Source organism: Aeromonas sp. Y318-3, from assembly GCF_027706185.1.
GTDB lineage: Bacteria > Pseudomonadota > Gammaproteobacteria > Enterobacterales > Aeromonadaceae > Aeromonas > Aeromonas veronii.
In genome coordinates this window covers 111,352-226,694 of sequence record NZ_JAPDCN010000004.1, presented here as the reverse complement: position 1 = coordinate 226,694, position 115,343 = coordinate 111,352, and the positions used below count along the sequence as shown (strand labels likewise).

Here is a 115,343-nt window from a genome sequence, read left to right as displayed (position 1 = left end):
CTATGTTCAGCATGAGGCCAACTGATTTTGTTTGTTTAAAATCTTGTTTGTTGGCATATAAATGGTTGTATAGACAACGGTCTGCAATGGGCTGGTGTGGGGTTCAAGATTCATTTGATATGGAATCCTCTGGTTCAATGCATACTTGCCAACCAGGGCATTCGGTTGTACCGAAACCTTAATCCTCCTTTCGCAGAAATGGGGAGGTTCGACATAAAGCAAACCTGCCTCAGGTCTTGTTCAACTGATGATCAATTCAGGTTGCATCTACACAGATGTGCATATAGGTAACTGTCGCTGATACAGATTTGCTTCCCGAACGCTCGCCAGTTCCCCCCCTATCCTGGCGGCAGCACAATCTATACACGGGATATTGGTCACGGCCCTTCCCCACACAATTAAGTGTTGAAACTGAGTCAGACGCTGGCCCTGATACGCGAGACTTCTGTAACCGCTGCTCAACGATTCTGTTTAAAAGGCATATAAAAATGCCGCCCGGCTTTGCAACCGGGCGGCATTGAACTGCTTGCTTTGAAAGCGGAATGACTATCAGGCTGTTGCCAGCTTGGCCTGCTCTTCACCGCGTTTGAGCATGGCGTAGGAGACACCGGTCAACAGCGAGCCTGCCGCAATCGCCACGATGTACATCATGACATTGCTGATGGCGTGCGGGATAAAGAGCACGAACAGACCGCCGTGGGGAGCCATCAGCTCACAGCCGAACAGCATGGAGAGCGCACCGGTCAGGGCGCCGCCAACCATACAGGCCGGGATAACGCGCATCGGATCCTTGGCGGCAAACGGAATGGCCCCCTCGGAGATAAAGCACAGACCCAGTACGAAGGATGCTTTGCCCGCTTCCTGCTCCGCCTTGATGAACTTGGTACGGGCCAGGAAGGTGGCAATTCCCATCCCCAGTGCCGGCACCATACCGGCGGCCATCACAGCAGCCATGGGGGCATAGGTTTTGGAGGCCAGCAGGCCGACACCGAAGGCATAAGCCGCCTTGTTGACCGGGCCGCCCATGTCAAAGCACATCATGGCGCCGATGATGACCCCCAGCAGCACGGCGTTGGCAGAGCCCATGTTGTTGAGGAACTCGGTCATGGCATTCATGATGCCGGCCACCGGGCCACCCACTACGTAGATCATCACCAGGCCGGTAAAGAGGCTGGCAAAGAGCGGAATGATCAGGATCGGCTTGAGCGCTTCCAGGGTAGTCGGCAGGCGCACCTTGTCGCTCAGGTACTTGGCGCTGTAACCGGCCAGGAAACCGGCCACGATGCCGCCGAGGAAACCGGCGCCCAGCGAGCTTGCCAGCATACCGCCGATCATGCCGGGAGCGAGACCCGGGCGGTCAGCGATGGAGTAGGCAATGTAACCGGCCAGCACCGGGATCATCAGGGCGAAAGCGGAGCCACCACCGATCTTCATCAGGGCAGCAGCCAGGGTGCCTTCCACCTTGAACGCTTCGATACCGAACACAAACGAGAGCGCGATGATAAGGCCACCCGCCACCACCATCGGCAGCATGAAGGAGACACCGGTCAGCAGGTGCTTGTAGGGGCCGGCTTTTTCCTCTTTCTTGGGCTGGCTGGCACCGCTGTGGCGATAGGTTTTCGCCTCGGTCCACGCCTTGTCGAGCTCGGCACGGGTTTTCTTCAGCGCAGCGCCGGTGCTGGTGCGATAGACCGGCTTACCGTCAAAACGCGCCATGTCCACTTCGATATCGGTGGCGAGGAACACCAGATCGGCAGCGGCAATCTCCTCGACGGTCAGGGTATTCTGGGCACCGACCGAGCCTTGGGTCTCGACGCGGATCTGATAACCCAGCTGTTTGGCCATGGTTTCCAGCGCTTCTGCCGACATAAAGGTGTGGGCAACGCCAGTCGGGCACGCTGTCACTGCCACGATGCGCTTGCCAGTGGCGGCCGGTTTGGCGGCAGCAGGCGCGGCTTGATGACGATAGACGCTGGCACCGCTGGTGGCAGCTTCCAGCAAGGCAGCCGGATCCTGCAGGGCGAGATCCATACTGCCCTGATAGACTCGCTTGCCATCATAGGCGGCGAGATCCACCGGGGCACTGGCGACAACCAGCACCAGATCGGCGGCGGCAATCTGCTCTTTTGAGGGGAGCTGGCGCGGTTGCACACTGGAGCCAACGTCGAGGGTGAGTTCCCAGCCAGCCAGTTTGGCCTGCTGTTCTATCCGTTTTGCAGCGAGAAAGCTGGTGGCAATGCCCGCCGGGCAAGCCGTAACCAAGATTGCTTTCATTGGGCATCTCCTGAGTTTTCCATTGAGAGGGTATTGCACTGAACCGGTGCCAGCGCATCCAGACGCTCTACGCGCACCTGTTCAAGTAAATGGTTGAGCACATTGATATCGTTAAAGCCGACCGCTACCTGACTGACCGCCAAGGCCGAGACGGCGGTGGCCAGCCGCAGGGTCTGCTCCGGCGCCCAGCCAAGGCTCAGACCATGGGCGAGACCGGCCACCAGGGAATCGCCAGCACCGACCGTGCTGACCACCTGCATCCGCGGCGGAATGGCTTGCCAAACGGCATCTGTGGCAAACCAGATGAGGCCATCGGCGCCGTTGGAGATCACCACGTTGGGGATCCCGCTTGCCTGCAACGCGCGGGCACACTCGGCCTGCTCGCTCAGAGTCTTGATGGGGCGGCCCGCCCACTGGCTCAGCTCCTCCAGATTGGGTTTGACCAGGGTCGGCGCCGCCTTGATCCCTTCGCTTAAGGCCGCGCCGCTGCAATCGAAGATCACCTGCTTGCCCTTGGCCTTGAGCAAGCGGATCAGATGGGCGCAGTAATCGGGGGCCACCCCTTTGGGCAGGCTGCCCGCCAGCACGAACCACTCGGCGTGAGGTGCCAATTGATCGATGGCCTGCTCCAGCGCGCTCACCTCCCCTTGCTGGATGGTGAGCCCCGGCAGGTTGAGATCGGTGACCCGACCAGACTGCTCGGAGATCTTGACGTTGATGCGGGTGCTGCCCACGACACGGACAAAGTGATCATCAAGCGCGCGCTCTGCAAACAGGGAGACAAAGCTCTGCTCATTGTCAGCGCCCAGCCAGCCGGTGACGCCTACGTCGCGGCCCAGATCCTTGAGCACCATGGCGACGTTGATCCCCTTGCCTGCGGCACGCAGGTTGGCCTCGCTCACCAGATTGACCTCGCCCAGGCTCATTGCCTCGAGGCGAGTAGTGAGATCAAGGGCCGGATTGAGGGTGATGGTAACAATCTTCATCAATGCGCCCCCTCGCCGAGACCGGCGGCGATGGCCTCACCGATCCCCTTGAGGGCGGCTTCGGCATCTGCTCCTTCAGCGCGAAACGCCAGACGATGCCCGCACTTGACCCCAAGGCCGATCACCTTCATCAGGCTCTTAGCGGAGACTGCCTCGCCGCTGCCATCCAGATTGGCCACCCAGATGTCGGATTCAAACTCTTTGGCCACCTTGACCAGCATGGCGCCGGGACGAGCGTGCAAGCCGTGGGGGTTGATGATGGTGAAGGTTTCGGAAAGACCGCTCGCGGGGCCCGCTTGCAGCATTGCCAGCCCCTCGCCGCCCGCCAGCGTTGCCAGCTGACCGGCAGCCGCCAGTTTGGCCAGATTCTCCAGCTGCGGCAGATGGCTGCTATCTGCGGCGCACAGCAGTAGCATGGCGCTGACCGGCAGCTTCCCTGCCGCGAGGGCGCTACTCGGGGTGGCCAGCACCCAACCGGTCTGGGCCGCTTGTGCTCGAGCGAGCCAGACGCCCTCACCCAGATAGGCGGGATCGCTTGCCAGCAGGGCGCTCACCATGGCGGCATCGCCCCAGCCCGCCGATTTGGCGCGGGCGGCTGCTCCCAGCAGCAGTTGGTCGCGATCATCGGCCGGGAAGTCAGCCAGGGTCAGGTATTGCACCTCTTTGGCGGCAGTGGCGCCAGTCAGGATGTTGATGATGGTGTCGGCATCGGTGGCCTCTTTGAGCTGAGCTGCCGCCTGCTCGTCACCCAGCACATGGGTGAGCTGGCGCAAAATGCCCAGATGCTCGTCGGACTTGGCGGCGATGCCGATGGCGACGTAGGCGATCTGCCCCTCGTCCCACTCGATGCCATGAGGGTACTGGGCCACCATGACGCCTGTGTTCTTCACCAGATGACGGGTGTCGGTGGTGCCGTGGGGAATGGCGATGCCGCTGCCAAGGTAGGTGGCATGCTGCGCTTCACGGGCCAGCATCCCATCCACATAGCCCGCTTCCACCAGACCGGCTTCGGTCAGTTTGCCTGCCAGCAGGGCAATGGCGTCCGACTTGGTCGCCACCGACTGCCCCAGCAAGATCTGCTCTCGCGCCAACTTCAACATAGAGACTCTCCATCAGGTTCCGGCCACGCCGGTACGTCACAATTGAACATTCGGATAACTCGCCAGCTGACAATAGACCCGAACACGGTTGACTGTGATCGGAGCCTGATTTTCAGGCCACTGGGTCTCTTCGTTGCTGACAGGCTGAATCGTTTCACTTACACTCAGACTGAATCGTTTCAGCGAATTGATCAAGTACCCACAAAGAGTGCTTTTCAATGATATGATCCCGCGCACACTTTTCGGTGCCCTCACCCGGCAGTGACCGTGGGCCTTGCAACTCAAACAGAGCCAATATGATGAAACTGGATGAAATCGCCGCCCTCGCCGGTGTCTCGCGCACCACGGCAAGCTATGTGATCAATGGCAAGGCCGACCAATACCGCATCAGTCAGGCCACCCGCGACAAGGTGATGGCCGTTGTCACCGCCCATAATTACCAGCCGGACAGCCGCGCCGCCTCCCTGCGCGGCGGCCAGACCAAGACTCTGGGCTTTATCCTGCCCGACCTTGAGAACGCCAGTTACGCCAAGCTGGCCAAACGGCTGGAACAGGGGGCCCGGGCGCAGGGCTATCAGCTGCTCATCGTCTGCTCGGAAGATGAGCCCGCCACAGAAAAAGAGCTGGCCCAGATGCTGGTGAGCCGCCATGTGGACGCCCTGCTGGTGGCCAGTTGCCTGCCGCCAGACGACCCCTTCTACGGCAAATTGCAGGCGCAAGGCAGCCAAATTCTCGCCATCGACCGGGCGATGGCAGCCGACAAGTTCGTCACCGTCGCCAGTGAAAACGAGAAAGCGAGCTTTGATCTCACCAGCTCCCTGCTCACCCCGACTCTGCGCCATATCGCCTTGATCACCGCGCTGCCGGCACTCACGATCAGTCAGGAGCGCAAAGCGGGTTTCGAGCAGGCGGTTGCCAGTCACAGCGCGGCTCGCCACCTGTGCGAGGGGGATCACTTCTCTCGCCTTGAGGGGTATCGCCTGATCAAAGATCTGCACCAGCAGCTGGGTCAGCTGCCCGAAGCGCTAATCACTACCTCCTATATCCTGATGGAGGGGGTACTCGACTACCTGTTGGAGCAAGAGATCGATATGAGCCAGCTCGCCATGGCCACCTTCGGGGACGATCGGCTGCTTGACTTCCTCCCCTTTGGCATCAACTCCCTGCCCCAGCAGCACGATGCCCTAGCGAGCCAGGCGCTGGAGCTGGCGCTCAAGGCGGTGAACGGCGACTACCAGAGCGGGCTGCACTATGTGAGCCGCACCCTCAAGCGCCGTCGCTAACCTGACCGCAGCAGACCCGATTTGCTGTCAATGGGTGGGTAAAACACACAGATGACAATAAGGCTGCCAGGATTGGCAGCCTTATTGTTTTTCCCCACAACCCTACCCGCCCGTTTTGCTTTCTCTACCGTCTGGCCGACTAAACAACCGGCCTCCACACCCTGTTCGCCGCACAACTCAACGCCCCCTCCTCGCTCCCTTATCCGTACTGTTGCCACTTGGCTGATCTGTATCAATGAGCCCCTGCCAGTCATTTTTTCGGTGCTTTTTTCTGCAATTAGCCATCACTGTCATCATTTATTTCCACTTATTGCCACAAGCCAGCACAAGATCCGTATAAAAGGGGTTGTTTCCGCTATTTTGATCCGCTAACGTGGCAACCATCTTTTACAACTGACAGGTTTTAGGTACAGATGTTCCCGTTCCGATATTGCTAGCCTCCGGCCCTATCACCGGAGGCTCGTTCTGATAACGCCAATCGGCCCCTCTTGTTGACGTCACTGCTGACACCGCCTGTTTGCACTGACACCGCTACGTTCGGATGGATAACATGAATACCAAAACCTTGGGTTGTACCCTGTTGATTGCCGGCACCACCATAGGCGCCGGAATGCTGGCCCTGCCGCTGGCCTCCTCCTCCCTCGGCGGCCCCGCCACCCTGATGTTGATGGTCGGCCTCTGGGCCCTGATGGCCTTCACCGCCATGCTGCAAGTAGAGGCAAGCCTCAACACCGGCAAATGGTACCTGCACCAGCTGGCGGACCATCTGCTCGGCCCCTGGGGCAAGCGCATCGCCTCCTTCTGTATCCTGATGTTGTTCTACTCGCTGGCCTCCGCCTACATCAGCGGCGGTAGCAGCCTGCTGGCACAGGCGCTGGCCGATGCAGGCATGACCCTCAGCCAGGAGCAGGCCGCCTGGGCCTTTACCCTGCTGTTTGGCGGCATGGTCTGTGTCGGCACCCGCTCGGTGGATTACCTCAACCGGCTGATGTTCACCGTCAAACTGGTGATTATGGTGGTGGTGCTGGCGTTGCTGCTGCCCCGCACCGAAGGGCAGCATCTACTTTCGATGCCGCTGGGTCAGGGCCTGTTGCTGGCGGGCCTGCCGGTTATCTTCACCTCGTTCGGCTTTCACGGCTCCATTCCGAGTGTGATGCTCTACCTTGGTGACTGCCCAAAACAGCTGCGTCGGGTCTTTGTCTGGGGCTCAGCCCTGCCGCTGATCCTCTACGTGCTGTGGCAGGTGGCGATCCTCGGTCTGCTCGGCCAGCAAGCCCTGCTGCAAACAGGCGGCGCGCTGGACAGCCTGCTGGCCAACGTCGGCAAGCTGGTGAGCTGGCCTGCGTTTAATCAGGCGATGCACCTGTTTGCCGATCTGGCACTCGCCACATCCTTCCTCGGGGTGACGCTGGGGCTGTTCGACTTTATGGCCAAGGTGACCCGCCGCGAGGACAACTGGCAGGGCCGCACCCAGACCGGCCTCATCACCTTTGTGCCGCCATTGCTGTTTGCCCTCTACTTCCCGCAGGGCTTTATCATGGCCCTCGGATACGCTGCCATTGCGCTGGCGATCCTCGCGGTACTGCTGCCGGTAGCGCTGGTATGGCAGAGCCGCAAACAGGCGCCAGCCCACCACTACCGCGCCCCGGGTGGCGTAGTGGCGCTGGGTGTGGCCGCCGCCATGGGCGTACTGATTGTTGGCGTACAGATCAGCGTCAGCCTTGGAATGCTGCCAGCGCTGTAATCCCCGATACTGAATGCCCCAGATAGCCAAGCCCCGCCAATTAACTTGGCGGGGCTTTTTGTTGGAAAAGAAATCAAGTTGGATACAGGCATCCGCCATTAACTAAGAGAACGCCCCTTACCAAACAAACACCCAAACCTTCAGCTATATACCGACCTTTTTACTACCCAATCCTGAATAATCAGTTCAAAAACCGTTCATGCCCCTTCGCTACACTGCCCGCTCGTTTATCGCTATCAGGAGTCTTAAAACAATGATGTTGCACCTCAAGAAGAGCACCCCTTGCCCTCGTCCTGCTTGCCGCCAGCGGCGCACTTAGCGCCGCCGAAATCGCCAACAACAATATTACCGAGGCGGAGATCAAGGCCGCGCAGGATGGTTGGGGCGCGGCGCTTATCAAGATCAGCGATGACTATCGCGCCGGTGGGATTGAGCGCGCCAAGGCGACCGCCGAGTCGGTGCTCGATAGTGCTTATGGCTACCAGCAGGGGCCGGTGCTGTTCAAACCCACCCTGGCCGGTGGCGAGCAGACCTTTCGCACCAACCGCGAGGGGGCGCTGGCCTACTTTGTCGGCAACAACAGCGCCTACCCCACCGACAAAGGGTTCGCCCTGAAAAACTGGCAGAGCTATCGCTATGACAATGCCGCCGTCTATATCAACGGCGACATGGCGCTGACCATGGGCAAGGTGCATCTGGTAGATCGCGACAACAAAGAAACTACAGTCGACAAGACCTGGGGTTTCAAGAAGGGGGATGATGGCAAGGTGCGTATCGTGCTGCACCACTCCTCCCTCCCTTACGAGGGGTAATGACGGGGCGCAGCCCACCATCAACACGGTCAAAATACAGCCCTGCCACCTCGGCAGGGCTGTTTGTTTTGCGCCTGCGCTTGGCAGATGGCAAGTGAGTGGATGACGGTCGTGCTAAAGCAGTTTGCTGCTACCCTCAAGGCAAGCCATTGAGATGCCGAGCAATATCGCGTCTCAACACCAGCTACTCGATATCATCACACAAGGAGCCAGATACCATGACCATACTGCCTGTTTACGCGGCCCTGCTCGCCCTGCTGTTTGTGTTGCTGAGCATTCGAACCATTCGCACCCGCCATAGCCGCAAGGTGGCGCTGGGGCATGGGGATGACCCCGCCATGTTGCGCGCCATGCGGGTACACGCCAACTTTGCCGAGTATGTCCCCCTCGCCCTGCTGCTCATCTATTTCGTTGAAACCGGCAGCCATGCCCCCTGGCTGGTTCATTTGCTGGGGATTGCCTTGCTGCTTGGCCGCCTCTGCCATGCATTTGGCATGAGCCGCACGCCGGAGAACTTCCGTTATCGGGTGGCGGGAATGGGGCTGACCTTCACTGTGATCCTGGTGAGCGCGGCCCATATCCTGATCACGGCGCTGCTCCCCTGACCCGGCCGTCACGAATAGCTGGCGAAACGGTCTGGCAGCCATCCCTATCGGCTATTCTTCACTGCACAGATAGTCGCAACAGTGCTGCTTAAACAAGCCCGATTCAGGAGTGCGATATGAAGTGGATTGGCTGGTTACTGCTTGTCGGGCTGACTCCCGTTGCCCACGCAACCCCGCTAAAGCTGGCGGCTGCGGTCGAACACACTGCGATATTGCGCCCTTTTATTCATGACTGGTTTGGCCGAGCCGGCATCGACTTTCAGTTGATCCCCTGCACTTATGCCCGCTGCGAAAAGTTGATTGAGGCAGACCATGCCGTCGATGGCGATATGGCCAGGATCAAGGGCTTTGATCAGACCTATCCCCACTTGCTGCAGATCGGTGCCCCCATCTCGGAGGCGGCGATTTATGGTCAGCCAAGGGATAACCCGAGCTGGCCCCCTACCGAGGGTACCGTGATTGGCTGCCTGCGCGGCATCCAGTGGTGCGAACGCTTCCTCGGCAACTATCAGGTCATCTGGTTGAACGATGAGAAGCAAGGGCTTGCCCAACTGCATCGAGGCAAAGTGGACTGGCTCATCAAGATGCGCCCTGCCTCTCAACCTGCACTGGCGTCCCCCTGGCAGAAGATCACCAAAGAGCAGGTCTTTCTCTATCTCGATAAAAAGCACCGGGCGGAAATTGCAGCCCTGCTCAAGGTACAGCTGGCGTTTATCAATAACGGCCGCTGGCTGGCGATGCAAAAGCAGTACCTCTCCGCCATCTAGCGTTGCTCTCGCTGCACCACACAGAGCCGATTGTATGGCTGAAAAAACAAAAAGCCCTGCCAGATTGGCAGGGCTTTTTCAGTCAACCGCATAGCTGGGGAGTCAAACTCCCGAGCCGCTTACTGGTTGTGAGTAGAGCGACGTGGACGACGGGCCTGAGCCGGTTTGCCAGCGCCATCAGCCGGACGCTGACCACCTTGCGGCTTGGGCTTGCCACCGTTACCGGTACGTGCACCACCCGCATTGCCATTGGAGGCGGAACGACCGGCACCTTGACGCTGGCCTTGACCTTGCGGACGCGGCGCACGGCGCTGCTCGCTCGGATCGCGGGGCTCTTTGCGCAGCGGCGCACCGATACCACGGGCGATGTTGTCGAGGGTCTCGCGGGAGGCTTCAAAACCGGCCACCTGCTCGCAGGGGATGTTCTGCTTGGTCAGACGCTCGATCGCCTTGATAAGCTTGCCTTCATCGGCAGCCACCAGCGAGATGGCGTGACCGGCAGCACCGGCACGGCCGGTACGACCGATGCGGTGAACGTAATCTTCCGCCACGTTCGGCAGCTCGAAGTTGACTACCTGCGGCAACTTGTCGATGTCCAGACCACGGGCGGCGATGTCGGTCGCCACCAGCACCTTGACGCTACCATCCTTGAAGCCGGCCAGCGCACGAGTACGGGCACCCTGGCTCTTGTTGCCGTGGATGGCGGCGGCGCTGACGCCGTTCTTATCAAGGGTTTCGGCAACGCGGTTGGCCATGTGCTTGGTACGGGTGAACACCAGTACCTGCTGCCAGTTGTTGCTGGTGACCAGATGGCTCAGCAGCGCGATCTTGTTGGCCTTGTCGCACGGATGCACCAGCTGCTCGATACGCTCGGCAGTGCTGTTGCGCGGGGCGACTTCGATCACCGCCGGGTTATCCAGCAGACCGGTGGCCAGTTCGCGGATCTCGTCGGCGAAGGTGGCGGAGAAGAGCAGGTTCTGGCGCTTCTTCGGCATCAGGGCCAGGATGCGGCGGATGTCGCGGATAAAGCCCATGTCGAGCATGCGGTCCGCTTCGTCCAGTACCAGGATCTCCACTTCGTCGAACTTGACGGCGTTCTGGTTGTAAAGATCCATCAGGCGGCCGGGACAGGCCACCAGCACGTCCAGACCACGGCGAGTCGCCATCATCTGCGGATTGATGCTGACGCCGCCGAACACGACGTGGCTGCGCATCGGCAGGTGTTTGCCGTAGTTACGCACGCTCTCGCCCACTTGGGCGGCCAGCTCGCGAGTCGGGGTCAGCACCAGCGCACGAATGCGGTTCGGAGAAACCTTGCGCTTGCTCTCCATCAGACGTTGCAGCATCGGCAGGGTAAAGCCTGCGGTCTTGCCGGTCCCTGTTTGGGCCGCCGCCATCAGATCGCGGCCAGCCAAAACGGCAGGGATCGCTTGCTGCTGAATGGGAGACGGGGTGTCGTAGCCTTGTTCGGCAACGGCACGCAACAAGGGTTCGGCCAGACCGAGGGAAGTAAAACTCATAGTTACCTGCTAGAGATAGGGGCGCCGGGGATTTGTGGTGGGGCTCCTCTGCTGAGCCGATGCCATCTCACAAGATCTGGGCCTATTGAGAAAACAACGATTTCCCCGGGGAGCAGAGCAAAGGGGAAAGAATAGAGGCGCAGTCTAACGGAGTTGCCCGGGATAAACGAGAAAAATGTGATGTTCCTCCCAGCACGAACAGAAAATCCCCCTCCTGCCCCCCGAATAATCCCGTTGATTGATGTAACACGCACCACACTATTAACTGGCAACACAATATCAGCCCTCGCAGGCATGACTCGCGGGGCAAAAGCACGGGATAGAAGAACACAATAACGAGGTTTAGCTATGACCACGCCATATCGTCCCCGCGGCAGCTGGCAGGCAAGGATTGGCCTGCTGCTTCTGCTGCTAAGCCCTATGCTGCAGGCCAGTCAGACCCTGACCGTGGCCTGGAGTCACTGGCCCCCCTTCAGCCAAATCAACAACCGGGGTGAGCTGGATGGGCTGGATGTCAGCCTGACCCGCCAGATCCTCACCCAGGCGGGCTTTGCCCCCAAGTTTCGCGAGCTTCCCTGGGCGCGGGCACTGCATCTGGTAGAACACGATCAGCTGGATGTGGCGATGGCTGCCCTCCCTCTGCCGGAGCGCCAGAGCTATGCCCGCTTCTCGACCCCCTACCGCCAGAGTGCCTATGTGCTGCTGAGCAATGACCCGATTCCCGGCCATCAGGATCGCTGGGCGCAGCTCGATAATCTGCCCGCGTTGTGCAACGAGAAAGGGCTCAAGATAGGCAAGTTGCGCGGCACTCGCCCCATGCATCAGATGGATAGCTGCCCGGCGCTTAAAATGGCGACCGAATACAACGCCGATGATCGGATGATCGATCTGCTGCTGGCTCGCCGCCTCGATGGCATCATCATGGAGTGGCAATATGCTCGCTACCGGCTGGCCCAGCTGGGGGCCGAAGAGTTTATCAGCTGCCAACTGTTGCTACACCACCAGCCGGTCAGCTTGATGTTTGCCAAAAACAGCGTGAGCGAAGAACAGATCCTCAAAGTCAACGAGGCCATTCATGCCTTGCCCAAACCCCACAACAAGTTCTCGCCCCCAAGGTGTCGCCTCAATGCCGATCCGGGCGCCGCGGATCTGTTGACCCGCACCCTCCGCAAGCATTGACGGGATAAGCCGCCACCTGAAATAGCAAAGGCGACCCGAAGGTCGCCTTTTTGGTATTGTCGAACTTGATCTCCTGACTGATGGTGATCAGTCGATAAGCAGCAAAAGCGATCAGCGCAGCTGCGGCGTCTGGGTCAACACCCCCTGATTCTGGGCACGATGGCGCAGCAGGTGATCCATCAATACCAGCGCCAGCATGGCTTCGGCGATGGGCACGGCGCGAATGCCGACACAAGGATCGTGACGACCCTTGGTGATCATCTCGATTGCCTCGCCTTCGGTATTGATGGTCTTGCCCGGCACAGTGATGCTGGAAGTCGGTTTGAGCGCCATGCTCACCACAATATCCTGACCCGACGAAATGCCGCCCAGAATGCCGCCCGCATGGTTGCTGGCAAAGCCCGCCGGGGTCATCTCGTCGCGATGCTCGGAACCTTTTTGCTCCACCACGGCGAAGCCGTCACCGATCTCCACCCCTTTCACCGCATTGATGCCCATCATGGCGTGGGCAATGTCGGCGTCGAGGCGATCAAATACCGGCTCACCGAGACCCACCGGCACATTGCGCGCAATGACCTGCACCTTGGCACCGATACTGTTGCCCTCTTTTTTCAGGTCACGCATGTATTGATCGAGCTCTTCCAACTTGCCCGCATCGGGGAAGAAGAAGGGATTCTGCTCAATCTGCGCCGCGTCAAACGCCTCGGCCTTGATGGGGCCGAGCTGGGAGAGAAAACCGGTGATCTCGATGCCGTGCACCTGTTTCAGGTACTTCTTGGCGATCGCCCCCGCCGCTACCCGCATCGCGGTCTCGCGTGCCGAGGAGCGACCACCGCCGCGATAGTCCCGCTGACCATACTTCTGGTGGTAGGTGTAGTCAGCATGGCCCGGGCGGAACAGATCCTTGATGTCGGAGTAATCCTTGGAGCGCTGATCGGTATTCTCGATGAGCAGCCCGATGGAGGTACCGGTGGTCTTGCCCTCGAACACCCCGGAGAGGATCTTCACCTCGTCCGGCTCGCGGCGCGGCGTGGTGTAGCGGGAAGTGCCCGGCTTGCGCCGATCCAGATCCCCCTGCAGATCCGCTTCGCTTATCTCCAGCCCAGGCGGGCAGCCATCAACCACGGCGCCCAGCGCCAGGCCGTGACTCTCGCCAAAGGTGGTGACCCGAAAGAGTTGACCAAAACTGTTCCCTGCCATGCGCGCTCCTGCTTAGTTCTTGTAGATGGCGAAATGATCCTGATACTGCACCAGCTCGTCACGGGTCATCACAAAGACGCCGTGGCCGCCGTTTTCGAATTCAACCCAGGTAAAGGGGATCTCGGGGAACTGGGCTTCCAGATGGATCATGCTGTTGCCCACTTCGACCACCAGCACGCCGTTATCCTTGAGGAAATCTGCCGCATGGGCCAGCAAACGCTTGGTCAGCTTGAGACCATCGGAGCCGGACGCCAGCGCCAGCTCGGGCTCGTGACGGAACTCGTCCGGCAGATCCGACATATCTTCGGAGTCCACATAGGGCGGATTGGAGACGATGAGATCGTACTTGTCGCCCGCCGGCAGATCGCGGAACAGATCGGAGCGGATCGGAATGACCTGCTGCTCCAGCCCGTGATCGTTGATATTGCGCTCGGCCACGTTCAGCGCATCGATGCTGATGTCGATGGCATCCACTTCCGCTTCCGGGAACTCGTGGGCCATGATGATGGCGATACAGCCGGAGCCGGTGCACAGGTCCATGATCCGGGTCGGTTCATGTTTGAGGAAGGGCGCGAAACGGTTGGCCACCATCTCGGCAATGGGGGAACGGGGAATGAGCACCCGCTCGTCCACGTAGAACTCCCAACCGGCATACCAGGCCTTGTTGGTCAGATAGGCGGCCGGTACCCGCTCCTGTACGCGGCGGATAATCAGCTCGGCGATACGGTGACGCTCGCTGCTGGTGAGACGGGAGTGGCGCATGGCCGGGTCTACATCCGGTGGCAGATGTAACGCGGGCAGTACCAGCTGCACAGCTTCATCCCAGGCGTTGTCGGTTCCATGACCGTAAAAAATCCCGGCGTCGTTGAAACGACTCATGGCCCAACGCAACATGTCCTGGATGGTGTGCATCTCGGCAACCACCTCATCGATAAATATCTTGTCCAAATCCACCTCCAAGTCGAGTAATATCCGGCCCGAGCCCCGTTTACGTTGCGGGCAAGACGCATACCTAATACATGAGCATCTGATGAAAAAAACGCCCTCACCGACAGACGAGGAAACCCTGCTGTTCCGCGATGCGATAAAAGGTACCCGGAAAATCAAGCAAGATACCATAAGGGCCGAGTTACGCCCGGTCAAGCAGAAACGCGAATTGCGCGAAACCCGCGAAAAGCTTGGGGTTGACCACTATTTCAGCGATGAGTATCAGCCCCATCTCGACGATGATGGGCCGACCCGTTACGTGCGGGAAGATGTGTCAAAATTTGAGCTGAAAAAGCTCAAGCGGGGGATTTATCCGCCGGAGATCTACCTGGATCTGCACGGCATGAACCAGCAGCAGGCAAAACAGGAGCTGGCGGCCCTGCTCACCCTCTGCCAAAAAGAGAACATTCACGTCGCCTCGGTGATGCACGGCATCGGCAAACATATTCTCAAGCAGCGCATTCCCAGCTGGCTAGCCCAGCACCCCAATGTGCGCGCCTTCCATCAGGCCCCCCGCGAATGGGGCGGCGACAGCGCCATTCTGGTCTTGCTGGATATCGAAGAGTAGTTAGCCAAACGACCACACTATACTGAATATCAATATGTTATTCGCCGTGGAGGTCGCATGTTTACACAGGGTTCCCATGCCGACATAAAGTCATCTCTCGACGCCATCGGCGCTGCCGTGGCGGTGTTCAGCCTCGACAAGGATGATCACTTTGTGCTGGTCTCTGCCAACGATACCTTTGCCAAGGCGTTCGAGCTGGATGTCCTTGGCAGCATTGGCAAACAGTTGAGCGAGATGTTTCCCCGCTACATCACCAATACCATCGAGCCGCCAATGCACGAATGTGTGCGCATGCAGACCGGGCTCGAGAGCGAGCTGCCCATCGACAGCCTGTCGCGCACGAGTTGGTGGCGCTTTATTCTCTCCCCAATCATCCCCGAGCAGGCACGGATCAACCGGATCATCGTCACCGCCATCGACATCACCGCCAAGATGCAGCTGGAAGAGGCGCTCACCACCAGTCGCCGCCGCTTCGAGGCAGTGGTCAACTCCGCCTATGACGGCATCATCAGTGTCAGCAGCGAATCGCGCATCGAGCTTATCAATACCGCCGCTTGCGAGATGTTCGGCATCGACGAGAGCTATCTCGGCAAGCGGCTGGAAACCCTGCTTCCCCAGCGTTTTCGCGCCAATCACGAAACCTATTTCAAAGCCTTCAGCAGCTCCCCCATCAATTCGCGCCCAATGCATGCTCGCGCCTCGGTGATGGGTCTGCGCCGAGACGGCAGCGAATTTCCGCTGGAGGTGACCATCGCCAAGATCAATTTGGGCCCGACCACCGAGATGACCGCCATCTTGCGGGATATCTCGGAGCGAGCCCGACTGGTGGAGGAGTTGAAGGTCGCGGCTACCACGGATCCCCTCACCGGCATTGCCAACCGGCGCCGCTTCAACGAGCTGGTCAACGCCGAGATGCAGCGCTGCCAGCGTTTCGGCCATACCATGAGCCTGCTGCTGATCGATATCGACCACTTCAAGGAAGTAAACGATACCTTTGGCCATCAACAGGGAGATTTGGCGATCCTGAGTCTGGTGAAACGGATCAGCAAACAGCTGCGTGAGGTGGACATGCTGGGTCGCTGGGGTGGCGAAGAGTTTATCGTGCTGCTGCCGGAAACCTCCCTCGAGCTCGCCTGGGCCAGCGCCGAGCGGATCAGGCTAGCCATCGAATCCCAGCACCATGCACTGGACGGGGCTCTTGAGATCTCCCTCACCATCAGTATCGGTATCAGTGCCAGCAAGGGCAGCCATGACACTGTAGAGAAGATGGTTAGACGAGCCGACACCGCCCTCTATCTGGCCAAGAAACAGGGACGCAACTGCTGCCGCAAAGAGGAACCGGAGCCGACCTGATGGCGCGCGCCCCTGCCCTCTGGTGACACTGCTAACCTGTGCCTGCAGAGATAACCAACCGCAGCGAACACAATAAAGCAGCGCGACTCTCTTCAGTAGCACTGCTTTTTTCGTTCTGCCTTTGGTGCACTTTTCAATCACCACCATCAAGAGGACGGCTAAAGCGCAGTGGGCCGCCATCAGCCTGAGATAGCCTCACCGACAGCATGCCGCCGTTGGGCAATTGCCATTCGAAGAAGTCATCAAAACCGGCAATCGTTACGGCGCGGATCACCTTGGCGACCACACCGTGCGCCACCAGCAATATCCGCTCCCCTTGCATGGTCGAAGCAAGTTCCGTGAGTCCCAGTGAGACCCGGGCAATCACCTCATCAATGGTTTCACCACCGGGAGGAGCTTCAGCCCAGCGCCGGGTGATATTGCGCGCCCACAGTTCGGGATAGCGATCCCTTGCTTCTGCCTGCGTCAGCCCTTCAAACAGGCCGACATCCCTCTCACGAAAGGCTGACACAAGCTCCACAGGCAATCCCAACTGGCGAGACAAGATGGCAGCACTCTCCCTTGTTCGCAGCAGAGGGGACGCCAGCAGCCGATCGAACGGGGCCTGAGTGGCCGCTACCTCGTCAGCCAATCGGGCAATGTGCCTCTGGCCACTCTCATTAAGCCCGATATCCAGTGCACCCTGATACCGTCCTTCCGCATTGGCTTGCGTCTCGCCATGGCGGATCACCACCAGTTCCATGGTGCACTCCTCTTTCCTGCTATCTGCTTAGTGATTAAACCGCATACGACTTCCCATTCGGATAACGAGACGACAATCCCCATTCATCTGCGCACCTTAACAACTATTTTAAATCGAGCAAGATTACCTCGCTCGCAGTATAAAACATCCGCCGAACTACATACTCTCATCCGTAAACAAATAGATACATACGACTTTTACATCCAATATGTTCATTTTTCTCTCTGTGAAATAAATGTCGCCAAGGTGATACCATGCATTGATAGATGGGAAGAATAGACACACTCATCATAAATACGAGAAGGATGGCATCATGGGTGTGCTCTGCGAACCCATCGTTTAGCAAAACATCACTCAACGCTTTTTAATATTGCTGCGTAGCAAGGTTAAAACATTAAATCCAGCCATCAATAAAATTTAATATGGATCGTTTACGTCACTTTAAATGGAAAAGAAAAGCTGGCTGACAAATACAGTTCCCCCTCCAGATTGACGGTTCTTTTTTTAATCGCTGCACATATTGCCCCCTGCGCAAAAAATATATTAAAAGGGGGCTGAGCCCCCTCTCCTTATCAATGGATGGACTGTCTCTTTATTGGGTCGTCACCAACGCCCAGGGGCCACCTTTGGCGGGATCATCCCCTTGCGTCCACCATTTTGCCTGATAGACGGCGCCCTTGTAGCTCACCTTGCTGCCAGCGGTATAGACCTTGCTGGCATCCCAGGCAGGCTGACCATCAACCGGCGGGTCAACCGGATCGACCGGGGCGGGATCGAGCTTGGCGACGATCCGCACTTTCGGCCAGTTGGCGTGGGAGCCGTAGAAGTTGGTCACGCACTTCTCGTAATCACCCGGCACCAGCGCAGAATAAGCGGTCTGAAAGCCCACCAGCTCGCACTCGAAGGAGTAACCGCCCGGGCGATCCGGATAGTACTTCCAGTTGCCATCCCAGTTGGTGTAGAGCACGTCGGTAGCACCGTTGAGATTGAGGCTGCCATAGGGAGTCTGCTGCCAGCAGGTGTTCTTCTCATCCGCCTTGATCGGGATCTGGTAGTGGTTGGCCAGCCCTTCCCAGTAGCGGATGCGATTGACAGGCTGCCCCTTGTCCTTGTTCTGTTCACCACACTCGATACCGCCGTTGATGACGTTGATGGTGGTACCGAAGCCATAGCCGATACCGGCGTCAGCTTCCCGTTTGGAGGGTACCCAGGTACGATCAATCACGTGTAGCATGGCCGGTTTCGGGGCCTGCGGGGTGAGGAAAAACCAGATGGCAGAAGCGAGGTTAAGCCAGGAGTCCGCCACCAGACCCGGGTTGTTGAGCAGCACGGAGGCATCGCCATCAAACATCGCCTCGGAGAAGGCGCCGTAGTTAAAGTGGTAAGAAAGCTGCTTGGCGCCGCGGCCGAAGTACCCCTGACCCGTGCTGCATGGCCACTTCTTGTTCTGCCAGTCGTTCTGGCCGCAGCCTGTGGTGTAGCCGGTCTGTCCCTCTGACCAGCCCATCTCCCGCACATGCACCAGCGCCTGCTGCCACTCCTCCAACCCCAGCGGGTTATCGGAGACGTACTCCTTGGCAATATGGCCACCGGTCTCCTGAGAGAAGTGCGCAAAGGCCGTCACAATGGATTTTTTACAGATCGCATCAGAATCACGCCCGTCAGTATACTCACCACAGAACGCAGGGAATTTACCGATGGCTCGCAAGAAGCGGACATAAGTATATTCCGGCGCTGCCATCTGGGTTAAATATTCCCATTCAGATTGGGGAAATACTCGTTCAACCCGTTTTACGTTGTCAGGATTGCTTGCCAGACCCGGTTCAATGGCATCGACTATTTTATTGGATCGGGTCGCCAATGCCTTGGCCCATATTGCATACATGGGATTAGCCGTCTTGGCTTTTTCCATGGCGGCCAGATCCGGGGCCGCAATCACATATCCTCCCGCATTTTGCGGGTCGGGTTGAATATTCATGGCTGCACTCATTGCGGCATAGCTTGGCAATGCGCAGGCGGCAGCGATCAGCCAGGCACAACGCTTGGGTTTGAACATGTTTATCGTCCTTGTTTGAATTAATGCGTTCCAAGAGTAGGTGTTTCAACAACTAAATTCACGATGAGAATTAAGAAATAAGCAGAATTTGTGAGCCATTTCACCTTGTGATGTTCAGTGCAGCTGAAACAAAGAAAAGGAACCCAAACGAAAACACCAGAGCGTGATCTGTCGCCCATTTTTAGAACAGTTGAGACGGCCAGGTGACCAGCCATACGGTCATTGTTCGTGATGAAAAAAAATGGCTGGCAGGCTCAACCTGTCAGCCATCATCAATGTTCAAGAAAAATGCTCAAAATAGCCGGATGTCAGGCACGCACGGCACGGATCAGGATATTGCGCGGGGTCATGGGTTTGGCACAGAACTCCCCCACTTCGACCCGATAGCCCTGCTCTTGCAAAAAGAGCGCGCGATCCAGCGCCAGCCAGATCTCGAGGGGACGGCGAAACAGGTGGCGCACCAGTTCCATGCGGGCGACATCACCAAAGCGGCGCTCCCCGTGTTCCAACCAGGCGGGGTAGTCCAGCCCGGCGGGCAGCACAATCCCTTTGCGTTCAGCAGCCCAAACGCAGAATGCCTCAAACGTGCCGGTCAACAGGCTCTTTTGCATATTGGGCACCGGCAGATACTCATCCACACCGCGCACCTGACGCTGCAGGCAGTCAAACCCGAGCCGCCACACCACTTCCTGCTCACGCAGGCGGGCGATCCGCGCACCGCCAGTCACCGTCTCCTGTAGCGGCAACTTGAGATCCGCCTTGCTCAACACCAGCTCGCTGGCATTGGCCGCGGCCGACAGCGGGCGATAGTGGCTGCTGCGGATCAGGTGGTAACAACAGGGAGAGATGGTCACTCCGCGGGCACCGCGCTCGGCCACCCGCTCCAGCAGATGTGTGTGCAGCTCGCCGCAGGCATGGAGTGCCATGGCATGATGTTCGGGGGCGATCAGCACCGCCGACTCGGGGGCAAAGGCATCGGCGCAGGTAAAGGTCATATTGGCGCCATCCCGCTCGGCCAGCAGCCGACCTTCGTCACAAAGCTGCCCTTGCAACTCCAGACTGAGGATCGGAGCCTGTCGATGAAGTGACACCAGCCGCCCAAGATGCCCCTTGCCGGCACACCACTCCAGATAGGGGCCCTGATGGGCCGGCAGACAGGCGGTGAACGACTCGATCTGGGCCTGCTTGCGCCCCGGCATATGCAGCGCCATCTCCTTGCTGCAAGTGATGGGCTCAGGGGTAAACGGGGCAAGCTGGCTGAGTTGCTGCAGCTCGGCGCCCTCGGCAATCCAGGGGGCAAGAAGACTGCTGAGTGCATCCATATCCGCATCGAGCTCTGCCAACTGGCCGAGCGTCAGCCCATTGAGCAACGCCGCCAGTTCGGGCGCCTCATCGGCAAAGGCCATGGTCAGATGATGATATGGCTGATATTGCCACCAGCGTCGGTAGCAGGTGAGCAGTCGATCCAGTTGTTGAAAACGTTGAGCCAGCACGAATGCCCCTGCCTTGCAGTCAAAAAGGAGGCTCATTCTAGCGATCCCGCTTCAAATTGCACTCTCAATACCAAACGATCAGCGCCGCGCAACAGCACCGCCGACCCTGCGACCCAGGGCAGACCTGACAAAGTGCGGGGTTTTATGCTATATTCCGCCCCCTCTTTCACGCGCCCCGCCCAACGCGGGACGCTTTACACTATCTATGGGACCAACAACATGACCATCAACGCCATTCTGCAAGCGCGCGCGGGCGCCAAGTGTGAACTGTGCAGCGCCGAGCAGGCGCTGACCGCCTTCGTGGTGCCTCACTCCCCCGCCAACGACGATGATCACAGCGTTGCTATCTGTGACACCTGCCGTGGTCAGCTGGAACAACCGGATACTCTGGTGGTCAACCACTGGCGTTGCCTGAGCGACAGCATGTGGAGCCAGGTGCCTGCGGTGCAGGTGATGGCATGGCGTCAGCTGAAAGCACTCTCCGGCAAGGGTGAAGTGTGGGCTCAGGATCTGCTGGACATGATGTACATGGAAGACGAAGCCAAGGCCTGGGCTGAAGCTGGTATTGCTGACGAAGATGACGACAGCGTACCGACCGTTGACTCCAACGGCGCCGTGCTGCAAGAGGGCGACTCAGTCACCCTGATCAAGGATCTGGACGTGAAAGGCGCCGGTTTCACCGCCAAGCGCGGCACCCTGGTCAAGGGCATCCGTCTGACCAACAACCCGCTTCATATCGAAGGCAAAGTCAACGGCGTGCAGATCGTACTGGTTGCCGCCTACCTGAAAAAGGCCTAAGCCAAGGGCGATTGCTCGGCTGTCTACTGCCAGAGCACAAGTACGACGAAAAAGGATGGCGTCACGCCATCCTTTTTTATACCCGCTTGCCGCAAACGGCCAACCTGAGCCCATAACAAGCCAGCCAAAGCAAAAAGGCACATCCGGATGGACGCGCCTTGTTTACATAGCCGATGCCGTTAACCGGCAGCGGAAACGGTCACTCAGGAGGAGAGTTTGCCATCCAGCTCTGCAATCTTGGCAGACCAGTAGGCCGGGCCGGTTTCGTGGATATTGTTGCCTTCGGAGTCGACCGCAACAGTCACCGGCATATCTTCCACTTCAAACTCGTAGATCGCTTCCATACCGAGATCGGCAAAGGCCACCACGCGCGCCTTCTTGATAGCCTTGGCAACCAGATAGGCGGCGCCGCCCACCGCCATCAGATAGACGGCCTTGTGCTGCTTAATGCTCTCGACGGTTTTCGGGCCGCGTTCGGATTTGCCGATCATGCCGATCAGGCCGGTTTCACCCAGCATCATGTCGGTGAACTTGTCCATCCGGGTGGAGGTGGTGGGGCCAGCCGGGCCAACCACTTCGTCGCGCACCGCATCAACCGGGCCAACGTAATAGATGAAGCGGTTGGTGAAATCGACCCCTTCAGGCAGCCCTTCGCCATTTTTCAGCATGTCGGCGATACGCTTGTGGGCGGCGTCGCGACCGGTGAGGATCTTGCCGGAGAGCAGCACGGTATCACCGCTCTTCCAGCTGGCCAGTTCGGCCTTGGTGATGCCATCGACGTTGACGCGGCGCACGTTGCCACCCGCTTCACGGGTGATCTCCGGCCAGTCGCTCAGTTTCGGCGGGGTCAGCTCGGCGGGCCCTGAGCCATCCAGCTCGAAGTGAACGTGACGGGTGGCGGCGCAGTTGGGGATCATCACCACCGGCTTGGAGGCGGCATGAGTCGGCGCAGATTTCACCTTCACATCCAGCACGGTAGTGAGGCCGCCCAGACCCTGGGCACCGATCCCCAGCTTGTTGACCTTGTCGTAGAGCTCGACCCGCAGCTTCTCTTCGGTGGTTTGCGGGCCACGGGCGATCAGCTCCTGAATGTCGATGTGCTCCATCAGGGCCTCTTTGGCCAGCACCGCCGCTTTCTCGGCGGTACCGCCGATGCCGATGCCCAGCATGCCGGGGGGGCACCAGCCTGCGCCCATGGTCGGCACGGTTTTCAGCACCCACTCGACGATATCGTCAGAAGGGTTGAGCATCACCATCTTGGATTTGTTCTCGGAGCCGCCGCCTTTGGCCGCGATGCTCACTTCCACCTTGTTGCCGGGGATCATGTCGATATGGACCACGGCAGGGGCGTTGTCTTTGGTGTTTTTGCGACTGCCGGCCGGATCGGCCAGCACCGAGGCGCGCAGCGGGTTGTCAGGATTGGTGTAGGCACGACGGGTTCCTTCGTCCACCATCTCCTGCACTGTCATGTCGCTGTCCCACTGGACCTGCATGCCAATTTTGACGAAACAGGTCACGATGCCGGTGTCCTGGCAGAGCGGACGATGACCTTCGGCGGACATGCGGGAGTTGATCAAGATCTGGGCCAGCGCATCTTTGGCGGCCGGGTTGGCCTCACGGTCATACGCCGCTTTGGCAGCCTGAACAAAATCCAACGGGTGGTAATAGGAGATGTACTGGAGGGCATCTGCGATAGAATCGATGAAATCCTGTTTTTTTATAATGCTCATATCATCCTCACTGGTCCTTGTCTCTGCCACAGAGCAGGGCAAGGGCTTCCATATGATGGGCCGTGCTGACGTGCTGGCTAAAAACTATCAACCAGCAAAAAACGAACGACACGGCAGTTTTTTCTTAAGTCACCGACACCTATGATACGCTTGCCCACCAGCACCGACTAGGGTTCGGGAACCAAACTGTTGCCTGTGTAACATAAAATGACGCCAACACTTCATATCCATCATCTAGACCATAGTGCTGAACTCCATCAGCTTTTTGCCCGCCTGCAACATCAGCCGTGGGCCATGTTGCTGGAGTCGGCGGGGCCACTCGGTGCCGATAACGGCTTTGATATCATCACTGCCGATCCGCTGGCGACCCTCGAAACCCGTGGCGAGGTGACCACTCTGCGTGTCGGAGCGAATATCAGCCAACACCACGAAGATCCCCTCGCCCTGCTGGCCCATACCCAGCAACAGCTGCTGGGGGAGCTGGATCTGTGTGCCACTCACCTACCCTTTATTGGCGGCGCCCTCAGCCTGTTTGGCTATGATCTCGGCCGCCGCTTCGAGCGACTGCCAGTGCAGGCCGCCGCCGATATCGCGGTGCCAGACATGGCGGTGGGTATCTACGACTGGGCGCTGCTGCGCAATGTGGCAACCGGCGACTGGCAACTGGTGCACTGGGGGGATGAAGCGGGACTTGCCAACCGGCTGGCCTGGCTTGAGCAACAACAGGCCAAACCGGCCCCCGCTTTTGCCTTGCAGGGGTCGTGGCAGAGCAATATGAGCCGCGCCGAGTATGGCGAAAAGTTTGCCCGCATTCAGGAATACCTTGCCGCGGGGGATTGCTACCAGATCAACCTGACCCAGCGTTTCAGCGCCCCCTATCAGGGGGATGAGTGGCAGGCCTATTGTCTTCTGGCAACCGCCAACAAGGCCCCCTTCTCAGCCTTTATCCGTCTGCCGGAGAGCGCGCTGCTGAGCCTCTCCCCCGAGCGGTTTCTGCTGCTCGATGGCCGTCATATCGAAACCAAACCCATCAAGGGCACTCGCCCTCGCCACCCCGATCCGGTGACCGATCGGCAAGTCGCGCGGGAGCTGGCGCAAGCCGACAAGGACAGATCAGAGAATCTGATGATCGTTGATCTGCTGCGCAACGACATCGGTCGGGTCAGCCGGCCGGGCTCGGTCAGCGTGCCTCATCTCTTTGCGGTGGAGTCGTTTCCGGCGGTACATCATCTGGTCTCCACCATCCATGGTGAGCTGGATGCACGCTGGCAAGGGGTTGATCTACTGCGGGCCTGTTTCCCGGGTGGCTCCATCACTGGCGCCCCCAAGATCCGCGCTATGGAGATCATCGAAGAGCTGGAGCCCCAGCGCCGCAACGCCTATTGCGGCAGCATCGGCTATCTCAGCCAGCATGGCCGGATGGACACCAGCATCTGCATTCGCACTTTGATCGCCGAAGCGGGTCACCTGCACTGCTGGGCCGGTGGCGGCATCATCGCCGACTCCGACGCCGACAGCGAATATCAGGAGACCTATGACAAAGTCGCCCGCATCCTTCCGCCCCTCTCGGCGCTGTAACCCTCCCCACCATCAAGGCAACACACAGGAGAGCTCCCCGCCATGGATCGCCACGAACTGCTGACCCGCTTCCAGTTGCAGCGACCCGCCCCGGCCCATCGCCTCGCCATTGGCGGGCTCAGTCCGGCTGCGGTATTGATCCCGGTGGTGATGCGCAATGAGGGGCTCAGCGTGTTACTGACCCGGCGCAGCCCACGGCTGCGTCATCATGGGGGGCAGATCAGCTTCCCCGGCGGGCGACAGGATCCCGGCGACGAAAACCTCATTGCCACGGCGCTGCGGGAGACCGAAGAGGAGCTCGGCATTCCGGCCCGGCTGATCGAGGTGATCGGCACCCTCAACCCGCTCAATACGGTGTCACGATTCGAGGTACTGCCGGTGCTGGGGCTGCTCGATGGCAACTATCCCCTCATCCTGAGTCCGGATGAGGTGGATCACGCCTTCGAAGTGCCGCTGACCCATCTGCTGGATCGACGCAACCACATCCCCCTGACCCTTTCCAGAGGAGGGAAAGCACACACCATCTACTGGATCCCCTGGCAACAGCACTTTATCTGGGGGGCTACCGCCAGCATGATCAACCAACTAGCCCAGCATCTCGCAAAATAACAATTTACCTACATTTGGCTGAGCGAGATTTAATCATTAACACTAAAATAACGTGTCAATTGATAAACAATAATTGAATTTTTCTTGTTTTGATCACATTTCCATAAGAAAGTGCGGTTTTTCGTGCCGTAAAGATGAATTTGATCAACATTTTTGATTAGAAAAACCGTATCCTTGCGCCGACTTAATAAGAACCACACATTCGGGGTGAGATAGATGTCAAACACAGTCACTGGCACGCAGGGAGTTGCGGCGTCAACAGAGCAAGGGATCCGCTCTACTCAAACCACTCGTTGGGAAAAACGCGACTCTACCTGGGTCATCAGTCTGTTCGGGACCGCGGTTGGCGCGGGGATCCTGTTCCTGCCGATCAACGCGGGTATGGGCGGTTTCTGGCCGCTGGTCGTCATGGCGCTGCTGGTAGGTCCCATGACCTATCTGGCCCACCGTGGTCTGGCCCGCTTCGTGCTCTCCTCCAAAAAGCCAAACGCAGACATCACCGAAGTGGTGGAAGAACACTTTGGCGTGGGTGCCGGTAAATTAATCACCCTGCTCTACTTCTTCGCCATCTACCCCATCGTGCTGATCTACGGCGTGGGCATCACCAACACCGTGGAAAGCTTCATGGTCAACCAGCTGCAGATGAGTGCCCCGCCGCGCTGGATCCTCTCCATCGTGCTTATCATGGGCATGATGTCGGTGATGCTGGCCGGTGAAAAGCTGATGCTGAAAGTGACCGAGCTGCTGGTTTATCCGCTGATCGCCATTCTGGCCGGAATCTCTTTGTACCTCATTCCAGACTGGACCGGCGCGGCGCTGGAGCAAGTGCCCTCTGCCAAGGATTTCGCCACTACCCTGTGGCTGACCATCCCGGTACTGGTCTTCTCCTTCAACCACAGCCCGGCTATCTCCAGCTTCTCTCTGGCCCAGCGCCGCGACCACGGTGATCAGGCTGTCGAGAAGGCCGATGCCATCCTCAAGCGTACCGCCATGGTGCTGCTGGGCTTCGTGATGTTCTTCGTCTTCTCCTGCGTCATGAGCCTGACACCGGCCCAGCTGGCAGAAGCCAAGGCCCAGAACATCGCCGTGCTCTCCTATCTGGCCAACCAGCATGCCAGCCCCATCATCTCTTACTTCGGTCCGTTGGTTGCGTTCGTAGCCATCGTCTCCTCCTTCTTCGGCCACTATCTGGGTGCCCGTGAAGGTCTGAAAGGGATGATCGTGCAGAACATGCGCAAGTCCGGCAAAGAGCCGAACGCCAAGAAAGTCGAGATGTTCATCATCGCCTTCTTCATCCTGACCCTGTGGGGCACTGCCATTGCCAACCCTTCCATCCTGGGCATGATTGAATCCTTGGGCGGCCCGATCATCGCTACCATCCTGTTCATCATGCCGATGTACGCCATCAAGCGCGTACCGGCCATGGCAAAATATCAGGGCCATATCAGCAACGTCTTCGTTGCAACCATGGGCATGATCGCCATCTCCGCCATCCTCTATCAGCTGGTTGGTTAATTCCCTACCTGCTGCTGATAGCAAAAAGCCAGCCGAACAGTCGGCTGGCTTTTTTATCTCTGCAATCTGTGTCTCCGCAATTGCCCTGCTCCCTCCTTATTACTCCCTTTGTTGGATATCTGCATGCTCACCAGCGCCATGGCAGAGCACTTCGGATATCAACATGACGCCCCCCTGCCCGCAGCTCAATATCGCCAACACGTTTACTCCCTCTCACCAAACCATGATGGCGTGTCTGATAGGACGGGCTCATCTGCCGCAGCCAGCTATCTTCGTTCTTCTGTGATGCTGTGATGCTGTGATGCTGTGATGCTGTGATGCTGTGATGCTGTGATGCTGTGATTGTCTTGAAGGTCTGGGGTAAGCCATAGCAATCGGCTGTTAGCAGAGCAGGCAAAAATGTGTAGCGCACAACAGAAGGAGGAAGCACAACTCAAAGGGATAAAGATAAGGCAGCGCCCTGGACAAGGGCGACAGAATGTCTGGCACATCAGCCAATGAGATTGCTCAAAGAGGAAAAGAGAGCAAAGCCGACAATAAAAAGCGCCCTCCGAAGAGGGCGCAAGTGTGTTGCGAAACTGACCGTTGCGAGATCAGGCTTCGCGGCTCGGTACAGGAGCCACATCCAGCAAGGTTTCATCTTCAGCCATGCAAGCTGCGGCGGTGAACAGCACGTCGGTGGAGCTGTTCAGCGCTGTCTCGGCAGAATCCTGCAGCACGCCGATGATAAAGCCGACTGCTACCACCTGCATGGCGATGTCATTGCTGATGCCAAACAGGCTACAGGCCAGCGGGATCAGCAGCAAGGAGCCGCCCGCCACACCGGAAGCGCCACAGGCACTGATGGTGGCGACCACGGAGAGCAGAATGGCCGTTGCCATGTCCACTTCCATCCCCAGGGTATGTACCGCCGCCATGGAGAGTACAGTGATGGTGATGGCCGCCCCTGCCATGTTGATGGTGGCACCCAGCGGGATGGAGACCGCGTAGGTATCTTTGGGCAGGCGCAGTTTTTCACACAGCGCCATGTTGACCGGAATGTTGGCGGCAGAGCTGCGGGTAAAGAAGGCGGTCACGCCACTCTCTTTGAGGCAGGTCAGCACCAGCGGATAGGGGTTGCGCTTGATCTTCCAGAAGACGATCAGCGGGTTGACCACGAAGGCGATAAACAGCATGCAGCCGATCAGCACCACCAGCAGTTGGGCATAGCCAAACAGGGCATCGAAGCCGGTCTCTGCCAGAGTGGAGGCAACCAGACCCAGGATCCCGAGCGGAGCACAGCGGATCACCGCTTTCACGATGGCGGAGACACCGTGAGACAGATCAGTGATCAGCGCCTTGGTGCTCTCGTTGGCATGGCGCATGGCGATGCCCAGACCGATGGCCCACGCCAGGATCCCGATATAGTTGGCATCCATCAGCGCCTTGACCGGGTTGGTCACCACGTTGAACAGCAGGGTCTGCAGCACCTCGGTGATCCCGCCTGGCGGGGTGATCTCGGCAGTATTGGCCACCAGATGGAGGTTGGAGGGGAACAGGAAGCTGGCAATCACCGCGACCACGGCCGCAGAGAAGGTACCAAACAGGTAGAGAGCCAGCAGCGGGCGAATATTGGTCTTCTGACCCTGCTTGTGACCAATGATGGCCGCCATCACCAGTACGAATACCAGCAGCGGGGCTACCGCTTTCAGTGCACCAACGAACAGATTGCCAAGCAGACCTGCCGTTTTCGCCCACTCGGGCGCAAACAGTGCCAGCAAGATACCGAATACCAGACCAACCAGGATCTGGCTGACCAGGCTGGTGCTATTGACCAGCCGAAGGAGGGGGTGTTGTTGTGTCATCAAAAAAGTCCCTAAGCACCGTAGTGCATGAATCATGAGTCCTGTCTGCAACCACTCATCGGGAGACCCCTGTCGCCCGGATGTGGTGTCTGTGGCCAGCCTTCTGTCGGGCCGATCCGCCAGTCACCGGATTGCATGACGGAATATCCCATTCACCATCTTTTTTTTCCAGAGACTCACCAAAAAATATCCCGTTTCCATCACAAAAAACCGCAACAAAACCTTAACTACAGCGCAACCACCCATTTTTGTACGTTTTATCGACACTCTCTGCCCTCACCCTCACAACCATTCCTGTGTCATCCATGACCGGAATCGCTGTGCTATCATCGCCCATTTGCCGCGGAGCCTTGCCATGATCACATCCCTGCTCAACCAATATTTTGGTTTCTCCGCACTCAGGCCAGGTCAGGAGGCGGTGATCAGCCGGGTGCTGGCAGGTCAGAGTGCCGCCGCCATCTTTCCCACCGGCTCCGGCAAGTCGCTCTGTTATCAACTGCCTGCCCTCGCCCTGCCTCACCTGACCCTGGTTATCTCGCCGCTGCTGGCGCTGATGCACGATCAACTCGCCTTCCTTAAAAGCAAGGGAATAAGCGCCGCCACCCTCGACTCAAGCCAGAGCCCGGAGGAGAGCCGACGAGTGATGCAGCAGGCGCTGGATGGCCAGCTCAAGATCCTGATGATCTCGGTGGAGCGACTCAAGAACGAGCGCTTTCGCCGCTTTATCCAGCAAGTGCCGCTCTCGCTGCTGGTCGTCGATGAGGCGCACTGTATCTCGGAGTGGGGCCACAACTTTCGCCCCGACTACCTCAAGCTGCCGAGCTATCGCCATGATCTGAAGATCCCGCAGGTGTTGCTGCTGACGGCCACCGCCACACCGGCGGTGATTCAGGATATGCAGACCAAATTCGGCATCGCGCCGGAGGGGGTCGTGGTTACCGGTTTCTATCGCCCCAATCTTGATCTGGCGGTCATTCCCCTGTCGCCCGACGCGCGGGATAGCTGGCTCGCGCAGGAGTTGGCCAACGATCCGGCGGCCCCCACCATCGTCTACGTCACCTTGCAACACACCGCAGAAGCCTGTGCCGAGCAACTCATTAGAGAAGGGATCAACGCCCGCGCCTATCATGCCGGACTCGACTCGGCGCTGCGCAGTCAGATCCAGCACGACTTCATGGCGGGCAAGGTGGATTGCATCGTCGCCACCATCGCCTTTGGCATGGGGATCGACAAAGCGGATATCCGGCGGGTCATTCACTACGATCTGCCCAAATCTATCGAGAACTACAGCCAGGAGATTGGCCGCGCCGGACGGGATGGCCAACCATCGCGCTGTATCGTGCTGGCCAACCAGAGCCAGCTGCCGGTGCTGGAGAACTTCGTCTACGGCGATACGCCGGATTTGAGTGCCATCCACCAGCTGCTTGCCATCATCGGGCAGAGCGGGAGTGAGTGGGAATTCACCCTGCTGCGCCTCTCCAACGACACCAATATCCGCCAGTTGCCCCTTAAAACCCTGCTGGTCTATCTGGAGATGGCAGGCATCATCACCCCGGCCTACAGCTACTACGCCGATTACCGCTTCAAGTTTGTGCTGGATAAAGGCGAGATAGTGAGCCGCTTCAATCCGGATCGCCGCCAGTTTCTGGAGCAGCTGTTCGCCTGTGCCCCGCAAGCCCGCAGTTGGTGCACCATGGACTTTGACGCCCTCTGGCAGGGCTATCAGGGGGAGCGGCAGCGGGCCGTTGCGGCGCTCGACTACCTGCAGCAGCAAGGCTGGATCGAGCTTGAAAGCAAACAGATGACCGAGGTCTACCGGATCAACCGTCAGGGGTGGGACAACGAGCAGGAAGCAAATGCCCTGCATGCCCTGTTCCTACAAAAAGAGCAGAGCGAGCTGGCCAGACTGCAAGCCATGCTCGACTTTTTCACCTCAAGTGAGTGCCTGAGCCACCGCCTCGCCCGCTATTTTGCCGATGAGGTGGCGCCGGTTCATTGTGGCCACTGTTCGGTTTGTCGCGGCGAGGTGGCGCATCTCCCGCCCCTGCCCTCACTGACCATGCCAAACGAGGCGGGGATCCGCGCCTGGTGCGATCCGCTGATTGCCAAGACAGGTTCGGTGGATGCGCGTGTTCTGGCCCGTTTCCTGTGCGGTATCGCCACTCCGCTGACCAGCCGGATCAAGGCCAAATCGCTGGCGGGCGCAGGCCAGTTGGCCGCCCACCCGTTTGCCCGCGTCCTGGCGGCCGTGCAACAAGCCTACCCTTGCTAGGTGAGTGCTGGCTGCGTCAATAGCCACCAGCAAAAACAAGCGTTTACAGACGCAGAAAAAGAAGACCCTCGCGGTTGCGAGGGTCAAGCCAACGGAAACGTGCTTAAACAGAGCTTGGTGAGGCAACAGTCAACTCTCTTGCTAAAGCATCTTGCTGCTCACACATCGCCAATCTAGGGCACTCGAAATGTAGCGTCAATGTAAAAATTAGAGCCTAAACTCCAAACAAAGTGATTTACGTTGACGTACACGTAATGACGTTTTCATTCATAACCCCCGCTAACCCGCAGCCCCATTGCCTTTCGTCAAACCCCTTAATCTTTTCGCAATAAGTTCCCTGTTTCCCATAAACATTTATTTTTTATGTCTTTGACATTTACCTCACTATCGTGGCAAAAATAATTTAACAGTCAGTAACATAGCGGTGTTGTTGACTGACCCTCCCCGCACAAGGATCGGGCAGGTTTCTTCAGAATTTAACCTATCAACCGTGATGGATTACTGGAGTCTGTTGACTAGGCTTTAAAAGCGCACAACACAAAAGCAGTCATCCACTTTTTTCAGGGTAAGCGACTATAACGAGGGCAAAGTTATGGGCATATTCGAGCATTACCAACAGCGATATGAAAAAGCGAGAGAAGAGGAATATACCATCCAGGAGTTCCTGGATATGTGTAAGCAGGACAAAGCCTGCTACGCCTCCGCAGCCGAACGTCTGCTGACCGCCATTGGTGAGCCGGAGATGGTAGACACCTCAGCCAACCCCAGACTGAGCCGACTCTTCTCCAACCGCGTCGTGGCACGCTATCCCGCCTTCAAGGATTTCTATGGGATGGAAGAGGCCATCGAACAGATCGTCTCCTACCTCAAACACTCCGCCCAAGGGCTAGAGGAGAAGAAACAGATCCTCTATCTGCTGGGCCCCGTTGGCGGCGGTAAATCCTCGCTGGCAGAGAAACTCAAATCCCTGATGCAGAAGGTGCCCATCTATCGCATTAAGGGCTCACCGGTCAACGATCACCCCTTCTGCCTGTTCGATATCGAAGAGGATGGGGAGATCCTGGAAAAAGAGTACGGCATCCCGCGCCGGTACCTGCGTCCCATCATGTCCCCCTGGGTGGCAAAACGCCTGCACGAGTTTGGCGGCGACATCACCAAGTTCAAGGTGGAGAAGGTCAACCCCTCCATCCTCGATCAGATTGCCATCGCCAAAACGGAACCCGGTGATGACAACAACCAGGACATCTCCTCACTGGTCGGCAAGGTCGACATCCGCATGCTGGAGCACTTCGCCCAGGATGACGCCGATGCCTACTCCTACTCAGGTGCGCTGTGTAAAGCGAACCAGGGGGTGATGGAGTTTGTGGAGATGTTCAAGGCCCCCATCAAGGTGCTGCACCCGCTGCTGACGGCAACCCAGGAGGGTAACTACAACGGTACCGAAGGGCTCTCCGCCCTCCCCTTTGACGGCATTCTGCTGGCCCACTCCAACGAATCCGAGTGGCAGCAGTTCCGCAACAACAAGAACAACGAGGCCTTCCTCGACCGGGTCTACATCGTCAAGGTGCCTTACTGCCTGCGCGTCTCGGAAGAGGTGAAGATCTACGAAAAACTGTTGGTCAACAGCGAATTGACCGAGGCCAAATGCGCTCCGGGCACCCTAGAGCTGCTGGGTCAGTTCTCTGTGCTGTCACGGCTGAAAGAGCCGGAAAACTCCAGCATCTACTCCAAGATGCGGGTCTATGATGGCGAGAGCCTGAAGGACACCGATCCCAAGGCGAAGAGCTATCAGGAGTATCGCGACTACGCTGGTGTGGACGAGGGGATGAATGGTCTCTCAACCCGCTTTGCGTTCAAGATCCTCTCCCGCGTCTTCAACTTCGACCACGCGGAAGTGGCCGCCAACCCGGTGCACCTCTTCTATGTGCTGGAGCAGCAGATCGAGCGCGAACAGTTCCCGCAAGAGCTGCACGATCGTTACCTTGAGTTCATCAAGGGCTATCTGACCCCGCGCTATGTGGAGTTCATCGGCAAGGAGATCCAGACTGCCTATCTCGAGTCCTACTCCGAGTACGGTCAGAACATCTTCGATCGCTACGTCACCTACGCCGACTTCTGGATCCAGGATCAGGAGTACCGTGACCCCGAAACCGGCCAGCTGTTTGACCGAGCATCACTCAACAGCGAGCTGGAGAAAATTGAAAAACCTGCCGGGATCAGCAACCCGAAAGATTTCCGTAACGAAATCGTCAACTTCGTGCTGCGTGCCCGGGCCAACAATGCAGGCCGTAACCCCAACTGGACCAGTTACGAGAAGCTGCGCACCGTGATCGAGAAGAAGATGTTCTCCAACACGGAAGAGCTGCTGCCGGTTATCTCCTTCAACAGCAAAACCTCGGCCGAGGAGCAGAAGAAGCACGATAACTTTGTCGAACGGATGATGGAGAAAGGCTACACCCGCAAACAGGTGCGACTGCTCTCCGAATGGTATCTCAGGGTACGCAAGTCATCCTGACCCTGACTGTTCAAGGGGGAGTTATGGCGCATTTTATCGACCGCAGGCTCAACGGCAAAAACAAAAGCGCTGTCAATCGGCAGCGCTTCATCCGCCGCTACAAGAAGCAGATAAAACAAGCGGTCTCGGATGCTGTCTCCAAGCGCAGCATTCAGGACGTAGACAAGGGCGAGAGCATCAGCATCCCGACCAAGGATATCGGCGAGCCCCATTTTCATCAGGGGCACGGTGGTAAACGGGAGATGGTGCATCCCGGCAATGACCAGTTTGTCTCCGGCGACAAGATTGACCGTCCCAAAGGAGGGGGCGGCGGACAGGGTTCCGGCGAGGGACAAGCATCAAATCAGGGGGAAGGGGCCGATGATTTCGTGTTCCAGATCTCCAAGGATGAGTATCTCGATCTGCTGTTTGAAGATCTGGAGCTGCCCAGGCTGCAGAAAACCCAGCTCAATCAGCTGATGGAGGTGAAAACCTATCGGGCGGGCTACACCTCAAACGGGGTGCCCGCCAACATCAACGTGGTGCGTTCCCTGCAAAATTCGCTGGCACGTCGCATGGCGCTGCAAGCAGGCAAGAAACGCCAATTGCATGAACTGGAAGATCGGCTGGCCCTGCTGGCCACCGATCCCAACGAGCACTTTGCCGAAATAGCCCTGCTCGAGAAGGAGATCAGAGAGCTGAAACGACGGATCGATGCGGTGCCGTTTATTGACACCTTCGATCTCAAATTCAACAACTTCGTCAAACGGCCCGTCCCCTCCAGCCAGGCGGTGATGTTCTGTCTGATGGACGTATCGGGCTCCATGGATCAGGCCACCAAGGAGATGGCCAAGCGTTTCTATATCCTGCTCTATCTGTTCCTCAGCCGGACCTACAAGAACGTTGAGGTTGTTTACATCCGCCACCATACCCAGGCCAAGGAGGTGGACGAGCACGAGTTCTTCTACTCCCAGGAGACAGGCGGCACGATTGTCTCCAGCGCCCTCAAGATGATGAACGACATCATCAACGAGCGTTACCCCGCCAACCAGTGGAACATCTATGCGGCGCAGGCATCTGACGGTGACAACTGGGCTGATGACTCACCGCAATGCAGGGAGATCCTGGCGCGGGACATCATGCCAAGGGTACGGTACTACTCCTACATCGAGATCACCACCCGTGCCCACCAGACCCTGTGGCACGAATATGAGTCGGTAGCCAGCCAGTTCCCCCACTTTGCGATGGAGCACATTCGCAAAGTCGAGGATATCTATCCGGTGTTCCGCGAGCTGTTCAAGAAACAAGCGGCGTGAGGAGGTCACATGATCGAAACAGAAAAACGTGTAGCGCCACTGGATGACGGACCAGACTGGAACTTCGATCTGCTGGAGACCTATCACCAGGAGATCGCCCGGGTCGCCCGTTTCTACAAGCTGGACACCTACCCCAACCAGATCGAGGTGATCACCGCCGAGCAGATGATGGATGCCTACTCCAGCGTCGGCATGCCCATCGGCTATCAGCACTGGTCGTTCGGCAAGCGTTTTATCCATACCGAGCGCAATTACAAGCGCGGACAGATGGGACTGGCCTACGAGATCGTCATCAATTCCGATCCCTGCATTGCCTATCTGATGGAGGAGAACACCATGCCGATGCAGGCGCTGGTGATGGCACACGCCTGCTACGGTCACAACTCCTTCTTCAAGAACAACTACCTGTTCAAGGCGTGGACCGATGCCTCCTCCATCATCGACTACCTGCTGTTCGCCAAGAACTACATCACCCAGTGCGAAGAGAAGCATGGCATCGAGGCGGTGGAACAGCTGCTCGACTCCTGCCATGCCCTGATGAACTTCGGGGTGGATCGCTACAAGCGTCCCCAGAAGATCTCGATGGCTGAGGAGAAGCGGCGTCAGAAGGCGCGGGAAGATTATCTGCAGACTCAGGTCAACGAGCTGTGGCGAACCCTGCCCAAACAGCATAAAGCGGCTGGCGTGGAGGACAGGCGCTACCCCGCAGAGCCCCAGGAGAACATTCTCTACTTTATCGAGAAGAATGCCCCCTTGCTGGAGCCCTGGCAGCGGGAAGTGGTGCGCATCGTGCGCAAGATCAGCCAGTATTTCTATCCGCAAAAGCAGACCCAGGTGATGAACGAAGGGTGGGCCACCTTCTGGCACTACACCATCCTCAACCACCTCTATGACGAGGGAAAACTGAGCGATCGCTTCATGATGGAGGTGCTGCACAGCCACACCAACGTGGTCTATCAACCGGCCTACAACAGCCGCTACTACTCGGGGATCAACCCCTATGCGCTGGGGTTTGCCATGTTTACCGACCTGCGCCGCATCTGCGAGAACCCGACCGAGGAAGATAGATATTGGTTCCCCGACTATGCCGGTAGCAACTGGGTCGAAACACTCCACTTTGCCATGCAAAACTTCAAGGACGAGAGCTTTATCAGCCAGTTCTTAAGCCCGAAAGTGATGCGGGATATGAAGTTGTTCGCCATTGATGACGACGATCTGAAGAACTATCTGAAGGTCTCCGCCATCCACAATGACGAAGGGTACCGTCAGGTGCGCAATACCCTGTCGGCCCAGTACAACCTCAGCAATCTGGAGCCCAATATTCAGGTGTACAACGTCGCCGTGAAGGGGGATCGCTCCCTCACCCTGCGCTATGTGCCCCACAACCGCATACCCCTTGGTGACTCTCGCCATGAGGTGCTCAAACACCTCCATCAACTGTGGGGATTCGATGTGGTGCTGGAGCAGGATAACGGCGAGTTGCCACCCGATATCATCGGCCGCTGCCCGGAGCGCAAACCGGGGATCTGACCCATGCCCCTATATCTCGACGGCCCATTTCAGTGGGCCGTTTTTTATCAGCTTTCGCCTCTGCCTGCATCATCGCAGCACAACCCGAACAAGCCACAACATAGAAAGAGGCCCGCATGGGGTGCGGGCCTCTTTGCCTTGCGGTCACTCTGCAGCGATTATCAGTAGAAGGTCTGCTGCTCTGCGGCCATCGCCTTGAGACGGGCACAGGGGGCGAACCGGTCGCCGTGGCGCTTCTGATAATACTCCAGACGGCCAACCAGATGATCGATCCCGAGCGTGTCCATATAACGGAACGGGCCGCCAAGGAAAGGCGGGAAACCGATGCCGAAGATGGCGCCGATATCGCCATCACGGGCCGATGCCACCACACCGCTGTCCAGCGCCATGGCCGCTTCGTTGAGCATCAACAATACGCAACGCTCGGCGATCTCCTGACGGGCCAGCTTGGCAGAAGGCTTGATGCCGAGCACGCCATAGACGCTCTCGTCCACCGTCTTCTTGCCCTCTTTGCCAGTCAACTTGTTGCGCGGTGCCGCCTTGCCATAGAGGTAGAAGCCCTTGCCGTTCTTGCGTCCCTTGCGATCATTTTGCAGCAGCTTGTCGAACGCCTTGGGCGCCTGGAACTGCTCGCCGCCCAGCTCTTTCTCGAGAATGGGGGAGATCTTGGCGCCCACATCGATCCCCACCTCGTCCAGCAAGGTGATGGGGCCAACCGGGAAGCCAAAGTCCAGCAGCGCGCTATCCAGCACCTCCACCGGCTCCCCTTCCAGCACCAGTCTTGCCGCCTCATTCATGTAGGGCGCCAGGATGCGGTTGACGTAGAAACCGGCTTCGTCCTTCACCACGATGGGCGTTTTGCCCTGGGCGCGGGCAAAAGCCAGGGTGGTAGCGACCGTCTCGGCACTGGTGCCAGCGTGGGGGATGATCTCCGCCAGCGGCATCTTGTCCACCGGGCTGAAGTAGTGCAGCCCCACGACTCGCTCCGGGTGCACCGCCTCTGCCGCAATCTGGTTGATGGGCAAGGAAGATGTGTTTGAGGCAAACACTGTGTGTTCACCACACTCGCGCTCCACGTCTTTCACCATCTGGTGTTTGAGCGCGAGATCTTCAAACACCGCCTCAACCACCATGTCCACCCGGTGGAAACCGGAGTAGTCGAGGGTACCGGTCAACAGGCTCATCTGCTTTTCCAATTCGCTGCGCAAGATGTGGCGACGCTTGAGCTTCTTGGCCAGAATGTCATAGCTGTAGCGCATGGCATTGCCGATCCCGGCGCTTGCCACATCCTTGATCCGCACCGGCACGCCCGCCTTGGTAGCGGTGACGAACGCAATGCCGCCCCCCATCAGACCACCGCCCAGCACGGCGGCATGGGCCACCTTGCGCGGCTCGGCTCCCTGATAGGTGACCTCTTTCTTCATCTCGGTGGTGGCAAAGAAGATGGAACGCAGGGCGGCGGACTCAGCCGTCATCACCAACTCGCCAAAGTGACGGGATTCGGCGGCCAAACCGGCCTTCATCCCCTCCTCCACACCGATGCGCACAACGTCCAGGATCCGCTCCGGCGCCGGGTAGTTACCACGGGTCTTGGCTTTCACCCCCTTGCTGGCCTGATCGAACAGCACCTTGCGGCCCAGCTTGTTGGTCTCCAGCACCTTGCCCTGCAGATCCCGTTTCAACTGATGGCGCGGTTTGCCCTTCTTGGCCAGCTTGATGGCAGCATCCAGCAAGATTGACGGCGGCACCACATCGTCCACCAGCCCCAATTTCTTGGCTTGTTTGGCACGAACCTGCTTGCCGGTCAGCATCAGATCCAGCGCCTTGGCCACCCCGATAAGGCGCGGCAGACGCTGGGTACCGCCAGAGCCCGGCAGCAGACCGAGCTGCACTTCCGGCAATCCCAGCACGGTTTTGCCGTGATCGGTCACCACCCTACCATGACAGGCTAGCGCCAGCTCCAGCCCACCTCCGAGGCAGGGGCCGTGAATGGCGGCGATCACCGGAATGGTCAGGCCCTCGATCTCGGCAAAGATCTCCTGCCCTTCTCGTGACAGGGTCTCGGCATCCTTGGCACTGGTGCAGGCGGCCAGCATGGTAATGTCAGCGCCGGCGATGAAGGAGTCCTTTTTGCCGGAGGTGATCACCAGACCGATCAAATCCTTGTTGCGTTTCACTTCGGCCAGCACGGTGCGGATCTCCTCCACAAAGGCAGCCTTGAGGGTATTCATGCTCTCGCCCGGCACATCCATGGTGAGGATGCCGATGCCATCTTTGCGAACATCCAGGGAAAAAGTCTTAGCGCTCATCATTCAACCTCCAACACCATAGCCACGCCCAATCCACCCGCCGCGCAGGCGGTGTTGAGCCCCAATCCCCCGCCGCGACGACGCAGCTCGTGCAGAGTCTGGGTGATCATCCGCGCACCGGTCGCGGCAAAGGGGTGGCCATAGGCCAGCGAACCACCGAGGACGTTGAACTTCTCCATGTCCACCTCGCCGATGGCCTGATCGCGGCCCAGCTTGTCGCGGGCAAAATCGGCACTGGCAAACATCTTGAGGTTGGCCAGCGTCTGGGCGGCAAAGGCTTCGTGCATGTCGATCAGGGTGAGATCACCGAGCGTGATGCCGGCTCTGTCCATCGCCAGCGGCGTGGCATAGGAGGGGCCCATCAGCATGTCTTGCCAGACATCAATGGCCGAGAAGGCGAAGCTGCGGATATAACCCAACGGTTCGAGTCCCAGCTCTTTCGCACGACCTTCCCGCATCAGCAACACGGCAGCGGCGCCGTCAGTGAGCGGAGTGGCATTGGCAGCAGTGACTGTGCCATGGACTCGGTCAAACACCGGCTTGAGCTTGGCGTAGCTCGCCAGATCCGAGCTTTCACGGATATTGTTGTCCCGCTCGAGCGGCGACTTGTAGGGCGGCACATGGGCGGTAAACACCTCGCCACTGAGCTTGCCATCGGCCCAAGCCTGCGCGGCCAGAGTGTGAGAGCGATGAGCCAACGCATCTTGCGCCTCGCGGCTGATCTGGTGGCTCTTGGCCATCTGCTCGGCCGTTTGCCCCATCGAAAGTCCCGTAGAGTATTCCGCCACCGCAGGCGGTACAGGCAGCAAATCCTTGACCCGCAGCTGACGCAGAATATTGAAGCGCTGCTGCAGATTGCGCGCCTTGTTGAGATCCACCAGGGCGCGGGCCAGCTTCTTGCTCACTCCGATAGGCAGTACGGAGGAGGAGTCAGCACCGCCAGCGATGGCGATGTCTACGGTACCGGCCATGATGGATTCGGTGACGTTGGCCACCGCCTGAAAGCTGGTGGCGCAGGCGCGGGAGACGCTATAGGCATCGGTATTGACGCTCATGCCGGTACCGAGCACGATCTCGCGGGCAATGTTGGGGGCTTCCGGCATCTGAACCACCTGACCAAACACCAGCTGGTCGATAAGCTTGGGATCGAGATCGGTACGGGCAAGCATCTCGCTCACCACCAGTTTGCCGAGATCGACTGCAGGCACGCCATGAAAGGCGGTGGCCTGCTTGGCAAAGGGGGTACGCAGCCCCGCCACGACGGCAATCCGTTCGCCCTGGCGAGTCGTCAGTTTCAATGGCTGTTTCATCCTGGCTCCTTGGTTTAAAAGGCAGAGGTCTGACCTCATTGCGCCACATCTTAACAATCCAATCACAAGTTTCATACAGCTGATTGAAACTAAATTAAGCGCGGCAAGGCCCCTTTGCTCGCCCTTGGGAAGCAACTGGAGTATAAAAAGATCAACTTCCATAAAAACAACGGGTTTATCGCATGGCAGCGGCCGAGTTCAGAGCACTTAGGGACTATCTTGGCAGTCAGATCCTGGGGCAGGAGGAGCTAATAGAAGGGCTCCTGATTGCCCTGTTATGTGAAGGACATGTGTTAATCGAAGGGGCCCCCGGGCTGGCCAAAACCCGCGCCGTCAAGGCGCTCGCTGGCGCCGTCGAGGGACGCTTTGCCCGTATCCAGTTCACCCCCGACCTTCTGCCTGCCGATCTCACCGGCAGCGAGGTGTTTCACCCGCAGGATGCCAGTTTTGTATTCCAACCCGGCCCCCTCTTCAACCATCTGGTGCTGGCGGACGAGATCAACCGGGCACCGGCCAAGGTGCAATCAGCGCTGCTGGAGGCCATGGCCGAACACCAGATCACCGTAGGCAAAAAGAGCTGGCGACTGCCGCCTCTCTTTATGGTCGCCGCCACCCAGAACCCCATCGAGCAGGAGGGTACCTATCCCCTGCCGGAAGCCCAGCTAGACCGCTTTTTGCTCAAGCTGATGGTGGATTACCCGAGTCCCACCATGGAGCTCGCCATCTTGCAGCTCAACGCCAGCGGCGAACAGCTTGGCGCAGCGCCAGTGACCCTGAGTCAGACCACCTTGCAAGGTGCTCGCAGCGAAGTGCTGGCGGTCACCATGCAAAGCAGACTGGAGCACTATCTGGTGGAGCTGGTCTGCGCTACCCGCCCGGGCAGCGGCCTTTGCCCTGCCCTCGAGCCATTGATTGCCGTGGGGGCCAGCCCCCGCGCCACACTTGGGCTGGCTCGCTCCGCCCGCGCCCGAGCCTGGCTCGCCGGACGTGATTATGTGCTGCCGGAAGATATCCAGCTGCAAGCCTATCCGGTGCTGCGCCACCGCCTTATTCCCAGCTATCAGGCACTGGCCGACAATCTGGATAATGACATCCTGATCGCCCAACTGCTGGATCAGGTGCCATGTCCCTAGCGCCGGACCTCCATCCCGATATCGCCCTGTCGCTGCCACGGCTGCTCAATATCCGGCTCTGGGCCAAGGCCAGGAAGCCACCTCACGCAGGCAGAAGCAGCAACGAACGCGGCAAACCGGGTCGCTCTCCCGGACTCACCTTTCGCGAGCTGCGCGCCTATCAGGCTGGTGACGAGGTACGCCATATCGACTGGCGAGTGACGGCGCGCCTCGGTCGTCCCTATACCCGCCTCTATAGCGAGGAGCTGGATCAGGCGCACTGGCTGCTGCTCGATCTCTCTCCCGCCATGTATTTCGGCTCCACACTGCAGCTCAAGGCGCGCCTCGCCTGCGAGCTGGCGGCAGCCTTGATCTGGCAAGGGGAGAAGCAGCACAACACCCTGATCTGCCACGGGCTTATCTCCCATCACCAGAGCCAGCGCGGCAGCGTGCTGCCCCTGCTCGAATCCCTCTGCCATCACTATCAGCAAGGGCTGGCCCGCCGGGCGCTTTCTCACTCTCTGGCCGACACCTTGTCCGGCGTGAAGCTGCCTCACGGTGCCAAGCTGACGATCATCACCGATCACAGACCCTGCGAGTCGGTGCTCTGTCAGCAATTGCAACTGCTCTCGCGGCGCCATGATATTCACTATTGGCAGATCCGCGATCCCCTTGAGGCAGCCCTTCCCCCTGACGGCCAGCTGCCAGTGGCTATCGATCGGCCAGGGCAGCACTATCAGGGCTGGCTGGATGGGGGCCATGCCGGTTTCTCCCGCCGCTACCGGCAAGCTGCCGAACAGCAACTGGCCCACGGCAAGCAGTTGCTGTTGCCATTGGTGCAGCGCCTCTATCTGCTCGATAACGGCCAGACGCTGCAACAACAGTGGCAGGAGGGGTTATGTCATCAGGGATGATCTCGCCCGCCGAACTCGACAGCGCCAGTCCCGCCTCCGAGGCCATCACTCCGCCGCTGGCCGCCCTGATGCGCGACATCCACCCGGGGCCGGATCTGATTGAACAGAGTCTTGACCCCAGAGTGCAGGCGCTATTGTGGCTCCTGATCGCCGGTTTTCTTCTGCTGCTGCTCGTCCTGATTGCCCGCAGGGTGATACGTTACCGCCGCTGGTGTCGCCAGCTGGAGGGGGATCCGGCGCTGCTGGTGGCGCAAATACAGGAGGCCCTGCGTCATGAAGCGCTACAGCGCTGGCCCGAGGCGCGCCAACTGCAAGGTGAGGCGTGGCTCGCCTTCGTCGATCGTCACGGCGGCAGCGATTTTAGCCAGTTCTCGTCTCACTGGAGCAGTTGGCTCTATGGCAGCCAGAACCCGACTCGCGAGCAGTGCGAACAGCTTCAGCAACATTATCGCCGTTGGGGTCAAACCCTCTTCTTCCAGCTCGCCCCCCGCTCGAGGCGTAAAACCGTGCGGAGGCATCCATGATCCTGGCCTGGCCCTGGTTTGCGCTGGCGCTGGTGCTGCCCTTGCTGGTGCGCTTCGGCTTGCCGCCCCTGCGCCGCGGCTATCTGGCTCACCCCGGGTTTGCGCTGCTGTGTCCTCAGGCCGGATTACCGCTCTGGCGCGCCATGCTGCTCTGGTGCGCCCTTATCCTCGCCCTCTGCCGCCCCCAGTGGTGGGGAGAACCGGTTATTCAATATGAAGGGAGTCGGGATCTGCTGCTGGCGGTGGATTTGTCAGACAGCATGCGCACCCCGGATATGCTCGATAACGGCGAGCAGCAAGCACGGCTGACGGCAGTGCGCCAGCAGATCAAGGCGCTGATCGCCAAACGGGCCGGAGACAGGGTGGGCCTCATCGTATTTGCCGATCACGCCTACCTGCTCTCTCCCCTCACTCAGGAGATCCCGGCGCTGTTGACCTTGAGCGACGAGCTCGATTTTGATCTGGTCGGCCGAACCACCGCCCTTGGCGAAGCTATCCAGCTGGCACGTCAGCATGGGGATCCGGGTCGCCCCACCGCCCTGCTGCTGGTCACTGATGGCCGCAATACCGCAGGCAATGCCGACCCGCTGCAGGAGGCAAAACTCGCCGCAGCGCAGGGAATACGGATCTACACGCTGGGGGTCGGGGCCGATCCCGATACCTTTATCCAACCCTATGATGAGGCAGGCAGCGGTCAGGCCGATCCCAGCAGCGAACTGGACGAGCCGCTCCTGAAAGAGCTGGCGCAGATCGGCCAAGGGCGTTACTTTCGGGCACGCACCCAAAGCGATCTCGATGCCATCAATGCGACCCTCAATACCCTTGAACCTGCCCCCATGCCGATTGCCCAGTACCAGCCGGTGATCGAGCTCTACCCCTGGCCGTTGGCACTGCTTTGTGGCTTGCTGCTTCTGCCATCAGGACACGGCAGACTGGAGTTTCGCATGGTGCGTAACTGGCTGGCACGAGGCGCGCGCAGATGGAGCTGATCTTGCTCCGCCCCCTGTGGCTGATCGCACTCATCCCCTGGCTCTGGCAAGGGTGGCACCGTCGTCGCCAGCCCCCGCTGCTCGCACCTGCGATGCAGGCTTATCTGCTGCCAGCCTCCCGTCCTCAGCGCCCCTGGCTCTGGCTGGCAACCCTGCCCGTGATTTTGGCCCTGAGTGGTCCCGCACTGCGCGGTGAGCTGCAACAGCAGCCTGCGGCGCCGCTCGATATCTGGCTGCTGGACTTGTCACGCTCGATGACCGCCACCGACCTCAAACCAGATCGGGCGACCCGGGTCAGATGGCAGTTGCAGCAGCTGCTGAGCCACGCCAAGGGCGAGCGCATTGCGCTGATCCTCTACGCAGGCGATGCCTACCTCGCCATGCCGCCAACCCGGGATCATCAGGCCCTCGCGTTACTGCTGCCCGATTTGCGCCCCGATATCATGCCGCTGCAGGGCAGCAATCCGGCACGGGCGGTGGAACTTGCCATGAAGCAGCTGGCCCCTGGAGAACAAGCGCGTCTACTGCTGATCACCGACGACCTCACCCAGAATCAGATGACCCAAATCGCCACCCTGTGGCCCTGCCAGCAACGCCTTCTTTGCCGCGACACCCAGTCGGCACGCCTCGATATTCTGCTTGCCAGCAGTGGTCAACCGGCCCCCATGCCCGCCATTCCGGCCAATGAGTTGGGGTTTGCCGCCCGCATGCCCGCGCAGTTGCCCGCCCCCGATAGTCAGGCCATTGCCGCCATGGCCAATCGCCTCGGCGGTGAGCTGCAATGGCTTGATAGCGATGTCCCTCACTTTGCACCGCTGCCCACCACCACCTCGGCCCTCACCCCGGCGCCACTTGATCTTGGCCCCTGGTTGCTAATCCCCTTGTTACCGCTCGCCTTGCTGGCCAGAGTCGGCGCTCGGTTGATGATCGCACTGATGGTGGGAGCACAGCTGCTTGCGCCGCAAGATCTGCAAGCAGCAGAGAAGGGAGATCTGCAAGCGATGCAGGCTTATCAAGAGGGGGATTTTCAGCGGGCCGCCCGCTCCTTCAACGATCCCGTCTGGCGCGGCAACGCCTGGTATCGAGCTGGTGCCTACCGGCAAGCCATCGCAGCCTATCAGGAAGCAGCGAGCGCCACCGCCCACTACAACCGCGGCAATGCCCTGTTGCAACTGGGGGAGTTTGCGGCCGCCAAAGAGGCCTATCTGGCCGCTCTGGCACTTGAACCCGGCCATGAAGATGCGCTCTATAACCTCTCTCTGTTACAGGGCGCAGCGGCGGCTGCTCCCGATACCAGCAACAGTAAACAGCCCGAACCATCCGCAGATCAACAGGCAGCAGCAATGCCCCTGCCACCCTCTCCCCCTGTGTTGCTGCTGGAGCAGCGACTGCGAAAAGAGGCGCTGCGCCGGGATCTTATCAAGGTGGAGGAGCCCTGGTGACGCGGGCAGGATGGGGGCTGTTGCTCGCACTCGCGAGTCCACTTTGCTGGGCTTTGCCCCCTCGGGCAGAGCTGCTGCCGGGGGCCGATCCCAGCGATTGGCTGCTGATCATCGAAGCGGATGGCGAGCGCCAGAGCAGCGAACTGGAGATCACCCCCTTACAGCGCCAGTTTGCAGTGGGCAGAGTGACCATGAGCCGGGTCACGACCCCGGTACAACAACTGACGCGCTGGCAGATCCCGCTGCACCAGAGCGGTTCACCTGCAAATACCGAGGTGGTGATTGCCCCGCTCAAGCTGGGAAATGAGTTCACCCCCTCGCTCACCCTACCATTGAGAGAGGCGAAAACAGCCGCGCTGCCACAGCCCGAGGCACCCTCGCCCCTCGAGATGCAGGCCAGCCTTGATCATCAGGGCCCGCTCTATCCCGGCCAGCCGGTGATCTACCGGCTGACACTATGGCTGCCCACCAGTATGCAAAACCCGGCGCTAAGCGAGCTTAGCTCTGCCCACTTCACCATCCGTCGCCTCGGTAGCGACGAGTGGATCGCCCCCGTTCAGTCAGGTCTGCCTGGCCGGCTCACCCGCAGCTGGCTCGTTCAGGCAAAAGCGCCGGGACTCTGGTACCTCGACTCGCCCCGCTTACAGGGGCAGCTCACGCAGCAAGGGAACAAGCCGCAAAAACTCTCGGCCCGCGCGGCACCACTCGAGGTGAGGGTCGACAAGGCACCCGCCACGCCGGTGGCCACCCGGCTGACCCTGAGTCAACGGCTTGAACCGGCCTCCACGGGGGAAGTGGGTGAACCACTGATCCGTATCCTCACCCTGACCATGGAAAATGGTGACAGCGGCCAGATACAGCTTGCCCCCCTGATGGCACATCAACTGCCAAACGGCATACAGGCACATCCCGATGGCGAGCAACAGCAGGAGCGTTACCGAGATGGCAAGCTGCTGTTTGAGCGACAGTGGCGCCAGACTCTGGTCGCGGAGCAGAGCGGCGACTACCAGCTGCCCCCCATTGATCTGCCCTGGTTTAATACCCAAAGTGGCCGGATTGAGCAGGCCAGCCTGCCTGCCATCACGCTGACGTTTCAGGCAACGACAAATCGGCAACCTGATCAGCAGACATCGCAGATGGCACTGCGAGAGAGCCTTTGGTGGGTCGTGCTGGCCATAACGCTGCGTGCGCTATGGCGCCACTGGCCCCGCTGGCGCGCCTTCTATCAACTGCAACGTGCCCTTGCCCAACACCAGCCGGATGCCAGTCGCAAGGCGCTGATCAAGTGGGCGACCATGCGCTGGCAGGTCTCCTATTATCAATTAGGTCAGTTGTCTGACGCTGGGCATAATCGGGTCGGCAACACGCTCGCCGCACTCGAGCGAGCCTGTTTTGCACGGCCCTCTTCTGGCACCCACATCGAGTGGCGCGCTCTGGCGCGTACCCTCAGGGCCGATGAAACCGCCGGTATTGCGCATCTGATTTACCTGCTGGCGCACGGGAGTTCCCGCTCACGCCGCCACGCCCCCTGACAAGGATTGCCCTATGGCACTGCTGTTTTTTAGAAAAAAACGTGCTCAGCAGCATATTGGTGGAAATGATCCGGCCACTTCGCCGGTCTCTGATCCCATGGCTGACAAACAAACCAAATTTGAAGCACTGGTTCATGCGCTGCATGGCGATCTCTACCGGTATGCCTACTGGCTGACCCGGGATCCCAACGTAGCGGAAGATCTGGTGCAAGAGACTTTCCTGCGTGCCTGGAAGGCTATCGACACCCTGCAGGATGACAAGGCGGCCAAAGGGTGGCTGATCACCATCCTCAGACGGGAGAACGCCCGCCGCTTTGAACGCAAACAGCTGGAGCTGGTGGATCTCGACGATCACCCTCAGCCCCAGCACGATGCGCTGCACAGCGAACAGGAAATGGAGAACGAGTGGTTGTACCGTCACATCGTCCGGTTACCCGAGGAGTATCAGGAGCCACTGCTGCTGCAAGTCGTGGGAGGATTCAGTGGTGAGGAGATTGCCGAGATGCTCAGCCTCAACAAGAACACCGTCATGACTCGACTGTTTCGCGCCCGCAACCAGATCAAGGAGGCGATGGAGCAGAAGAACCAAGCAAGAGGACACGGACATGGATGAACTCGAATTTCGCCGCAATGCCATGATCCAGCCCCACGATCAACTGCCGGATTTTCTCAAAACAGCTGAAGCCAGCCAGGCCAATCGGAACTATCTCGACGAGATGAAGCAGTTCGACAGAACTCTCAAGCACGCCATGCAGGTTAAGGTCCCCGCCGGACTGGCCGAACGGATCCTGCTCAGGCAAGCCATGCTGCATGACAGTGACGCGCCAGATGATATGCCGCCATCCCGCCCCCTTGGCACGGCGCCGGTCAAGATCCGGACATCAACATCCTGGCGCCAGATCGCCCTGGCTGCATCGGTCGCCTTCCTGCTGGGAATGAGCACCCGCTGGATCACGCTGCCAGAAACGGCTCCTGCGGCCCTCTCCCTAGCACAGGTAGCGATGGCTCATGTCTATGGCGAAGAGCCCTTTATTGAAGGTGTCGATGAGCAGGTCAATCTGCATAACATCAATGCCAAGATGGAGAAGTATGGCGCCACCTTGAGCGGGATGGATGGGCTCAAGGTGACCTATGTCAATCACTGCTCGTTTTATCAGGGACCAGCCTTGCACATGGTGATCCAGGGAAAGATGGGGCCAGTCACTCTCTTTTTAGTGCCCAAACATGTGCCATTAACCCTGCAACAGGCCACCTTTGAAGATGGCACCCTCAAAGGGGAGATAGTCCAGCTCAAAGGCGCCAATATGGTACTGATTGGCGAGATGAAAGAGCCACTTGCCCCCGTTGCCAACGCCCTGCAGTCACGTCTGCAGTGGGACATTTAACATCGCTAGTTAACAACCTCAGATCCATCCTCAATAGCAGGCTGCGGTCACGAGCCGCAGCCTGTTCCCTCCCTGTTTACTCCCCTTTGTCACTCATTTGCCTCAAGATTTCGAAAAATTGACAAAATTATTTTTGTGACGGAGATCGGCAATCCAGGTCAATAATCCACCTTTAGACCCTCAAAATGATGAATTAAACAGCAAGTTAAAACAAATGATTAACACATCGATCACTTTTATGTATTCTGCTGTCACTGGTCTGATTTCTTACCTCCTACCAGATCCATAGAATCACGCCAGAATTGATTGGGAAGAAGCTGAAATAAAAACGGATTTTGTCGAGGTTTGCATTGAACGTGCAGCCAATATCGGCAAAAAAATCTGCCTACAAGAGAGAACACCATGACGACAACTATTTTCAAGAAGAGCCTGATTGCCGCCACCATCGCGCTGGCCACCGGTCAAGTCCATGCTGCGGCATTCCAGTTGAACGAGCACTCGGCCTCCGGTCTGGGTCGCGCCTATGCCGGTGAAGCAGCTATTGCCGACAACGCCTCCGTGCTGGCCCGTAACCCGGCGGCCATGACCACCTTCGACAAGATGGCAGTTTCTGTCTCCGGCACCTACATCAAACCGGATGTGGATGTAGATGGTGCTGTTTACGCTGGCGCGAACAAAATGGCTCCAGCCAGCGAAAGTGGCATTGCTCCGGCAGCCTTCGTTCCCGCCTCCTACTTTATTCAGCCGCTGAATGACCAGTGGGCCTGGGGTATTGGCATCTTCTCCAACTACGGTCTCTCCACCGAATACTCCAAAACCTTCCCGGCTGGTGCCGGTGCAGGTGATACCGAGTTGATGACCTTCAATATCAACCCGAACATTGCCTATCGTGTCAACGAACACTTCAGTGTCGGTGCTGGTATCAACGCCGTTTACGGTGCCGCCGAACTCAACCGCTATGCCGGTCTGCTGGGCCCGCTGAATCCACCTAGCCAAGGTGGCCCGCTGCCGACAGATACTCGTCTGGCTCACTTGAAAGGCGACACCTGGGGCTTTGGCTGGAACGTTGGTACCCTGTATGAAGTCAATGAAAACCATCGCTTTGCACTGACCTACCGTTCACAAGTCGATATGAGCTTTGACGGTGATTTCCAAGGTGCAAGCTCACTGAATCGCACCGTGGATGGCAACCTGAAGCTGGATCTGCCTGCACAAGCCGAGTTCGCTGGTTACCATCGCCTGAGCCCGCAGTTTGCTGTTCATTACTCTGTAAACTGGACTGACTGGAGCGCCTTCCAGGAGCTGAAAGCAACCAGCAGCCAATGTGCTGGCGGCGTATGTCTGCAAAAAGATGAGAAGTTCAAAGATTCTACTCGCTACTCCATCGGCGGTACCTGGTATATCAACCCAGCATGGGAAGCTCGCATGGGCTTTGCCTATGACAACACCCCGATCGAAGCTGACTACCGCAGCCTGAGCATTCCCGACTCAGACCGTATCTGGTACAGCGCCGGTGCCACCTACCATATCAACACCGATATGAGCGTTGACTTTGGTATGGCTTATCTGGACGGTAAAGAAGTTGACGTCAACGAAGGTCTGCGTAGCCACTCCGACAGCCTGCGTTGGAAAGGTACTTCCCACGGCAACGCCTTCTTGGCTTCTGCCCAGTTCAACATGAAGTTCTGATTATTGATAGAATTGAAAGAGCGCCGTCAGGCGCTCTTTTTTTATCCGACAAAACCATCTCAGCGCACACATGTAGCACACACGTGTTTATTTTTCTTTTCTAATCAATCTATTAGAGTGCATCCTTCCAGCATTTAATCTTGTTTTATCCAGATACTGGCCATTACCGTTGCCTTACTGGTCATACCATATAAAATCCTGCCTCCATTCATATGACCTATTGAACCTTCGGGTAACAGCAAGGATTTTGCCATGCATCCCATCATCAAACCGTCCGCCATCGCCCTGCTGGTGATCGCGGGTCAGACTCATGCCGCCGGGTTCCAGCTGGCTGAACAGTCCGCTACAGGCCTGGGACGCGCCTTTGCCGGTGAGGCAGCCATCGCGGATAACGCCAGTGTACTCTCCCGCAATGCAGCAGCCATGACCCGCTTCGATCAGATGGCGCTCTCTGGCGGAGTCATCTATGTCAGTCCTGACGTCAATATTGAAGGTAACACCCGCTTGCCGACCAAAGCTGGTATCGTCACCTCCGATGCCAGTGCACACGATATCGCCGCCGCAGCCTGGGTACCCAACGCCTATCTCATCATTCCACTCAATGAGCAGTGGCGACTAGGCTTCTCGGCAACCTCTTACTACGGCCTTGGCGTCAAGATGCCGGATAACTACAGCGCGGGACACTTTGGCAATGTCTCCGATATCAAGACCATGGATCTGGGTACCTCACTCGCCTATCGCATCAATGAGGTGTGGTCAATTGGTGCCGGGATCTCTGCTATTCAGGGCGAAGGCGAAGTCGGTGGCACCTTCCCTTCTCGCAACCTGATCGCAAAACATTTGCAAGGGGATGGCTGGGCATGGGGCTGGAATGTCGGCACCTTGCTGGAGTTGTCCGAACAAACCCGAATTGGCCTCTCCTACCGTCACGATGTCACTTTGACCCTCTCGGGAGATGCTATCGTGGGCCGACCCAATGCAGATGGCTCCGTTACCGAGATCAGAGATACCGGTAGTCTGGATCTGCCGTTGCCAGCGACGGCAGAGTTGGCGGCGTTCCATCAGCTGACTGACAAGCTGGCTCTCCACGGCAGCCTGAACTGGACCAACTGGAACAAATTCGTTCAATTGGAAGCTGATCTCAACAATTTGCAGAACATGCACATCAAGGACGAGCACTGGGAAGATAGCTGGCGCTACGCCATCGGTATGACCTATCAGGTCACTCCCAAGTGGCAACTGCGCTCCGGTGTGGCCTATGACGCCAGCCCGGTGCCAGCCGATCGTCGTACCATCTCCATCCCGGATGCCGATCGGCTCTGGTACAGCCTGGGAATGGGGTATCAGTTCACGCCCAACCTGACCGTGGATCTGGGGCTGACCCTGATCGATGGCAAAAAGGTGGATGTCACTGAAAAAATGGAGCTGCAACCGGGTAATCCGATGACGACCTCCACCTTCCAGGGCACTTCCGAAGGGGATGCCTGGCTAGCTGGTGTACAATTGAGCTATCTCTTCTAAATTTCTTCCCTGCAAAAAACGCTATGCCAATTATTGCCTTACTCAATAAGGTGAACACTGGCATAGTGTTCTGCAACACCATAAAATCAACCCAGTACCTTTACTGGAGCAAGGCATGTATTCCTACGTAGCAAGACAGCCGATCCTCGACAGAGACCTCAAAACTCATGCCTATGAGCTGCTCTTTCGCGATAGTCTGAATAATGTCTTCCCGAGCATATCCTCCCAACAGGCGACGTCACGCCTGGTGGTCGAACAGTTCCTGCAACAAAATATCGATCAGCTCTTGGGCGGCCGCCCCTGCTTTATCAACTTCCCCCACTCACTGCTGCTGGAGGGATTGGCAGAGTGCCTGCCGCCCGAAAAAGTGGTGATTGAGATCCTGGAAGATTCCCCACCGGATGATGCCCTGCTGGAAAAGGTGAAACAGCTGCACAAGCTGGGATATCAGCTGGCACTCGATGACTTCACCATGTCACCGGATTGGGAGCGCTTCCTCCCTTTTATCCACATCATCAAGTTTGATCTTCGTGCCACCCCCCTGATGCAGATCAAAGTGTTTATCCAGCGGCATCAGACCCTAGGGCTCACCTATCTGGCGGAAAAAGTAGAGGACAAGGCGGAGTTCGAGCGGGTCAAACAGCTGGGGATCCAGCTGTTCCAGGGCTTTTTCTTCAGCAGACCCGAGATGGTCAAGCAAGCCACCATGGAGCCAGCGCAAGTCGTGGTGATGCAGTTGCTCAACGTGGTCAACGAGGCAGAGCCTGATATCAACAAGATTGAGCAGCTGCTCGGTCAGGATATCTCCCTCTCCCTCAAGCTGTTGCGCTATGTCAACCATCTCAAAGGCCACACCAACCCTATTTCGTCATTTCGCCAGGCTGCCATCTATCTGGGCAACACCCAGCTAAAGCGCTTTGTCTCGCTGGTAGCCGCGACCAGCGCCGGCAAGGGCAAGAGCGCCGAGCTCTACCAGATGTCGATGATACGTGCCCGATTCTGTGAACTGCTGGCCCACGCCCACGCCCCGAGCCAGCAGGCACAACAGGCCTTTATCACCGGTCTCTTCTCCCTGCTGGATGTACTGATGGAGCAGCCGATGGACAAGCTGCTCGGCACTATCCCTCTTATCGACGATATTCGGCTGGCGCTGCTGGAGCGCAAAGGCAATCTCGGTTTCTACCTCGCGTTTTGTGAAGATTACGAGAGCGCCAACTGGTCACGGGTAACGGCCAGAACAGCCCGCCTGGGGCTGAGCGAGGATAAGGTGAGTCACCTCTATCTGGCCGCCACCACCTGGGTCACGGAACAACTGCTGGCGATGGAAGCCACCAATTAATTCGTCTCGTCATTCACCTCGACCGCGATAGCGGTCGCCTCCCCGCCCCCGATACAGAGCGCTGCCACGCCTCGCCGCAAACCCCGTTGCCGCAGCGCGGCGATCAGCGTCACCAGAATGCGCGCGCCACTCGCCCCCAGCGGATGACCGAGTGCACAGGCCCCTCCATGGACATTGACCTTGTGATGAGGGATGCCGACCCCTCTCATGGCCAGCATGGTGACCATGGCGAAGGCCTCGTTGATCTCAAAGAGATCCACCTCTTCCACCGACCATGCAAGACGCGCCAGCAAGCGTGAAATGGCGCCAATGGGCGCAGAGGTAAACTCGGCGGGCAATGCCGCGTGGCTCTGATAACCGACGATCCGTGCCAGCACTGGTACCTGCCAGGCTTGCGCCGTGGCGCCATCCATCAATATCAGCGCCGCCGCACCATCCGAGATGGAGCTTGAATTGGCCGCTGTAATAGAGCCTTCCTTGCCAAAGGCAGGCTTCAGGGTCGGGATTTTCTCCGGTCTGCCCTTGCCGGGCTGCTCGTCTTCGGCCAGCAACAAGCGATCACCGCGATAGACACTTGCCAGCTCGGATGCAAACGCGCCGGCTTGCTGCGCATCGCGCGCACGCTGCAACGACGCAAGAGCAAACTCATCCATGGCACTGCGGGTCAAACCGGCCTGATCGGCGCTGCGCTGGGCATGTATCCCCATCAGCTGGCCATCATAGGCATCTTGCAAACCGTCGAGGAATAGGTGATCTAGCACTTTTTGATGCCCCATCCGAAAGCCGCTGCGGGCGTTATCCAACAGATAGGGGGCACGGCTCATGCTCTCCATCCCCCCCGCGACCACCACCCGGTTATCGCCCAGCCGAATGGTATCCGCCGCCAGCATCACTGCTTTCATGCCGGATCCGCACACCTTGTTGACCGTGGTAGCAGGCACACTATCTGGCAACCCTGCTTTCAACAACGCCTGCCTGGCTGGCGCTTGCCCCACGCCCGCCGCCAGCACATTGCCCATAAACACTTCATCGACCTGCTCCGGACGCAGCCCACTTTGCTGTAGTGCCGCCTCAATGGCATAGGCTCCCAACTCAGGCGCAGTGACCTCTGCCAATGCCCCCTGAAACGCCCCCATCGGAGTCCGTTTTGCCGCCACAATTGCAATATCCATTTGCCTGCCTCTGTTTGTTACATGGCCATAACATAGGGGTTCTGACGCGATGGAACAAGAGTTGCAGTGCAGTTTACGTTTAGGTAAGGTGCAGACAGGATTTAGTTCGCCAAGAAGTCTGTATGAACAACAAGGATGAAGGACGGCGCTTCAGCATCAGTGAGCTGGCCCGGGAATTTGATATTACGACGCGCAGTATCCGCTTTTATGAGGATCAGGGATTGCTCAATCCCGCCCGAGAGGGACAAACCCGCATTTACAGCAAGCAGGATCGGGTTCGCCTCAAGCTCACCCTGCGCGGCAAGCGACTCGGGTTCAGCCTCGCCGAGATCCGCGAGCTGTTTGATCTCTATGATGCCGACAAGAGCAGCCGCACCCAGTTACAGACCATGCTGGGACTGGTTGAGGAAAAACGGGAGACACTGCAACAGCAGATGGAAGATATCAGGATGGTACTGCTGGAGCTTGATGCCGCCGAGCAGCGTTGCCAACAAGCCCTTAGCCAGCTGGGGTAACCGCCTTGCTGGCTTATCAGGTAAGTCCCTTCAGCCTGCTCACAAGATGCCAGATAGCAAAAAGCCACTCCTGAGAGTGGCTTTTCTTCAACCTGACGGTTCGCTATTAAACGCGAACGAAGTCCAGGTGGATCAGCTTGTAACGTACCGGGTGACGCTGGATAGCTTTCACTTTTACGTTAACTTCTTCACCGTTGATAACCAGAGTCAGTACAGACTCATAGAATTCCGGCTTCTCTTGAGCCAGGATCATTTTCTTGTGGTCAACAGTGATGGACAGGGCTTCTTTGCCTGCACCGTAAACGATGGCAGGAACTTGGTCAGCTTGACGCAGGCGGCGGCTCGCACCTTTCCCCAGGTCAGAACGGACTTCAGCTTGGAATACGAAAGACATAGTATGTATCTCTTTTGGATGAATTTATGGTGCTAACTGCGACCGGTCAGCACCTCGCAAAACGAGCGCGAATACTACCACGGGCCAAATTCGGATACAAGGTACCGACTCTGCATTTAGCGCCCCTGCTCCAACCGGGCGAATTGCTGCTGACGCTGGGCCGGGCTCAGGGCATCAAACCGCGCCAGGGTCTCGGCGCGCGGGCAGTAGAGACCCTCCCCCGTTCTGACCCGAATGCTCTTGCCAAACCGCGGCTGATTCTCTGCCACCAGCGCCAGCAAATAGCTGTAGGTATCGGCTCCTCGGGCGCTGGATAACTGGTTGGCAATGCGCCACAGGGTCTCCCCTGCTGCGACCTGATGACACACAGTTTGTGGACCGCCGGCCGCAGGAGCCGAGAGGGTAAGCATGGCGTCACTGCCTGCGGATAAGCTAGCCGTGTGGCTGGCGAGTGCCATATGGGCGCTCGCTACTCCCTCATATCCTTGGGTACCACTCATCCCCGCCGTGCGAAACGTCACCCCCAGCTGAGCCAGTAGAGGTTCGCTCTCGGCGGGGTCGGTAAGCATATCAACACCACCGAACGCGTCTTGGGGTGTGCGGAACTCGGCAATAAAGGGCGCGACAGGTTGCGCGTGATAAGCAGGGGACCCACTCCCCTGCTGCACGATTGCACCAGCCGCAACAGCCTGCGCGGGGACGACCCCGTAAGCCATCTCGTCGATGCGCCGCAGCCTTGCCAGATAGGTTTTGGAGAGCTGCGCCTCCCCCTCGAACAGATCGAAGGGGGGCACTAACCTGGCTGGAAAGAGGATCTGCCAGCGACCGTGCTTTTGCTTTTGGGCCAGCGGCGGAAACTGATTGCCACGCCAGGCCACAAACATCGCAGGCGGCGTGCGCGCCAGCGGGTAATATTCCGGGTTCAACTGCACCCAGGTTTGTTCCGCGATGGGTTGATAACCGCTGATCACCACCTGCGCCACACTCAACCAGATCCCCAGCATCCTTGCCTCCCTGACTTGCGGTTTGAAGGGGCTACCTGACCGGCAACCCCTTTTCAGCACCCGCTATCATGCTGTTAAAACAGTTAGATAGCAGCTTAGCACTGAGCGATGGCGTTAAGCACCCGTTTATCGGAGACCGGATAAGGGGTCCCCAGATTCTGAGCGAAGAACGACACCCGCAGCTCCTCAATCATCCAGCGGATATTGACCACCTCGGTGGGAATAAGCTGGGATTTGGGGATCTTGGCCAGCAGCGCCTTGTACTCCGACTCCACGCTGTGCACTTTGAGCATGTAGACACGATCCCGGTTGGGATCGATGGCGAGCTTCTCCAGGCGACGCTCGATGGCGCGCAGATAGCGCAGCAAATCAGGCAACCGCTGCCAGCCGGTCTCGGTGACAAAACCTTTGTGAATAAGGTTGCCGAGCTGCTGCTGGATATCCGACATGGCAAAAGCGGTGTCGAGCTGCATCTTCCCCTTGAGCCGCTTCTTGATCTCATGGGACAGCGTCAGCACGGCTTCCACCTGCTTGGCCACCTCCACTACCGCATCATTGAGCTCGGCGCGGACAAACTCCTTGAGCGCCTCGAAACCGGCCTCGTCCCAGGCCAGCCCGCCATGCTGCTCGATCAGCTTGTCGCAGCCACAGGCGATACAGTCATCAATCAGCTCCGCCACCTTGCCAAACGGGTTGAAATAGAGCCCGAGCTTGGCCTTGTTGGGCAGCTTCTCCTGCAGATACTTAATAGGAGATGGCACGTTGAGCAGCACCAGTCGACGCTGACCGGCCCACATCAGCTGCTGCTGCACCACCGGGCTTTCCACCAGCTGGATGGCGACCGAATCTTTCTCGTCTACCAACGCCGGATAAGCTTTCACCTCGAAACCGCCACGCTTCTGGCTGTACTCCTGCGGCAACTCGCCAAAGCTCCACAGGGTGAGGCCTGACTGCTCGATGTCATCGTCCGCCACTTGTGACAGGGTCTCCTGCACCTTGCCACGCAGGGACTCTTTCAAGGCTTCCAGATCTTTCCCTTCCGCCACCTTCTTGTGCTTGTCGTCCACCACCCGGAAGGTGAGTTTCAGGTGATCGGGCACAGCAGTCCAGTCCCAGGATTCACGAGGTACGGTGACGCCGGTCATGCGGCGCAGCTGACGCTCCATCTCGTCCAGCAGCGGTCCCTGCTCGGGGTTGATGCTGGCAAGCAGCGCATCGGCGTAGTTCGGCGCCGGCACGAAATTCTTGCGCATCGGCTTGGGCATCGACTTGATAAGGGCCACCAACAGCTCGTGGCGCAGCCCGGGGATCAGCCACTCAAACCCCTTCACCTCCACCTGATTCAGGAGCGGCAGCGGGATATGCAGGGTCACGCCATCGGCGGCCTCCCCCGGCTCGAACTGATAGGTCAGCTTGAGCTTGAGGCGCCCCTGCTGCCAGAAGTTGGGGTAGTCGAGATCGCTGATGTGGGCCGCATCTCCCTTCATCAACATCTCTTTCTCGAAGTTGAGCAGTTCGGGATCCCGCTTTTGCGCCTCTTTCCACCACTTGTCGAAGTGGCGGGAGGAGATCACCTCCTCCGGCAAACGAGCATCGTAGAAGCGGAACAGGTCCTCGTCATCCACCAGGATGTCGCGCCGACGGGACTTGTGCTCCAGCGCCTCCACCTCGGCCAGGAGCTTGCGGTTATCGCTGAAGAAGCGGTGACGGGTCTCGAAATCCCCCTCCACCAAGGCGCGGCGGATAAAGAGCTCGCGGCACAGCGCCGGATCGATACGGCTGAAGTTGATGGTGCGCTCGTTGACCAAAGTCAGACCATAGAGGGTCACCTTCTCCTTGGCCATTACAGCGCCGTTTTTCTTCGACCAGTGAGGGTCGCTGTGGTGCAGCTTGATGAGGTGGCCCGCCAGCGGCTCCACCCACTCGGGTTCAATCTTGGCGTTGATGCGGGCGTAGAGGCGCGAGGTTTCCACCAATTCTGCGGCCATCACCCACTTGGGCGGCTTCTTGAACAAACCCGAGGCCGGGAAGAGGTGGAAACGGCCGTTGCGGGCCCCCAGAAACTCCGGCTTCTCCAGATCCTTGTTGCCGATATGGCTCAAGAGGCCTGTCAAGAGCGCACAGTGCACCGTCTTGAAATCTGCCGGTTCATGGTTGGCTTTAAAACCAAGCTCCTTGACCGTCTGACGCAGCTGGAAATGGATGTCCTGCCATTCGCGCACCCGCAGGTAGGAGAGAAACTCCTTCTGGCATATGCGGCGGAACGGGTTGCTGCCAAGGGCATCCTGCTGCTCTTTCAGATAGTTCCAGAGGTTAACAAAAGCGAGGAAGTCGGAATCCTTGTCTTCAAAGCGTCTGTGCTGCTCGTCGGCGGCCTGTTTTTTCTCCATGGGACGCTCGCGGGGATCCTGAATGCTGAGGGCGGCGGTGATCACCATCACCTCGCTCAGGCAGCCAGTCTGCGCTGCGCTGATCACCATCTTCGCCAGACGCGGATCAAGGGGGATGCGCGAGAGCTGGCGACCGGTCTCGGTCAGCTGCAACTTGGCTTCGCGCTCGCCGGTGGCGGGCAGCTCGCGCACCGCCTCCAGCTCTTTCAAGAGAGTCAGGCCATCCTTGATATGGCGGGACTCGGGTGGCTCGACGAAGGGGAAAGCCTCCATATTGCCAAGGCCGAGCGCCAGCATCTGCAGGATGACGGAGGCCAAGTTGGTACGCAGGATCTCGGGGTCGGTAAAGGCGGGACGGCTATTGAAATCCTCCTCCGAGTAGAGGCGGATACAGATGCCGTCTGCCACCCGGCCGCAACGCCCTTTACGCTGGTTGGCACTGGCCTGAGAGACCGGCTCGATGGGCAAGCGCTGCACCTTGGTACGCCAGGAGTAGCGGCTGATGCGGGCCGTACCCGGATCGATCACGTAACGAATGCCCGGCACCGTCAGCGATGTCTCCGCCACGTTGGTGGCGAGCACGATGCGCCGTCCGGCATGTTGCTGGAACACCTTGTTCTGCTCGGCGTTGGAGAGGCGAGCGTAAAGCGGCAGCACCTCGGTATCGCGCAGGTTGAGTTTGCGCAGGGCATCGGCAGTATCGCGGATCTCCCGCTCGCCGTTCATGAAGATAAGGATGTCCCCGAGCCCCTCGCGGGCCAGCTCTTCCACCGCGTCGAAGATCCCCTGCAGTTCGTCGCGCTCTTCCAGCCCTTCGCTCTTGTCACTGCTTTTTTTATCAACAAATAGCGGACGGTAACGTACCTCCACCGGATAAGTGCGGCCGGAGACCTCGATCACCGGCGCCTTGTTGAAATGGCGGGAGAAACGTTGCGGGTCGATAGTGGCCGAGGTGATGATCACCTTGAGATCGGGGCGCTTGGGCAACAGCTGCTTGAGATAACCCAGAATGAAGTCGATATTGAGGCTGCGCTCGTGGGCCTCATCGATGATGATGGTGTCGTACTGGGTGAGCATCCGGTCGTTCTGGATCTCGGCCAGCAGGATACCGTCGGTCATCAGCTTGATGTGGGTCTGCTCGCTCACCTGATCGGTAAAGCGCACCTTGTAGCCCACGTAGTGACCGAGTTCGGACTCCATCTCCTCGGCAATACGGGCCGCCACAGTGCGGGCCGCCAGACGGCGTGGCTGGGTGTGGCCGATAAAGCCCTTCACTCCGCGCCCGAGTGCCAGACAGATCTTGGGGATCTGGGTGGTTTTGCCCGAGCCTGTTTCCCCTGCAATGATCACCACTTGATGTTCTTGAATGGCCTTGGCGATCTCAGCCTGCTTCTGGCTGACCGGCAGGTTGTCCGGATAAGTGACCTTGGGCACTCCGGCCAGACGGGTTTGATAGCGCACTTCGGCGGCGGCCAAATCAGCGGCGATGGTCTCCAGCACGGCGGCCTGTTTGCCTTCAGGCAGCTTCTTGACCCCGTGCAGACGACTGGAAAGGCGGCGGGCGTCGAGATTCATGCAGGCAGAGAGACGGCGGCGCAGCGCCTCGATAGAGAGAGACAAGGTACGAATTCCTTAAATAGGTGCCCAGAGGGGCCATATCGATAAGCTGGGAGCGATCCTAAAGAGCGAACGGGGGCGGTGCAAGCCTTAACGTAGCGTTATATATGGGAAGACAGAGAGATTGGCCGCTCCTCAAACATGACAAAACAACCATTGTAAGATGGCATAACATGAATAAATCGCAGCATATGAAATAGCCAAGGCAAGCCGAAGCTTGCCTTGGGAGAGAGAAAAACAGGGTTAACCGTGGGAGTGATGGACAAAACAGGTGGTGAGCTGGGCGTGAATGGCCTGCATGACATTGTGGCGATTGATGACACCGAGCAGGCGTCCCTCCTCCACCACCGGATAGATCTTCGGCTTTTGTCCCATCATCATCTCCGCCAGGCTCAAAATGCTGGTATCGGGTCCCACCGACAACACCTCCTTGCGCATCACATCCTTGACCTGCGCCACCTGTTCGCAGTGATAGGCCTCCTTAAGCAGCACTGCGATGCAATCCTGCTCGGAGATCCAACCAATCAGATGGCCCTGGCCATCCACCACCGGGCCACCGAGCTGATGACTGTTCAGAAATTTCTCGACCGCAGCTTGCACCATCATATCGGCAGTGAAGGTGATGGGTCTGCTCTGCATATAATCCTTGGCTTTTAGCGATTCCATATCTGCTCCCCTACGGTAGTCCATCAAGCTGGCGTCTTGTGCGCCGGTACCGGCACCATGCTCGGCTTGTTCCAAGCATAGCTGGCTCACGGCAGTATGAGTCAGCGGCCAGCCTCTCCCTCAATTGATGGCATGATCCGGCTCGCGATCCGGAATGGCTGCCATCATCATCTGCGGCAGGTGATCGGCCAGCACCGCCACCACAGCGGGATCGACCCGCCCCTGATCCGCCAGTTGCTGCATAAAGGTCAATGCGTCACGGGCAGGCAGACCGCGGCGATAAGGTCTGTCCTGCACCATGGCCTGAAAAATATCGGCGACCCGCAGGATCCGCGCTTCAAGCGCCATGGCGGATACCGGCAGGTGGAACGGATAGCCCTCACCGTCTGGCTCCTCATGGTGATAGGCCGCCCAGCAGGCAATCTCCTCAAACCCTTCGATGTGGCGCAGGATCTGGTAAGTCTCGAAGCTGTGGGTGTTGATGATGGCCCGCTCCTCTTTCGTCAGGCTGGCAGGCTTGTCGAGGATCTCGTCCGGCACCCTGAGCTTGCCCAGATCATGCAGCAAACCGGCGATCTCCAGCATGTCACAATGGATGGCACTGACTCCCATCAATTCTGCCAGTGCCCGAGACAACCTGCTCACACCGAGTGAATGCGTCATCGTGAATGGGCTTTTGGCGTCGACAATGCCGGAGAAGATCTGCGCCAGCGCTTTTAGCTCCCCGTTGAAGGTCAGGCAAGGCTCCCGCACCTGCAGCATCTCCAGCATGTAATCATTGATGGAGCGAGCTTCCAGCTGCAGCCAGAATGCCTCAGAGCGAGACGCCTTGAGGAAGGCATCCACCAGCTCGGGGGCAAAGAACTCGTCACGGAAATCCTGCAGGCGTGCGCGGATCTCGTTGGTGTGCATCAACAATGAACCATCGCCATAGTAGGGCGCCGCCAACGCATCGCAGCGATCCACCAGAAAGATAAGATTGGCCTGACGGGCTACATTGGGGTCCACATCGGCCATCTCGCGCAACAGGTGCCAGTGGGTGTGGTGATAACGGATAGGCAGGGCCAGTGGGGCCAGCAAACGGAAATCCTTGAGCAGCTGATATCCCACCTCGCAGTGGCGCTGGGAGGACTCCCAATCGAACTCGCTGACCAGATGGTGATGGGTGATGGTCGAGGAGACACCGATATCATGCAGCACCCCCAGCTCGAACAGCAGACAGCGTTCGGCCTCACTCATTCCCAGCTCCCGGCTGCACTCGGCAGCCATAATCCCGACCCGTTTACCGTGGGCCACATCGCCAATGCCCACCAGATCCAGCGAGGCTGACAGGGCATACACCACCTGCCTTAGATCCACTTGCAACGAAAAGGGGGCTGCGCCCTGCGCTCTGTCCATGATCCGGGTCCCATGCGATGTTGTTGTATCAAACTGGCGCTGTTTTATGCCTCGCCTTCTATCAACTTAGTCAATAGCCGAGCCTTTTACCTTGTTTTTATAGGCATTTATGACCCTGACACCTTGAAAAGGCAAAGATTACAGCTGGATTTATTTGGCCACACCCATTCAAGTCATATGTATACGTTCAAAAATATGCGAGCAGACTTTTTAAATCTCGCGTAGAGATTGTGAGCAGTTTTAAAAACTCATATCTGAGCGAAACAATCAACACCCCAACTTTACTTAATTATGACTTCATCAGAATTAAAGAGTGCTCGGTTTGCCAGTAATAATTTTGAATAAAGGCACACCACAACGCCCATAACTACCACCATCCCAAAATTAATTAACCGAACTGTGAACTCCATCACCCATTTATTCGCCTTGTCGCCATCGATAACGGTAGACACCTCACGCTTTCTGGACACAGCTTCCCATGCTCGCTCGAGCCCACCCGATAGCCTGCGACCAAAGGGTTGGAGAAAAAATATCGGATAACCAGCGGTTATATTCGCTATAAGGCGACAAGGATAAACGGGATTTATAGAGTGAAACTGTTGAAAGCTGATTTCCAAGCGGCGGTTAACTCGGGCTATGCAGGTCATATCACTCTTTGCTGGTCATAACGACAGCGATAAAGGGGAATGTGCCCATCCGGGTATTCCATCCCCTCCAACAGCCTGCACGGGATGATATTTCCACCGCGTTAAACGCACGCTGCTTTCATCGCCCATTTTGTGTACCAATTCACATCAGATTAGGAGTGGAGCCAATAATGGCCATTCAAATAAACAAAATAGCCATGAGCCTTGCCTTAATGGCCACCGCTGGTAGTGCCACAGCAGCCGCCAAGCCCAATATTCTTGCCATCATGGGCGATGACATCGGCTACTGGAACATCAGTGCCTACAACCAGGGGATGATGGGCTACCAGACCCCGAATCTGGACAGGATCGCCAATGAAGGGGCCCTCTTTACCGATCACTACGGTCAGCAATCCTGCACCGCCGGCCGCGCCGCCTTCATTACCGGTGAAGAGCCATTCCGTACCGGTCTGCTGACCATCGGCATGCCCGGATCCACCCACGGTATTCCGGATTGGGCGCCCACCATCGGTGATCTGCTCAAAGAGCAGGGTTACATGACGGCTCAGTTCGGCAAAAACCATTTGGGCGATCAGAACCAGCACCTGCCGACCAAGCACGGCTTCGACGAGTTCTTCGGAAACCTCTATCACCTGAACGCGGAAGAAGAACCGGAAACCTACTACTACCCGAAAGATCCGGAGTTCAAGAAGAAGTTCGGCCCACGCGGCGTCATCAAATCTTCTGCCGACGGCAAGATTGAAGATACCGGCCCCATGACCCGCAAGCGCATGGAGCATGCTGACGAAGAGTTCCTCGAGTCCTCGCTAGCGTTCATGGAGAAAGCAGTCAAAGCCAAGAAGCCCTTCTTCATCTGGCACAACGCCACCCGCATGCACGTCTGGACCCGTCTGCAAGAGAAGTATCAGGGTAAATCCGGCGTCAGCATCTATGCCGATGGCATGCTGGAGCACGATGATCAGGTGGGGATCCTGCTCGACAAACTGGACGAGCTGGGGGTCGCCGACAACACCATCGTGATCTACACCACCGACAACGGCGCCGAGACCGTCAGCTGGCCGGATGGCGGCACCACCCCCTTCTACGGCGAAAAAGGCACCACATGGGAGGGTGGGATGCGGGTTCCGCAACTGGTTCGCTGGCCGGGCGTGATCAAGCCTGGTACTAAGGTCAACGCCATGATGGCCCATCAGGACTGGATGCCGACCCTGTTGGCCGCAGCCGGTGTACCGGATGTGAAAGAGAAGCTGGCCAAGGGCTACAAGGCCAACGGCAAACAGTGGCGGGTGAAACTGGACGGTTACAACTTCATGCCGTATCTCTCCGGTAAAGCCGGCACCTCCCCGCGCAACTCCATGCTCTACTTCTCCTCAAACGGCGAACTCAACGCCGTGCGCTGGAATGACTTCAAACTGAACTTTGCCACCATGGAGGGCAACATCACCGACGCGGCGCGTGTGACTCCGAACTGGCCGCAGATCATCAACCTGCGCGCAGATCCGTTCGAGAAGGCACCGCATGAGTCAGGCATGTATCTGCGCTGGATGGCAGACAACATGTGGCTGTTCGTACCTGCACAGGGGATCCTGAAAGAGTTCTTCGACACTCTGCCCAACTACCCGATGCAGCAGAGCTTCCAGATGAACCCTGCCAGCATTAGCTCCCAGAGCCTGATGCTCAAGGGCAAACTGGCAGAGCTGGATGCACTCAAGCAAAAAGTCGCCACCATCAAGTAAGGCGGTGACTCCAACGCCCATCACTCTCTGGTGGGCGTTTTCAATTTCCAGCCTGCTCGCCCCGAACCAGCTGGAAAGTGAAAACCCGTTGGCCCCTCCTAGCCCAATCTCTGTCTCGTTAAATGTACCCTGTGGAAAACCCTATGAACCCCTTGCAACAACAGATCTCGCAACTTATCGAACAGGTTGGTCACAGTGTGGTCGGCCAGTCCCATGTGATCCGCGCCCTGGTCATCGGCCTGCTGACCAATAGCCACGTGCTCCTTGAAGGTTTGCCCGGCACCGCCAAGACCCGCTCGGTCAAGGCGCTGGCAGAAGCCCTCAATACCAGCTTCGGCCGCATTCAGTTCACCCCCGACCTGCTCCCATCAGATGTAACCGGCACAGAGATGTATCAGGAGCGTGACGGATCCCACCAGTTGCGTTTCCAGCCAGGCCCCATCTTCAACAGCATCGTACTGGCCGATGAAGTGAACCGCGCCCCCGCCAAGGTACAAGCGGCGCTGTTGGAGGCGATGGCCGAAGGCACCGTCACCGTCGGTGACAAGAGCCATCGCTTGCCCGAGCTCTTTATGGTGCTGGCCACCCAGAATCCCATCGAGCAGGAGGGGACCTACCCGCTGCCAGAAGCCCAGATGGACCGTTTTGCCCTCAAGGTCTCGGTCGCCTACCCCGATGATGAGGCAGAGCTTGCCATTATTCGGCTGGTGCGGGCCGAAGAGCGCGGTACCCGCCAGCAGAACGAGGGGTTCGCCCCCCTCTCCCCTGAACTCATCTTGCAGGCCAGATCAGAGCTCTCGGCCATGACGGTCTCACCGCTGGTGGAGCACTACATCATTGCGCTGGTCATGGCGACCCGACACCCCGATCGCTACCCGGCCACCGGGCTGCAACAGTGGATTGCGGTCGGCGCCAGCCCCCGCGCATCCATTGCTCTGGACAAGTGCGCCCGCGCCTATGCCTGGCTGCAAGGGCGCAACCATGTGCTGCCCGACGATGTGCGTGCCATGGTGCCCAGCGTGCTTGGCCACCGCTTTACCCTCAGCTATGACGCGCTGGCAGATGGGGTGGATCACCAGCAGGTGGTGATGACTCTGCTCGATCACGTCGTCATCGGGTAAGCGATACCATGACACCTCGCTCCTTATCCCATGACAGGCTGACACAGGGCGGGCAACCGCCCAGTGGTGACCCCCGCATCCACTGCGACTACCTGACACTGGTCCGGCTTCAGGGGCTGGTCGGCCAGTTTTCACTGCTGCCCCGGCTAAACAGCGGCAACCTGCTGTGCGGCCGTCACCCGTCACGCTTTCGCGGCCGTGGACTCAACTTTGAAGAGCTGCGCCACTATCAGCAAGGGGATGATATTCGCACCCTGGACTGGAAAGTGACCCTGCGCACCGGCCGCCCCCATGTCCGTAGCTACAGCGAAGAGAAAGATCGTCACGTGATCCTCTGCGTTGATCAGCGCAGCGGCATGTTCTTCTCCTCGGTGGAGGTGATGAAGTCAGTGGTGGCCGCCGAAGTGGCTGCCCTGCTCGGCTGGCAAGTACTCAAAGAGAACGATCGGGTCGGGCTCGCCATTTTGCACTGCGATGGCGTGGCGTGGCTGCGCGGCCAGCGCTCCCGTGGCCACTGGTTGGCAGGGCTGCGCCAGCTCTGTGCCGCCAATCATGCTCTCTCGGCCACCAGCCGCGACGGCGAGGCGACCGGTCTGGCCCCCCTGCTGGCGATGCTGGGCCGCCTCAAGTTGAAAAATACCACCCTGATCTTTCTCAGCGACTGGGCTGGAGTAACCGAGGCCGACCTGACCCGCCTCGGTTACTTGCAGCAGCACAACGATGTGCTGGCACTGCACATCGCCGATCCCCTCGAGTCGGCTCTGTCGACCACAGCCGCTGACGCCAGCTGGATAGTCGGCGATGGCCAGTACCAGCTCAATATTGCTCCCCACCAGATCCCTGTGCTGGATCAGGGGCTAGCCCGCCAGCAGCAGCTGAAAAAAGATCAACTGCTGCGACTGATGGCCCTCAAGGGATTGCCGCTTATCACCCTCGACACCGGTGGCCACCACCTCGCCCGCCTCATTACCGCATTGGGAGGAGATCACTGATGAACCACAAGCTGCCCGGCACCTATATGCTGCGCGAATTGCAGGACGTGACCGTACCACCCACCATCAGCTGGCAACCGCAAACCGCAGGCTGGCTGCTGCTGGCGCTGAGCCTGGGGGCGCTGGCGCTGCTCTGGCTCTATCACCGGGCACAGCGCTGGTGGCAACAGCGTTACCGCCGTGAAGCGCAGGCGGCCCTGCGCACGATCAACTGGTCTGATGCCGGGGCCAGTCTGGCGCTGTTTCACCTGATCAAGCAGGTGTTGACCCACCTAGATCCCCGGCACGGCAAGCTGTTTGGCATGGCGTTGCTGCAGACCCTCGACAATGCCATGGCTGATAGGCAGCCCCGTTTTGCGACCGAACTGGGGGAACGCTGGCTGGTATCGCTGGTCTGTGATCAGGTGGTGCTAAGCGTGAGTGATCAGCTCTGCCTCGTTTCCCTCTGCAACGACTGGCTTGCCCACCACCAGACTCCAATACAAACAGCCTCGTTGGCGACGGAGGCTCATCATGCTTGATGCAGGTCTCGAGTTTGCCCACCCCCACTATTTCTGGCTGCTGCCCCTGCCGTTGCTGGTGTTTCGCCTTATTCCGGCCTATCGCACCCGGCAGAGTGCCATCAAGGTGCCCTTCTTCGACCTGCTGATCGATCTGCTGGATGAGCCGCCGCGTGAGGGGGCTACCCAGCTGACTGCCAGCTGGTGGCAGCGGATCGCCCTGATCACCGTTTGGCTGTTGGCGGTACTGGCACTGGCCAAGCCCACCATCTATGGCCCGCCTCAGGTGCGCGAGCGGTTCGGGCGGGATGTGATGATAGTGCTGGATCTCTCCGGCTCCATGGCCGAGACCGACTTCTCCCCCGACCCCGGCAAGTCCCTCAGTCGGCTAGACGCCGCCAAAGAGGTGCTTAAACAATTTGCTGCAATGCGTAAAGGAGATCGACTCGGGCTCATCCTGTTTGGGGATGCCGCCTTTCTTCAGGCGCCGTTTACCGCCGATCTAGACACCTGGCAAACCCTGCTGCAGGAAACCGATGTCGCCATGGCTGGCCAGAGCACCCATCTGGGGGATGCCATCGGTCTGGCAATCAAAGTGTTCAACAACAGTGATCGCCACGGGCAACTAGACCAGAACAGCGCCAAGCGGGAGAAAGTCGCCATCATCCTTACCGATGGCAACGACACCGGCAGTTTTGTCAGCCCGCGGGATGCGGCCCGGGTAGCCGCGGTCAACGGCGTGCGGCTGCATACTATCGCTATGGGGGATCCGGCCACCGTCGGCGAACAGGCACTCGATCTCGATACCCTGCAACAGTTGGCGATCCTGACCGGCGGCCAGTTGTTTCAGGCTCTTGATGAGGCGCAGCTGACGCGCGCCTATCAGGTGATCGGTGAGCTGGAGCCACAGCGCTACGAAAGCACCCGCTTTCAGACTCGCGAAAGCCTGCACCATTACCTCATCGCCGTCAGCGTCGGCCTCTATCTCACCCTCTTTTCCCTGTTGACCCTCAGGCGCTACCGCCTGCGCACTGCTCTCTCAGGAGACACGCCATGATGGATCCTCTCTACTGGCAACAGCTCTGGCTGAATGCCCACTTTCTGCGCCCCTGGTGGCTGCTGGCCTTGCTCCCCCTTGTCGCCATCCTGCTGCTGCGCTGGCGCATGGATGAAGCAAACAGCTGGCAACAGCGGCTGCCGCCCCATCTGCGCGAGGCGTTGACGCTGGGGGACACCGGCTGGAAAAAGAACCTGCCCCTCAAGGTGCTGGGGCTGCTGATGGGGCTCGCCATCCTGATCTGCGCAGGGCCGACCTGGAGCCGTGAACCCTCCCCCTTTGGCGAAGATCAGGGCGCCCTGCTGATCCTGCTCGATAACAGCGACTCCATGCTGGAAACGGATATCGCCCCCAACCGCTTGACGCGGGCCAAGCAGAAGATCAGCGATCTGCTGGCGACCCGCGATGGCGGGCGCAACGGGCTGGTGGTCTTTGCCGGCTCGGCCCACACCGCCATGCCGCTGACCCGTGACAGTGCCGTCTATGACCCTATCCTCGCCGCCATCCGTCCCGAGATCATGCCTAAAGCGGGCAAGCGCACCGAACAGGTGATCCCGCTGCTCACCGAGCTTCTGGCCGATGAGACCGGCAGCACCGTTTTGCTGGTGAGTGATGGCATCAGCCCCTCCGCCATCGCCCCCTTGGCTGACTATTTCCGTGGTCAATCCCGTCAGCTGCTGATCCTGGCCGCTGGCGACCCGGCCCTGAGTGGCAAACGCCCGCTGGAGCTTGCCTCACTACGGCGACTGGCCAGTGACAGCAATGGCGCCCTGCTCACCATGACGGTGGATAATCGCGACGTAGAGCGCATCAACCTGGGGATTGAACGCAACTTTTTGATCCACAACGACTCCCTGATGCCCTGGCAGGACATGGGTTACTACCTGCTCTTTCCGGTCGTTGCCCTGCTGCTGCTCTGGTTTCGCAAAGGCTGGCTGGTGCAGTGGGGTCTGGTGGCAGCCATCGGTCTCTCCCTGTTACAGACGACGCCTGCGCAGGCCACCACCTTCTCGCTGGCGCCCGCAGAGCCGACAGAGCCTGCGATCAATCACTGGGTAAAGGAGCTGAAACAGCAGTGGTTAAACCTCTGGCTCACCCCGGATCAGCAGGGGCAGTGGTACTTCCAGCAAGGTGACTATCTGGAGGCGGCTAAACACTATGAAGATCCCTTCTACAAGGGGGTGGCCTACTACTATGGCGCCGAGTTTGCGCTGGCCCAGTCAGCATTCCTGCAAGCCGACTCAGAACAGGCTCTGCTCTATGCCGGCAATGCCCTCGCCAGACAGCGTGAGTATCTGGCCGCCCGCCGGCTGTTCCGGAAACTGGCTGACGAGGCCAGCGACCCGAGCATGCGTCAATCAGCCGCCCACAACTATCAGGTGATGAGCGGGATTGTTGACGAGATCAACCGCGCCAGTCAGAGCCAGACCGGCACGCCGGATGGACCTGATCACTCCAGTGAACTGCCCGATGATGAGCCACGCAGTGCCAACGGAGCGGAAGAGACCGTGGTTTCATCCCTGATGGCGCGCGAAACCCTGACCGCAGATCAGATCCTGGCCAATCCGGCGCAGGCCGAAAAGTGGCTGCGCCGGGTGGAGTCTGATCCCGGTGACTTCCTGCAAGCCAAATTCCGCCTCCAGCTACAAGCGCAGCAAAAGGGCGCAACCGCCCGTCCTCGTTCTGCCACCCACAAGGAGCCTACCCATGTGCAACCGGCACAATAAACTCAGCCACTGGCTGTGCAGATATATGGTGACTGCTACCCTGCTCGGGGCCGTGCTGCTCACGGTCGAAGCACAGGCTGCCGAGGCCGCTGATGCGACTGATGCCACTCAGGTAACCCTCAAGAGCTGGTTGAAAGAGCAGGGGGAGGAGAAGCGCCCCTATGCCGTCAACCAACAGATCACCCTCTATCTGGAGCTGGCCACCAACCGCTGGTTTACCGCGGGTACCCGCATCGGCCAGTTCGAGCTGCCGGGGGTCATGGTCAAGCAGCGCAGCGAGCTGGCGACCAACTTCACCCAGCGCCGTGATGGCGAGACCTGGTCGCACCAGCGCTGGGAGCTGACGCTCTATCCCCAGCAATCCGGCCAGTTCGAGATCCCCGCCATCACGGTGCGGGCCTCAGTGGCGCGCCCTGAAGGGGGCTCCCGGCAGATCACCCTTACCACCCACCCTCAGCGTTTTGCCGCCGCTCTGCCCGACCCAGCCCTGACGGTCGGCGGGCGTTGGCTGAGCGCCAGCAATCTCACCCTGAGCCAGCGTTGGCAGCGCTCTGCGGATGAGCATGCTGACGGCGAGCTGCAGGTAGGGGATGCTATCACCCGCACCGTGACCGCCAGCGGGCAGGATACCCTCTCGGTACTGATCCCGCCGCTGATCACTCCGCTTGCAAGCGGTGGGCGGGTACAGGCCTATCCGGCGCAAGCCCGACTGAACGATACCCAGGAGCGGGGGGAGTACCTCTCGACACGGGAAGATCAGACTACCTATATCGTGCAGCGCGGTGGTGAGTTGACCCTGCCCGCGCTGGAGCTTGCCTGGTGGAACAGCCAGACTGGCCAGTTGCAGACCCTGACCCTCCCCGGGCAGAGCCTGCAAGTGCGCCACACTCCCGCCTCCTGGTTGGCGGCCTACTGGCATCGGTTGCTTGGAGTAGCCGGTGGTATAGCCCTGCTGGTGCTGGCGCTCCTGGCTATAGCCCGTTACTACCGTCACCACCCTCGCCCGCTCGGCTGGCAATATGGGGCCGCCATCTGGTGCAGGCAGTGGGGGGCGGTGCGGGTACTGGCCTATCGCTATTTGCGGGCCAAGAGGGGTTGGCTGGAACTGAGCCGTGTCAGTTCCGATCCGGTTTGGCAGCAACAACAGGCTGTATTCCAGCAAGATCCCCTTGATCGGGCTGATGCGCTCAGGATGGGCTGGCGCCTGCTGGTGCGCCTGCAAAGGCAACGGGGCACCAGTCTTGGCAACATCCGTTCACGGTTGGGCCACATTGTCGGCTGGCAAGCGGCCCTGCCGGGACTGACCCCCCTGACTGGCAAGCCGACCTCAGCGGATCAATCATCCAGCAACGCAAATAGATAAATAAAGTGCGCCACGCAGCAACCAACCCCTGCACTGGTTGTCCCACTTTGCCCACTTCATTACACTGCCAAGGTGGGATACCAGCTGGCTGCCACGCCACCTGACTGGCGTGGCAGGTTCTCCCCTCCGGCTACCCGACAGTGCCAAGGCAGTGTGATTTTTCCACGAACATGTAACGAGGCCTCTCTTGTTAGACATCAGAAGTACCGAGCTGAACCTGATCCCGATCTTTGTCGCCATCTATGAAGAGCGCAGCCTCTCCCGGGCGGCGACACGCATGGAGATCAGCCAACCCGCCGTCAGCAAGGCCCTCAAGCGACTGCGGGAGATCTATGGTGATCCTCTGTTTAATCGCAAGGTCGTGGGGATGGAGCCCACCTCGTTTGCCATCGACATCTATCCGGCGATGGCGGCCGCGCTGAAAAACTTCAGCTCTACCCTCTCGACCTCGCGCACCTTCAATCCGCACACTTCCCAGCGAGTCTTCTCCATCGCCTGTGTCAGACTGATCAGCGCCCAACTGGTCCCGGCGCTGCTGTGCAAGATCCGGGCACACGCCCCAGGTATTTCGCTCGAGGTGCATCCCCTCTTTACCGAGGATATGGAGAGTGACCTGCGGATGCAGCGTTATGATCTCATCATCGACATGACCCAGAGCGGGCGCAGCATGCTCAAGAGCGAGGTGCTCTATGGCGAGCAAGTGAAGGTGGTGTGTGCCAGCAACCACCCGCGACTGGGCAGCAACTTGACGGTGGAGGCCTATTTTACCGAGGAGCATGTGGCGTTGGCCCAGTGGCAGGTCAGAGGCAGCATGATCACCGCCGAGCACCTGCCGCAAATGGCCAACCGCAATATCGTGGTACGGGTGCCGACCGCCATGGAGATGCTGCCCATCATTGCGTGCAGCGAGATCATCGGGGTTTTGCCCACCTCCATCATAAATACCTTTGCCGGCATGTATGATGTGCGGGTACTACCCTTCCCCTTCGAGGAATCAGTATTCAGCCTGTCAGCCATCTGGCACCCCAGCCGGACCACCGAGGCGGGCCACCGCTGGCTGCGCCAGCAGTTGTTCGATGTGGTCAGCGAGCTGGGGCTGACCACCTCCATCGATCAGCCCTAACGGGTATCACGCACCAGTCGCAATCCCATGTCAGCCATCATCACCGACTGGCTGGCGAAATCACGCCGGAAATTTTCAGACAATTCAGCCTCATAGGCGTAGCTGCCGCCTCGCACCGACTTATGGGCGAGGTGGCTCTTGCTCTCCAGGGCATTGTTAGGGTTCTCTTGAGGACTGTGGCGATAGAAGGTCTCTTCATAGGCATCAGCCACAAACTCCCCCACATTGCCGGTCATGTCGTATAGCCCCAGCTCGTTGGGCTTTTTCAGCCCCACCGGATAGGCGCGATTCTTGGCGTTGCCGCTGTACCAGGCCACTTCATCAATCTGATCGGAGCCGCTGTAACGATAGCCTTTACTCAGCTTGCCACCCCGGGCTGCATACTCCCACTCAGCTTCGGTGGGCAGGCGGTAGTGAGCGCCGGTCAACTCATTGAGCCTTGTCACAAACAGATTGGCCTGTTGCCAGCTGAGGTTGTTGACCGGTACATCCGGCGCCTGGAAATAGCTGATGGAGGGGCCCATCACCGCCTCGAACAGGGCCTGGGTCACCTCGAATTTTGCCATGTAGAAGCTGTTGAGCGAGACCGTATGCTGTGGCCCTTCGCTCGCTTTGGCACTAGGGTCGTTGGAGCCCATCTCAAAACGGCCCCCTTCCACCAGCACCATGTCCGCTTCAATCTTCTGTCGCAGCGGATGGAGCGGCTGGTTGCCCTGTTTGACCGAGAGGGTGCAGCCAGCCACCAGCAGGGTGGTCGCCAGCAACGGAATTGCGCATTTGAACGGTATGATCGTCATAACCTGACCTGTGCAGTAAGAGAAGTGGCAGCCATCACTGGCCAGCGGAAACCGGCGGCGTGCTCGTCTTGCTCGCGCGCTTGCTATTGAGCTCGGCCAGCACCTCGGGGGGCGCTATCTTGCCAAGTTCACTCATGCAGGCGTTGCTCTTGGGGTTATCGTGGCGAAGGTAGATATCGCACACCGCATAGAGCTGCTCCGGCGCGCCGGAGATCCGGTAGGCAAGCTCGAACGAGCCGATGGCTTTCTCGAGATCCAGCGGCTCTTGCAGCACCCCGTTGAGATACCAAAAGTAGCTGTTATTGCCAGCGAGCTCCGCCGCCTGTGCCATGGTGACTGCCGCTTCGCTCTTCTGATCGAGGCGCACCTGGGTCAGCGCCTTGGCGTAATGGAGGTTGGCATTCTGCGGCAGCACAAGAATCCCCTTGTTGAGCAAGGCCAGCGCCTCGGCATCCCGTTGCTGGGCCCGCAAGTTGTCAGAGAGACCAAGCCAGATCAGGGGATTATCGGGCTGATTGGTCAGCAGTTGTTCGTAGCTTGCCTGCGCCTTGTCCCACTGCCGGGTCCAGCGATAGAGATCTGCCTGCAACAGCTGCTGCGCAGGGTCCTTCTGCCGGGCGAGATACTCGCTCACCTCCGCCAGCGGCTGACCAATGGCGCTCAGTTGCCCCTCATTCATGGCGCCATAATCGCGAGCCAGATTGAGGGTAGCGGCGCGGCGAACCTCGGCGCTGCTGTCAGCCAGCAGCGGTGAGAGCAGTCGCCAGCGGTGCGCAAACTGATAAGGGTCGGCAGCCACGACCGCAGCTTCTCGCACCAGCGCACTCTCGTCGCGCAGAGTTCTGGCCACCGCCACCAGACTGTTCTGGTTCGGATAAGCCGCCAGCTGGCGCAGGGCATCGGCCCGCTCCACCGCTGGCAGGGAGATATCCTGCGCACTGTAGGCCCACTGCTGGATCTGGGCGGCTGAGGGCGCACTGGCCGCCACGGATGCGGTGGGTGCCCCATTCGCTGATGTGGTGACCGGCGGCGCAGGGCTGGCTACCGCCAGTGCTGGGCCAGACAGGGTCATGCCAAGGGCCAGCCACAAGGCGCCCATGGTGCCGGAGCGGGTGTGACGGAACTCGCAGCGACTCAACATGCTCTGCATCGCTTATTTCCTCTGACCATGTGTCAAGACGCCGTTACTCATCACCGCATCACGATACTTGCCATGAGCCACAGGGTAACCGGCACGGCGAAGGATATAGGCCATCGACTGATCGATATGGCTGAAAAACTTGTACCAACCGGCACAGAGGTAATTCAGACCTGCCTCCCCTTCGTGGGTGCGAATAAAGCGGTTCTTCGGGCACTCCCCATAGCAGGCAAACTGGTAGTCACACTGCTGGCATTGGCGGGTCAGGCTGCGCGATTTGGCAAAGCCGAACGCTTGCTGGGCGGGCGAATACGCCAGTTCACTGAGCGGCTGATGGTGGATATTGCCGATCTTGTACTTGGGATAGACATAGTGGTCACAGGCAAACACATCGCCGTTGGGCTCCATCGCCAGCCCCTTGCCGCAGATCTCCCCCAAGGTACAGAGGGGGTTCTTGCGTCCCATCCAGGTCTCGACACTCGCCTCGAAATATTGCACGAAGACCCGTCCCAGATCCCGCTGCACCCACTCATCGAAAATGGTGATGAGAAAATCCCCCCACCCCTCGGCCGAGACGCACCAGGGCTCGACCACCGAATTTTTGTGCCAGGGATTGAGGCGTTTGTCCCCCTGCTTGAGTTGCTCTTGCTGCTGCCAGGTCTGGGGCGCAGTGGTGCGAAAGCTCTTCTGCTCGACGATGGGGATAAACTGCATCTGGGGCGACTTCACCTCGTCGCGCAGGAAGCGATAGACCTCCAGCGCATTCTTGCTGGTGAGGTTGTTAACGCAAGTCAGGGTGGCAAACTTCACCTTGTATTTATGCAGCAACGCCACCGCCGCCATCACCTGATTGAAGGTACCGCGCCCGGCTCGGTTGACCCGATAGGCGTTGTGCAGCAACTCGGGGCCATCGATGCTCAGACCGATGAGAAAGTTGTTGGCGGCCAGAAATTCACACCACTCATCGTTGAGCAAGATGCCGTTGGTCTGGAGGTCGTTGGCAATCACCACCCCTTGCGGCTGGTATTTGCGCTGCAACTCGACCACTTTGCGAAAATAGTCGAGCCCGAGCAACGTCGGCTCGCCCCCCTGCCAGGAGAAGATGATCTCGCGGGTGTTCTGCCCCTCGATATATTAGCGGATATAGGTCTCAAGGGTCTGCTCGTCCATCTGGGGCGAACACCCCTTCTTGTATTCCAGCAGATCCTGCTTGCTGAGGTAGTAGCAGTAGGTACAGTCGATGTTACACACGGCCCCGATAGGTTTGGCCATCACATGCATCCGCTTGGATGCCTTGCCGTTGAACTGTGGACCCTGAGTAATCACCATAACTGCACCACCTGCAAAATTGCTGTTTTGAGGCCTGCAGTCTAAAGGCTCCCGCTGTCACACGCTGGTTATACCCCTTATAACCAGCGGATATGTGTAGTGGTCTAATCATCCCGGACACCATTTTAGGTGGTACAGTCGCCACCATGACCTGAGGTGTCCAATGACAAGATTACGTCGCTCATTTACTGCCGAATTCAAACTCGAAGCCGCATCCCTGGTGCTCGACCAGGGATATTCTGTCCCCGAAGCAAGCCGTTCACTGGATGTCGGTGAAACCGTACTGCGCCGCTGGGTTCAGCAACTGCAATCCGAACGCTGTGGTACAACCCCCATCGGAAAAGCACTGACTCCGGAGCAGCAAAAAATTCAGGAGCTGGAAGCCCGTATCAACCGGCTCGAACGTGAAAAGGACATACTAAAAAAGGCGACTGCTCTCTTGATGGCGGACGATTAACCGTGAGCGTATGCAGCAGCGCTGTGAGTTGCGCCGTTTGTTCAAAGAAAGCCGGGACTCAGCGGGCAGCCGTGCCTTGATGTCGATGATGCGGGAGTTGGGGTATCAGATTGGCCGATTCAAAGTACGTAACCTGATGAAGGAAGCCGGGCTGGCATCCAAGCAACCGGGCGCTCATCGCTATCAGGTCGCGCGGTCTGAACGACCGGATATTCCCAATCTGCTGGCTCGCGAATTTGATGTCCAGCAACCCAATCAGGTGTGGTGTGGCGATATCACCTACGTCTGGGCCGGTGGTCGTTGGCATTACCTGGCAGCGGTGCTTGACCTGCACACCCAGCGGGTCGTGGGCTGGGCGATGTCTGATAAACCTGATGCAGAATTGGCAATCAAAGCACTGGAGATGGCCTATCAGCTGCGGGGTTGTCCGTCAGGCGTGCTGTTTCACTCTGACCAAGGCAGCCAATATGGCAGCCGGGCATTTCGGCAACGACTGTGGCGCTATCGTATGACCCAGAGCATGAGTCGGCGTGGAAACTGCTGGGATAACGCCCCGATGGAGCGACTTTTCAGGAGCCTGAAGTCAGAGTGGCTCCCGGCTATGGGATATATGAGCTTGCGAGAGGCGAAGCGGGATATCAGTTACTACCTGATGGATTACTACAACTGGCGGCGTCCACATCAACACAATGACGGGATACCGCCAGCAAAAGCCGAAGCTCGGCCTAACCAAGTGTCCGGATTTAGTTGACCACTACAGCTATCACTAGTTGATAGTCGGCCAAATAGCCTCTTATTGCACAATCTGGCTGGATAACAACACTTGCAACATCTGCTTTTGATGCTCAGCTATCTCATCCTCCTGCCAGCGACCCTTCTCTTTCATAAGCCTGATCATTGCGAGCAACTTGAGGCTATCAATCTGGTTGTTGGCAAGGCTCGCTTCAAAGTGCTCCTGCTTCTGTTGCGGCTGGAAGTTACTCAAGCGCGAGTTCTTGCTGTGGCTGATAAGGCAAAGGTTGCCAAACGAATGGAGTGCACTCTGCTCAACCGGTTTATAGCCATCCATCGGATGCTGGGGTGAGAAGTGCTCCACCGAGCTGCGGAAAGTGAACTCAAAGGGGCCAGCAACTTTGTCGCAATTCCGATCTCGTACCCACAGCAGATAGTCGAGGAAGTTGAAGACAAAGTTGTTCTCGATATGACCGAAGCGAAGTTTGGATGTAATCACCTTGTGCCAGCTCTCATCCACATTGATCGCGGGCAACAGGGCATTATCAAGGTAGAGCATCTGGTAATAGGAAGCCCCTTCACCCGGCGCCAAAAAGCGCTGGAAGACAAAGCGGCGAGCCTGACTCTCCAGATAGGACAGATAAGCCCCTGCCTCTACCGGTTGATCAGGGTGACAATTGTCGAACAGATATCTCAGTGCACCATTCAGCCAATGTTTGTAAACCAGGGTCGGGGTCGACACATGAAACGCAGACAGCAACATCAGGATCCGCCGGTTAACACCAGAGAAACCATTCTCATTTTCATCCTTGTCAAAGGTATTGATGTAACTGACGCTCTTTTCCGAATACCAGTGCAGCCGCTTCAGACTCCAACCATCCTTGCCATCGGCAAACTCGCGCTTGATGATGAACTGATCAAACAGATACTTGCTCTTTAACAGGCCATAGATAAAACGCTTAACTGCCGCTACTGGATCCGGTTGCCTTATCACTCGGATCTCAAACTGATCAACCAGTTGTTTATCATCAAGCGGCACCCCCTCCGTATCGCCCGGGTCGCGGCTAACGAGTCGCAGCACATGGAGCAAGAAGTTGGAGAAGTTGATGACGCTGTTAAAGCGTTCGGAGCCTGCGCTCTCCTCCTCCACCGTCTGCTCACCATCGAGCTTGTCATCCTGCAAAATGGCCAACAAGGTGCGCCCCTGGCTAGCGGCAGTGGCCCCGTTTTTATCGGCAGCGTTGGCCGTGTTAGGGGACCCTAGCAGATCAAGCAGATGGGCAAAATCACGGGGCACAAACTGGCCCCAGTCGCTCTCACCAAACAGACGGTGGCGCTCTTGCGGGGTAAAGCCGTACTGGATATAGCGCTCCATATTGGCGCAGGCATCCCATACCCGGGTCAGGATATGAATACTTTGGCGACGATGCTCTTCCTCGGGTATCTGGTTCAGCGTCTCCATCAGCCGCGCCTTGATCACTTCATGCTTTTCCAACTGCTCGCCGCGATTGTTCATCGCCTCGAAGAAGTGATTGAGATCGGTATCCTTGGGTACCTCAATACGAGAGACCTGCACATGCGTGAAGAGGTAGTCACAAAAGGCTGTCAGTTTAGCCCCCACCAAACCAAGATCCGCCATTGCCTTGCCAATCAATTCAAAACCGTTCACCAGACCTTCATTGAAGGCACTCCCCCGCAAATCGTGGGGGGCAACACCCTGCCACAAGCGCTCGAAGGTATGACTCGATATCGGGCGACTCTCAAAAGCGAGGTTGATGGTCTGATACCAGCTCATATCCACCGAATCTTTCGCGTGGTGTTTGAGCCAATTGGCCAGCAAAGAGAGGGTAGTAAAGCGCTGCTGGCCATCGATTACCTCGAAACTGCCATCGTCCCGGGCAAACACCACCAAGGTGCCGATATAGTAGGTTTGCTGTTCCTTGGCTCCGACCGATTTTTGCTGATAATCCAGCACATCCTGCAGCAGTTGGGTGATCTCTCCCTCGCCCCAGGCATAGTTGCGCTGGTACATGGGCACCAGATAGCGGGCGCTGTCTTCGAGCAGTGCACGGATGGAAAAGGGGCAAACGCCTGCATCATTCATAATATTTCATCTCCCGAAACAGCCCGACCAGTTCATCTTCGGCGCCGTTGCGATTGTTCTTGTTCTCTCGACTGCTCATGCTAGGCAAAGGGAAGCCGTGCAGGTCTCCCGGCAGACGGGCATCACGAATGGCACGGATCAGATTGTGCTCCAGCACGTAGTTATCCATGGTCGCCAGTTGCACCACCTGCTGGCGAATACGGCAGCGATAGGCCCAGATAAAGCACTTCTCGATGGCCAGTGACAGCCCCTGGCTGCCGAACTTGTCGATATAGAAGATCAGGGCGCAGTCGAACATGGCCCGCACATAACGATCCCCGGTGCGGTGGCGACGCTCGTAGCTGCCCAGGGTCGAGAGCACCTTGCTGGCCATCGGCGTCAGCGTTTCGCCGAGCAGGGTGGCTGATTGCGTTTTGCCGGAATCAGACTCCTCGGCCACGATGGCGGCGACCCGCGTCTGGTAGTACTCGGCCATCTCGAAAAAGCGCCGACCATTGATGATCATCTGGTCGAGATGAAAGGGAAACGTCATGCGCTGGCCGTCAATCTTGCGCTGGTACTGGCTGTTGTACTCATCGACAAAGTGGTGGGCGATACGCAGCGACTCCACGTAAGGGAAGTGCCCTACCCGATCTAGGTTGACCCCCTTGAAGAGATCCACCTCCCCCTTGCCAAAGTAGCGGGCCGACTTGCCCTCGGCCCACTGGCGTACCCGATAGAGATAGAGAGCGAACAGATTGGCCAGCTCGTCGCTTGGCAGGTACTCCCAATGGGCGACGGCCTCGGCCTTGAGGTTGGCCTCATGGTCGGCAAACTCGCGCAGGTGAAATGCCTTGAGCAGATCGTGAGGAGCCAGATCGCGCCCCCGGGCATTTTGCGAATCGAAGAACTGGAACGCCTCCGAGATATCCTGCAGCACAAAGCAGACTACCTGACAGCGGTTGAGCAGAAAGTCGATTTGCTGCTCGTCAAACTCAGGGCGGGCCACCAGCCGACGCAACTCCAGATAGTTGCGTCTGAGGTTGAACTCCGAATCCCGGCTGGGGAAGTGCTGACGCTGCATAAACGCATCGATAGGTCCACGCAAGGCCTGCAATAGCTCACGCAGATCCTGACGTTGAAACCGGATACTCTTCTCTTTGCCACTGCGAGTTTCGTTATCCAGTACCTCGATCAGCGCCTTGACGGTCAACATCAGGGTCAGGGTGCGTTGCTGGCCATCGACGATATCAAGCATCTCGCCCTGCTCACTATCGGTGTGCTGATGAAACACCACCGAGCCCAGCCGGTAGGCGCTCTTGTCCTGATGGGTCGCCAGATCACTGAAGAGATCCGAGATATTCTTGGCACCCCAGCGGTACGGTCGCTGATAGCTTGGGATGGCCAGTTGGGGAATGGCCAGCAACTGGCGTACCGACTGCACTTGATTATTAATGCTCTCCATCATGCCTCCTGCGGTAGGCGGATGCAGCCGGTCAACAACCACTGCATCAGCCCCTGTTTCAGGAGGGAGAAGTAGAGTTCGTTCTTCTTGATAGCCATGAGTCAGGTATTCCGATAAGAGTCTGTGTACACCAAGGGTGCCTGGAAAACGAAAAGAGGCAGAGATTCACAACCTTGCCGGTTACGGAGCCAGAAATTGCCGACAAGTTTACCCATTTGGCCCCGTTGCAACCATGCCTGATATCACATCACAGTGTGATCGCCGACCGTTTGCTGCAAAAGCCATCATTTGTCTTCAAGCAAAGCTGGCGGTGTACTCTCGCCACGGCATATGAGTTGCCCCAGCGCGTTGGTTCGGCAGACGGTGCCATCAGAGGCACGCAGGTTACCGAGACTATCCTCACGCCACGTCACCCGTTCGCCGGTTTTGGCATTGCTGCCGCGCACATGGCCCAGTGCGTCTTTGCGGTAGGTGGTGCCATCGCTGCCCTTGAGGTTGCCCAACGGATCGGTGCGCCAGGTGATGCCGGTACCCGAGTCTTTGATGTTGCCCAGTGCATCCTCACGCAGAGTGCCCTGTTTGCCATCATCACACTGGTAAATAGTATTGCCCAGCGCATTCTCCCGATAGGTGCAGTCTGCAGCAAACACGATTTGCGGCGTTAGGCCCAGCAACAGGGCGATTAATGACAACGGGCGTGTCGCTAACCAAAAGCCGTGTTGGTTTCTCATCGCATATCCCCTCTGATGTGAACTCGGCTGACTATACCGGGCCAGCCGCACAGCTTCGATACTGGGGTTTTGCACATGTCGTGTTTTCAGGCGGATACAACTTTGACTCTAAAGAGTGTGAACAAGGAGCTCACTGCAATAATTTGAGCCGTGTTACTCTAGGCCAAATGGAACTTGCTTGAGGGATATCATGCCGATACAACCACCCCCTTCTACTTATCGCTGCCCAACATGTGGCTGGCACAAGACGGTTGTTCCCAAGAGCGATGTTATGGTACGTGGCCACACCTGGTTTGAGGCCTGTCCCGAGTGCCGCCATGCCCCACTGGAACAATCGTCGGCCACCATGGTGGAGCTGGCCATTGCAACGCTGAAGGGTGTCATCCGCAAGTAGCCGCTGCTATCACCACATGCTATTCCAGCCAGTTCTTCATCAACCTGATGATCCAGCAGCAGGACAGAGAGTCTGGTTGTCAAAGCTGGCTATTCATCTGATTGAGAAGGAGATCGTCGTTGAATTTTGAACAGTTGAAAACTCGTCACCGGACTCTGCGTGAACACTCTCCCAGCAACCTCAACCTGCGAGTTCATCGTGCCTTAAGCTGGCTGCAACGTGCTGAAATGGCCGAAGATGAAGATGGCCGCTTTATCTTTCTCTGGATTGCGTTCAATGCGGCTTATGCCACTGAAATCGATGACGATCGTCGCCTCTCTGAACAGGAGACCTTCAAAGGCTTTCTGGAGAAACTGTGCGATCTGGATGAGCACAAAAAGATCGAGCATCTGGTTTGGCAGGAGTTCTCTGGCAGTATCCGCATACTGCTGGATACCCCGTTTGTACTGCAAGGCTTCTGGGATTATCACAGCGGCAAAATAAGCGAAGCCCAGTGGAAGGAGCGGCTGGCACAAGGCAAGAAGATGGCAAACCAGGCCCTCGCCAGCAGCAACACCCCACAGTTGCTGGGCGTGGTGTTTAACCGCCTCTATACCCTGCGCAACCAGCTAATTCATGGCGGTGCGACCTGGAACAGCTCGGTCAATCGCAAACAACTGAAGGATTGTGCCAACCTGCTCGGCAAACTGGTGCCGGTGATCATCGAGTTGATGATGACCCATCCCGATACCCTGTGGGGAGATGCCTGTTATCCGGTGGTTGAGCTGGCTGGTTAATCAGCCGCAGGATGGCGGGATACGATGGCGCCGCGGCTTCAATCTGTCCGATCTGACAGATAGAAAGCCCCGGCTAACAGTCCATAGACCAACCGCACCCGCTCATCCCTGCCCAGCAGCACACCGAGTAACACTTCGCCGCTTGCCAAATCGTCACCATGCCAGAAGCACCAGAGGGCTGCCTCCACTACATCCAACCAGCTGGCATGGCCCAGCTGATTGCGTGACTTTCGCCGCCAGCTGCCGCGCACCACGGCGCAGCTATTCGGGGATGTGGCCGCAATATCGAGCCTCACACTCTGGTCTATGACGGGACTCGCTGGCACGTTCGTGCCTACTGCGAGAAGAAAGGGGAATATCTGGACTTTGTGATGAGTCGTTTTCGCGGCGAACCGGATCTGCTGGATGCCTCCCCTCACGGCCGGGAGCAGGATCTGGAGTGGAACACCCATGCGGTAGTCGTTCCCAATCCAGGCCTCAGCGAGGGTCAGCAGGCAATCATTGCCAGAGACAATGCCATGACAGGGAACCAGCTGTTGATTAACCAGCGCATCCCTTTGATGCACTACGCATTGGAGCGGATGCAGGTGAGCTACAACGGAGAACATCAACAACATCCCCTGCTCTACCCGCTGGTACTGGCCAACCGGGAGGAGCTCATCCAGCAAGGCTGTACCTTCAAGCTCAAGAGTGCGGATTTGCTGACACAACACAGCTCGTCTGACAGACACAAGAGTAACAGCGGGTAAAGGGAATGAAATTCAAAAGAAAAATTCCCGAGCAATGCTCGGGAATTTTTAGATAAGAAGCGACCGCGTTAGGGTCACGTGTCAGCACACACTTTACTGACAAGCGCCTAGCAGCTTCCAGGGACCACCTTGGTCCGGCTGGTTATTGATGTTCCACCACTTGGCCTCATAGATGTTGCCGACATAGGTCGCCTTGTCACCGGTGTTGTACACCTGAGTGCTGTTCCAGGAGGCCGGACAGGCACTACCCTTCTCGAAGCTCACTTCAAGGCGGTGATTGGCCGCCAAGCTGGGGAAGGTATAAGCGCTCGCCACCGGCTGGGCCGCGCCATCGACGGTGATACTCTTCACTCGATATCCGGGATCAGGAATGAACGCAACTGTCAGTGCACTTCCCCCTTTTGCCTGAATAATACCTGCAGTATCCGGTGCAGGAGAGATAGAGCCACCGGTGCCGACGACACTAGCACGAATGTCAAACATCACGGGAATATCGATCGTCACCTCTTTGTACTGACCGCTGAAGCCGGAGAAGTTCCGTTCAGAGAGACTCTTCACATCGGTATTGCGCAGGATAACGATCTTCGTGTCACCCTTGGCAAACGGCTCGAGCAAGGTCAGCTCGGTGTTGGCACCATTTTGAGTCAACTTTACAGCAGAAAATGGCACTGGCTGATTGCTTGGAACGGTCAGCACCGTTTTTTGCGGATTGAAGCTGTTCACCACCTGCGACATATTCCAGCCCCAGGTTTTGTGATCAAGCGGCACGATAAAACCCAGACGATCAAAGCTGCCGGTCACGTTGAGGAACATATCAGGCGACAGGTCGGCCAACGTCAACCCCATCAGCTCATACGAAGCATAAATGCCGCCGTCATCGGCTTGGGGACCAATCACCACCGAAGAGCTAGTCTCATAAGCTTTGAGATGCTTGAACCCAATCCCCGACGAACCCTCGATACGATCCACCTTGGGGTCAAACTGGGCGACGACCTGCTTGCCTGAATTCCACGCCAGCGTGTACACCATAGACTGAATGATCACTTGTGAAGGATTGGCCAGTACATCGCCAGCATTGATGTTGTTCAGAATGATTTTTTGTCCGGCCACATCTATTTCAGCGCCATTTTTCCCCTGAGTGACCACCATGGACGCCAGAGGTGATTCGCTGGACCAGCCACGTAGCACGATCTTATCCTTGCCGATAACAAAGTCGGTAACCGTGGTGATAGAGCCCTTCTGCTCATTGAGTAGCAGCTGGTTTTTGCCACCCCCCAAGATAACGGTGTCATTCCCCCACCCCGCCATCAGAACTTCATCGTAAGGGGAGCCTTGAGTGACGCTGTCACCCGGTACATCAAACAGCGTGTTGTAACCGCCAAACTTATGCACATATTTGGTGATACAAGTTCCCTGCTCGTCACACGTGATCTTGTCTTTGGTCAACAGCTCGGCGGTTCCCCACGCTCCACGCAAGTGAGCAGCGGCCAGGATACCGGACATAGTTGCCTTGACCGTTACCTGCTGCCCGTTATCATCCGTATCGGTCCAGCTTTTCGACAAGGCCTGTGCCCAGGTCATATTGGCATCTTGTAGGAGCTTGCTGATGACCTTGTAGTTGAAGTGCATGACATCCCGGATCACCAACTCCTGTTTATCGGGCTTGATGAAATCGGTGAAATTGTTGACCCCGTTCTTTCCGATAAAATGCCCTTGCCAGCGGTTAATATCCGTTACGTACACCTGATTACCGCCTGATCCCGGGATTTCAGCCAGCGCCTCGGTTTTACAACCGATCCAGGTCGAATCGGGCACGAACATATAAAAGCTGTCGTATTCCTTACCTGCAATCTGTACTGTCGGCGGGCTGTAATAGCCTCCATCGATCAATACCGCTTCACCCAGCTGATACCCGACAAAGCCCCACGCATTCATCGAGCTGTACTGCATCAACTTGAACATGCCCGGGTCATGAGGGGTATTTTCGTTATAGATGCTGCCAAGACCCAGTTTGGTAAAGTACTGCCTTATCGTTGTAGGCTCTTGCACCATACTCCCTGTGGCGCAGTCCCTGACGAGTCGACCCGGCTTGGTGACCTTAGCGTAGGTATAAACGGGGTTATCCAGATTATCGAGGTAAAACTGACTCAGTGCCGGATTGATACCGGACTCAAAATTTCTGAGACTATCGAGAAACTCTTGCATTCCCCCAGTTGAGGCAGATGCCGTGGTCGCAATAAATATGCTACCTAATAATGAAAGACTTAATCCATGTTTCATCGAGCAACTCCTGATTAATAATATAAGCCTATCTCACCAACATAAAAAGTGATGTGTAAAGAACATAATTAGTGTTTATATATCGTCGAACTAGAACTTTATGGGCGAGCCAAATTCTGGCATGGGAGCATTAAAGAATTTGGCAACACTGGCCCCCACATCAGATAGGGTATCGCGAACACCTAACTCAAGCCCCTTTAATTCATGGCTGAATAACAATATTGGCACCATTTCTCTTGTATGAAGAGAATGTCCGATAAAGGGATCGTTGCCATGATCAGCCATAACAATCAAAAGGTCGCTTATGGACATAGCGTCTAATATCTTTGATAATCCGGCATCAGCTCTCTCGAGCGTATTCCAGTAACGCCCAGCATTTTGTTGGTGACCAGAAAGATCCGTTTCCTGAACATTGAGGCAGAAAAATGCATTATCTTTCCGAACAACATCCCGCAGCAATAAATCAAACAGTGTATCGGTATCGACTACTCCTGGATATGAAACACCGTGTTCATTCTCTACGATATCGGCGACCTTACCATATAAGAACGTCTTGATTCCAACCTGATTAAGACAGTGTGGCACTTGTGTCGATGGATCGACTCCATAGCCAAGGTGAATAACCTTAAATCCGTTATTATAGGCTCCAGAACGTGGAGCGTTGACCCCAATAAATGCTATATTTCCGTTTTTATCTGGTTTGGTTTCTATGGCTGAATAGATGTCATCCATTGAATCAATCAGTCCACCAAACGCTATGTTTCGTCCAGCATCATTATATTTCCTGACTACTCTTCCGATTTTCACGACGTCATCGAATGATATCAAGTTCAAATTGGCTGTAATGTTATAAACCTGTCCCAACTCGGCCTCAAGGTTATCCCCGATCACGACACAGCTGTTGACCTCCAGTAGGGCAAGCGCATCGCGATATATTCGGTTGACCTGGTATCCTGCGGCAATCAACCCTGCCTCTATCTTTTCGATATATGTACTAAAGGGGGCTTGTAGCGGTGCTCTCGGTTTGGTCCCCATGATCTCTTGATGCCCCATAAAGGTGTCACACCCTTCATGGCCCAGCATTGACTTACCCCAGTTTGCAGCCTGGCTACGTTGCATCACTGAGTTGACGGGATACACCGTATTCAACAATCCAAGCCGTGCCAACGTCGGCAGATGTTTATCTGAAAAATGCTCAATGAGCTTTCTTGCTGTATTGGCACCGTGATCCTGTGGTCGCTCGGCCAGTACATCCGGCATTTCGCCGATACCAAAGCCATCGAGGACGACAACAATAAACCTTGCCATAATCCCTCCCTTACAACTCTCGCCCTTGCGAATCATAGAGTCCGATGATTTTCGGGGTCCCTGTCGATATTCCTGCAACCAGCGCAACATCACTCCTGGTCACAAACACCTGGGAGCGGAAAGCCATAATAACGGGTGTGCCGACGGGACACGTTCCCGCCAACTGGATGTGGTAATCGATGCTGCCATCATCACCTGCCACAAATGGCATGAAGCGTCCGTGTGGATCTGAGCCATCCATTGCCAGTGCGCCACGAATACGTCCACGCCGATAATATCCACCACCATAGCAATAACTATTTCCGTTATGCTGATGAGATATCTCGCTCAAATAAAGCATTGCAATCTTTTCTGGCTGATCCCCATTCTGATTTGATGGAATTGTACCGGTCAAAGCATGTCCCGGTTCGCCATGCGTCCCACCTCGAGAGGCAATTAGCGGTATTGTTTCACAACTAGTTGAAGACGGAACATTGACCTGTGTTATCCGGCAACCCATTCGCTCAGCCTGCTCTTTGGCAATCATCGTTGTCCTGAAATTATGTGTGGCCACGGTCACATCTTTATCTTCATCATAGAGAAAGCTGGGAAAATGAGTGACCCCCGCTATAGCGATATTCGGTAGTGCTGACAATGATTGGATAACCTCATCCAGCTCACTTAGTAAAAATCCAGACTCCTGACTGGGATAAATAATGTCACCATGCTGATAAAACTTGACCATAATCTTTTGAACTACATTCGCATTAACTGCAGCAGATGAAATCTCCTTGGCCTTTTCAATAGAATAAACGGTTATAATCTCTGGTTTGGTGACACTCACCAATTCATGGACTATCCCAGTAGGTGGTTGAACCAAATGCCCAACATGACTAACATTTATTCCCAGATCTGAATAATGGCGTGCTTCTTTGAAATCAACACAGACAATACCATCATAACCTAACTCATCGATCAGCAATTTTGCTAAAACGGGATTACGTCCAAATTGCTTCGTCATCGCATAGAGTGTGATCCCATACTCATCTGCAGTTTTCTTGATCACCCTCGCATTTTCAACAAACTGGTCGACATCAATAATATAAGTGTCAGGCAAAACCTGGTTGGATTTTAATAATTCAGCTGCACACTCTATAAATCTCGGATTTTGTCTTTTCAAAGCATCAAGAAACATCTTCGCTCACCTTATAAATGTAGCTTACCCGGCCCGATAGTTTTCAGGCTGTCAAACCGGGTAACCCTGGGGTCAGATATTAAAAATTCCGACGATATGGAAAATATTGAGTGCAACACCAGTTAATATGGCAGCGAGAGCCGGAGCAGCAATTTTTAGTACAGGACGGCCCATCACCTCATTGAGGAAGAACAAGATAGTGAAAATGGTAATCCCGGTGGTCCCACCCATTTTCATCACCGCCAGTACCCCACCGATCAGGAGTGCAAACTCCATCAGCGTGTTCATCGAATTACGGATATTATCCGAAGCATTACGAATAGACGGAAATTGTTCCAGGAAATGGCCGATCCGACGCAGCAAGAATACTTCCGCACAAATGGTCAGGGCCCCCAGCACCGCAGCAACAGGTACGTTAGGTGAGAGATAACCAACCACAAACACAAAAGTCATCCCGACCACACCATATACACCAGTGGCCAGTGCAGTGGTCGCAATCAGAGGTACGAACCCAAGCCCGCGCATGAATTCAGAAAGAGCAACCTGGTTGATTGCCGTCTGCTGCGCGACAGGATCGGTCAACTTGTAGGCATCGGCAAGCGGATAGATAGAGACTTCAGAACCAGCAAAATAACCAGCGTTGACAACCACAGCTACCAGCGCACCGGTTGCAGCTAGGAACGGCAGGTTTTTCATGATGCGCTTGGTGCGTTCTTCAAACAAACTGTGCATACCCGACATATCAGGCGGCGCGATACCATTTTTCTTATCGTTGATGTCTTTGTATATGGCAGTCCCCACCAGCATCATCATCCCAACGAAAATTTGCAGGGACTCAGGATAAATAGTGGTAAATTTCATCGTGGCCAGCCGAGCCAGCACAATAACTGCAGCCGAAATAGCACCAGCTTTCCAACCGAACTGATAAAAGATGGCGAGCAGCGGAAACAGTGCAAAAGCGGTCATCACTGGCGTACCCAATTCACCTAACGCGCCAACCGCATCGACAGGCAAGCCTGTCAATACAGCATTCACACCGGAAAGAGAGGTAACAACCAGAATCCCCCACAAACCGCCAGCTAATGCGGCTTGCCAGCGCCGAGCCATCATCACACCAAGAATGTCGGTCGGTAAAAAGAGCAACCAAGGGTTTAGAAGACCAGTGGAAAGCGTAAACGAAATACCGACTGAGGCGACGAAACCAATCGACAAGCCAAACGCCACGGATCCCGCATCACGCCGCGACATATTTCCTTCGACGACTTGGGGTAGAATCGGCCTGATTCCGTCATGAAATACCGATGCACTCATATTGGCCAACAGAGCTGTCATGGCACACAACAGAGTGACTAACCCTAATTGAATAATGTCCATTTTTGTGCCCTCAATTGGCGGCAAGCTTGGTAATTAATAAAGGAATGGCATGTTCGACATGTTCCACTGAAAGACCAAACGCCACCTTGCCCTCTTGAATAAACTTCTCCACCTCTTCGGACTTAGCTTTGATGGAAGGTTTAGCAATAGTGCAACTTTTCGGATAACCGATAATAGCGATAGCGATTGATAGTGCAGCCCCAGCACCGGTATTACAACACCCGATGTAATAATCCAGGACTCCCGCTTTTACCTTCATGGCGGCATCCATGTCATTGAGAATATGACATTCAAACTCCCCCGGTGCAGCTTGTTCAATCTGCGCCTTTATCTGCTCACGTTGCAATCCAGCAATCCCTATTTTTTTCATTTTTATATCCAGCCTCATTTAAAAAAGTGGTAAGGGGTAAGACGTAACATTTGTTCTATTTGAGTTTTACTAATACCTGACTCAAGTAACTGTGGAATAAAACTTTCCACCAGATAACAAAATCCAAGGCCTCCATTTTTTTTAAGGTGTGATTTTCTAGTTATATCCATAGATAGCATGACTCTATCCAACAAATTCCTGCTAGCCAATTCTTTCAGCATGTTGATTCTCGACGAATCAGGGAAGTAACTGTTCTTGCCGATAGTGTCAAACTGAACATGACAACCCTGTTCGATCAACCACAAGATGTCATCCAGAGTATTTTTAAGATCGCAATGACCGATAGTGACCCTTTCCATTGCGACCGCATACGACTTGAATAACTTCACCTGTTCTCTTGCCATGGTGCTCATGGAAAGGTGGGTCGAGATTGGGCGGCCGGTCTCATAATGCGCCATTGCTGCAGCTTCAAAGACTTTTCGCTCCGTTTCGGTAAATGCGTTCTCGCTACTACCAATTTCTCCAATGACACTAGCTTTAAGTGAACTGTCATCGATACCCACCGTGATTTCATGCACTATCTCACCGCATATCTCGCGAGCTGACATACGGTATAGCTTCTCGGGGAAGAAACCTTCGATGTAATAACCTGTCGACATCAGGATATTCATGCCGGTATCATGCATTATATTTTCAATAAAATGAGGATTTCTCCCCATAAAACGATTTGTCATCTCGATGATATTAAGCACGCCATACTGTTTGAGTGCAATAAGCTCATCCCGGATCGACGCATAACTATCAAGAAGACAATCTTCATCTCTTTTCTGTGAAGATAGGTCAATGTGCAGATGTTCATGACAATAGGTGTAACCATCGAGGCTAATCGACATTACATACCCTCCTGACATGAGTAGTGCAGTGATAAAAGATTACTCAACATAAATGACTTTTCACTCTCCGGAGCTGTCGCAAGATCAATTTTATCAAGCAGTCTTTTGTTGAGCACATCAATATCATGGAAGAATGGATCTTCCTATACTTCATCAAACAGGGTTGGATCCATGCCTTGCTCTATTGGTGTTCCTGACTTAATCCGATCAAATGCCCTGGCCAGATGGACAATCATCATCTGGAATTGTTCGTTAGCATCACCAACTGGAAAGCTCTCCCTGAGGTCTTCCATTACCACTAAACATGCGTTTAATGCATCATGACTGATCACATCGGCTGACCGGAGTAACTGTAATCGCGCTATCACTGCATATCTCCATATTCAAATATTAATAACTTGGTATCAACTTCCCTTCAATTACTAAACGCTGATGGACCAATAGTTGATGAACATCAAGTAACTTACTAATTAGCTCGCTGACATGCTGGCTCTGGCGACCGACAAGAATGACCGCCTGGGATGCTTGGCGACATTCATCAATATGCTGGAGCGATTTTTCGCACAGCCCCGATACATTCATATCGATGGCCTCGGGCAACCACACGACCGCATCTATCTGCCCGGAAACGAGATAACTCAAGCTGTTGGAATAGTTGATCTCGACAATTTCAATTTCTTTTTCTGCAAACGCCTTCTCGGTCAGAATTCGCTGATCAGGAGATGCCGGATCGACCCCCACGCGTTTGATAGTCTCATATTCGTTTTCCCGATAAATCAAGCGATGCTCGAGTGAATAGGACTCAGCCCCCAGATCCGCCAAGATTTTAACGCTACCACCCAATGTTCCAGCAGCAAGCTTGGACATAATGGCTAGGTCATAGACACCCTTTTTCAAGCATTCGGCACGGACATCAGCGCCGCGCATATGGGCAAAGTAGAGTGGTAGGCTGCCAAGTTGCGCCTTCAATCCACTGGCCAGCCCCTCGTAGTGCTTTGTATAAGGCAGCGGCATGGCACACACCACATGGCTGATGCCGGAGTAACGGACAAGCTTTTGATAATCGAGTTGCCGAATATAAGTGCCATTACGCCCCTGCTTACTCAAGCTGACAGCCTTGTCATTTTCCAGCGTGGTAAACGCCTTCTGTATAAATCCAACCGATACACCAATCTCCTCTGACAAGGAATCTATGGTCCTCAGACGGTCGTCAGGCCGTGTCGTCATGAGATACTTTGCAAGACATATCACTGCCATGCCTTCTTTACTGATGTATGCGTTTGTCATCGTCTTTATCTTCATTATTTTGAATAAATAATACAGCATAGATTTCATCAAAAGCCAAACGATTGCTCAATTTTGTGAGCGCCTTCATAACAAATCGGATAAGAGAGAAGCTTCCAGGAGACAATGAGAGCAACATATGCTCTACAAAAATGCCAATAATGACGCCATAAAAACAAAAATAACATCATGATTTAGTTGAAAAAAATTAAAATAAGCCTGAAATTATAATCAGATGAACTAACTTCAACTTCGGTGTTTGATCCTATAGAACTGTCTCCGAGAGCATCAGATAGACAAGTCAAAACAATCATAGGCGTTGTTTCCCAAACCAAGCAGCAACTGCCCCCAGCCTTTGGTGACTGCTACACTCGGGGCTGTCTAACGGGAAAAACCCTGAGTGTTCAGTTTGTTTATGGCGCTTACATACGCCATTACTTCTCCCACTTGGCCGTTGTAGTTACGCAGACTGATTTTCCCCGTCAGCAACTGCTTGAACCGATATATCGCCGTCTCGGCCAGTGAGCGACGGTGATACCCTGATATCTTCTTCCAGTGCGCCAGCCCTTCTTTGTGCATCACCAGCACGGCTTCATTTCTTGGGTGCCCCTTTTTCCAGAGCCCTGCATTCTTGCGAGGCGGGATACAGGCTGTCGCCCCTTTGCGCAAGATATGCTGATGGCTGGCTTTGCTGTCGTAGGCGTCATCCTCATAAACACGTCCCAGCTTGCGCCGCAGTGGGTTGAGCAAGGTGGGCAACACCTCGGTATCATGGACATTTTCCAACGAGACTTGTGCTGCCACGATATTGTGAGTGGCGGGGTCCACTGCCAGATGCAGCTTGCTGCCTGACTCGCCGCTTCTCGGCGCCGTGTTTTCTGACCTTCCAATCGCCTTCACCAAACACCTTCAGCCCGGTTGAGTCGATACCTGATCGGTAACCTTTGCTTTAAATGGCTGCCGATACGCCACCGTCACCGTGCTTACCCGCTTGCTGGCACCTCTATAGTCCGACAGACACAGCGGCACATTCATCAACGCGAATAAGGAGTAGAGTATTCCCTGAGTGGCCAGCAGAGTGAGGTTGAAATTCCCCTTGAGCATCTAAGGTGCAGATGCTCTGGTCGCTGTAGAGCTGGCTGCGGTCCCGTCGCCCGTGATGGTCTTGGTGAAAATAGTTGTGCATGGCATCGGTATCAACCCAGAAGGTGAGTGAACCACGGTTAATCAAAGAATTGTTGTATTGAGGCCAGTTGGTGATGGGATGAAGCGACGTGCCCATGATGCAGACTTGAAGAGGATGGTGGTGATCAGCTCATCGAGTCCTCAGTTAGTTCCATTCAAGCTGCATCGATTTGGGCAACAACGAACGCCACTCTAGGTATCAAACAGTGCATTTGCGGTGAAATGAAATCGAACTCAGTAGACCAACATCAGCCGTTGTCAGCTGACAACGGTCTGCATCAGCAGCTCACCTCGAACCTGTTCCCCGCAAAGCCTCCATAACAGCATAATGCTACTTGGCAACAACGGAAGGTTTTACATACTCAAATAAAAACGGGAGGAATACCTCCCGTTTTTTCCACCCTTTTGGTTTCAGAAATTTGAGATAGTAGGCCGATATTGATCAGCCAATGCTTGCCTTCTGAAAATCATACTTATCGTAGATACTTTTTAACTGGGAAATTTTATCCTTTAGCGTGATAGATATAGACTTGGTTGTTTTGATTACAGCTGTTAGTTTCTCAGTCGTCACAGTTTTATCATCAGAAACAAACGCTATCTCAACCGTTTCTTTCACCAGTGATTCGATGTCTGCGCCACTATAACCCTCAGTATCTTTGAGAAGTTTGAGTACATCAACTTGTTCCCCAAGTTTTCCACGTTTTTTAAGATGTATCTCAAAAATTCGACGCCTTTCTTCTGCTGAAGGAAGATCGACTAAAAAAAGCTCATCGAATCGCCCCTTTCGCAAGAATTCGGGAGGCAATGCAGAGATATCGTTTGATGTGGCAACCACGTAAACAGAACTTTCTTTTTCCTGAAGCCACGTTAAAAATTGCCCAAACAGTCTAGTAGTTACATCGTTACTACCGCTCTGCCCACTGAGACCCGAAAAAGCTTTTTCCAATTCATCAATCCATAGCACACAAGGAGATACAGCTTCCGCAGTTTTGATTGCGCGACGCATATTATTCTCACTCTCACCTACATATTTCCCCATCAATTTACCAACATCAAGACGCAACAATGGTACATTGAACTGGCTAGCTGTAGCTTTAGCAGTCAAGCTTTTACCGCAACCAGGCATGCCAACAATAAGAAGCCCCTTTGGTATATCAATACCAAATCGACGAGCCTCACCCAAATTATTGAATATATGAGATTTGTTGTGAAGATATCTTTTTAGGTTGTCCAAACCACCGATGTCGTTGAGATTAGAATTGAAGGACAAAATTTCTAAAATACCAGTTTTTTTTATAATCTGTTCCTTCTCATCAAGAATCAACTGTTTGTCTGCTGCCGTGATTAGTCCTGAGCGTTGATAAGCAAGGTTAAGAATTTGCCTAATTTCGAAATCACTCAATCCTTTAAAGGATACGCATAATTCATTGATATCCTCAAGGGTAATTGGAATATTGAATCCATTGGCGTAATCTTGAATGATACTTTCAATGTCATCAGGTCCTGGCAAGGGAATATCGAAAATAGTAACTATTTTTTCCAGTTCAGATGGAATTACGAGTTCTGAACATACTAAAAAAACAGTGACATATACGCCTTCACGAAACATCGTACGCTCTGCAATTGACTTTAGTCGAGCGATGATAGCTGCATCAGCACTTTCGGGACGGAGCTGGCGGTGCACATCTTTTAACACCAAAAAAACATTTTTTGGTTCATTGTCATCAAATGCTGATAGAAATCCATTCAGGTTATCATAACCGGGTAGCGTTCCAACCGAAATCTTATGTAAGAAATCGATATGATGTCCGGCTTCATTATATTCATATATCTTAGTTCCCTTCTCAGCAATACTTGCTATAAGCGAATCAACTGAATGGGAATCGAAATGGTTTATATAAATAATTGGACGTAAAGCAGCAACATACGCAGCTAGTTTGGTCGAAAAATTAGTGTTATCTTCCTGGCTCATACTTAAACTTCCATATAAACAAGTGCATGAGTTGAACTATTGCTCTTATAGTCAATACCATCTAAGATAGGGAATTTACCATTTACGTCATCTACTTTTAGCTCTTCACCACTTTTGCCAAAGTTACGTACAAAGTTCCCATTAACCATTTGAATAATAAGATAGCTAGTCCCTTCAGGTTTTAAATCTTTCCAATAACCTTCTGTGACCCCGGCAAAGCTTTGAACGTGAGGTAGTGCAGGATTCGGCCATGCACTACCAATATCTTGCTTAACTTGCGAAAGTTCTTTCGCAATGTGAGGCCGCATATCCGTATTAGCTAAAACTGCCAAGATAACTAATGGATGTGTTTTAATAAAGCGTTCGTAAAATGCACGCGCATCAAGGATATAAAGCTCAAAGTAATGTGAAAATATTTCAGCTATGGCCGACTTAATAAATGGATAGTCTGCACTTCGCTCTTCAATACTCGAAAGAAGTTTTGTGTAGTTTTCATGGTATGTGCGGATAATTTCTCTTATTTTTGCATCCGAACTTTCATGATGCTCAAGGCGCTCGATATGCTTCCGACGAAAAGCGAATGGATACGCGGCCATTTCAATCTGTTGATTTGTAAAATTACCATGAAAAATTTTGCATAATTCTTTCGCCGCCTCTACATCGTCTTCTGATATTGTTCTTAACTCAGAAAACTCTTCAATCAGATCTCGTGATTCGAGCCAACGACTCAATAAGCCATTTCGATAGAAGGCAAGAACATCCTCAATATTGAAGTTCTCTCGAAGCTCATCCAAATTCCGGATCGGTTTTCCATCAACTATTAAATTAAATTTGATTGTCTTTGTCATTTTTATTTCACCCCACCATTACTAACAGAAAACACTAATGAAAAAATTACCAATGCTATTAGCTACACTTTTTGAACCTTCAAACAGGCGTGATGCAGCGGTTTTAACACTATTAGCCACAAATTTACTGATAATTTTGCCACCTTCCCAAATGGCACGTCCCACAGAATTGCCGGCAATCCCACCCACAACTCCCCCTACAATGCCCCCTATCACGGCGCCTATAGGTCCTAGTATTAAGCCTACCTTGGCTCCTATTGTTGCTCCCTCTGCGCCTAGTGCCAAAGAGCCGATCAAACTGCAAGTTGTATCACCCGCTCTGTCCAATGCCTCTTCGCCGCTGATTTTTCCAGATGCTAAATCTGCAAGGATTGTAACATTTTCGATCCCGACGCATACTGCGTTTGCAATTTGGCCAGCGGGTGTGCGGCTTAGAGTTGCTCCAAGCCAGCCACTTCTACAGGCAACAACCATACCGCCGGTTACAGCAACTGTTAGCCCAGAGCTGACTCCCGACTTTAAGGCACTTTCGGCAAACTCTATAACATCTTCCTCAATGCTGTTGTTAGCCTTCCCTCTTAGAGTATTCCAGATTCGTCGACCTAGAATACGCGCACCTTGAAAACCAATTGCCAACATAGCTGCCACACCAGCCTTCTGCCCTATATTCTTAGCAATAGCTTTACTATTAACATCATTCCATTCGTATTGTTTGGCATCCTGCTCTTTTTGGATTTTACGCTGACGTTCCTTGGCATCGATTTTGGATAAAGGCTTTGACTTTACGCCTTCATGTTCAATAATTTCTGTGCTGTTATTGATTTCTTTCCCTTGACCTTCTGGTACTAATTTTCTTTGCCCCCGATAGTCTCCCTTCTCAAAAAGCTCTTTGGTTGAGTCCGCATTAGCACCGTATTTTGACTGGTAGCGTTTGACTATTTTACCATTTCCATCTCGGATAACTATATCGACTGAATTCTTACCATATGTTTGACCTGGTGCTGGCTTAAGTACTTCCGCACGGTAACTACATCCCTGTGCAGCAGCTTCCAGATTAAAACTTTCGACATGGTGTTGCTCGGCAATGAAACCATCAAGATGCCATGATTGGTTAATCTCACCATCCCTTCTATACATCAATTTAATATTGTCATTATTTGCCTGCTCTATGGCTCTGTCGATTTCGGCAGCGTAACTTCCAATATCATTAACCCCCTGAGCCTTAGCACCGTTTTCTATGGCTGTTTTAAGATAGCTACCACGGGATAGTCCTCGCTCACGATATTTGATAAGTGTCTTTTTTTCTTCCTCAAACATCTGGACACACTCAACAATTATCAGCGCTGTTTTGTTTCGTTCATCACTATCTTTCCATATAGTTGGATACTGAGAAAACTTACTATCAAGCCAAGCTATATCTGGAGTCTCTTCTAACTTATTGCTATAGGATTGTACAAATGACTGAACTACTTCACCTACTTTTAGGCGATTCTCGCCGACCAAATCAATCGACAATGCCTTCTCGATATTATCCGCACTGTCATCTGGATTAAGAACATCTTTTTCGATCAGATTTACAATCGAGTGTATGGTTTCTGTAGTGTTTTTAATTTCATTATCTTTTGTTTCAATCATTACTTTTCACTCCTTTGAGTTTTCTAGACGAAACGATGAAAATATAACCCAGGCAAATGAAGTAATTTCACTATAACCATGAAAATACTCCTTTTTTTGTACTTTAAGCATTGAGGAATGCTCTCGCCTCGATGGTAGTCACCGACGTAATCACAACCACTACAACGCTTTGTGTCCAATGTATAAATACTGTGACCACTCTCCCCTTTGCAATTGAATATTATTTCGGTATCACATATAGTTGCCCCCGAACACAGACCAAATAAGTAAACAATGAATGTGTCTGTGCGACTTATGCCGGAGTTGCCACTAAATTCGCGGCTCGCAAAGCTGAGTTGCTGACTCACGCTGACCTCATGCTAGATACCAATTAGGGCAAACTATCTCACATTAAGGACCTGTTCGCACCTGATCTTGATAAAGGCATTTTTTGCGTCAACAAAACTCATGATTGCGGTCAGGATAGGCCTGTAATCCGGAGATTAAAGTGACGGAGCAGTTCGTCCCTAAATGGGCTGAACCTCGATTAGTCCCCTAGGTAAAAGGCTCCTGCCAACATGCCATATACAATGCGCACTCGGATATCTGCCTTCGGTAACACACCAAGCAGTGCTTCACCCTTTTGCAGTGTTTCGCTATGCCAAAAACACCAGAGCGCAGATTCGACCACTGCGAGCCAATTACTTATGCCGAGTTGATCTAGTGATTTTCGACGCCAACTCCCACGCAACACAGCACCGCTATTTGGAGATGTTGCTGCCAGCGCCCGCTGCTCCATAACGCTTACCGTTAATCCATGCAGCTTGGCCTGACGGCTGCCACGCCCTCCTCGCAGCAATTTGTCGAGTAGCAGCGCCAACAGACGAAACGCATCCTGATCTTCAAAGCTGGCATCCTCCCCCAGCAAATCGGCTGCACCAGTCATCAGTTGCTCACGCCCCAGATAGATCGGCTGTGACGTGCAATCCAGCCGATGTTGCTCGACATGGATAGCCAATGCCGTCACCACCGCCAGTGGTGAAGTCTCACCCTCTTGGTGACGCGTGCCTTTGGCAAGCAGAACGGTCAGCTCCCTAGCTCGCTCGGCTGACAGTAGGCAATATATCCCCCTGACCAGGGGCATGGCCGCCTGATCCGATAACAGTCTTGAGTTCATAGCGCCTCAGTGACGATCGCGTTTGAAGTGGGTGGTTTTATGACCGACGGTGACAATCTCACCGTCTTGCAGTACCAGATAGTGACCGCGCAGCCGCTGGCAGCATTCCTCTGGCACTCCGTACCGGCTTGCAGCATCGTCACGCTTTTGCGATCGAGATAAACCAGTTCGCGTCCCTGGTGATAAGAAGAACGTCCGATGCTCAGCAGCAGCTCTACCAGCTCGGGAGCAATACCGCGCTGCTGCATCCGGCACGCGGCGTGATGACTGTATGCACTAACCAGCTTCCCGTTCATGACATGTTCCTTTGGCGCTCATTTAGATGGACTCATTATATGTATCCTGTATACTCATGCCGATACTGGTTACATAAACATGTCGCATTTTGGAGCACGTATGGCACCCAAAGAGCTCACCTGGGATCAAACCCTGCGTTTTCGTCTACTGGAGATCGTCTTGCAGTGGGAAGGGCGGCTGACCACCAATCATTTGATGACCGCCTTCAATATCGGTCGTCAACAGGCATCGCGGGACATCAACCACTACCTGACCCACTACTCACCGGAGGGGCTGGTCTATGACAGAAGCCTGAAGGGATACAAACCCACAGAGCACTTTGTCCCGCGCTTTAGTGAGGGAAAAGTGGATGAGTACCTGATGCTGCTACACCGTGAAAAGCAGCACCAGCGCCAACATGAAGCGGGCCTGTTAACGCTGCCGCTGATGGATTTGCGCTACGGCCATATCGAGATCCTGGATGTGCCAAACCGCCATATCGACCCCAGGATTGTGCGCGGTTTGGTGCAGGCGGCCCGTGGCCAGCTGCGGGTCGATGTCGACTACGTATCCCTCAGTTCAGAGGAGCAGAGTGGCCGCAATATCGTGCCCCACACTCTGGTCTATGACGGGATCCGCTGGCACGTACGCGCCTACTGCGAGAAGAAAGGGGAATATCTGGACTTTGTGATGAGTCGTTTTCGGGGCGAACCGGATCTGCTGGATGCCTCCCCTCACGGCCGGGAGCAGGATCTGGAGTGGAACACTCAGGTGACTGCAGTAGTCGTTCCCAATCCCGGGCTCAGTGAAGGACAACAAGCCATCATTGCCAGAGACTATGCCATGACGGGGAACCAGCTATTGATCAGCCAGCGCATCCCTTTGATGCACTATGCACTGGAACGGATGCAAGTGAGCTATAACGGAGAACATCAACAACATCCCCTGCTCTACCCGCTGGTGCTGGCAAATCGGGAGGAGCTCATCCAGCAAGGCTGTACCTTCAAGCTCAAGAGTGCAGACCTACAAATGCGACCAAGTTAACCCTGCGCCATGATGTCCGACTTCTCCGCACATCCGGCAAAGAGAGATAGAAATAAGAAAGGCTCCCGACATGGTGGGAGCCTTGACTGTAATAAATCGTTTAATCGGAATTCGTGTTTTGGGGACGCCCGTAATTATTCTCGGCAACACTCATAACATCTGGGTGCTTTGGCGACCTACCATGCCAACGCAGCTTGACCACTTTGCCATAATGATGAAAAAAGGTATTGGTACAAGGCTTATCAACACATTTAAGCCGGCGAACCAACCCGCAGATAACCAAAGTCAGCAATGAGATCGGTCCTGTCGAACCACCGCCACCGTTGTCACCACCATCGTTGCGACCATCATCAGTGTTGGCACCTTGCACAGTGATAACGATTGGCTGGGTAATCACATTACCGCCAGTACCGCTACGCAGGCCTAGGGTAAAGCTCTTGGCACCGACGAACGCTAGGTCACGCGCTGTCACGCGCACTGTGTAGGTCGGGTTGCCCGTAGCATCCAGAGCAGTCTGTCCAGTCGTCGGGTCAAAGCGCACCAGTTGCGAGATACCATCGTTGTAGTGCTGGCCCACAACCGCGCTGCCAGACTCGCTATACAGCTCTACAGAGAGACGCTTACCGGCAGCATCAGTGCCAGAGGCAGTGATGGTAACATCGATGTACGGCTTCGCATTAGTCAGGGTAGTGCTGTCTACTTTCATTGTGAAAGTGCGATCAGCAACGTCTGCACTCGGCATGACGCCTGCACCAGTGCCTTTTGTCCATCCGTAGTAAGCGCGGAGGTTGCCATCAGGCATCGTCAACAGGCGAGCGGCATCAGGGCTGTCAGGGTTGTTGTAGAAGTTTTGGAGTAAATACCTCTCGCTTGGACCGTAAGGGTAAATATCCCCTTGATCAATGGCAGAAGGACTGCCACCGAACATGTTGTTCTTGGTCAGATCACCGTAACCACACATCAGACGACCAGCCCAGATGCCTCCTTGGTCGCAGAATCCTTCTGCACCTTTACGGTTGTAAAGATCTTCTGCGCCGAACAGGTGGAATGCTTCATGTGCGTAGGTATCAGGGGTGGTGTCATAACGGCTCACCCAGAAGTCAGGGCCAGCAGAAGCCATCCCATCAAACTTGCCATCTGGGCCGCCCTTTGTGGTGATCCACATATCGGCACCAGAGCTGTGCACAGCAAAAGTCAGGTCTTGAATGTCTTGCTCGTTGTTGCAAATGCCATCCCAGAGTGGTGGTGCTTTGATGCCAAAATTAGGTCCATAAGAGTCACGGACAGCTATGACTTTTTCATAGAGAAGCACGGTTGCAGGACCGTAATCGCTTTTGCAAGTCGGATTTAGGACGGTATCGCTCATAACGAGGATCTGCTTCACCTCGAAATGCAGGTTCTCAGGATTGCCATTTTTGACGATGCCGGTGCGCTGACTGGTGTAATACTCGTCCATAGCCGCTACACGCTGGTGAATGGTGTTAAACACTTTTTCGGCACCATCTTGATCAACGATGGATTTAGGAACCATTACGTTTACATCAATAACCGTAGTGGTCATCACCGCATTGCTTGCAACCAAGGTTGCAGCCATAAGGAGTAGCTTTGACATCAATAGTTTCTCCGGAACTAGTATAACCATATGAAACCGAAAACAATACTCCAACGAATCCAATTTGCAATGCGTGACATGATGTTTTTAAAAAAACGTCATGATTTGTGAACGGATTCACAATCCCATGAAACACAAAGACTTTATTAACTCTCTGCTTAACCCCCACTTTATTACCCCCTCGTGGCTAACCTATTCAATCGCTTTTTCAACTCTACCAATAATGAATAGAGCCACCCGTTGACTTAACAACACGAACACACGCCATACCCAACCATCGAGAGTTAAAAGGAGTCAAAAATGTTATTGAAATTTACATATCATGACCATAAGCCATATTGTTCCATAGCTATTTCCATTGCTTTTATAATACACAAAAACAATTATTGAATTGATTTTCGCAGTATGAAAATGACTACTTGTTTTTCTATATCATAAAAGCAAGCCGTCTAAAAACATGGTAAATTGACACATATACCAATCATGTTTAACCTCCTAAAAAAATAGGAGGCCATATGAACAACAATGAACCAGCACTAATAAGGACAAAAACACTATTAAAAAACTTGGCATATCAAGATCGACGCTGTATAGATGGATTAAAGAAGACAAGTTCCCACCACCTATCAATAAGGGCTTTTATTCTGTCGCAGCGATAAATAATTGGATATCAAGGGAAAATCACTCATCTTAGATGATGAATTACATCAACTTTGGTTCGGTTATATTTAGAGTTCCCGCAATGATTTTACTGCCTCCATTAATTTTTTATCCCATAATTCATATGCCTCACGTTGCTCATCAATCCAGTCATGTAGATTGTATATAGCCATGACACCCGCCATCCTGTGACCAAGCATTTTTTCTGTGACCTGTGGTAGAACTCGCTCTTCCGATAAACGCGTACTCAACGTTCGACGCATGTCGTGCATACGCCAATACGGCAGATCCAGTTTATCTCGAACACGCTCTGCTAACTGGATCAGAGACGCACTGCTCAACGATCTTTTTGGATTCACTGGCGAGCGACATACTGGCCCTCCCCTTAGCCGAGATCTCGCTGCCGCTTCTTGCAGCAACATCATCACCCTGCCAGGAATAGGCCGACGTATTGGCGCACCACATTTGGCTCGAGCAGCGGGAACCGTCCAAATTCGCTCCTCCAGATTAAACTCACTCCACTGCGCACCCAATGCCTCGCCGCTGCGACAGCCAAGTAGGATCACCAATTTGGCTGCCAATTTTAATCCGCGGCTGGCCCTGCTCTGTTCAAATGCAATCCAAATCTGAGCGAGTTCACGCATGGTCAACACACGAGAGCCTCTCTCAGGTTGAGAGCCCACATCTTCGGTGCGTAATTGCAGCACCGGGGAGCCGCCAATGAGATTACGCCGAATACAAAAACTAAGTATGGATTTTAACCTGCGCAATAAATGCCCTGCGTTTTTCGGCTTTTTCTTGCCAATCTTATCAAACCACTCCAGCCAGCTCGAAAACGGGATCTGTTCCACCGGAATACCAATAAACAGAGGTTCGAAATAGCGCTGCATGGTATGCTCATAGAGCATGACCGTACGAGGCCGCAGTTTGGGCAAATGGTGCTCACGAAAATGCTCGCAGCACTGTTTCAGGGTGACATCATGCTTCTGGTGGAGTTTATCCCAGAAAACTCTGGGATGTTCATTACGTTCAAGAGCGCCACGGATAGCAGGGATCAACGCCCTGGCATCAGCGAGTTTAAGGTCGGGATAGCGTCCAATTTTGAGTCTCGCTGCTTTTCCTTGCCAGCGATAGCGATATTGCCACGAGATGGTGCCTCGCTCGGTGACCCGAGCTGACAGTCCATCACGGTCTGACAATTCCGTCTTGCCAAAGTAGGGCTTACCATAGAGGGCCCGTAGCTTCGTATCAGTAAGTGGCATATGACTCTCCTGTGACTGGTCATCTGATTTTTCACTGACACATTAACGCGTCCTAACGTGTACACAGATATGTACCAAACTGGTCTGAAACGGACTGAATCAAGATCGGACAAAGTGAGACAATCTGAGATAACACTCCGTATAACGACTTGTTTTTCAAGCATATAGACACAATTCAGAACCACGACATGAACCAGCAGACAAATCCTACCTTCTATTTCCACGTTTATGAGACACACAGATATCACTCTGATTTCTAAGCAGTATTTCGTCACGCTGACTTATCTGTACTAATCTTGGTACTAACGATGATTTGATGACTTTCGGTGAGGCCTATCCGGCCAATTTTTGCTTGCTGAGGATATCTGTATTCATTGATGGCTCAGTTCATTTACACCATGAACCATTGGCTTTTCGTGAAAGCTATCTAGAGCCACGACAAGCCGCAAAAAGCCATTGCAATCAGCTAGGTACGATTAAACCCCATTGGCTTTCGTTGGCTTTTTGGGGCTCCTTTGTTGGCCCCATTTTGGCCCCAAAACTGATGTTTCCACATTTTTTGGCCCCAGGATGGCCCCAAATTGGAAGCTGATTTTTCGGCGATATCATGATTATTGTTATGGGAGGAAGCGCTAGTGCTTGGCGATAACCAGATGCTGCATCCAGCATTTCCCTCTCATTTTTGGCCTCTGCCGAGAACGGCCCGCAGCACGCATTTCCAATCCTAAAATACACATCAAACTCCATTCCAATCCCTCCCGAAGCGTATGTCTGGTATGACCAGATTGAATCTACTGTTATGGTTCCGGCAAAGATATGGAGTGACTGCTACGTTTTTTCATATATGAAAAACCTGTCAGATCTGACAGGGTACAATTGAGCACGGGCAACGTTGTAACTCGGGAGTTGCCCAATGAAGAACAGACGAAAGGCCTACTTGACCTCCGCAGAGCTGGATTATGTGGCTGCAGCAAAACGCTACCTTGCCGCTATTCTGGCTGAGAAGGGGATTAGCGAGTCGCAACTAGAGGAGATGACCGGGATCCCGGTCTCCTCCCTGAGCCGCTGGTTATCGCAGGAAAGGGGGGAGTTCATGGCGCTGGCAGATGCCGCGCTGATCTGTCGCGCTATCGGGATCGATGTGCAGGCCATGCTGCCACCGGCAACTTGGGGCTGCTCGAATCCAGAGAGTTCGCAGATGGTGGTGTTCCTGATGGGGATACCACTGCCGCACCTTAAGTGGTTGGCGGATACCTATGAGAATGGGGTGGTAGCCCTGCGCCAATGACACAGGGCTTAAGGTTATATAACCTTTTCAGGTTCGACAGGCCACTGCGGTTTCTCCGGCCAGCCGGATTGTTCTGGCACAAGCGTCAGCTCGTAGCGACAACGCTGCCAATCTGCCAGCAGCTGGGTATGAGCCGGTTTGGCGTAGCCGCCATCGACGGCGGGCTTGAGGATTGCGATCTGCTGGTTGGCATTGGCGATGCGGGACGCCTGCTCGGCCATAGCTATTTCTGATAACGGCGGTGCTGTTGGCTCAATCAGGATTGGATAACCATCGGTATCCGCCGTAATTTCTGAACCATCAGCCTGGCCTCGTAGCAGTTCATCTCTTCGCTCTACTGATATTTCAACGCAATCATCTGGATATGACGCATAAAAATTCGTATCAATAAAACCGAGTGTTCTGCTAAATAAAATTGCCATTTTTGAGCTCCTACGTGCCAATAGTAAAAATTCTAAACTGGGCAGGCTGTGGGCCGAGATTCCTGATTACCACAGATCCTTTCCCCCTCGATCTGATTTGACCGACGTAAGACGCTCCAACTGGCATATCATTCGCGCCATTTTCATGGGTTGTGAGGGCCGCTATTGTGCCACTCGGATTTGAGAACGGCAGGAGCACAGTGCCATTCGCTCCACTATTTATGATTTGTGACAAGGTCCATTGAAAGATAAGTCCGCCTAGCCATGTCGGGAGGGCGATGTATCCACTATCAGACAGCGATATCGAAAGACCAGCCCTCATTTTTTTCGGAGTTACGACCACGTCATCTGCCGTTCCGGAATTGGTTTGATCTTGCGTAGCTAACTTCGCGTTCCCTCTAGTAGATTCTGTTGCCTTCATTCCAGCAGACCTGATGATAGATTTGATGGCAGTAGCGAGCTGGTTATTTTTTCTCTTATCCAATGCAGAGTTACTATCTTGATCTTCAATTACCGAGGCAATCTCCTCTTGAATTGCATCAAGAAATTCATCGCTGACTTCTGTTGCAGGTACACCAGTTTGCGGGTCGCCTTTGGTAAATCCATCCTTTCCTTGGCCGAACTTGTCTTTTTGCCGTGATGGCGTATCAATTCGATGCATATCGCTCTCTCCAGAGAACTGGAAATAAAAAAGCCAGCGCAATGGCGGGCACTATTAAAAGGCTAAGTGGCGCTACTTGGTCGCCAATACTTTGTCGCATGGGTAAGGCACCAGCACTGTCTTACCTTGGTGGACTTCCTCTACCTGGCAGGTCGGTCCGGGTGCTGTGGCGGTATTCCACGCCCATCCCAGCAGCACGGCGACCACAATCGCCGTTATGGGTTCGAGACGAACAACCATGACGCCTCCTAGGCTGATGCCCAAACGTATTGCGGGGTTTCGACTACCACGGTCACCGGCTCCAGCGCGGCGGCCATTGCCGGGTCTTTAGTTCTGACGTTGGCGTGATAGCCTGGGACTGGTTCGCGCACAGGGATTTCCACACCATCGACAATCGTCATTTCGCCAGTTAGGCGGGTGACCATACCGGGCGGCAATAGCTGCAAGCTGGCAGTTGGGTGGTAGAGGGTGCCTGTCTCAGGATCTTTGATAAAGCCTGCGGACAACAGGGCCTTGGTCATAGCGGCCTTATCGGTCGCCTTTAAATTGAGGTCAATGAATTGAGTCATACTGCCGTCCTCAGCTGGTCATTGCTGATGGGGTGTTTGCTCCACATTCGCAGGTTTCTGATGTGGCCGTACGTCGGGATGTTGAAAATGTTTGTGTTCATAAAAACGATTCGGTTGTTTATCGAAGACCCAACTCCTTGAACCGCCCCGACATTGCCAGCGATTCCGTTGAACATGACGTTTGCCATGTAATTGCTCATCCTAAATGCGGCGCGGCCCACCTGCGAGCCAGCTACTGATACCGCTACAGCGGGGGACCCCATCGTTAAAATGAGTGCATTCGCATCATTAATTGACAGATGCTGCCTATCCGAACCGCCAGAATTATCAAAATCAATCAGACGGTGCAGGGCGTTACCCGGAACCTTACCGAGTAGATCAAATTCAAAGGCCGCGGCGTACAGCCCACCGATAAACCTGTTTCCTGCGGCAGGTATCCACGCTTGGTCTGCCGCACGAGTTACTGCCGCGCCAGCTGTTGGAATGTAGGAGCTTGAGAATGGCAGCGCTTCAATCTGCAGAGCGCATAGAATAATACCTGTCGCTTTGCCAGGAGCCCACGTCAGGCCTGTCACGTTTGGGTTTATATTAACAGCTGCATTGCAAACAAATGACAAAACGGTGTACGGGCCATAGCGCCCAACAACCTTGCTCGAGTCCTGGCCGCCGTTCGCAAAAATACCCTTGATATCCGTCGAACCTTCAACGTAACCCTTAACGATAGCCAGGATTGAATAAGGTGAGCCAACATTTAGGTTCCCAACGCTCGTATGCACGTAACCGAGCGCGGAGTCGTTAAGTGAAACCGCATTTGGAAAGTTAACGTCAGGGCTTGCGACTCCATCCACCCTCTTCCACTTACCAATAAACTCCTGACTCCATGGGAAAAGATTTGTAGACGCCCCCTCAAGTAGCAGCCCCTCTTTCTCAAATCTCGGCTCGTTGGCAGCGGCTGTTTTAAGCTGGCCGTCTTTGCCGATGTATGTCGCTGTTGAGTTGCGGGAAAAGTTGACCATCCGCGCCACTACATCCGACCCGACTAATACATCCCGCCCATATCCGGTGATGAGGCGCAGGCTGTCAGAGAGCGGCGCCCATACATCCGGCAGCGGCAGAGCAGCAAGCCCAATGGCATCAGCCACGGTTTCCAGCCCGGAGATCTGTGATGCCTGCTTGGCGGCATCATCCGCAGCCTTGGCGCTGGCTGCTGCCTGCGCTGCAAAACCGGAGGCAGCATCCGTGCTTGGCTTGATGTTCTGCTTGACCCGCTCGGCCAGGGTCGGCTGATCGGGGTGCCCTGGGACGGGAACCATCTGCCCCTCTTGCCCTACGACGATCTGGTTAAAGGTGCCTATCGTCTGCTCGACGAGCAGGATCGCTTCAGTAGGGTCTTTATCGTTTACTGCCATCAGGTATCTCCAAATCCCAGACAGCATGCGGCTCGCATCGCATCAGCAAGGCGGATCATGTTGTCGTGGTCGGTGGTATAGACGAAATTCAGGATGGTGTGAGAGGGGGCCTTCTTGCCGAGTATGCACTGCATGACGGCATCTCCCCAGACGCAGAGCGAACTGCCGGCCACCGAGCCAGCGCGCATGTAGTCAACGTTCATGCGCGGCAGATTGACCTGCCACACATATCGCCACTCATGGCCACAGATAGGGGCGCCAACCCGACTGCCTGCGCAGAACACCGCGCCGTGGTAGTTGGAGATAGTGGCATCCGGGTAGCCGAGCGAGGCGAGCAGCTGCAGGTAATATTCGGCATTGATGCCGCCGAGCGAGTTGATCTTGGCATCGAGGCGCTGCTGGCGCTCCATGATGGTGGCGGTACCTGGTACCTCGCACTCATCTGGCAGTCCGCAGATCCCCTCATAGCGGGTCAGCAGCACAGTTGCTTGCTGTGGGTTAGTCTCTTCTTGCGCCAGCGCATCTGCCCGCTCTGCGGTGCGGGCCAGCTCGCCGGCGCCAGCAGTGAGCAGGGGGTGACCCCCCTCCCACGCCGGGCCATAGGGGAGCAGTTTTATCAACTGGTCTGCGTAATCTTCAGCGGTCAATCCCATGTCATGGCCCCCAGCGCAACCACCTCACCCTTGGCAGTAGTGAACTCCGCTGATGGTGAAATCACCTGATGCTTGTACTCGCCATTGGCTGCACTGATTGCCTCAGATAGCCGAGATGGCGCGATGGTTTGTTCCGTCCCCCCTTCCCGGCGGTAGAACTCGCGCAGTGCAGCGGTGACTGCGGCTCTCACTGGTTGGGTATCAGGGGTGACTCTGATGTGGTGGTCTACGCGCTTGAGGTTAATCCCGAGAATATAGAGCTCAGAACCGGCCACGGGTGCCTTTGGCTCAATGTGAGCGCGAACTGAGGTCAATACCGTTGCAGATGGCACCATTGCCTCGGAATTATCATCAACAACAAAGACACCTACCGTGCCGATCCCCACCCAGTTGCGATAACACCACGCCCTGGTTACCCCAGGCACCTCTTCCGCCCAGATGATGTAGTCCGCGTTTGCACCGCCTTGCGGGATATAGAACCAGCGATCCATTACCCGCCCACGCCAGTCATCGACACTCTCAAGGTCGGTGCCGCCCTGAACGCTGTCAGCCACCCCGGAGGATGAGAGCCCGGCCACCGGCTCGGAGAGGATCAGCCCCTCGCCATCATCCAGATTGGTGTGATAGCCGGTCTCGGAGCAGGTGATCGGCAGGCGCAGCACGCCGCCGGATGAGGTTGCAGCCTCGGTGGCGACATACTGGATCGGGGTGCCACCCTGATAAACGGCCACTGCACCGGCCTGAACAGTGATGCCATCACTGACACCGGAGATCCGCAGCCATCCGGCAGCAGGCTGAGCCTCTTTGCGTGGGCACTTCTTCATGCCTGCATGGCGCAGCAGCCACTGCTCATCACAGAGATCCGGCAGCAGGTTGCGCTCGAGGTATTCGATATGGCCGTTCACCCCGTGCACGGCACCCGCATAGGCGCGGGCGTAAACCTCGGCATCCGAGCGGCGCAGCGGGTCATCCAGCTCTGCCGTCACATCGGATCGCACCCGCTGGATAATCTCGCGCAGGGTTGGGCGCAGGGAGTAGCTAGACATTGACGGCCTCCAGAATGTCGGGGATGGTAATTTGCTGGTCAGCGCCATCAACGGTGAGCGTCACGACCAGTTCGGCGCCGTCAATCTCGCGGCGGCGGCACTCGGCATCGATGCGGGTGACCAGCTTGTCATCTTTCAGCCAGGCCAGCGCCTCGAGGGCGTAGTCGCGGGCCCGTTCGCGCACCTCTGGCAGGTTCTTCTCGCGCCGCAGCAGATAGAGGCGGCTGCCGATCCGGTCGCCGGCCACGGTCGGGTAGCTGTCTCCCCACCATCCGTACGGGCGATCGCTATCGTCTGAGGCGCCAGCGCGGCGCCAGGTGAAGAGGCTGATAAACACCGCCCTGTGCAGCGGGTGCAGCAGGTCGACGGAGTCGGTGAGGACGCCGTTGACAGAGATCAGCATGGGGTTACTCCATCCGGTTTTTTGGCTTACCGGTCGGGGTGCCGCCGGGGTGTTCGTGGTCGTTGAATTGGTCGCGCATCTTCTGCATGGTGCCGGTCTTGTCTCTGATCTCGCCGGTACACTCCAGCAGCGGGGTATCGAAGCGGGCCTTGGTCTTGGCCTCAACATCAAGGGTCAGGGTCTTTATCTCAATGCGGCGCCCCCTGCGCAGCACAATGCGATCCCCCTCATCGGTGTAGAGCGCCACCTCCCCTTTTTTGAGCCCCAGCAGCCGGTAGCGCCGATCGGCCACGACCAGCACCACACCGTGGGACTTGTCACCATCCGGGAAGACGGCGACATGTTCGGCCCCGTCATGGGGGCAGGAGGTGTAACCATATGGTTCGAGATGCTCGACATCGTCTTTCAGCTCGCCACCCAGCATCTCGATCTGCACCAGCTGGCACTTGGCCGCCGAGTTGACCAGCCTGATCACGCCGCGGGATAGCAGGTTGCGGATGGCGCTTTTCAGTTCACGCATCAGAAAATGTCCTCATCCTTGCTCTTGCTGGCTGGCTTGGGATCCGGCACATCAGGCAGATAGGCATCGGCAGGGCCGACGCGCAGGGTCGCGATGGTGCCGCGATCGGTGCGGCTGTACTCCACCTCGGCGATCACCAGGTCGTCACCGGCAAAGTCGTTATGGGGGTCGAATACCGGCACCACCATGTTTGGCAGCCACAGTGCACCGGACTCCTGCCGCCAACCGCGCACCGTATAGGTCGCCTCTCTCGCCTTGGCCTCGCGGCGGCGGGCCTCGAATTCGCACATGGCACGGCAGCTGGCAATGCTGGCCTGACCGGTCTGCTTGATCAGCAGCGGGCGATAGCGACCAACCTTGCCGCCGACCTTGTGGCTGACCTTGGTCGAGCTGGATTCACCGAAGTCGTCATCGGTTCCCGCTCGCTGGCCGGCAACCCGGTATTCCGAGTGGCAATCGCTCTGATCTTGCGGGGCGCTGCAACTGAGGATGTTTTTGCCATAGACCAGCGGCGTAGTGGCTCGCTGGGCACCGACCGCGCCGAAGTGCAGATCGCCGTTGGCATCGTCATAGGCCAGCAGGCGTTGCTGCTGCATCAGTCTGTCGATGGCCTCGGCCACCGCCTCCCCCCAGTCCACAGAGAAATCTGAGATGGGGGATTGTCCGGCCGCGCCGAACACCGATACCCCGAACGGCTGGCAGAGCGCAGCGGCAATTTGCTGCGGGGTCTGCCCCCTGAACTGGCGCACCGTGGCGGCGCTGTCGATCAGGTCACCGGTACGGGATCGCCCCCGAATGGAGCGGGTGATGCTGCGGGCGTCATAACTCACCGGCTTGGCATCGACGTAGCCGGTAAGAACCAGATCGCGGCCGATCAGCACCTCCACCCTGTCGCCCTGCTTAATCCCGGTGGATACCGCATCAAGCAGCTCGCCCTTTTCGCTGGCCCGCCTGGTGACTTGCACCTCGAAATCGCGAGCCAGCCGGTCGATACCTGCGCTGATCCGCATGGCCGTCCAGCCATACCAGGCATTGCCATTTATCCGCAGGTGGTACTCGTCGCTCATGATGCCAATGTCCGCAGGGGGTCGGGGGGCACAAAGCCCGGGTGAGAGAGGTTGTTCTTGGCGATCAGCTCATCCGCCCGACTGGCATCGTCATACCACTCCGCCGCCAGCACCAGCGCCGGTACCGTGTCGCTCGGGGTGCGCGTCACCAGCTTGGAGGCATGCTGTTGCTGCTGGCGCAGGGTGCTAACCAGTTCGCGGCGCAGATCCCGCAGAGCCTGATAGACGCCGTCATCTGTGGTGCGCTCGCTCTCCTTGTCGATCGCCGCGATGATGGTCTGGCGGGCCTCCTCCAGCTCATCATGGGTCGGGGCTGCCGATGGGGCCGCGCTGCCGCTTGCCGCCTCGGTCTGGCCGTTGTTGGTACCAGCGGAGCCAGAGCCTGCGCTTGGTGCTGGCGGCCGCACCACCTCAACGGTATCTAAAGCTGGCGCTCTGGTGGGCTTGCTGGCTGACTGGCTCGGCGGCGGCATCAAGGCCACCGCCTGGGCGCTGCTGGCGATCAGGTTTACCCTCACCAGCTCGGAGACGCTGTTGACCAGCTGATCTGCCTGCTGCTTGTCCTGCGCTGACGTTGGCCACACGCCAACCGGCCTGGCTGACTGGGTCTGCGAGGCGGTGGCGGTGCGGTTTGACAGCGACAACAGGGAGCGGGCGGTGCTGCTGGAGCCCTTGCCGGCATCCAGCACATCAGCGAGACGCCGCGAGAAGATCCAGGCGGTAGAGGGGGGCGGAATCAGCACCCCAAGATCCCCCTGCATCAGCCGCATGGCGGCAGACATCTTGCCGTCAGCACTGCCGAGCATATCGGCCACATCGCCAAGCAAGGCTGATGCGTGCTCGACGGTGGCCATCGACATCCACTCCGGCAGGCCGTCAAGACCAAAGGCGCTGGCGAAGGCGCTCTGCGCCCGGTCGAGCAGGCTGGTTGAGCGACCCGCCAACAGCGATGATCCGAGCGGGGTGGCGGTTGGCCACTCATCCTCACCAGACTCCACAAAGGTGAAGCTGACGACACACATGCGGCCGTCTTTCTTGCTGTGGCTGATGCGCTGCTTGCCCATCACCACCACGTTCATCCGCCCGTACCAGGGGCTCACCAGCTCACCAGGGCCCACCTGCTCGAGCGCCGCAATCAGCCGATCCCGCTCGGCGATAAAGTCGGGTCCGATCAGGTAGGCGGTGATGGCGTATTCCCGGGTCTCCCGCCCCATGTCCTCGACGCTGGGGGTATCACGGCCGGGATATTCATGGACCACGGTGCGACGACCGATCTGCAGGTCATCGCCGTCAACCTTGAATGCCACCCCGCGAAACGAGGCAGCCTGCAAACGGTCTTTCCAGATCATCGCTACCCCTTCGTTGCATAACGTGAATACCCGACATCCGGCAATACCGACCAACCTGGAGAGGCCTTGCCTTCATCCACCCGCAGGTTTTGCGGGGCGTTTTCAAAGCGCACCACCATTTCACCAGAGACTGGCGCGGCGGAATTAGCGCCGGCGGCGGGTGATTCCTTCGCCAAGGGCGATGATGCACCGATGCCGCCCTCACCGCCGCTCCATATCGATCTGATGGCTTCGCCGCTGCGCTGCCAGATTGAGCCAGCGTTATCCATTACGCCACCGACCTTGCCGCCAACCCAGCTGGCGCCATCCATCAGCGGTTGCAGATATGGCTGGATGCGCTCCCACATCCCCTTGAACCATGCCACGATGGGCTCCCAGTTCTTGATGATGATCCCGAGCGGGTGGAAATCGAGGAAGCCCTGTTTCAGAAACCCCCACGCCAACGAGAATCCTGTTTTAACTGAATTCCAGAGATCACCGAACCAACTGCTGATGGGCCCCCAATTTTGAATGATGAGCCCCAACGGGGTGAAATCTAGGAAACCTTGCGCCAAGAAATCCCACGCTAACGAAAACCCTGTTTTCACCGAGTCCCACAACTCGCCAAACCAGCCGCTGATAGAATCCCAGTTCTGAATAATGAGCCCAAGAGGGGTGAAGCTTAGGAAACCTTGCTTCATAAAACCCCAGGCTAGCGAGAAGCCAGTCGTCAACGATACCCACAGATCGCTAATCCAATCGCTGATTGGGCCCCAGTTCTTGATGATGATCCCGAGCGGATTAAAATTAAGAAACAACAGCGTGAGTGATTCCCATGCAGCACTGGCGACCACGGTGATGGTTTGCCACACCTTTCCCAGAAATCCACTGATGCCTGACCAGGCTGAGGTTGATATTGACGAAATATTACCCCATGCCTCAGCACACCAATTTGACATTGACTTCCACAATGATGAAAACCACGGGCCAATGGTGGCCCAGTTGGCGATAATCAGACCGGCCGCCATGGCGACACCACGCAGGATCAGGCCAATAGGGGTTGCTGTCATGGCATTACCAAAGAAGGTCATGGCCACCCCGCCAGCATAAAGAGCTAGCTTGAGCGCGGCGAATCCGGCAGCCACCCCCACCACCCCGCGGATCACCTCCGGGTTGGCGGCGGCAAACTCGCTGAACTTCGCAGCCATATCACCCAGCCAGGTGACTGTGTCTTTCGCCTCCCCCTGAAAGGCGCCACCAATGGCGGCCAAGCCGTTCACGGCGGTACCCGTCATTGCATCCCACAGGTTTTTCAGGGTGCCGAGCTGGGCGCCAACCCGCTGTTGCAGGCTGGCCTGCCGCGCCATCTTCTGCTGGATCTCGTCATAGCCGGAGCGCCCTTTGTCGATCAGGGCGTTGACCACCTGCAGGGTTTCAGCGTCATCGCCGAAAATCTGCTTGATGATGGTGGTGCGCTGCTGACTCGTGAGAGATTGCAACTTGTGAAGTTGGGAAAACAGGTTATCCAGCCCGCCAAATTCTCCCTTGCCGTCTGTGAAATCGAGCTTGATCCCCTTGCGGCTCATCAGGCGGTTGGCGGCGCTGATCTTCTTGCTGTCGAATCCGGCTTGCAGCACCTTGCGGATCGCGTTGCCTGACGCCTCCCCCGCCATCCCCATCTGGTCCATCATGATCGCCAGCGGTGCCAGCGACTGGGACGCCTTGAGGCCGTCCTTGTCGATCATCTTCAGCACCGAACTGGTCTTGCTGAAGAAGCTGAGCATGTTGGTGTCATCCACCCCCATGTAGAAGGCTTTCTGGATGGTATCGAACAGGCTCATCATGTCTTTGGAGGCGGTGCCGGTAGCGTCCTGCATCTTGGCGGCGAACTCGGCGGCGGCGGCTGGCGCCTTGCCAAGCTGCACGGCCAGATAGGCAGTAGCCTCACCGACCCCGCCAAGCACAGTTTCGGCACTCAGACCCTGCCGCTGCAGCATGGTCATCATGTCCTGAAAGTCTGCGGTGGTGCCAGGTAGCTTGTTGCCAAGCCCCACTGCCAGATCGTTGATCTTCTTGAATTCGGGGCCGACCGAGCCGGAGGCATCCATCATCGCGACCTTGAGGCCAGTGGCGGCATTCTCTGACTGGGCAAAGGCGGCCAAGCTGCCACCCACGGCGGCGGCCAGGCCCGCACCAATGGCGGGCGCCCCTTCACCGGCGCTCTTGAGGTCGCGCTGCCAGACCTTGATGTTTTTGCGAATACCCTTGAGCGCCGGAGAGAGCTTGTCCACACCGGTGATCAGGGCTTTCAGTTGAAATTCATTGGCCATAAATCACCCGGATTCTACTTTTCTCAGTCGCCCACACTGGCGCTCCATCAAGGCCAGCGCGTCAAAGTCATGGTGAAGGAAGGCGATGGGATCGCCCGCCTTCCACCACCGCGCCATATCGAAGTAGCGGTCGAGAATGTCGCGCTCGGTTACCCCTTCAGGAAAAAACCGGCGACATCCCAGGCGGCCTTGTTGAGGTCGGAAGGCTCAATCTGCTCAACCGCGCTGGCCGGAATAGCGCACAGCTCGATCAAATAGCTCTTCACCTTTTTCATGTTGATGCTGACCTCCCCATCCGGTGTCATGGTGTAGGGCAGGCCGAGTCGGCAAACCTGCTCACCGGTCGGCTTTTTAAGCTCCAGCTCGGAGACAGGTTCACCGTGCGCCTGGATCGGGACTGACAGATCGATGACTTTATTGCTCATTGATGGAACCCTTCTTTTCCGTTGAATTGCATGTCGGCGGTGCCGTCTTCTGGGTTGTGGTTGGCCTCACCCTCAAGCCATGCGCCTTTCAGCACATACACCTGGCCATTCGCCAGTTCGGCGGTGATGGTCATGTCATCGCTTGTGGTGATTTTTTTGAGCGGGAAACCCTTCGGGATCTTGAACGATGCCTTGATATAGGGCGCTCGGTGAGTCTCCTTGTAATCAACGCCACCATCGAGGCTCACGATGGACTCCTTGACGTTGGTGTTAAGGGGGATTTCCATACCCCCGGTAACTGACAGCTGCTCGCCGTCAACCTTGAAATAACAAGTACCTGCGATACGGCCCATTTATGCCTCCTGATATTGCAGACGGAACTGGTTGAGCAGCGC

Annotated in this window: 99 protein-coding genes and 3 pseudogenes (1 of these 102 running past the window's edge); 44 read left to right on the top strand and 58 right to left on the bottom strand. The window is 56.2% G+C overall.

Annotation, left to right across the window (positions count from 1 at the left end):
- Positions 1 to 549: 549 nt before the first annotated feature.
- Genes fruA through fruB form a run of 3 tightly spaced genes read right to left on the bottom strand, consistent with a single transcriptional unit; the run spans position 550 to position 4,360 of the window.
- Positions 550 to 2,274 carry a PTS fructose transporter subunit IIBC gene (gene fruA, locus OKB77_RS07680; protein WP_270817330.1) on the bottom strand — a complete coding sequence of 575 codons (1,725 nt, stop codon included), beginning with the start codon at positions 2,272 to 2,274 and terminating at the stop codon, positions 550 to 552.
- Positions 2,271 to 3,260, bottom strand: coding sequence for a 1-phosphofructokinase (gene pfkB / locus OKB77_RS07675; protein WP_270817329.1), 990 nt, complete (start codon positions 3,258 to 3,260; stop codon positions 2,271 to 2,273). Before pfkB ends, fruA begins: the two co-directional genes overlap by 4 nt.
- Complete coding sequence (gene fruB / locus OKB77_RS07670) at positions 3,260 to 4,360, bottom strand: fused PTS fructose transporter subunit IIA/HPr protein (RefSeq protein WP_270817328.1); 1,101 nt, start codon at positions 4,358 to 4,360, stop codon at positions 3,260 to 3,262. The genes pfkB and fruB overlap by 1 nt, the downstream gene beginning before the upstream one ends.
- A 296-nt stretch (positions 4,361 to 4,656) precedes the next feature.
- Between fruB and cra the strand changes: the two genes are divergently transcribed.
- The 5 genes from cra (at position 4,657) to OKB77_RS07645 (ending at position 9,571) form a co-directional block, all read left to right on the top strand.
- The gene (gene cra, locus OKB77_RS07665) at positions 4,657 to 5,643 is read left to right on the top strand and encodes a catabolite repressor/activator (RefSeq protein ID WP_021230150.1); all 987 of its coding nucleotides are present in this window, start codon (positions 4,657 to 4,659) and stop codon (positions 5,641 to 5,643) included.
- A 550-nt stretch (positions 5,644 to 6,193) separates the two neighbouring features.
- Positions 6,194 to 7,387, top strand: coding sequence for an aromatic amino acid transport family protein (locus OKB77_RS07660; RefSeq protein ID WP_270817327.1), 1,194 nt, complete (start codon positions 6,194 to 6,196; stop codon positions 7,385 to 7,387).
- A gap of 458 nt (positions 7,388 to 7,845) precedes the next feature.
- The gene (locus OKB77_RS07655) at positions 7,846 to 8,199 is read left to right on the top strand and encodes a hypothetical protein (RefSeq protein ID WP_270817326.1); all 354 of its coding nucleotides are present in this window, start codon (positions 7,846 to 7,848) and stop codon (positions 8,197 to 8,199) included.
- Positions 8,200 to 8,417: 218 nt separating this feature from the next.
- Complete coding sequence (locus tag OKB77_RS07650) at positions 8,418 to 8,804, top strand: MAPEG family protein (protein ID WP_150389130.1); 387 nt, start codon at positions 8,418 to 8,420, stop codon at positions 8,802 to 8,804.
- A gap of 116 nt (positions 8,805 to 8,920) precedes the next feature.
- The gene (locus tag OKB77_RS07645; protein WP_150389131.1) at positions 8,921 to 9,571 is read left to right on the top strand and encodes a hypothetical protein; all 651 of its coding nucleotides are present in this window, start codon (positions 8,921 to 8,923) and stop codon (positions 9,569 to 9,571) included.
- Between the two features lie 119 nt (positions 9,572 to 9,690).
- Here the strand turns inward: OKB77_RS07645 and OKB77_RS07640 are convergent, their stop codons facing one another.
- Positions 9,691 to 11,091: a DEAD/DEAH box helicase gene (locus OKB77_RS07640; RefSeq protein ID WP_005333194.1), complete on the bottom strand. Its 1,401-nt coding sequence runs from the start codon at positions 11,089 to 11,091 to the stop codon at positions 9,691 to 9,693.
- A gap of 348 nt (positions 11,092 to 11,439) precedes the next feature.
- Between OKB77_RS07640 and OKB77_RS07635 the strand changes: the two genes are divergently transcribed.
- On the top strand, positions 11,440 to 12,270 hold the full coding sequence (locus OKB77_RS07635) for a substrate-binding periplasmic protein (protein ID WP_270817325.1): 831 nt from the start codon (positions 11,440 to 11,442) through the stop codon (positions 12,268 to 12,270).
- 111 nt (positions 12,271 to 12,381) lie between these two features.
- Here OKB77_RS07635 and aroC read toward each other — a convergent pair whose 3' ends face one another.
- Together aroC and prmB are read right to left on the bottom strand one after the other, a co-directional pair.
- Complete coding sequence (gene aroC, locus OKB77_RS07630) at positions 12,382 to 13,470, bottom strand: chorismate synthase (RefSeq protein WP_139494710.1); 1,089 nt, start codon at positions 13,468 to 13,470, stop codon at positions 12,382 to 12,384.
- A gap of 12 nt (positions 13,471 to 13,482) precedes the next feature.
- Positions 13,483 to 14,418: a 50S ribosomal protein L3 N(5)-glutamine methyltransferase gene (prmB, locus tag OKB77_RS07625; protein ID WP_005360393.1), complete on the bottom strand. Its 936-nt coding sequence runs from the start codon at positions 14,416 to 14,418 to the stop codon at positions 13,483 to 13,485.
- Positions 14,419 to 14,500: 82 nt separating this feature from the next.
- Between prmB and smrB the strand changes: the two genes are divergently transcribed.
- Both smrB and OKB77_RS07615 read left to right on the top strand, forming a co-directional pair.
- Positions 14,501 to 15,025: an endonuclease SmrB gene (gene smrB, locus OKB77_RS07620; RefSeq protein WP_005333198.1), complete on the top strand. Its 525-nt coding sequence runs from the start codon at positions 14,501 to 14,503 to the stop codon at positions 15,023 to 15,025.
- A gap of 57 nt (positions 15,026 to 15,082) precedes the next feature.
- A complete protein-coding gene (locus tag OKB77_RS07615; protein ID WP_199415851.1) occupies positions 15,083 to 16,378 on the top strand; it encodes a sensor domain-containing diguanylate cyclase in 1,296 nt (431 codons plus the stop codon).
- A gap of 133 nt (positions 16,379 to 16,511) precedes the next feature.
- Here OKB77_RS07615 and OKB77_RS07610 read toward each other — a convergent pair whose 3' ends face one another.
- The 3 genes from OKB77_RS07610 to OKB77_RS07600 form a co-directional block, all read right to left on the bottom strand.
- Entirely contained in the window at positions 16,512 to 17,120 is a 609-nt protein-coding gene (locus OKB77_RS07610; RefSeq protein ID WP_199428558.1) for a histidine phosphatase family protein, read from the bottom strand.
- A 592-nt stretch (positions 17,121 to 17,712) separates the two neighbouring features.
- Entirely contained in the window at positions 17,713 to 19,176 is a 1,464-nt protein-coding gene (locus OKB77_RS07605) for a chitinase (protein WP_265776396.1), read from the bottom strand.
- Positions 19,177 to 19,484: 308 nt separating this feature from the next.
- Positions 19,485 to 20,705 (bottom strand): methyltransferase, encoded by a 1,221-nt coding sequence (locus OKB77_RS07600; protein ID WP_199428212.1) that lies wholly within the window; start codon positions 20,703 to 20,705, stop codon positions 19,485 to 19,487.
- Positions 20,706 to 20,888: 183 nt separating this feature from the next.
- Here OKB77_RS07600 and OKB77_RS07595 point away from each other — a divergent pair, with 183 nt between their 5' ends.
- A complete protein-coding gene (locus OKB77_RS07595; RefSeq protein WP_162506318.1) occupies positions 20,889 to 21,467 on the top strand; it encodes a PhnA domain-containing protein in 579 nt (192 codons plus the stop codon).
- 203 nt (positions 21,468 to 21,670) lie between these two features.
- On the opposite strand, the gene OKB77_RS07590 is transcribed toward OKB77_RS07595, so the two are convergent.
- Entirely contained in the window at positions 21,671 to 23,197 is a 1,527-nt protein-coding gene (locus OKB77_RS07590; RefSeq protein ID WP_005351759.1) for a fumarate hydratase, read from the bottom strand.
- A gap of 294 nt (positions 23,198 to 23,491) precedes the next feature.
- Here OKB77_RS07590 and pabB point away from each other — a divergent pair, with 294 nt between their 5' ends.
- From pabB to OKB77_RS07575, 3 genes are all read left to right on the top strand, one after another.
- The gene (pabB, locus tag OKB77_RS07585; protein WP_270817359.1) at positions 23,492 to 24,775 is read left to right on the top strand and encodes an aminodeoxychorismate synthase component I; all 1,284 of its coding nucleotides are present in this window, start codon (positions 23,492 to 23,494) and stop codon (positions 24,773 to 24,775) included.
- A 42-nt stretch (positions 24,776 to 24,817) separates the two neighbouring features.
- Positions 24,818 to 25,384, top strand: coding sequence for a CoA pyrophosphatase (locus tag OKB77_RS07580; RefSeq protein ID WP_111900929.1), 567 nt, complete (start codon positions 24,818 to 24,820; stop codon positions 25,382 to 25,384).
- Between the two features lie 216 nt (positions 25,385 to 25,600).
- Positions 25,601 to 26,899, top strand: coding sequence for a serine/threonine transporter (locus OKB77_RS07575; RefSeq protein WP_106843342.1), 1,299 nt, complete (start codon positions 25,601 to 25,603; stop codon positions 26,897 to 26,899).
- 593 nt (positions 26,900 to 27,492) lie between these two features.
- Here OKB77_RS07575 and sstT read toward each other — a convergent pair.
- Positions 27,493 to 28,743 carry a serine/threonine transporter SstT gene (gene sstT, locus OKB77_RS07570; protein WP_265776410.1) on the bottom strand — a complete coding sequence of 417 codons (1,251 nt, stop codon included), beginning with the start codon at positions 28,741 to 28,743 and terminating at the stop codon, positions 27,493 to 27,495.
- A 355-nt stretch (positions 28,744 to 29,098) separates the two neighbouring features.
- Here sstT and OKB77_RS07565 point away from each other — a divergent pair, with 355 nt between their 5' ends.
- The 4 genes from OKB77_RS07565 to OKB77_RS07550 all read left to right on the top strand — a co-directional run bounded on the left by OKB77_RS07565 (position 29,099) and on the right by OKB77_RS07550 (position 36,355).
- The gene (locus tag OKB77_RS07565; RefSeq protein ID WP_265776411.1) at positions 29,099 to 31,015 is read left to right on the top strand and encodes a RecQ family ATP-dependent DNA helicase; all 1,917 of its coding nucleotides are present in this window, start codon (positions 29,099 to 29,101) and stop codon (positions 31,013 to 31,015) included.
- A 592-nt stretch (positions 31,016 to 31,607) separates the two neighbouring features.
- Positions 31,608 to 33,530, top strand: a complete 1,923-nt coding sequence (locus OKB77_RS07560) for a PrkA family serine protein kinase (RefSeq protein WP_033113275.1) — start codon at positions 31,608 to 31,610, stop codon at positions 33,528 to 33,530.
- Between the two features lie 23 nt (positions 33,531 to 33,553).
- The gene (locus tag OKB77_RS07555) at positions 33,554 to 34,825 is read left to right on the top strand and encodes a YeaH/YhbH family protein (RefSeq protein ID WP_005360363.1); all 1,272 of its coding nucleotides are present in this window, start codon (positions 33,554 to 33,556) and stop codon (positions 34,823 to 34,825) included.
- A 9-nt stretch (positions 34,826 to 34,834) separates the two neighbouring features.
- A complete protein-coding gene (locus OKB77_RS07550; RefSeq protein ID WP_019445117.1) occupies positions 34,835 to 36,355 on the top strand; it encodes a SpoVR family protein in 1,521 nt (506 codons plus the stop codon).
- A 161-nt stretch (positions 36,356 to 36,516) separates the two neighbouring features.
- Here OKB77_RS07550 and fadJ read toward each other — a convergent pair whose 3' ends face one another.
- Positions 36,517 to 38,664, bottom strand: coding sequence for a fatty acid oxidation complex subunit alpha FadJ (fadJ, locus tag OKB77_RS07545; protein WP_064340026.1), 2,148 nt, complete (start codon positions 38,662 to 38,664; stop codon positions 36,517 to 36,519).
- Positions 38,664 to 39,974: an acetyl-CoA C-acyltransferase FadI gene (fadI, locus tag OKB77_RS07540; protein WP_064337905.1), complete on the bottom strand. Its 1,311-nt coding sequence runs from the start codon at positions 39,972 to 39,974 to the stop codon at positions 38,664 to 38,666. Before fadI ends, fadJ begins: the two co-directional genes overlap by 1 nt.
- A 182-nt stretch (positions 39,975 to 40,156) precedes the next feature.
- On the opposite strand from fadI, the gene OKB77_RS07535 reads away from it, so the two are divergent.
- The 11 genes from OKB77_RS07535 to OKB77_RS07485 all read left to right on the top strand — a co-directional run bounded on the left by OKB77_RS07535 (position 40,157) and on the right by OKB77_RS07485 (position 52,421).
- Positions 40,157 to 41,107: an AAA family ATPase gene (locus tag OKB77_RS07535; RefSeq protein ID WP_064337904.1), complete on the top strand. Its 951-nt coding sequence runs from the start codon at positions 40,157 to 40,159 to the stop codon at positions 41,105 to 41,107.
- The gene (locus tag OKB77_RS07530) at positions 41,098 to 42,000 is read left to right on the top strand and encodes a DUF58 domain-containing protein (protein ID WP_064337903.1); all 903 of its coding nucleotides are present in this window, start codon (positions 41,098 to 41,100) and stop codon (positions 41,998 to 42,000) included. Before OKB77_RS07535 ends, OKB77_RS07530 begins: the two co-directional genes overlap by 10 nt.
- Positions 41,985 to 42,524, top strand: coding sequence for a DUF4381 domain-containing protein (locus OKB77_RS07525; protein ID WP_064337902.1), 540 nt, complete (start codon positions 41,985 to 41,987; stop codon positions 42,522 to 42,524). The genes OKB77_RS07530 and OKB77_RS07525 overlap by 16 nt, the downstream gene beginning before the upstream one ends.
- Positions 42,521 to 43,513 (top strand): VWA domain-containing protein, encoded by a 993-nt coding sequence (locus OKB77_RS07520; RefSeq protein WP_064337901.1) that lies wholly within the window; start codon positions 42,521 to 42,523, stop codon positions 43,511 to 43,513. The genes OKB77_RS07525 and OKB77_RS07520 overlap by 4 nt, the downstream gene beginning before the upstream one ends.
- Positions 43,504 to 44,955 carry a VWA domain-containing protein gene (locus tag OKB77_RS07515; protein ID WP_064337900.1) on the top strand — a complete coding sequence of 484 codons (1,452 nt, stop codon included), beginning with the start codon at positions 43,504 to 43,506 and terminating at the stop codon, positions 44,953 to 44,955. The genes OKB77_RS07520 and OKB77_RS07515 overlap by 10 nt, the downstream gene beginning before the upstream one ends.
- A 20-nt stretch (positions 44,956 to 44,975) precedes the next feature.
- Positions 44,976 to 46,487 carry a BatD family protein gene (locus OKB77_RS07510; protein ID WP_064337899.1) on the top strand — a complete coding sequence of 504 codons (1,512 nt, stop codon included), beginning with the start codon at positions 44,976 to 44,978 and terminating at the stop codon, positions 46,485 to 46,487.
- A 13-nt stretch (positions 46,488 to 46,500) separates the two neighbouring features.
- Positions 46,501 to 47,100, top strand: a complete 600-nt coding sequence (locus OKB77_RS07505) for a sigma-70 family RNA polymerase sigma factor (protein ID WP_150389145.1) — start codon at positions 46,501 to 46,503, stop codon at positions 47,098 to 47,100.
- Positions 47,093 to 47,872, top strand: a complete 780-nt coding sequence (locus OKB77_RS07500) for a DUF3379 domain-containing protein (RefSeq protein WP_150389146.1) — start codon at positions 47,093 to 47,095, stop codon at positions 47,870 to 47,872. Before OKB77_RS07505 ends, OKB77_RS07500 begins: the two co-directional genes overlap by 8 nt.
- A gap of 402 nt (positions 47,873 to 48,274) precedes the next feature.
- Positions 48,275 to 49,561 (top strand): outer membrane protein transport protein, encoded by a 1,287-nt coding sequence (locus tag OKB77_RS07495; RefSeq protein WP_005360328.1) that lies wholly within the window; start codon positions 48,275 to 48,277, stop codon positions 49,559 to 49,561.
- A 252-nt stretch (positions 49,562 to 49,813) separates the two neighbouring features.
- Positions 49,814 to 51,082, top strand: coding sequence for an OmpP1/FadL family transporter (locus tag OKB77_RS07490; RefSeq protein WP_265776412.1), 1,269 nt, complete (start codon positions 49,814 to 49,816; stop codon positions 51,080 to 51,082).
- 115 nt (positions 51,083 to 51,197) lie between these two features.
- A complete protein-coding gene (locus tag OKB77_RS07485) occupies positions 51,198 to 52,421 on the top strand; it encodes an EAL and HDOD domain-containing protein (protein ID WP_005333249.1) in 1,224 nt (407 codons plus the stop codon).
- Here OKB77_RS07485 and OKB77_RS07480 read toward each other — a convergent pair.
- Positions 52,418 to 53,593: a thiolase family protein gene (locus OKB77_RS07480; protein ID WP_270817321.1), complete on the bottom strand. Its 1,176-nt coding sequence runs from the start codon at positions 53,591 to 53,593 to the stop codon at positions 52,418 to 52,420. The genes OKB77_RS07485 and OKB77_RS07480 overlap by 4 nt on opposite strands.
- A gap of 122 nt (positions 53,594 to 53,715) precedes the next feature.
- Between OKB77_RS07480 and OKB77_RS07475 the strand changes: the two genes are divergently transcribed.
- Positions 53,716 to 54,108, top strand: a complete 393-nt coding sequence (locus OKB77_RS07475) for a MerR family transcriptional regulator (RefSeq protein ID WP_005360322.1) — start codon at positions 53,716 to 53,718, stop codon at positions 54,106 to 54,108.
- A gap of 106 nt (positions 54,109 to 54,214) precedes the next feature.
- Here the strand turns inward: OKB77_RS07475 and rplY are convergent, their stop codons facing one another.
- The 5 genes from rplY to OKB77_RS07450 form a co-directional block, all read right to left on the bottom strand.
- A complete protein-coding gene (gene rplY, locus OKB77_RS07470) occupies positions 54,215 to 54,502 on the bottom strand; it encodes a 50S ribosomal protein L25 (protein WP_005333252.1) in 288 nt (95 codons plus the stop codon).
- Positions 54,503 to 54,618: 116 nt separating this feature from the next.
- Complete coding sequence (locus tag OKB77_RS07465; RefSeq protein ID WP_265776413.1) at positions 54,619 to 55,506, bottom strand: hypothetical protein; 888 nt, start codon at positions 55,504 to 55,506, stop codon at positions 54,619 to 54,621.
- A 95-nt stretch (positions 55,507 to 55,601) separates the two neighbouring features.
- The gene (gene hrpA / locus OKB77_RS07460; RefSeq protein WP_265776414.1) at positions 55,602 to 59,516 is read right to left on the bottom strand and encodes an ATP-dependent RNA helicase HrpA; all 3,915 of its coding nucleotides are present in this window, start codon (positions 59,514 to 59,516) and stop codon (positions 55,602 to 55,604) included.
- 240 nt (positions 59,517 to 59,756) lie between these two features.
- Complete coding sequence (locus OKB77_RS07455) at positions 59,757 to 60,179, bottom strand: CBS domain-containing protein (protein ID WP_021230185.1); 423 nt, start codon at positions 60,177 to 60,179, stop codon at positions 59,757 to 59,759.
- A gap of 120 nt (positions 60,180 to 60,299) precedes the next feature.
- Positions 60,300 to 61,577 (bottom strand): HD-GYP domain-containing protein, encoded by a 1,278-nt coding sequence (locus OKB77_RS07450; RefSeq protein ID WP_199416797.1) that lies wholly within the window; start codon positions 61,575 to 61,577, stop codon positions 60,300 to 60,302.
- Between the two features lie 817 nt (positions 61,578 to 62,394).
- On the opposite strand from OKB77_RS07450, the gene OKB77_RS07445 reads away from it, so the two are divergent.
- The 8 genes from OKB77_RS07445 to OKB77_RS07410 all read left to right on the top strand — a co-directional run bounded on the left by OKB77_RS07445 (position 62,395) and on the right by OKB77_RS07410 (position 71,843).
- Complete coding sequence (locus OKB77_RS07445; RefSeq protein WP_270817319.1) at positions 62,395 to 63,960, top strand: arylsulfatase; 1,566 nt, start codon at positions 62,395 to 62,397, stop codon at positions 63,958 to 63,960.
- A gap of 143 nt (positions 63,961 to 64,103) precedes the next feature.
- Positions 64,104 to 65,081, top strand: coding sequence for an AAA family ATPase (locus OKB77_RS07440; protein ID WP_199416823.1), 978 nt, complete (start codon positions 64,104 to 64,106; stop codon positions 65,079 to 65,081).
- A gap of 8 nt (positions 65,082 to 65,089) precedes the next feature.
- Entirely contained in the window at positions 65,090 to 66,073 is a 984-nt protein-coding gene (locus OKB77_RS07435; protein ID WP_199416824.1) for a DUF58 domain-containing protein, read from the top strand.
- On the top strand, positions 66,073 to 66,594 hold the full coding sequence (locus tag OKB77_RS07430) for a DUF4381 family protein (RefSeq protein ID WP_042082087.1): 522 nt from the start codon (positions 66,073 to 66,075) through the stop codon (positions 66,592 to 66,594). Before OKB77_RS07435 ends, OKB77_RS07430 begins: the two co-directional genes overlap by 1 nt.
- Entirely contained in the window at positions 66,587 to 67,630 is a 1,044-nt protein-coding gene (locus OKB77_RS07425) for a vWA domain-containing protein (RefSeq protein ID WP_199416825.1), read from the top strand. The genes OKB77_RS07430 and OKB77_RS07425 overlap by 8 nt, the downstream gene beginning before the upstream one ends.
- Complete coding sequence (locus tag OKB77_RS07420) at positions 67,627 to 69,357, top strand: VWA domain-containing protein (protein WP_199416826.1); 1,731 nt, start codon at positions 67,627 to 67,629, stop codon at positions 69,355 to 69,357. Before OKB77_RS07425 ends, OKB77_RS07420 begins: the two co-directional genes overlap by 4 nt.
- Positions 69,338 to 70,720 carry a BatD family protein gene (locus tag OKB77_RS07415; protein ID WP_270817317.1) on the top strand — a complete coding sequence of 461 codons (1,383 nt, stop codon included), beginning with the start codon at positions 69,338 to 69,340 and terminating at the stop codon, positions 70,718 to 70,720. Before OKB77_RS07420 ends, OKB77_RS07415 begins: the two co-directional genes overlap by 20 nt.
- Before the next feature lie 187 nt (positions 70,721 to 70,907).
- Positions 70,908 to 71,843 (top strand): LysR family transcriptional regulator, encoded by a 936-nt coding sequence (locus tag OKB77_RS07410; protein WP_265776420.1) that lies wholly within the window; start codon positions 70,908 to 70,910, stop codon positions 71,841 to 71,843.
- Here OKB77_RS07410 and OKB77_RS07405 read toward each other — a convergent pair.
- The 4 genes from OKB77_RS07405 to OKB77_RS07390 are packed head-to-tail and all read right to left on the bottom strand — an operon-like array spanning position 71,840 to position 75,107.
- Entirely contained in the window at positions 71,840 to 72,640 is an 801-nt protein-coding gene (locus OKB77_RS07405; RefSeq protein WP_199428230.1) for a formylglycine-generating enzyme family protein, read from the bottom strand. The genes OKB77_RS07410 and OKB77_RS07405 overlap by 4 nt on opposite strands.
- A 34-nt stretch (positions 72,641 to 72,674) precedes the next feature.
- Complete coding sequence (locus OKB77_RS07400) at positions 72,675 to 73,790, bottom strand: tetratricopeptide repeat protein (RefSeq protein WP_199416830.1); 1,116 nt, start codon at positions 73,788 to 73,790, stop codon at positions 72,675 to 72,677.
- A 3-nt stretch (positions 73,791 to 73,793) separates the two neighbouring features.
- Entirely contained in the window at positions 73,794 to 74,909 is a 1,116-nt protein-coding gene (locus tag OKB77_RS07395) for an anaerobic sulfatase maturase (protein ID WP_270817358.1), read from the bottom strand.
- A gap of 3 nt (positions 74,910 to 74,912) precedes the next feature.
- Positions 74,913 to 75,107 carry a hypothetical protein gene (locus OKB77_RS07390; RefSeq protein WP_270817315.1) on the bottom strand — a complete coding sequence of 65 codons (195 nt, stop codon included), beginning with the start codon at positions 75,105 to 75,107 and terminating at the stop codon, positions 74,913 to 74,915.
- 163 nt (positions 75,108 to 75,270) lie between these two features.
- Between OKB77_RS07390 and OKB77_RS07385 the strand changes: the two are divergent.
- Positions 75,271 to 76,315: pseudogene (locus OKB77_RS07385) on the top strand (IS3 family transposase).
- A 42-nt stretch (positions 76,316 to 76,357) separates the two neighbouring features.
- Here OKB77_RS07385 and OKB77_RS07380 read toward each other — a convergent pair.
- From OKB77_RS07380 to OKB77_RS07370, 3 genes are all read right to left on the bottom strand, one after another.
- Positions 76,358 to 78,400, bottom strand: coding sequence for a DUF262 domain-containing protein (locus OKB77_RS07380; protein ID WP_270817314.1), 2,043 nt, complete (start codon positions 78,398 to 78,400; stop codon positions 76,358 to 76,360).
- Positions 78,393 to 79,847, bottom strand: a complete 1,455-nt coding sequence (locus tag OKB77_RS07375) for a DUF262 domain-containing protein (RefSeq protein WP_223849305.1) — start codon at positions 79,845 to 79,847, stop codon at positions 78,393 to 78,395. The genes OKB77_RS07380 and OKB77_RS07375 overlap by 8 nt, the downstream gene beginning before the upstream one ends.
- Before the next feature lie 281 nt (positions 79,848 to 80,128).
- Entirely contained in the window at positions 80,129 to 80,536 is a 408-nt protein-coding gene (locus OKB77_RS07370; RefSeq protein ID WP_234915185.1) for a hypothetical protein, read from the bottom strand.
- 310 nt (positions 80,537 to 80,846) lie between these two features.
- On the opposite strand from OKB77_RS07370, the gene OKB77_RS07365 reads away from it, so the two are divergent.
- Together OKB77_RS07365 and OKB77_RS07360 are read left to right on the top strand one after the other, a co-directional pair.
- Positions 80,847 to 80,969 (top strand): hypothetical protein, encoded by a 123-nt coding sequence (locus tag OKB77_RS07365; RefSeq protein ID WP_265114136.1) that lies wholly within the window; start codon positions 80,847 to 80,849, stop codon positions 80,967 to 80,969.
- Positions 80,970 to 81,088: 119 nt separating this feature from the next.
- Positions 81,089 to 81,745 (top strand): HEPN domain-containing protein, encoded by a 657-nt coding sequence (locus OKB77_RS07360; RefSeq protein WP_068979527.1) that lies wholly within the window; start codon positions 81,089 to 81,091, stop codon positions 81,743 to 81,745.
- Positions 81,746 to 81,783: 38 nt separating this feature from the next.
- On the opposite strand, the gene OKB77_RS07355 is transcribed toward OKB77_RS07360, so the two are convergent.
- Positions 81,784 to 82,041, bottom strand: a complete 258-nt coding sequence (locus OKB77_RS07355) for an ADP-ribosylglycohydrolase (protein ID WP_113739471.1) — start codon at positions 82,039 to 82,041, stop codon at positions 81,784 to 81,786.
- Here OKB77_RS07355 and OKB77_RS24040 point away from each other — a divergent pair.
- Positions 82,009 to 82,080, top strand: a pseudogene (locus tag OKB77_RS24040) (hypothetical protein); the annotation flags it as partial. The gene OKB77_RS07355 and the pseudogene OKB77_RS24040 overlap by 33 nt on opposite strands.
- Positions 82,081 to 82,116: 36 nt before the next feature.
- Positions 82,117 to 82,494 carry a hypothetical protein gene (locus tag OKB77_RS07350; RefSeq protein WP_223849307.1) on the top strand — a complete coding sequence of 126 codons (378 nt, stop codon included), beginning with the start codon at positions 82,117 to 82,119 and terminating at the stop codon, positions 82,492 to 82,494.
- Between the two features lie 93 nt (positions 82,495 to 82,587).
- Here OKB77_RS07350 and OKB77_RS07345 read toward each other — a convergent pair whose 3' ends face one another.
- The 14 genes and pseudogenes from OKB77_RS07345 to OKB77_RS07280 form a co-directional block, all read right to left on the bottom strand.
- The gene (locus OKB77_RS07345) at positions 82,588 to 84,774 is read right to left on the bottom strand and encodes a carbohydrate-binding protein (protein WP_150389162.1); all 2,187 of its coding nucleotides are present in this window, start codon (positions 84,772 to 84,774) and stop codon (positions 82,588 to 82,590) included.
- Between the two features lie 90 nt (positions 84,775 to 84,864).
- Complete coding sequence (locus tag OKB77_RS07340) at positions 84,865 to 86,082, bottom strand: phosphopentomutase (RefSeq protein ID WP_127005505.1); 1,218 nt, start codon at positions 86,080 to 86,082, stop codon at positions 84,865 to 84,867.
- Positions 86,083 to 86,092: 10 nt separating this feature from the next.
- Positions 86,093 to 87,256, bottom strand: a complete 1,164-nt coding sequence (locus tag OKB77_RS07335) for an alanine racemase (protein ID WP_150389163.1) — start codon at positions 87,254 to 87,256, stop codon at positions 86,093 to 86,095.
- Between the two features lie 72 nt (positions 87,257 to 87,328).
- The gene (locus OKB77_RS07330) at positions 87,329 to 88,630 is read right to left on the bottom strand and encodes a YhfT family protein (protein WP_113739467.1); all 1,302 of its coding nucleotides are present in this window, start codon (positions 88,628 to 88,630) and stop codon (positions 87,329 to 87,331) included.
- A 10-nt stretch (positions 88,631 to 88,640) separates the two neighbouring features.
- Positions 88,641 to 89,000, bottom strand: coding sequence for a DUF2620 domain-containing protein (locus OKB77_RS07325; protein ID WP_029303224.1), 360 nt, complete (start codon positions 88,998 to 89,000; stop codon positions 88,641 to 88,643).
- A gap of 14 nt (positions 89,001 to 89,014) precedes the next feature.
- On the bottom strand, positions 89,015 to 89,893 hold the full coding sequence (locus OKB77_RS07320) for a phosphotriesterase-related protein (protein WP_150389164.1): 879 nt from the start codon (positions 89,891 to 89,893) through the stop codon (positions 89,015 to 89,017).
- 143 nt (positions 89,894 to 90,036) lie between these two features.
- Positions 90,037 to 90,225 (bottom strand): hypothetical protein, encoded by a 189-nt coding sequence (locus tag OKB77_RS07315; RefSeq protein WP_270817310.1) that lies wholly within the window; start codon positions 90,223 to 90,225, stop codon positions 90,037 to 90,039.
- Positions 90,226 to 90,283: 58 nt separating this feature from the next.
- Positions 90,284 to 91,228: a GntR family transcriptional regulator YhfZ gene (gene yhfZ / locus OKB77_RS07310; RefSeq protein ID WP_197725323.1), complete on the bottom strand. Its 945-nt coding sequence runs from the start codon at positions 91,226 to 91,228 to the stop codon at positions 90,284 to 90,286.
- A gap of 314 nt (positions 91,229 to 91,542) precedes the next feature.
- Positions 91,543 to 92,459 (bottom strand): annotated as a pseudogene (locus tag OKB77_RS07305) (IS5 family transposase).
- Between the two features lie 345 nt (positions 92,460 to 92,804).
- Positions 92,805 to 94,334 carry an AAA family ATPase gene (locus OKB77_RS07300; protein WP_100653831.1) on the bottom strand — a complete coding sequence of 510 codons (1,530 nt, stop codon included), beginning with the start codon at positions 94,332 to 94,334 and terminating at the stop codon, positions 92,805 to 92,807.
- A 2-nt stretch (positions 94,335 to 94,336) separates the two neighbouring features.
- Positions 94,337 to 95,182 carry a hypothetical protein gene (locus OKB77_RS07295; protein WP_150389165.1) on the bottom strand — a complete coding sequence of 282 codons (846 nt, stop codon included), beginning with the start codon at positions 95,180 to 95,182 and terminating at the stop codon, positions 94,337 to 94,339.
- A gap of 21 nt (positions 95,183 to 95,203) precedes the next feature.
- Positions 95,204 to 96,817 (bottom strand): hypothetical protein, encoded by a 1,614-nt coding sequence (locus OKB77_RS07290; RefSeq protein ID WP_150389166.1) that lies wholly within the window; start codon positions 96,815 to 96,817, stop codon positions 95,204 to 95,206.
- A 526-nt stretch (positions 96,818 to 97,343) separates the two neighbouring features.
- The gene (locus OKB77_RS07285; RefSeq protein WP_223849308.1) at positions 97,344 to 97,973 is read right to left on the bottom strand and encodes an ADP-ribosylglycohydrolase; all 630 of its coding nucleotides are present in this window, start codon (positions 97,971 to 97,973) and stop codon (positions 97,344 to 97,346) included.
- On the bottom strand, positions 97,970 to 98,269 hold the full coding sequence (locus OKB77_RS07280; RefSeq protein ID WP_223849309.1) for a DUF4258 domain-containing protein: 300 nt from the start codon (positions 98,267 to 98,269) through the stop codon (positions 97,970 to 97,972). The genes OKB77_RS07285 and OKB77_RS07280 overlap by 4 nt, the downstream gene beginning before the upstream one ends.
- Before the next feature lie 100 nt (positions 98,270 to 98,369).
- Here OKB77_RS07280 and OKB77_RS07275 point away from each other — a divergent pair, with 100 nt between their 5' ends.
- Positions 98,370 to 99,293, top strand: a complete 924-nt coding sequence (locus OKB77_RS07275; protein ID WP_150389167.1) for a WYL domain-containing protein — start codon at positions 98,370 to 98,372, stop codon at positions 99,291 to 99,293.
- Between the two features lie 100 nt (positions 99,294 to 99,393).
- On the opposite strand, the gene OKB77_RS07270 is transcribed toward OKB77_RS07275, so the two are convergent.
- On the bottom strand, positions 99,394 to 100,905 hold the full coding sequence (locus tag OKB77_RS07270) for an SVAGG family GlyGly-CTERM protein (RefSeq protein ID WP_190973248.1): 1,512 nt from the start codon (positions 100,903 to 100,905) through the stop codon (positions 99,394 to 99,396).
- A gap of 556 nt (positions 100,906 to 101,461) precedes the next feature.
- On the opposite strand from OKB77_RS07270, the gene OKB77_RS24065 reads away from it, so the two are divergent.
- Positions 101,462 to 101,599 (top strand): helix-turn-helix transcriptional regulator, encoded by a 138-nt coding sequence (locus OKB77_RS24065; RefSeq protein ID WP_443111792.1) that lies wholly within the window; start codon positions 101,462 to 101,464, stop codon positions 101,597 to 101,599.
- A gap of 34 nt (positions 101,600 to 101,633) precedes the next feature.
- Here the strand turns inward: OKB77_RS24065 and OKB77_RS07265 are convergent, their stop codons facing one another.
- Together OKB77_RS07265 and OKB77_RS07260 are read right to left on the bottom strand one after the other, a co-directional pair.
- Positions 101,634 to 102,827, bottom strand: coding sequence for a tyrosine-type recombinase/integrase (locus OKB77_RS07265; protein ID WP_064337861.1), 1,194 nt, complete (start codon positions 102,825 to 102,827; stop codon positions 101,634 to 101,636).
- Between the two features lie 462 nt (positions 102,828 to 103,289).
- Positions 103,290 to 103,574 carry a hypothetical protein gene (locus OKB77_RS07260; protein ID WP_270817308.1) on the bottom strand — a complete coding sequence of 95 codons (285 nt, stop codon included), beginning with the start codon at positions 103,572 to 103,574 and terminating at the stop codon, positions 103,290 to 103,292.
- A gap of 166 nt (positions 103,575 to 103,740) precedes the next feature.
- Between OKB77_RS07260 and OKB77_RS07255 the strand changes: the two genes are divergently transcribed.
- Positions 103,741 to 104,115, top strand: coding sequence for a helix-turn-helix domain-containing protein (locus OKB77_RS07255; RefSeq protein ID WP_270817307.1), 375 nt, complete (start codon positions 103,741 to 103,743; stop codon positions 104,113 to 104,115).
- Between the two features lie 14 nt (positions 104,116 to 104,129).
- Here the strand turns inward: OKB77_RS07255 and OKB77_RS07250 are convergent, their stop codons facing one another.
- The 14 genes from OKB77_RS07250 to OKB77_RS07185 form a co-directional block, all read right to left on the bottom strand.
- Positions 104,130 to 104,537 (bottom strand): tail fiber assembly protein, encoded by a 408-nt coding sequence (locus OKB77_RS07250; protein WP_270817306.1) that lies wholly within the window; start codon positions 104,535 to 104,537, stop codon positions 104,130 to 104,132.
- Between the two features lie 10 nt (positions 104,538 to 104,547).
- Positions 104,548 to 105,198 carry a hypothetical protein gene (locus tag OKB77_RS07245; RefSeq protein WP_270817305.1) on the bottom strand — a complete coding sequence of 217 codons (651 nt, stop codon included), beginning with the start codon at positions 105,196 to 105,198 and terminating at the stop codon, positions 104,548 to 104,550.
- 248 nt (positions 105,199 to 105,446) lie between these two features.
- Positions 105,447 to 105,767 carry a hypothetical protein gene (locus OKB77_RS07240; protein ID WP_270817304.1) on the bottom strand — a complete coding sequence of 107 codons (321 nt, stop codon included), beginning with the start codon at positions 105,765 to 105,767 and terminating at the stop codon, positions 105,447 to 105,449.
- Positions 105,764 to 107,176: a phage head spike fiber domain-containing protein gene (locus OKB77_RS07235; protein ID WP_270817303.1), complete on the bottom strand. Its 1,413-nt coding sequence runs from the start codon at positions 107,174 to 107,176 to the stop codon at positions 105,764 to 105,766. Before OKB77_RS07235 ends, OKB77_RS07240 begins: the two co-directional genes overlap by 4 nt.
- Positions 107,176 to 107,829, bottom strand: a complete 654-nt coding sequence (locus OKB77_RS07230; protein WP_270817302.1) for a YmfQ family protein — start codon at positions 107,827 to 107,829, stop codon at positions 107,176 to 107,178. The genes OKB77_RS07235 and OKB77_RS07230 overlap by 1 nt, the downstream gene beginning before the upstream one ends.
- A complete protein-coding gene (locus OKB77_RS07225; protein ID WP_270817301.1) occupies positions 107,820 to 108,875 on the bottom strand; it encodes a baseplate J/gp47 family protein in 1,056 nt (351 codons plus the stop codon). Before OKB77_RS07225 ends, OKB77_RS07230 begins: the two co-directional genes overlap by 10 nt.
- Positions 108,868 to 109,278 carry a phage GP46 family protein gene (locus tag OKB77_RS07220; protein ID WP_270817300.1) on the bottom strand — a complete coding sequence of 137 codons (411 nt, stop codon included), beginning with the start codon at positions 109,276 to 109,278 and terminating at the stop codon, positions 108,868 to 108,870. Before OKB77_RS07220 ends, OKB77_RS07225 begins: the two co-directional genes overlap by 8 nt.
- 4 nt (positions 109,279 to 109,282) lie before the next feature.
- A complete protein-coding gene (locus OKB77_RS07215) occupies positions 109,283 to 109,798 on the bottom strand; it encodes a phage baseplate assembly protein V (RefSeq protein WP_270817299.1) in 516 nt (171 codons plus the stop codon).
- Positions 109,798 to 110,865: a phage baseplate assembly protein gene (locus OKB77_RS07210; RefSeq protein WP_270817298.1), complete on the bottom strand. Its 1,068-nt coding sequence runs from the start codon at positions 110,863 to 110,865 to the stop codon at positions 109,798 to 109,800. Before OKB77_RS07210 ends, OKB77_RS07215 begins: the two co-directional genes overlap by 1 nt.
- Complete coding sequence (locus OKB77_RS07205; RefSeq protein WP_270817296.1) at positions 110,862 to 112,214, bottom strand: DNA circularization protein; 1,353 nt, start codon at positions 112,212 to 112,214, stop codon at positions 110,862 to 110,864. The genes OKB77_RS07210 and OKB77_RS07205 overlap by 4 nt, the downstream gene beginning before the upstream one ends.
- A 2-nt stretch (positions 112,215 to 112,216) precedes the next feature.
- Positions 112,217 to 114,523, bottom strand: a complete 2,307-nt coding sequence (locus tag OKB77_RS07200) for a phage tail tape measure protein (protein WP_270817295.1) — start codon at positions 114,521 to 114,523, stop codon at positions 112,217 to 112,219.
- 149 nt (positions 114,524 to 114,672) lie between these two features.
- A complete protein-coding gene (locus OKB77_RS07195) occupies positions 114,673 to 114,948 on the bottom strand; it encodes a phage tail assembly protein (protein ID WP_270817294.1) in 276 nt (91 codons plus the stop codon).
- Complete coding sequence (locus OKB77_RS07190) at positions 114,945 to 115,301, bottom strand: phage tail tube protein (RefSeq protein WP_270817293.1); 357 nt, start codon at positions 115,299 to 115,301, stop codon at positions 114,945 to 114,947. Before OKB77_RS07190 ends, OKB77_RS07195 begins: the two co-directional genes overlap by 4 nt.
- Positions 115,302 to 115,343 carry the 3' portion of a phage tail sheath subtilisin-like domain-containing protein gene (locus OKB77_RS07185; protein ID WP_270817292.1) on the bottom strand. 1,458 nt of this gene lie beyond the right edge of the window, so 42 of the gene's 1,500 nt are visible here — the last part of the coding sequence; its start codon lies beyond the right edge, outside the window; the stop codon is at positions 115,302 to 115,304.

Coding starts and splice junctions, on each gene's coding strand:
- OKB77_RS07555 (WP_005360363.1), top strand. CDS start 33,554: ATGGCGCATTTTATCGACCGCAGGCTCAACGGCAAAAACAAAAGCGCT.
- OKB77_RS07365 (WP_265114136.1), top strand. CDS start 80,847: ATGGTACGTGGCCACACCTGGTTTGAGGCCTGTCCCGAGTGCCGCCAT.
- OKB77_RS07275 (WP_150389167.1), top strand. CDS start 98,370: ATGGCACCCAAAGAGCTCACCTGGGATCAAACCCTGCGTTTTCGTCTA.
- OKB77_RS07445 (WP_270817319.1), top strand. CDS start 62,395: ATGGCCATTCAAATAAACAAAATAGCCATGAGCCTTGCCTTAATGGCC.
- OKB77_RS07245 (WP_270817305.1), bottom strand. CDS start 105,198: ATGCATCGAATTGATACGCCATCACGGCAAAAAGACAAGTTCGGCCAA.
- cra (WP_021230150.1), top strand. CDS start 4,657: ATGATGAAACTGGATGAAATCGCCGCCCTCGCCGGTGTCTCGCGCACC.
- OKB77_RS07230 (WP_270817302.1), bottom strand. CDS start 107,829: ATGGGATTGACCGCTGAAGATTACGCAGACCAGTTGATAAAACTGCTC.
- fadJ (WP_064340026.1), bottom strand. CDS start 38,664: ATGAGCGCTAAGACTTTTTCCCTGGATGTTCGCAAAGATGGCATCGGC.
- OKB77_RS07415 (WP_270817317.1), top strand. CDS start 69,338: ATGTGCAACCGGCACAATAAACTCAGCCACTGGCTGTGCAGATATATG.
- OKB77_RS07295 (WP_150389165.1), bottom strand. CDS start 95,182: ATGACAAAGACAATCAAATTTAATTTAATAGTTGATGGAAAACCGATC.
- OKB77_RS07645 (WP_150389131.1), top strand. CDS start 8,921: ATGAAGTGGATTGGCTGGTTACTGCTTGTCGGGCTGACTCCCGTTGCC.
- OKB77_RS07600 (WP_199428212.1), bottom strand. CDS start 20,705: ATGAGCCTCCTTTTTGACTGCAAGGCAGGGGCATTCGTGCTGGCTCAA.
- OKB77_RS07430 (WP_042082087.1), top strand. CDS start 66,073: ATGAACCACAAGCTGCCCGGCACCTATATGCTGCGCGAATTGCAGGAC.
- OKB77_RS07550 (WP_019445117.1), top strand. CDS start 34,835: ATGATCGAAACAGAAAAACGTGTAGCGCCACTGGATGACGGACCAGAC.
- yhfZ (WP_197725323.1), bottom strand. CDS start 91,228: ATGAAATCTATGCTGTATTATTTATTCAAAATAATGAAGATAAAGACG.
- OKB77_RS07635 (WP_270817325.1), top strand. CDS start 11,440: ATGACCACGCCATATCGTCCCCGCGGCAGCTGGCAGGCAAGGATTGGC.
- OKB77_RS07300 (WP_100653831.1), bottom strand. CDS start 94,334: ATGAGCCAGGAAGATAACACTAATTTTTCGACCAAACTAGCTGCGTAT.
- OKB77_RS07225 (WP_270817301.1), bottom strand. CDS start 108,875: ATGTCTAGCTACTCCCTGCGCCCAACCCTGCGCGAGATTATCCAGCGG.
- OKB77_RS07455 (WP_021230185.1), bottom strand. CDS start 60,179: ATGGAATCGCTAAAAGCCAAGGATTATATGCAGAGCAGACCCATCACC.
- OKB77_RS07320 (WP_150389164.1), bottom strand. CDS start 89,893: ATGTCGATTAGCCTCGATGGTTACACCTATTGTCATGAACATCTGCAC.
- OKB77_RS07610 (WP_199428558.1), bottom strand. CDS start 17,120: ATGGAACTGGTGGTGATCCGCCATGGCGAGACGCAAGCCAATGCGGAA.
- OKB77_RS07560 (WP_033113275.1), top strand. CDS start 31,608: ATGGGCATATTCGAGCATTACCAACAGCGATATGAAAAAGCGAGAGAA.
- OKB77_RS07260 (WP_270817308.1), bottom strand. CDS start 103,574: ATGGAGTTTGATGTGTATTTTAGGATTGGAAATGCGTGCTGCGGGCCG.
- OKB77_RS07495 (WP_005360328.1), top strand. CDS start 48,275: ATGACGACAACTATTTTCAAGAAGAGCCTGATTGCCGCCACCATCGCG.
- OKB77_RS07500 (WP_150389146.1), top strand. CDS start 47,093: ATGGATGAACTCGAATTTCGCCGCAATGCCATGATCCAGCCCCACGAT.
- OKB77_RS07400 (WP_199416830.1), bottom strand. CDS start 73,790: ATGCAGAGCATGTTGAGTCGCTGCGAGTTCCGTCACACCCGCTCCGGC.
- OKB77_RS07325 (WP_029303224.1), bottom strand. CDS start 89,000: ATGAAAAAAATAGGGATTGCTGGATTGCAACGTGAGCAGATAAAGGCG.
- OKB77_RS07580 (WP_111900929.1), top strand. CDS start 24,818: ATGGATCGCCACGAACTGCTGACCCGCTTCCAGTTGCAGCGACCCGCC.
- OKB77_RS07525 (WP_064337902.1), top strand. CDS start 41,985: ATGTCATCAGGGATGATCTCGCCCGCCGAACTCGACAGCGCCAGTCCC.
- OKB77_RS07220 (WP_270817300.1), bottom strand. CDS start 109,278: ATGCTGATCTCTGTCAACGGCGTCCTCACCGACTCCGTCGACCTGCTG.
- OKB77_RS07450 (WP_199416797.1), bottom strand. CDS start 61,577: ATGGACAGAGCGCAGGGCGCAGCCCCCTTTTCGTTGCAAGTGGATCTA.
- OKB77_RS07405 (WP_199428230.1), bottom strand. CDS start 72,640: ATGACGATCATACCGTTCAAATGCGCAATTCCGTTGCTGGCGACCACC.
- OKB77_RS07265 (WP_064337861.1), bottom strand. CDS start 102,827: ATGCCACTTACTGATACGAAGCTACGGGCCCTCTATGGTAAGCCCTAC.
- OKB77_RS07615 (WP_199415851.1), top strand. CDS start 15,083: ATGTTTACACAGGGTTCCCATGCCGACATAAAGTCATCTCTCGACGCC.
- OKB77_RS07590 (WP_005351759.1), bottom strand. CDS start 23,197: ATGAGCATTATAAAAAAACAGGATTTCATCGATTCTATCGCAGATGCC.
- fruB (WP_270817328.1), bottom strand. CDS start 4,360: ATGTTGAAGTTGGCGCGAGAGCAGATCTTGCTGGGGCAGTCGGTGGCG.
- OKB77_RS07425 (WP_199416825.1), top strand. CDS start 66,587: ATGCTTGATGCAGGTCTCGAGTTTGCCCACCCCCACTATTTCTGGCTG.
- smrB (WP_005333198.1), top strand. CDS start 14,501: ATGAAAAAAACGCCCTCACCGACAGACGAGGAAACCCTGCTGTTCCGC.
- OKB77_RS07235 (WP_270817303.1), bottom strand. CDS start 107,176: ATGGCAGTAAACGATAAAGACCCTACTGAAGCGATCCTGCTCGTCGAG.
- OKB77_RS07340 (WP_127005505.1), bottom strand. CDS start 86,082: ATGGCAAGGTTTATTGTTGTCGTCCTCGATGGCTTTGGTATCGGCGAA.
- aroC (WP_139494710.1), bottom strand. CDS start 13,470: ATGGCAGGGAACAGTTTTGGTCAACTCTTTCGGGTCACCACCTTTGGC.
- OKB77_RS07640 (WP_005333194.1), bottom strand. CDS start 11,091: ATGAGTTTTACTTCCCTCGGTCTGGCCGAACCCTTGTTGCGTGCCGTT.
- OKB77_RS07390 (WP_270817315.1), bottom strand. CDS start 75,107: ATGGTGATTACTCAGGGTCCACAGTTCAACGGCAAGGCATCCAAGCGG.
- OKB77_RS07605 (WP_265776396.1), bottom strand. CDS start 19,176: ATGTTCAAACCCAAGCGTTGTGCCTGGCTGATCGCTGCCGCCTGCGCA.
- OKB77_RS07195 (WP_270817294.1), bottom strand. CDS start 114,948: ATGAGCAATAAAGTCATCGATCTGTCAGTCCCGATCCAGGCGCACGGT.
- sstT (WP_265776410.1), bottom strand. CDS start 28,743: ATGACACAACAACACCCCCTCCTTCGGCTGGTCAATAGCACCAGCCTG.
- OKB77_RS07380 (WP_270817314.1), bottom strand. CDS start 78,400: ATGAATGATGCAGGCGTTTGCCCCTTTTCCATCCGTGCACTGCTCGAA.
- OKB77_RS07215 (WP_270817299.1), bottom strand. CDS start 109,798: ATGCGTGAACTGAAAAGCGCCATCCGCAACCTGCTATCCCGCGGCGTG.
- fruA (WP_270817330.1), bottom strand. CDS start 2,274: ATGAAAGCAATCTTGGTTACGGCTTGCCCGGCGGGCATTGCCACCAGC.
- OKB77_RS07200 (WP_270817295.1), bottom strand. CDS start 114,523: ATGGCCAATGAATTTCAACTGAAAGCCCTGATCACCGGTGTGGACAAG.
- OKB77_RS07255 (WP_270817307.1), top strand. CDS start 103,741: ATGAAGAACAGACGAAAGGCCTACTTGACCTCCGCAGAGCTGGATTAT.
- OKB77_RS07205 (WP_270817296.1), bottom strand. CDS start 112,214: ATGATCTGGAAAGACCGTTTGCAGGCTGCCTCGTTTCGCGGGGTGGCA.
- OKB77_RS07250 (WP_270817306.1), bottom strand. CDS start 104,537: ATGGCAATTTTATTTAGCAGAACACTCGGTTTTATTGATACGAATTTT.
- OKB77_RS07490 (WP_265776412.1), top strand. CDS start 49,814: ATGCATCCCATCATCAAACCGTCCGCCATCGCCCTGCTGGTGATCGCG.
- OKB77_RS07210 (WP_270817298.1), bottom strand. CDS start 110,865: ATGAGCGACGAGTACCACCTGCGGATAAATGGCAATGCCTGGTATGGC.
- OKB77_RS07575 (WP_106843342.1), top strand. CDS start 25,601: ATGTCAAACACAGTCACTGGCACGCAGGGAGTTGCGGCGTCAACAGAG.
- OKB77_RS07375 (WP_223849305.1), bottom strand. CDS start 79,847: ATGATGGAGAGCATTAATAATCAAGTGCAGTCGGTACGCCAGTTGCTG.
- OKB77_RS07335 (WP_150389163.1), bottom strand. CDS start 87,256: ATGTTTCTTGATGCTTTGAAAAGACAAAATCCGAGATTTATAGAGTGT.
- OKB77_RS07505 (WP_150389145.1), top strand. CDS start 46,501: ATGGCACTGCTGTTTTTTAGAAAAAAACGTGCTCAGCAGCATATTGGT.
- OKB77_RS07485 (WP_005333249.1), top strand. CDS start 51,198: ATGTATTCCTACGTAGCAAGACAGCCGATCCTCGACAGAGACCTCAAA.
- OKB77_RS07595 (WP_162506318.1), top strand. CDS start 20,889: ATGACCATCAACGCCATTCTGCAAGCGCGCGCGGGCGCCAAGTGTGAA.
- OKB77_RS07440 (WP_199416823.1), top strand. CDS start 64,104: ATGAACCCCTTGCAACAACAGATCTCGCAACTTATCGAACAGGTTGGT.
- OKB77_RS07535 (WP_064337904.1), top strand. CDS start 40,157: ATGGCAGCGGCCGAGTTCAGAGCACTTAGGGACTATCTTGGCAGTCAG.
- pfkB (WP_270817329.1), bottom strand. CDS start 3,260: ATGAAGATTGTTACCATCACCCTCAATCCGGCCCTTGATCTCACTACT.
- OKB77_RS07270 (WP_190973248.1), bottom strand. CDS start 100,905: ATGTCAAAGCTACTCCTTATGGCTGCAACCTTGGTTGCAAGCAATGCG.
- OKB77_RS07515 (WP_064337900.1), top strand. CDS start 43,504: ATGGAGCTGATCTTGCTCCGCCCCCTGTGGCTGATCGCACTCATCCCC.
- OKB77_RS07650 (WP_150389130.1), top strand. CDS start 8,418: ATGACCATACTGCCTGTTTACGCGGCCCTGCTCGCCCTGCTGTTTGTG.
- OKB77_RS07465 (WP_265776413.1), bottom strand. CDS start 55,506: ATGCTGGGGATCTGGTTGAGTGTGGCGCAGGTGGTGATCAGCGGTTAT.
- OKB77_RS07520 (WP_064337901.1), top strand. CDS start 42,521: ATGATCCTGGCCTGGCCCTGGTTTGCGCTGGCGCTGGTGCTGCCCTTG.
- OKB77_RS07420 (WP_199416826.1), top strand. CDS start 67,627: ATGATGGATCCTCTCTACTGGCAACAGCTCTGGCTGAATGCCCACTTT.
- OKB77_RS07660 (WP_270817327.1), top strand. CDS start 6,194: ATGAATACCAAAACCTTGGGTTGTACCCTGTTGATTGCCGGCACCACC.
- OKB77_RS07565 (WP_265776411.1), top strand. CDS start 29,099: ATGATCACATCCCTGCTCAACCAATATTTTGGTTTCTCCGCACTCAGG.
- fadI (WP_064337905.1), bottom strand. CDS start 39,974: ATGAAACAGCCATTGAAACTGACGACTCGCCAGGGCGAACGGATTGCC.
- OKB77_RS07435 (WP_199416824.1), top strand. CDS start 65,090: ATGACACCTCGCTCCTTATCCCATGACAGGCTGACACAGGGCGGGCAA.
- OKB77_RS07290 (WP_150389166.1), bottom strand. CDS start 96,817: ATGATTGAAACAAAAGATAATGAAATTAAAAACACTACAGAAACCATA.
- OKB77_RS07480 (WP_270817321.1), bottom strand. CDS start 53,593: ATGGATATTGCAATTGTGGCGGCAAAACGGACTCCGATGGGGGCGTTT.
- rplY (WP_005333252.1), bottom strand. CDS start 54,502: ATGTCTTTCGTATTCCAAGCTGAAGTCCGTTCTGACCTGGGGAAAGGT.
- pabB (WP_270817359.1), top strand. CDS start 23,492: ATGTTGCTGGAGTCGGCGGGGCCACTCGGTGCCGATAACGGCTTTGAT.
- OKB77_RS07530 (WP_064337903.1), top strand. CDS start 41,098: ATGTCCCTAGCGCCGGACCTCCATCCCGATATCGCCCTGTCGCTGCCA.
- OKB77_RS07190 (WP_270817293.1), bottom strand. CDS start 115,301: ATGGGCCGTATCGCAGGTACTTGTTATTTCAAGGTTGACGGCGAGCAG.
- OKB77_RS07285 (WP_223849308.1), bottom strand. CDS start 97,973: ATGAACTCAAGACTGTTATCGGATCAGGCGGCCATGCCCCTGGTCAGG.
- OKB77_RS07345 (WP_150389162.1), bottom strand. CDS start 84,774: ATGAAACATGGATTAAGTCTTTCATTATTAGGTAGCATATTTATTGCG.
- OKB77_RS07330 (WP_113739467.1), bottom strand. CDS start 88,630: ATGGACATTATTCAATTAGGGTTAGTCACTCTGTTGTGTGCCATGACA.
- OKB77_RS07280 (WP_223849309.1), bottom strand. CDS start 98,269: ATGAACGGGAAGCTGGTTAGTGCATACAGTCATCACGCCGCGTGCCGG.
- OKB77_RS07475 (WP_005360322.1), top strand. CDS start 53,716: ATGAACAACAAGGATGAAGGACGGCGCTTCAGCATCAGTGAGCTGGCC.
- OKB77_RS07240 (WP_270817304.1), bottom strand. CDS start 105,767: ATGACTCAATTCATTGACCTCAATTTAAAGGCGACCGATAAGGCCGCT.
- OKB77_RS07350 (WP_223849307.1), top strand. CDS start 82,117: ATGAGTCGTTTTCGCGGCGAACCGGATCTGCTGGATGCCTCCCCTCAC.